88 protein-coding genes, 1 pseudogene and 1 riboswitch (2 of these 90 cut by a window edge) are annotated in these 115,343 nt (G+C 67.5%); of the genes and pseudogenes, 42 read left to right on the top strand and 47 right to left on the bottom strand.

All coding sequences use genetic code 11. The features are described 5' to 3' along the window. Positions 1–731 carry the beginning of a glycoside hydrolase family 3 protein gene (locus tag AC3A4T_RS16760; RefSeq protein WP_487676400.1) on the bottom strand. 1,870 nt of this gene lie to the left of the window's left edge, so only the first 731 of its 2,601 coding nucleotides appear in the window; it begins with the start codon at positions 729–731; its stop codon lies beyond the left edge, outside the window. A 44-nt stretch (positions 732–775) separates the two neighbouring features. Here AC3A4T_RS16760 and AC3A4T_RS16755 point away from each other — a divergent pair, with 44 nt between their 5' ends. After that, positions 776–1,888: a LacI family DNA-binding transcriptional regulator gene (locus AC3A4T_RS16755; RefSeq protein ID WP_487676573.1), complete on the top strand. Its 1,113-nt coding sequence runs from the start codon at positions 776–778 to the stop codon at positions 1,886–1,888. Positions 1,889–1,998: 110 nt separating this feature from the next. On the opposite strand, the gene AC3A4T_RS16750 is transcribed toward AC3A4T_RS16755, so the two are convergent. The 3 genes from AC3A4T_RS16750 to AC3A4T_RS16740 all read right to left on the bottom strand — a co-directional run bounded on the left by AC3A4T_RS16750 (position 1,999) and on the right by AC3A4T_RS16740 (position 8,522). After that, the gene (locus tag AC3A4T_RS16750; RefSeq protein WP_487676399.1) at positions 1,999–3,561 is read right to left on the bottom strand and encodes a sodium/sugar symporter; all 1,563 of its coding nucleotides are present in this window, start codon (positions 3,559–3,561) and stop codon (positions 1,999–2,001) included. A gap of 375 nt (positions 3,562–3,936) precedes the next feature. Then, a complete protein-coding gene (locus tag AC3A4T_RS16745) occupies positions 3,937–6,570 on the bottom strand; it encodes a TonB-dependent receptor (protein ID WP_487676398.1) in 2,634 nt (877 codons plus the stop codon). Between the two features lie 584 nt (positions 6,571–7,154). Next, entirely contained in the window at positions 7,155–8,522 is a 1,368-nt protein-coding gene (locus tag AC3A4T_RS16740) for a S8 family peptidase (RefSeq protein WP_487676397.1), read from the bottom strand. A gap of 652 nt (positions 8,523–9,174) precedes the next feature. Here AC3A4T_RS16740 and AC3A4T_RS16735 point away from each other — a divergent pair. Next, positions 9,175–10,749: a 2OG-Fe(II) oxygenase gene (locus tag AC3A4T_RS16735; protein WP_487676396.1), complete on the top strand. Its 1,575-nt coding sequence runs from the start codon at positions 9,175–9,177 to the stop codon at positions 10,747–10,749. A 204-nt stretch (positions 10,750–10,953) separates the two neighbouring features. Here AC3A4T_RS16735 and AC3A4T_RS16730 read toward each other — a convergent pair whose 3' ends face one another. From AC3A4T_RS16730 to glnA, 4 genes are all read right to left on the bottom strand, one after another. Beyond that, positions 10,954–12,324, bottom strand: coding sequence for an ammonium transporter (locus AC3A4T_RS16730; protein ID WP_304438431.1), 1,371 nt, complete (start codon positions 12,322–12,324; stop codon positions 10,954–10,956). Positions 12,325–12,361: 37 nt separating this feature from the next. After that, on the bottom strand, positions 12,362–12,700 hold the full coding sequence (locus AC3A4T_RS16725; protein ID WP_036113360.1) for a P-II family nitrogen regulator: 339 nt from the start codon (positions 12,698–12,700) through the stop codon (positions 12,362–12,364). Positions 12,701–12,752: 52 nt separating this feature from the next. Further along, positions 12,753–13,607, bottom strand: coding sequence for a TorF family putative porin (locus tag AC3A4T_RS16720; protein ID WP_487676395.1), 855 nt, complete (start codon positions 13,605–13,607; stop codon positions 12,753–12,755). Between the two features lie 558 nt (positions 13,608–14,165). Then, positions 14,166–15,575, bottom strand: a complete 1,410-nt coding sequence (glnA, locus tag AC3A4T_RS16715) for a type I glutamate--ammonia ligase (protein WP_487676394.1) — start codon at positions 15,573–15,575, stop codon at positions 14,166–14,168. Positions 15,576–15,860: 285 nt separating this feature from the next. On the opposite strand from glnA, the gene AC3A4T_RS16710 reads away from it, so the two are divergent. The 3 genes from AC3A4T_RS16710 to AC3A4T_RS16700 all read left to right on the top strand — a co-directional run bounded on the left by AC3A4T_RS16710 (position 15,861) and on the right by AC3A4T_RS16700 (position 18,248). Continuing rightward, on the top strand, positions 15,861–16,667 hold the full coding sequence (locus AC3A4T_RS16710) for an undecaprenyl-diphosphate phosphatase (protein WP_487676393.1): 807 nt from the start codon (positions 15,861–15,863) through the stop codon (positions 16,665–16,667). A 37-nt stretch (positions 16,668–16,704) separates the two neighbouring features. Beyond that, positions 16,705–17,226: a DUF2750 domain-containing protein gene (locus AC3A4T_RS16705; RefSeq protein ID WP_487676392.1), complete on the top strand. Its 522-nt coding sequence runs from the start codon at positions 16,705–16,707 to the stop codon at positions 17,224–17,226. 146 nt (positions 17,227–17,372) lie between these two features. Next, positions 17,373–18,248: a DUF4377 domain-containing protein gene (locus AC3A4T_RS16700; protein WP_487676391.1), complete on the top strand. Its 876-nt coding sequence runs from the start codon at positions 17,373–17,375 to the stop codon at positions 18,246–18,248. Positions 18,249–18,304: 56 nt separating this feature from the next. On the opposite strand, the gene AC3A4T_RS16695 is transcribed toward AC3A4T_RS16700, so the two are convergent. The 10 genes from AC3A4T_RS16695 to AC3A4T_RS16650 form a co-directional block, all read right to left on the bottom strand. Continuing rightward, a complete protein-coding gene (locus tag AC3A4T_RS16695; RefSeq protein ID WP_487676390.1) occupies positions 18,305–18,769 on the bottom strand; it encodes an RDD family protein in 465 nt (154 codons plus the stop codon). Positions 18,770–18,800: 31 nt separating this feature from the next. Further along, positions 18,801–19,268: an RDD family protein gene (locus AC3A4T_RS16690; protein WP_487676389.1), complete on the bottom strand. Its 468-nt coding sequence runs from the start codon at positions 19,266–19,268 to the stop codon at positions 18,801–18,803. 246 nt (positions 19,269–19,514) lie between these two features. Beyond that, complete coding sequence (locus tag AC3A4T_RS16685; RefSeq protein ID WP_487676388.1) at positions 19,515–19,994, bottom strand: RDD family protein; 480 nt, start codon at positions 19,992–19,994, stop codon at positions 19,515–19,517. 88 nt (positions 19,995–20,082) lie between these two features. Next, on the bottom strand, positions 20,083–20,847 hold the full coding sequence (locus AC3A4T_RS16680) for an SDR family oxidoreductase (protein WP_487676387.1): 765 nt from the start codon (positions 20,845–20,847) through the stop codon (positions 20,083–20,085). Between the two features lie 4 nt (positions 20,848–20,851). Beyond that, positions 20,852–21,478 carry a YbhB/YbcL family Raf kinase inhibitor-like protein gene (locus AC3A4T_RS16675; protein ID WP_487676386.1) on the bottom strand — a complete coding sequence of 209 codons (627 nt, stop codon included), beginning with the start codon at positions 21,476–21,478 and terminating at the stop codon, positions 20,852–20,854. Between the two features lie 177 nt (positions 21,479–21,655). Next, the gene (locus tag AC3A4T_RS16670; RefSeq protein WP_487676385.1) at positions 21,656–23,728 is read right to left on the bottom strand and encodes a tetratricopeptide repeat protein; all 2,073 of its coding nucleotides are present in this window, start codon (positions 23,726–23,728) and stop codon (positions 21,656–21,658) included. Between the two features lie 188 nt (positions 23,729–23,916). Continuing rightward, on the bottom strand, positions 23,917–24,540 hold the full coding sequence (locus AC3A4T_RS16665) for a hypothetical protein (protein ID WP_487676384.1): 624 nt from the start codon (positions 24,538–24,540) through the stop codon (positions 23,917–23,919). A gap of 153 nt (positions 24,541–24,693) precedes the next feature. After that, positions 24,694–25,683, bottom strand: a complete 990-nt coding sequence (locus AC3A4T_RS16660) for a YheT family hydrolase (protein ID WP_487676572.1) — start codon at positions 25,681–25,683, stop codon at positions 24,694–24,696. A gap of 7 nt (positions 25,684–25,690) precedes the next feature. Further along, positions 25,691–26,497, bottom strand: a complete 807-nt coding sequence (locus AC3A4T_RS16655; protein WP_082124645.1) for a lysophospholipid acyltransferase family protein — start codon at positions 26,495–26,497, stop codon at positions 25,691–25,693. 322 nt (positions 26,498–26,819) lie between these two features. Next, positions 26,820–28,130 carry a sugar MFS transporter gene (locus tag AC3A4T_RS16650; RefSeq protein ID WP_487676383.1) on the bottom strand — a complete coding sequence of 437 codons (1,311 nt, stop codon included), beginning with the start codon at positions 28,128–28,130 and terminating at the stop codon, positions 26,820–26,822. Between the two features lie 444 nt (positions 28,131–28,574). On the opposite strand from AC3A4T_RS16650, the gene AC3A4T_RS16645 reads away from it, so the two are divergent. The 6 genes from AC3A4T_RS16645 (at position 28,575) to AC3A4T_RS16620 (ending at position 40,557) form a co-directional block, all read left to right on the top strand. Continuing rightward, on the top strand, positions 28,575–29,636 hold the full coding sequence (locus tag AC3A4T_RS16645; protein ID WP_487676382.1) for a glucokinase: 1,062 nt from the start codon (positions 28,575–28,577) through the stop codon (positions 29,634–29,636). Between the two features lie 201 nt (positions 29,637–29,837). Continuing rightward, positions 29,838–32,510 carry a TonB-dependent receptor gene (locus tag AC3A4T_RS16640; RefSeq protein ID WP_487676381.1) on the top strand — a complete coding sequence of 891 codons (2,673 nt, stop codon included), beginning with the start codon at positions 29,838–29,840 and terminating at the stop codon, positions 32,508–32,510. A gap of 278 nt (positions 32,511–32,788) precedes the next feature. After that, positions 32,789–35,203, top strand: coding sequence for a family 20 glycosylhydrolase (locus tag AC3A4T_RS16635; RefSeq protein ID WP_487676380.1), 2,415 nt, complete (start codon positions 32,789–32,791; stop codon positions 35,201–35,203). Between the two features lie 279 nt (positions 35,204–35,482). Further along, entirely contained in the window at positions 35,483–36,121 is a 639-nt protein-coding gene (locus AC3A4T_RS16630) for a tetratricopeptide repeat protein (protein WP_487676379.1), read from the top strand. Positions 36,122–36,387: 266 nt separating this feature from the next. Continuing rightward, positions 36,388–37,584 (top strand): EAL domain-containing response regulator, encoded by a 1,197-nt coding sequence (locus AC3A4T_RS16625; protein ID WP_487676378.1) that lies wholly within the window; start codon positions 36,388–36,390, stop codon positions 37,582–37,584. Positions 37,585–37,590: 6 nt separating this feature from the next. After that, complete coding sequence (locus AC3A4T_RS16620; RefSeq protein WP_487676377.1) at positions 37,591–40,557, top strand: ATP-binding protein; 2,967 nt, start codon at positions 37,591–37,593, stop codon at positions 40,555–40,557. Positions 40,558–40,866: 309 nt separating this feature from the next. Here AC3A4T_RS16620 and AC3A4T_RS16615 read toward each other — a convergent pair whose 3' ends face one another. From AC3A4T_RS16615 to AC3A4T_RS16600, 4 genes are all read right to left on the bottom strand, one after another. Then, positions 40,867–41,529, bottom strand: a complete 663-nt coding sequence (locus AC3A4T_RS16615) for an ankyrin repeat domain-containing protein (protein ID WP_487676376.1) — start codon at positions 41,527–41,529, stop codon at positions 40,867–40,869. Between the two features lie 701 nt (positions 41,530–42,230). Next, complete coding sequence (locus tag AC3A4T_RS16610) at positions 42,231–43,745, bottom strand: Tle-like phospholipase domain-containing protein (protein WP_487676375.1); 1,515 nt, start codon at positions 43,743–43,745, stop codon at positions 42,231–42,233. Between the two features lie 630 nt (positions 43,746–44,375). Then, complete coding sequence (locus AC3A4T_RS16605; RefSeq protein ID WP_487676374.1) at positions 44,376–45,107, bottom strand: ankyrin repeat domain-containing protein; 732 nt, start codon at positions 45,105–45,107, stop codon at positions 44,376–44,378. Between the two features lie 66 nt (positions 45,108–45,173). Then, positions 45,174–46,169 carry a Tle-like phospholipase domain-containing protein gene (locus AC3A4T_RS16600; protein ID WP_487676373.1) on the bottom strand — a complete coding sequence of 332 codons (996 nt, stop codon included), beginning with the start codon at positions 46,167–46,169 and terminating at the stop codon, positions 45,174–45,176. 218 nt (positions 46,170–46,387) lie between these two features. Here AC3A4T_RS16600 and ggt point away from each other — a divergent pair, with 218 nt between their 5' ends. From ggt to AC3A4T_RS16580, 4 genes are all read left to right on the top strand, one after another. Beyond that, positions 46,388–48,136, top strand: coding sequence for a gamma-glutamyltransferase (ggt, locus tag AC3A4T_RS16595; protein ID WP_487676372.1), 1,749 nt, complete (start codon positions 46,388–46,390; stop codon positions 48,134–48,136). Between the two features lie 35 nt (positions 48,137–48,171). Next, positions 48,172–48,426 carry a hypothetical protein gene (locus AC3A4T_RS16590; RefSeq protein WP_487676371.1) on the top strand — a complete coding sequence of 85 codons (255 nt, stop codon included), beginning with the start codon at positions 48,172–48,174 and terminating at the stop codon, positions 48,424–48,426. Between the two features lie 131 nt (positions 48,427–48,557). Then, entirely contained in the window at positions 48,558–48,806 is a 249-nt protein-coding gene (locus AC3A4T_RS16585) for a hypothetical protein (RefSeq protein ID WP_487676370.1), read from the top strand. 64 nt (positions 48,807–48,870) lie between these two features. Then, positions 48,871–48,948: riboswitch (S-adenosyl-L-homocysteine riboswitch) on the top strand. A 12-nt stretch (positions 48,949–48,960) separates the two neighbouring features. Beyond that, a complete protein-coding gene (locus tag AC3A4T_RS16580; RefSeq protein WP_487676369.1) occupies positions 48,961–49,977 on the top strand; it encodes an ATP-grasp domain-containing protein in 1,017 nt (338 codons plus the stop codon). Between the two features lie 111 nt (positions 49,978–50,088). On the opposite strand, the gene AC3A4T_RS16575 is transcribed toward AC3A4T_RS16580, so the two are convergent. Further along, positions 50,089–51,576, bottom strand: a complete 1,488-nt coding sequence (locus tag AC3A4T_RS16575; RefSeq protein WP_487676368.1) for an AAA family ATPase — start codon at positions 51,574–51,576, stop codon at positions 50,089–50,091. A gap of 315 nt (positions 51,577–51,891) precedes the next feature. Between AC3A4T_RS16575 and AC3A4T_RS16570 the strand changes: the two genes are divergently transcribed. The 9 genes from AC3A4T_RS16570 (at position 51,892) to AC3A4T_RS16530 (ending at position 61,209) form a co-directional block, all read left to right on the top strand. Further along, a complete protein-coding gene (locus tag AC3A4T_RS16570; RefSeq protein WP_487676367.1) occupies positions 51,892–52,800 on the top strand; it encodes an AEC family transporter in 909 nt (302 codons plus the stop codon). 195 nt (positions 52,801–52,995) lie between these two features. Next, complete coding sequence (locus AC3A4T_RS16565) at positions 52,996–54,198, top strand: hypothetical protein (RefSeq protein ID WP_487676366.1); 1,203 nt, start codon at positions 52,996–52,998, stop codon at positions 54,196–54,198. Positions 54,199–54,566: 368 nt separating this feature from the next. Next, positions 54,567–55,196, top strand: a complete 630-nt coding sequence (locus AC3A4T_RS16560) for a nucleotide-binding protein (RefSeq protein WP_487676365.1) — start codon at positions 54,567–54,569, stop codon at positions 55,194–55,196. A 114-nt stretch (positions 55,197–55,310) separates the two neighbouring features. After that, complete coding sequence (locus AC3A4T_RS16555) at positions 55,311–55,787, top strand: SixA phosphatase family protein (protein WP_036115859.1); 477 nt, start codon at positions 55,311–55,313, stop codon at positions 55,785–55,787. Continuing rightward, positions 55,784–56,524, top strand: coding sequence for a YceI family protein (locus AC3A4T_RS16550; RefSeq protein WP_487676364.1), 741 nt, complete (start codon positions 55,784–55,786; stop codon positions 56,522–56,524). The genes AC3A4T_RS16555 and AC3A4T_RS16550 overlap by 4 nt, the downstream gene beginning before the upstream one ends. Before the next feature lie 12 nt (positions 56,525–56,536). After that, positions 56,537–58,510, top strand: a complete 1,974-nt coding sequence (locus AC3A4T_RS16545) for a phospholipase D family protein (RefSeq protein WP_487676363.1) — start codon at positions 56,537–56,539, stop codon at positions 58,508–58,510. 695 nt (positions 58,511–59,205) lie between these two features. Beyond that, complete coding sequence (locus tag AC3A4T_RS16540; RefSeq protein ID WP_487676362.1) at positions 59,206–59,400, top strand: hypothetical protein; 195 nt, start codon at positions 59,206–59,208, stop codon at positions 59,398–59,400. A 333-nt stretch (positions 59,401–59,733) separates the two neighbouring features. Continuing rightward, positions 59,734–60,093 carry a hotdog fold thioesterase gene (locus tag AC3A4T_RS16535; protein WP_411921048.1) on the top strand — a complete coding sequence of 120 codons (360 nt, stop codon included), beginning with the start codon at positions 59,734–59,736 and terminating at the stop codon, positions 60,091–60,093. 69 nt (positions 60,094–60,162) lie between these two features. Then, entirely contained in the window at positions 60,163–61,209 is a 1,047-nt protein-coding gene (locus AC3A4T_RS16530; RefSeq protein ID WP_036103539.1) for a LacI family DNA-binding transcriptional regulator, read from the top strand. 402 nt (positions 61,210–61,611) lie between these two features. On the opposite strand, the gene eda is transcribed toward AC3A4T_RS16530, so the two are convergent. The 5 genes from eda to zwf all read right to left on the bottom strand — a co-directional run bounded on the left by eda (position 61,612) and on the right by zwf (position 67,895). Further along, on the bottom strand, positions 61,612–62,250 hold the full coding sequence (gene eda, locus AC3A4T_RS16525; RefSeq protein WP_487676571.1) for a bifunctional 4-hydroxy-2-oxoglutarate aldolase/2-dehydro-3-deoxy-phosphogluconate aldolase: 639 nt from the start codon (positions 62,248–62,250) through the stop codon (positions 61,612–61,614). A 332-nt stretch (positions 62,251–62,582) separates the two neighbouring features. After that, positions 62,583–63,263, bottom strand: a complete 681-nt coding sequence (locus tag AC3A4T_RS16520) for an HAD family hydrolase (RefSeq protein ID WP_057920352.1) — start codon at positions 63,261–63,263, stop codon at positions 62,583–62,585. A 255-nt stretch (positions 63,264–63,518) separates the two neighbouring features. After that, entirely contained in the window at positions 63,519–65,351 is a 1,833-nt protein-coding gene (edd, locus tag AC3A4T_RS16515; protein ID WP_487676361.1) for a phosphogluconate dehydratase, read from the bottom strand. 287 nt (positions 65,352–65,638) lie between these two features. Then, the gene (gene pgl / locus AC3A4T_RS16510) at positions 65,639–66,394 is read right to left on the bottom strand and encodes a 6-phosphogluconolactonase (protein ID WP_487676360.1); all 756 of its coding nucleotides are present in this window, start codon (positions 66,392–66,394) and stop codon (positions 65,639–65,641) included. Then, positions 66,378–67,895, bottom strand: a complete 1,518-nt coding sequence (gene zwf, locus AC3A4T_RS16505; RefSeq protein ID WP_487676359.1) for a glucose-6-phosphate dehydrogenase — start codon at positions 67,893–67,895, stop codon at positions 66,378–66,380. The genes pgl and zwf overlap by 17 nt, the downstream gene beginning before the upstream one ends. A 148-nt stretch (positions 67,896–68,043) precedes the next feature. On the opposite strand from zwf, the gene AC3A4T_RS16500 reads away from it, so the two are divergent. The 3 genes from AC3A4T_RS16500 to nagA are packed head-to-tail and all read left to right on the top strand — an operon-like array spanning position 68,044 to position 71,001. Further along, a complete protein-coding gene (locus AC3A4T_RS16500) occupies positions 68,044–68,796 on the top strand; it encodes a GntR family transcriptional regulator (RefSeq protein WP_036103525.1) in 753 nt (250 codons plus the stop codon). A 35-nt stretch (positions 68,797–68,831) separates the two neighbouring features. Beyond that, a complete protein-coding gene (locus AC3A4T_RS16495) occupies positions 68,832–69,842 on the top strand; it encodes an SIS domain-containing protein (RefSeq protein ID WP_487676570.1) in 1,011 nt (336 codons plus the stop codon). Between the two features lie 13 nt (positions 69,843–69,855). Continuing rightward, positions 69,856–71,001, top strand: coding sequence for an N-acetylglucosamine-6-phosphate deacetylase (nagA, locus tag AC3A4T_RS16490; RefSeq protein WP_487676358.1), 1,146 nt, complete (start codon positions 69,856–69,858; stop codon positions 70,999–71,001). A gap of 355 nt (positions 71,002–71,356) precedes the next feature. Here nagA and AC3A4T_RS16485 read toward each other — a convergent pair whose 3' ends face one another. From AC3A4T_RS16485 to AC3A4T_RS16475, 3 genes are all read right to left on the bottom strand, one after another. Beyond that, positions 71,357–72,817, bottom strand: a complete 1,461-nt coding sequence (locus tag AC3A4T_RS16485; protein ID WP_487676357.1) for an amidohydrolase family protein — start codon at positions 72,815–72,817, stop codon at positions 71,357–71,359. A gap of 150 nt (positions 72,818–72,967) precedes the next feature. After that, positions 72,968–73,513, bottom strand: a complete 546-nt coding sequence (locus tag AC3A4T_RS16480) for a hypothetical protein (protein ID WP_487676356.1) — start codon at positions 73,511–73,513, stop codon at positions 72,968–72,970. A gap of 20 nt (positions 73,514–73,533) precedes the next feature. After that, a complete protein-coding gene (locus AC3A4T_RS16475) occupies positions 73,534–74,232 on the bottom strand; it encodes a hypothetical protein (protein ID WP_487676355.1) in 699 nt (232 codons plus the stop codon). A gap of 239 nt (positions 74,233–74,471) precedes the next feature. On the opposite strand from AC3A4T_RS16475, the gene AC3A4T_RS16470 reads away from it, so the two are divergent. Further along, positions 74,472–75,905: a hypothetical protein gene (locus AC3A4T_RS16470; protein ID WP_487676354.1), complete on the top strand. Its 1,434-nt coding sequence runs from the start codon at positions 74,472–74,474 to the stop codon at positions 75,903–75,905. 532 nt (positions 75,906–76,437) lie between these two features. After that, the gene (locus tag AC3A4T_RS16465; protein ID WP_487676353.1) at positions 76,438–80,127 is read left to right on the top strand and encodes an indolepyruvate ferredoxin oxidoreductase family protein; all 3,690 of its coding nucleotides are present in this window, start codon (positions 76,438–76,440) and stop codon (positions 80,125–80,127) included. A gap of 452 nt (positions 80,128–80,579) precedes the next feature. Here AC3A4T_RS16465 and AC3A4T_RS16460 read toward each other — a convergent pair whose 3' ends face one another. The 3 genes from AC3A4T_RS16460 to AC3A4T_RS16450 form a co-directional block, all read right to left on the bottom strand. After that, positions 80,580–80,828, bottom strand: a complete 249-nt coding sequence (locus AC3A4T_RS16460) for a hypothetical protein (protein WP_487676352.1) — start codon at positions 80,826–80,828, stop codon at positions 80,580–80,582. Positions 80,829–80,860: 32 nt separating this feature from the next. Further along, the gene (locus AC3A4T_RS16455) at positions 80,861–81,628 is read right to left on the bottom strand and encodes an anti-sigma factor family protein (protein ID WP_487676351.1); all 768 of its coding nucleotides are present in this window, start codon (positions 81,626–81,628) and stop codon (positions 80,861–80,863) included. Between the two features lie 70 nt (positions 81,629–81,698). Continuing rightward, positions 81,699–82,214, bottom strand: coding sequence for an RNA polymerase sigma factor (locus AC3A4T_RS16450; RefSeq protein WP_487676350.1), 516 nt, complete (start codon positions 82,212–82,214; stop codon positions 81,699–81,701). A 182-nt stretch (positions 82,215–82,396) separates the two neighbouring features. On the opposite strand from AC3A4T_RS16450, the gene AC3A4T_RS16445 reads away from it, so the two are divergent. Together AC3A4T_RS16445 and AC3A4T_RS16440 are read left to right on the top strand one after the other, a co-directional pair. Next, entirely contained in the window at positions 82,397–83,506 is a 1,110-nt protein-coding gene (locus AC3A4T_RS16445; protein ID WP_487676349.1) for a catalase family peroxidase, read from the top strand. Beyond that, positions 83,503–84,117, top strand: a complete 615-nt coding sequence (locus tag AC3A4T_RS16440) for a cytochrome b (RefSeq protein ID WP_487676348.1) — start codon at positions 83,503–83,505, stop codon at positions 84,115–84,117. The genes AC3A4T_RS16445 and AC3A4T_RS16440 overlap by 4 nt, the downstream gene beginning before the upstream one ends. Positions 84,118–84,300: 183 nt before the next feature. Here AC3A4T_RS16440 and AC3A4T_RS16435 read toward each other — a convergent pair whose 3' ends face one another. The 5 genes from AC3A4T_RS16435 to AC3A4T_RS16415 all read right to left on the bottom strand — a co-directional run bounded on the left by AC3A4T_RS16435 (position 84,301) and on the right by AC3A4T_RS16415 (position 90,830). Beyond that, entirely contained in the window at positions 84,301–84,699 is a 399-nt protein-coding gene (locus AC3A4T_RS16435) for a putative quinol monooxygenase (RefSeq protein ID WP_487676347.1), read from the bottom strand. A 102-nt stretch (positions 84,700–84,801) separates the two neighbouring features. Then, positions 84,802–85,389, bottom strand: coding sequence for a 3'-5' exonuclease (locus AC3A4T_RS16430; RefSeq protein ID WP_487676346.1), 588 nt, complete (start codon positions 85,387–85,389; stop codon positions 84,802–84,804). Between the two features lie 89 nt (positions 85,390–85,478). Then, on the bottom strand, positions 85,479–87,374 hold the full coding sequence (locus tag AC3A4T_RS16425) for a M61 family metallopeptidase (RefSeq protein WP_487676345.1): 1,896 nt from the start codon (positions 87,372–87,374) through the stop codon (positions 85,479–85,481). 206 nt (positions 87,375–87,580) lie between these two features. Continuing rightward, a complete protein-coding gene (locus AC3A4T_RS16420) occupies positions 87,581–89,008 on the bottom strand; it encodes a serine hydrolase domain-containing protein (RefSeq protein ID WP_487676344.1) in 1,428 nt (475 codons plus the stop codon). Positions 89,009–89,150: 142 nt separating this feature from the next. After that, entirely contained in the window at positions 89,151–90,830 is a 1,680-nt protein-coding gene (locus AC3A4T_RS16415; RefSeq protein WP_487676343.1) for an NAD(P)/FAD-dependent oxidoreductase, read from the bottom strand. 292 nt (positions 90,831–91,122) lie between these two features. Here AC3A4T_RS16415 and AC3A4T_RS16410 point away from each other — a divergent pair, with 292 nt between their 5' ends. After that, positions 91,123–92,715 carry an OpgD/OpgG family glucan biosynthesis protein gene (locus AC3A4T_RS16410; protein WP_487676342.1) on the top strand — a complete coding sequence of 531 codons (1,593 nt, stop codon included), beginning with the start codon at positions 91,123–91,125 and terminating at the stop codon, positions 92,713–92,715. Between the two features lie 395 nt (positions 92,716–93,110). On the opposite strand, the gene mnmG is transcribed toward AC3A4T_RS16410, so the two are convergent. The 3 genes from mnmG to AC3A4T_RS16395 all read right to left on the bottom strand — a co-directional run bounded on the left by mnmG (position 93,111) and on the right by AC3A4T_RS16395 (position 96,486). Further along, the gene (gene mnmG, locus AC3A4T_RS16405; protein WP_487676341.1) at positions 93,111–95,000 is read right to left on the bottom strand and encodes a tRNA uridine-5-carboxymethylaminomethyl(34) synthesis enzyme MnmG; all 1,890 of its coding nucleotides are present in this window, start codon (positions 94,998–95,000) and stop codon (positions 93,111–93,113) included. Between the two features lie 740 nt (positions 95,001–95,740). Continuing rightward, on the bottom strand, positions 95,741–96,277 hold the full coding sequence (locus AC3A4T_RS16400; protein ID WP_487676340.1) for a hypothetical protein: 537 nt from the start codon (positions 96,275–96,277) through the stop codon (positions 95,741–95,743). A gap of 83 nt (positions 96,278–96,360) precedes the next feature. After that, on the bottom strand, positions 96,361–96,486 hold the full coding sequence (locus AC3A4T_RS16395; protein WP_487676339.1) for a hypothetical protein: 126 nt from the start codon (positions 96,484–96,486) through the stop codon (positions 96,361–96,363). A 514-nt stretch (positions 96,487–97,000) separates the two neighbouring features. Here AC3A4T_RS16395 and AC3A4T_RS16390 point away from each other — a divergent pair. From AC3A4T_RS16390 to AC3A4T_RS16350, 9 genes are all read left to right on the top strand, one after another. Then, positions 97,001–97,675 carry an ABC transporter ATP-binding protein gene (locus tag AC3A4T_RS16390; protein WP_056109404.1) on the top strand — a complete coding sequence of 225 codons (675 nt, stop codon included), beginning with the start codon at positions 97,001–97,003 and terminating at the stop codon, positions 97,673–97,675. Beyond that, entirely contained in the window at positions 97,659–98,675 is a 1,017-nt protein-coding gene (locus tag AC3A4T_RS16385) for an HlyD family secretion protein (protein ID WP_487676338.1), read from the top strand. Before AC3A4T_RS16390 ends, AC3A4T_RS16385 begins: the two co-directional genes overlap by 17 nt. Next, entirely contained in the window at positions 98,672–99,667 is a 996-nt protein-coding gene (locus tag AC3A4T_RS16380; RefSeq protein ID WP_487676337.1) for an HlyD family secretion protein, read from the top strand. The genes AC3A4T_RS16385 and AC3A4T_RS16380 overlap by 4 nt, the downstream gene beginning before the upstream one ends. Before the next feature lie 17 nt (positions 99,668–99,684). Then, positions 99,685–101,001 (top strand): efflux RND transporter periplasmic adaptor subunit, encoded by a 1,317-nt coding sequence (locus AC3A4T_RS16375; protein WP_487676336.1) that lies wholly within the window; start codon positions 99,685–99,687, stop codon positions 100,999–101,001. Beyond that, the gene (locus tag AC3A4T_RS16370) at positions 100,998–102,248 is read left to right on the top strand and encodes an ABC transporter permease (RefSeq protein ID WP_487676335.1); all 1,251 of its coding nucleotides are present in this window, start codon (positions 100,998–101,000) and stop codon (positions 102,246–102,248) included. The genes AC3A4T_RS16375 and AC3A4T_RS16370 overlap by 4 nt, the downstream gene beginning before the upstream one ends. A 511-nt stretch (positions 102,249–102,759) precedes the next feature. Further along, positions 102,760–103,788 carry a pyridoxal-phosphate dependent enzyme gene (locus tag AC3A4T_RS16365; protein WP_487676334.1) on the top strand — a complete coding sequence of 343 codons (1,029 nt, stop codon included), beginning with the start codon at positions 102,760–102,762 and terminating at the stop codon, positions 103,786–103,788. A 225-nt stretch (positions 103,789–104,013) separates the two neighbouring features. Next, entirely contained in the window at positions 104,014–104,823 is an 810-nt protein-coding gene (locus tag AC3A4T_RS16360; protein ID WP_487676333.1) for a V4R domain-containing protein, read from the top strand. Positions 104,824–104,967: 144 nt separating this feature from the next. Next, entirely contained in the window at positions 104,968–105,720 is a 753-nt protein-coding gene (locus AC3A4T_RS16355; RefSeq protein WP_487676332.1) for an MHYT domain-containing protein, read from the top strand. 395 nt (positions 105,721–106,115) lie between these two features. Beyond that, entirely contained in the window at positions 106,116–106,544 is a 429-nt protein-coding gene (locus tag AC3A4T_RS16350) for a ketosteroid isomerase-related protein (protein ID WP_487676331.1), read from the top strand. Positions 106,545–107,027: 483 nt separating this feature from the next. Here AC3A4T_RS16350 and AC3A4T_RS16345 read toward each other — a convergent pair whose 3' ends face one another. The 5 genes from AC3A4T_RS16345 to AC3A4T_RS16325 form a co-directional block, all read right to left on the bottom strand. Beyond that, positions 107,028–108,479 (bottom strand): efflux transporter outer membrane subunit, encoded by a 1,452-nt coding sequence (locus AC3A4T_RS16345; RefSeq protein ID WP_487676330.1) that lies wholly within the window; start codon positions 108,477–108,479, stop codon positions 107,028–107,030. Then, entirely contained in the window at positions 108,472–111,642 is a 3,171-nt protein-coding gene (locus AC3A4T_RS16340) for an efflux RND transporter permease subunit (RefSeq protein ID WP_487676329.1), read from the bottom strand. Before AC3A4T_RS16340 ends, AC3A4T_RS16345 begins: the two co-directional genes overlap by 8 nt. 232 nt (positions 111,643–111,874) lie before the next feature. Further along, positions 111,875–113,095 (bottom strand): efflux RND transporter periplasmic adaptor subunit, encoded by a 1,221-nt coding sequence (locus tag AC3A4T_RS16335; protein ID WP_487676328.1) that lies wholly within the window; start codon positions 113,093–113,095, stop codon positions 111,875–111,877. After that, positions 113,092–114,066 carry an SDR family NAD(P)-dependent oxidoreductase gene (locus AC3A4T_RS16330; RefSeq protein WP_487676327.1) on the bottom strand — a complete coding sequence of 325 codons (975 nt, stop codon included), beginning with the start codon at positions 114,064–114,066 and terminating at the stop codon, positions 113,092–113,094. The genes AC3A4T_RS16335 and AC3A4T_RS16330 overlap by 4 nt, the downstream gene beginning before the upstream one ends. Next, a complete protein-coding gene (locus AC3A4T_RS16325) occupies positions 114,063–114,344 on the bottom strand; it encodes a DUF2798 domain-containing protein (RefSeq protein ID WP_046658611.1) in 282 nt (93 codons plus the stop codon). The genes AC3A4T_RS16330 and AC3A4T_RS16325 overlap by 4 nt, the downstream gene beginning before the upstream one ends. A 531-nt stretch (positions 114,345–114,875) precedes the next feature. Here AC3A4T_RS16325 and AC3A4T_RS16320 point away from each other — a divergent pair. Then, positions 114,876–115,343 (top strand): annotated as a pseudogene (locus AC3A4T_RS16320) (LysR family transcriptional regulator); its annotated part runs 492 nt beyond the window's last position; the annotation flags it as partial.

Here is a 115,343-nt window from a genome sequence, read left to right as displayed (position 1 = left end):
GCCGCGTAACTGGCGACCACCCGCGCATCTTCCGAATAACCTTCATACGTTCGGCCCCAGCGATCGTCGCGCGGCACGGTCAGGGTCGGCGCGAAGGTCCACTCCATGCCGGTGCTGCGCACTTCGGCCGCGGTCGCCGCGCCGATGCGGCGGATCAGCTCCGGGTTGCGGGTCGCGCCCAAGCCGACGTTGTGCGGAAACAAGGTCGCTCCGATCAGGTTGTTGTGACCATGCACCGCGTCGATGCCGAAGATGATCGGGATCGCGACCTTGCCGTCGCTTGCGTCCATCGACGCGTTGTAGAACTTGTCGGCGATGTCCAACCATTCCCGCGGCGCCGCGGCGTAATTGCCGCCTGGCTCGGAAATGCCGCCGGGTTCGGAATTGCCGCCGGCCAGTACCGAGCCGATGTGGTACTTGCGCACATCCTCGGGCGTGACGCTGTTGATGTCGGCCTGCACGATCTGGCCGACCTTCTCCTCCACGCTCATCTTCGCCAGCAGCGCGGCGATCCGCGCTTCCAGCCTGGCGTCACGCGGGATCGGCGCCTTCAGCGCCGGCCAGTGGGCGGGATCGATCGTCGCCGCGTCCGGCTTGACCCCGTCGGCGGACGCGACAGGCCCGCACAGCAAGGCCAGGGCCAGGCAACCGGACAGCCGCCGGCGCGCCGGCCAGCGGCTTTGGATCGATGGAACGACGGCGGACGCGTGGCCGCGGGTGGATGCCTTCATGCAGTGCTCCTGGTGACCGTAATGACGATATGCGCGCAACGCCGATGCGGCGTTGCGCGATGGATGGCAGTATTGGCCGCACGATCTGGCAAAATACGCAGAACACGCGACAAGGGAAACGACCGGCTATGCGGGTTCGCATCGAAGATGTGGCGGAAGCGGCGGGCGTGTCGATGAAGACCGTCTCGCGCGTGCTCAATCAGGAACCCAACGTCAGCGAGGACACGCGCAAGCGCGTGGAAGCCGCCGCGCGCAAGCTCCAGTACCGGCCCAACCCGTCCGCGCGCAGCCTCGCCGGCCAGCGCTCGTACCTGGTCGCCTTGCTCTACGACAACCCGTCGAGCAACTACCTGATGGAAGTGCAGGCCGGCATGCTCGACGCCTGCATCGCGCATCACTACAACCTGATGCTCGCGCCGGTGACCTACGGCGAGCGCAAGTTCGTGACCCATGTCGACGAGATCATCCAGCACTCGCGCGCCGACGGCCTGGTGCTGACGCCGCCGCTGACCGATCACCCGGGCCTGATGAAGCGACTCGGCCAACTCGGCATTCCCTACGCCAACATCTCGCCCAAGCTGCGCGGCGGCCGCATCGGCGTGGTGCTCGACGAAGAGCGCGCGGTGCGCGAGATGATGGCGCACCTGGTGTCGCTGGGTCATCGCCGCATCGCCCACATCAAGGGCCATCCCGAACACGGCGCCAGCCAGTGGCGCTTGAACGGCTACCGCGACGGACTGGCCGCGGCCGGGATCGAGTACGACCCCAGCCTGGTGATCGAAGGCGACTTCCACTACGACACCGGCGCGATCTGCGCCCAGCGCCTGCTGTTGATGGACAACCCGCCCACCGCGATCTTCGCCGCCAACGACGACATGGCCGCCGGCACGATCCGCACCGCCAGCGAAATGGGCTTGTCGATCCCCGGCGACATATCGGTGTGCGGTTTCGACGACACGCCGATCTCGCGCCAGATCTATCCGCCGCTGACCACGGTGCGCCAGCCGACCCGCGAAATGGGACGCCTGGCCACGCACGAGCTGTTCAAGCGGATCAAGGCGCCCGACGGCGGCCAGATGATCACCGCCGGTTACGAATTGCAGTTGCGCCAATCGACCGGTCCGATCGGCAAGGGCCGCGCGCCACGCCGACGCTGAGGCGTCGCGTCGGCTAAAAACACGAGTGCCGCAATGGCATTGCGCGGCCGCGCCGAGCGCGACGCGCCTGGACGCGCGCGGCCTGGACGCGGATGTGCGCGTCGCCGACGTCACCAGAACAGCGCGTACAGCGCGATCAGGATCGCCAGCACACCGACCGCGGCGACATTGAACGACGGCGACGTCGCGAAGCTCACGCCATCGCCCTGGATGCGATCGCGGCCGGCGCCCGACGGCGTCATCAGCGACACGATCACCGCCAGCGCGGCCGCCAGCAGGAACACCACGCCGACGCGATTGACGAAAGGCAGCTCCGGCCAGGCGAACTTCAACGCCAGCGACAACAGGAACGAACCCAGCGCCGCGGCCAATGCGCCGGCTTCGTTGGCGCGCTTCCAGAACAGGCCGAGCACGAAGATCACCACGATGCCCGGAGTGAAGAAGCCGGTGTATTCCTGGATGTACTGGAAGCCCTGATCGAACCCGCCGATCAAGGGCCGCGCGGTCACGATGGCGATCACGATCGACACTGCCGCGGCGATGCGGCCGACCCGCACCAACTGTTTCTCGCTCGCCTGCGGTTTGTACTTGGCGTAGAAATCCAGGGTGAAGATGGTCGCGACCGAATTGATCTTCGACGCCAGCGAGGCGACGATCGCCGCGACCAGCGCCGCGAACACCAGGCCGAGCACGCCGCTGGGCAGCAGCGACATCATCGCCGGATAGGCATCGTCGGAGCGCTGCAGGCCCGGCGCCAGCATCAGCGCGGCGATGCCCGGCAGCACCACGATGACCGGCAGGATGATCTTGAGCCCGGCCGCGAACACGATGCCCTTTTGCGCCTCGCGCAGGTCCTTGGCCGCGAGCGCGCGCTGGATGATGTACTGGTTGAAGCCCCAGTAGCTCACGTGCATCACCCACAGGCCGCCGAGCAGCACGCCGATGCCGGGCAGGTCCTTGTAGTGCGGATTGTCCGGCGACAGGATCATCTTGAAGTGATCCGGATGGGTGGCCATCAGCTTGTTGAAACCGGCCAGCACGCCGGCCCCGTCGCCGATCTTGCTCAAGGTCAAACCGGCGACCATGAGCCCGCCGAGCACCAGCAGCGCGACCTGCACGATGTCGGTCAACGCCACCGCCTTGAGCCCGCCATACAACTGATAGGCGAGCGCGAACAGACCGAGCAGCGCCAGCGCGAGCATCTGATCCATGCCGGTGACTTGGGCGACCGCGAGCGAACCCAGCCAAACGATCGAAGTCAGGTTCACGAACACGTACAGGCCGAGCCAGAACACCGCCATCAGGGTGCGGATGCGGTTGCCGTAACGTTCCTGCAGGAACTGCGGCATGGTGTAGATGCCGTTGCGCAGGAAGATCGGCAGGAAGAACTTGCCGACGACCAACAGTGTCGCCGCCGCCATCCATTCATAGGACGCGATCGCCAAGCCCAGCGCGTAACCCGAGCCGGACATGCCGATGATCTGTTCGGCCGAGATGTTGGCCGCGATCAACGACGCGCCGATCGCCCACCACGGCAGCGATTTGCTGGCGAGGAAGTAGTCCTTGGCGGTTTTCTCGTGGCCGGCTTTTTCGCGCGAAACCCATTGCGCGAGGGCGAACACGCCGGCGAGGTAGACCAGGACGATGATGGTGTCGAGCAAGGGAAGTTTCATGGAACTCCGCGGAGTGTGGGCGGTGTTGCGGGGTGTTTTGCTGTTTGTGGCGGGGGTCTGTTGCTTTTGGCTTTTGGCTTGTCTTATATGGCCTACCGCTTACCGGCAGTCACTTCGAATCTCTCAAGACCGTCATTCCCGCGGACGCGGGAATGACGACGTGGAAGGAAGCGGGTTTTTCGGCGCACTGTCTGCGGCGTCGTTGCCGTTGTTGTCTTTGCCGTGTCCATACCCATGACACGTCCACGCCATCGACCCGGCGCCTCACAAGACGCGCCACGCAGAACCCCACAACAACCCCCCGCCGCCCCGACCCGCTCACCGTGGGGGCGTGTACGGACCGGAGCGGCGAAGCGGGACGCCTGCGAGTGGCGATCAGAAATTCCAACGGACCCTCATGCCATAACTGCGCGCATCGTTGAGGAAACGCACGTTGACGCCCGAACCGACCAGCGCCTTCTGCGACACGTCCTTGTTGGTCAGGTTGCTGCCCCACACTTCGAAGCGCCAGGCGCCGTCGAGGGTGGTGAAACCGGCGCCCACGTTGATCTGGGTGAAGCCTTTCTGCTCGTCCGGGAAACCGGCGGTGGCCGCGTCCTCGATCCGGTCGACCGTGCCCTGGGTGTCGCGCAGGAAGGTCACGTCGCGATCGTTGTACTGGGTCAGAAAAAACGACGAGCGATGCGCCGCGAGCACCTGCCAATCGAAGGTGCCGCCGCTGAAGTCGATCGCCTGCTGCAGGCGCGCGTTGAAGGTGAGCTTCGACGAAAGCGGCAGCTCGTTGCCGGCCAGGTCGATCTGTGAGGTGATGCCGCCGTTGCCGAAGTCCTGGCTGCGCACGTCGGCGACCACGCCCCGCTTGACCTCGGTGTGCAGATACAAGGCATTGAGATCGAGGGTGAAGCCGCCGCCGAAACGCAGCCGGCTCTCGGCCTCGATGCCGTACAGCTCGGACTTGCCGACGTTGCGATTGACCAGCGCGAACCCGGTGGCTTCGCCGTCGGGATTGAACGCGATCACGCTCAGGTCCTGGAACACCTGATCGGCGTAGTCGTAGTAAAAACCGCTGACGTTGAAGGTCGAGGTGCGGCCGAGGAATTCGAAGCTGTTCTTCGAGCCGATTTCCAGCGCGGTCAGTTTCTCGGGCTTGTACGTCTCCGGGATCGCGTTGACGTCGAAGCTGTCGTTGAAACCACCGGCCTTGTGGCCGGTGGAGACGGTCGCGTACAGCAGGTTGCGATCGCTGAGGTCGTATTCGAAACCCACCCGCCAGTCGAGGAACTCGAACGCGCTGGCGCCGTGCTGTTCCGACGGAATGCCGAGCGCGATGAAGCTGTGCTGGCCATTGGCCGGGCAGTCGACCGTGTTGCCGCCGATATCGGGGCGATCGATGCAGGTGCCGTTCGGGCGGCTGCCGTCGACGATGCCCTGCAACTGTTGCTGCATGGTGTCGCGCGCGCCGGGCTGGACGATGCCCTGCAACAGGAAGCGGGCCATCTCGGCGTTGCTGGTCAGGCCGGTGGTGTTGAAGTTGGGCCGGTCGAGCAGGGTCGGCCTGAAGCCTTCGGTGCCGAGCCGGGTCTGGAACACGCCGCCGTCGCCGCCCAGGCCGATGGTCCAGTTGCCGCCGATGCCATCGCGCGACTTGCTTTCCTCGGTGTAGCGCAGACCGCCCTTGACCCGGAAGCGCTCGTTGACGTCGAAAGTGCCGTCGCCGAACGCCGCCCACGACTTGCCGTCGACGTCGGGCATGGTGAATTCGGTGCCCGAGTAGAACGCGCCCTTGTCGGTCAGCGACATGAAACCGACCTGCTGCTTCTCGTGGAAATAGAAGCCGCCGGTGGTCCAGCGAAAACGCGCGTCGTCGTCGGACGACAACCGCAGCTCGTGGGTCTGCGCCTGCGAACGCGCTTGCAGGTAGTTGGTGTTGAACACGTCGTAGTCGATGCCGCCCGCGCTCGCCGGCGCCCCCGGCGGACGCAGGCTCAGATCGCGGCCCGGCCAGGTGTTGCCGACCGAACCGGAGTTGATCTGGAAATAATCGACGTCGCGATAGCTGCCGTTGTACTCCAGGTTCACCCCGCCGAAGTCGTAGCGCACCGTGCCCTGGAAGCCCCACAGCTTGTTGTCGACCTTGCCCTGCACGCCGCGGTACACCACCGAGCGCATGTCGATGTCGTCGGGCGTGAAGCCCGCTTGCGCGGCTTCGAACACGCCCGCGCCGGGATAGCCGGTACCCAGTTCGCGGCCGACATCGAGCATCGCGAACACCGACAGCTTGTCGTCGGGTTCGTACAGGAACGACAGACGTCCCGCGCTGTCGTCCTGGATGCCCGCGGGCTTGAGATGCCGGTACAGACCGGCGTTCTTGAAACCGGCTTCCTTCTCGATGTGATAACCGGCGAAGCGCAACGCGGCGTACTCGCCGAGCGGGAAATTCAACGCGGTCTCGTAGCCCTTCTGATCGCGGTTGCCGACTTCGCCCTGCACGTAGCCGCTGAAGTCGCCGCCCAGTTCGGGCCGCTTGGTCACGATGTTGAGCGTGCCGGCCAGCGCGTTGCGACCGCGCAGCGTGCCTTGCGGGCCTTTGTTGATCTCGACCCGTTCCAGATCGTAGAACATGCCGCCCAGACCGCGCGGACGCGGGATGTAGGCGCCGTTGACATGCGGCGCCGCGCCCGGATCGCCGAGTTCAGTGTTGTTGGACGAACCCACGCCGCGGATGAAGACTTCGGTCGCGCCTTCCTGATTGGCGATGCTCAAGCCCGGCACGGCCACCTGCAATTGGCGCAATTCGTTGTTGATGCCCAGGCCGCGCAGATCGTCCTGCGACAGCGCCTGCGCGGTGCCGGCGTATTTCTGCAGACTCTGCTCGCGGCGCTCGACGGTGACGATCACCGAATCCAGGTCGGTGGCCTGGTCCGATGCGGGTTTCGCGGCGGCCGGCGCAGCGGTGTCCTGGGCGCAGGCCGCGCCGGCCAGCAGCGCGGCGAAGATCGCGACGCTCAAGCTCGAAGCACGAACACAGGCTGGCTTGGATACCTTCATCGAAACTCCCCCTCCCCGGGGCCGGCCCGCGGACCGATCGTGTTGTCAGGCTGGAAATCCGAACCGAGGCATGCGCAAGCGCAGCCGCCGGGACAGCAGTGCGGGAAGCTTGTAGCCCGCCGATGACAGCGCTGTCAACCGACAGACACCGATGCGGCAATGCAGCATGGCGGTGCGGAACAAACACTTGCATGGCGCGGCAGCGACACGAGTCCTGAAGGAGCGTGATGCCAATCACGCGCGGTGCGCGTTCATGCGCATTCATGCGCGTGCAAAGCGTTCAGGCTCGTGCTGAGCACTGCTGTCTGCGACGAAAGTCGGGCATCGACAGGCGTGACGAGACATCGTCACCGTCTTCGCATCGGATGGATTTTCACGGGAACGATTGCGCAATGCATCAAGGGATTGCGCGAGCATCTGACGGATACGCGGGCGCGATATCGCCGCGCGGCGCATCTCGCGGCAACAGGCGCACTACACGCGACACAAAAGAGAACCCCGGCCGCGGCCGGGGTTCTCCAGTGCGATTGCAACCTCGGACCGACTTACGGCGTGGCGTCGGTCGCCTTGTCCGCGTTCGCGATGCCCGAGCCGATCACCGGGTTCTGCACCGACGGGAACGCGGTCACGTTGGCCGCGGCCTTGATCGTCGCCTCGACCTGCGCCGGGGTCAGATCGACACCGGGCTTGGACTGCATCAGCGCGACGATGCCGGCCACGAACGGCGCCGCCATCGAGGTGCCGCTGTAGTTCGCATAGCTCGGCGACCCGGGCGTGGTGCTGCCGCTGTTGAGCGTCGACAGGATGCTCTGGCCCGGCGCGGCCACGTCCACCGACGCGCCCCAGTTGGAGAAGCTCGCGCGCACGCCGGCCGAGGTGGTGGCGGCGACGTTGATCACGTTGGCGCAGCTGGCCGGCTGGAAGTTGGCCGCATTGGCGTTGCTGTTGCCGGCCGCCACCACCACGGTCACGCCGCGCGACACCGCGCCGTTGATCGCGCTCTGGAAGGTCGAGCTGCACGCGCCGCCGCCGCCCAGGCTCATGTTGATGACGGTGGCCTTGTTCGCGCCGACCGCCGGCACGCCGCTGACCGTGCCGCCCGAGGCCCAGGTGATGCCGTCGGCGATGTCGGCCAGGCTGCCGCCGCACTTGCCGAGCACGCGCACGCTCAGCACCTTGGCCTTGAACGCGGTGCCGGCGACGCCGACCGCGTTGTTGGTCACCGCCGCGGCGATGCCGGTCACGTGGGTGCCGTGCCAGCTCGACGGATTCGGGCTGCAGAAGTCGCCCGGATCGGTCGGGTCGCTGTCGCGGCCGTTGCCGTCGGCGGCGGCGGTGACGTTGCTGATGAAGTCGTAGCCGAGCGGCGAGGTCAGATTGGCCGCGAGATCGGGATGGTTGGTGATGCCGGTGTCGAGCACCCCGATGATCTTGCCCTGGCCCTGATAGGTGTTGTCCCAGGCGGTGTTGGCGCGAATGCCCCAGGTGCCGCCCAGGCCGTACTGCGAGGGATAGCTGGGATCGTTCGGCGTCAACGCGACGGTGAACCACGAATTGGGCTCGATGTATTCCACGTCCGGGTTGGACGCGATCTGTTGCATCAGCGTGGTCGCGGCGACCACGTCGAGCGGGCGATTGACTTCGATCAGTTCGCCGCCGGTCGCGACCTGGCGTACGTGCTTGATGGTCAGGTCCTTATGGCCGAGCGTGCGCACGGCGGTATCGAGCTGACGCTGCAGATCCAGACTCTTGGGCGTGCCCGACTTGTAGGCGACGATGAAACCTGCGACCGGCCGATCCGGATCGAGGCTGGTGAGATTGACGCGGTCGGCGGCGAACGCCGGCGCGGCGGCGAGAACGGCGACAGTGGCGAGCGCGAGCAGGTGCAGGCGAGGCTTGAGTTGCGAAGACATTGCGAAACTCCCGTGAGGTTGCATTGGCCGCGGAATGCGGCGGAACCGTCCTGGTCCCCATCTCGCGATAGAGCTGAATGACTGTCTTGCGCGAGTGCGTCCGGACGTGTCGGCGGACAGCGCTATGTCCGCGTTACGCAGCCTAGACGGGAATATTTATTCGACAACGGATAAACCGTTATTCGTCACAAGCGATTCGTTGATGCGGGTCATGGATTGCACTTCGTTTTAGTAAGTGTGTGCATTGACTCCACCACTTTCGTATGCGCGCACTCGCGGTCTGCATCGCTCGCGGCGCGCATCGGAGTTGTGTCGCCGCAAAAGTAACTGCGACGGTGGATGTGAAACGCGTGGACCGCGATCGCGCTTGCGATGGTCGATGCAACCGATAGTGGCGCGGCAATCGCGCGCGGCGTTCGATCAAGGCATTCGACACCGCGCCGAGCGAAATGCGGTTTGCGATTGCAATTCGTTTTCGCCTGCATCGATGCGCCTGGGTCGCGCCTCACCCTCGACGGCCGCCGCGACCCGGAGTAAGGTCGGCGGCGAGCGCATCGCCGCGGCCGGGCGAACCCGTTGGTTCGCCGCCTTATCGAGTCCAGTCATGAACGCCGCAGTCCTACCGCTCCAGCCCTCGCGGGCGGGCAGGCCTTTGTCTGCCCAAGATAATCAGCGAGACAATCAGCAAGACAATCAGCATGTCGGTGAGGCCGCTACCGCGCCCGCCAGACTACGCACCGAGCATCCGCTGCCCGCGGCCATGGGCCATTGCCTGCTGGTCCACGGCTTTCTCAGGGGCGAGGAATGCGCGGCCCTGATCGACGCCGCCGAGGCGCGCGGCTTCGTCGGCGCCGGCAGCGATTACCCGCCGTCCTACCGCAACAACGATCGCCAGGTGCTCGACGACGACGCGCTCGCGCGACGTCTGTTCGAACGCCTGCGCGATTACGCGCCCGAGCGGCTGGTCGACGCCGACGGCGCGGGCTGGCGTCTGCACGCGCTCAACGAGCGCCTGCGCCTGTGCCGCTATCGGCCGGGCCAGCGCTTCAACATCCATCAGGACGGCGTGCACCATCGCGGCGCCGATGAGCGCACACGTCTGACGTTCATGATTTATCTCACCGATGGCGATGCCTTCGACGGCGGCGACACCGTGTTCCATGCGCAAGGGCCGCAAGGCGGCATCGACGACGCGCCGCCTGTCGTCGCGCGAGTACGCCCGCGCGCCGGCCTGCTGATCGTGTTCGATCACGCGCTGTGGCATGCCGGCGAAGCGGTGACGCGCGGGGTCAAGCACATCCTGCGCAGCGATCTGTTGTACCGGCGCGAGACGCCGGCGCCGGTCGCGACATCGGCCGCATTCGCGCCGGGGCACGACGGTTATGTGTGGAGCCTGGCGCGACTGCATGACGGACGCATCGTCAGCAGCGGGCGCGATGCGGCGATCCGGGTGTGGTCGGCCGAGGGCGCGCTGTTGGCGCGACTGCTGGGTCATCGGCAGTCGGTGCTCGGCGTGTGCGAACTGGATGGCGATCGGTTGGCTTCGGTGTCGCGCGATCGCTGCCTGCGCTGGTGGGATCTGCGCAGCGGCGAGTGCGTTCGCGAAGTCGTCGCGCACGAGGCTGCGGTGTTGTCGCTGCTCAGGCTCGACGACGGGCAGCTCGCCAGCGGCGGCGCCGATGCGCGGATCGTGTTGTGGTCGCGGCATGGCGAATCTTCCGGCGAGTTGCGTGGGCATCGCGGCTGGGTGTGGTCGTTGTGCAAACTCGATGCGCATCGCCTGCTCAGCGCGTCGGAAGATGGCGAGCTGCGGTTGTGGGATGCGCGCTCGCGAAGCTGCCTCGAGGTGTGGGGCGCAACGGCGCCGTTGCGCAGTGTAGATGCACGACTCGGTCCGGCATCGGCCGGCTCGACCGCGTCGCATTGCATCGCTATCGGCGACATTGATGGGCGGGTGCGGTTGTTCGAGCTGCATGGCGATCGCTTCGTCTCGGTCCGCGACTGGCTGGCGCACGACGCGGCGGTGCGCCGGGTCCGCTGGCTGGACGACGGGCGATTGGTCAGCTGCGGTGAGGATGGGCGTGTGCGGGTATGGTCGCTCGAACATGACGGGGCGTTGGCCGAGCGCCGGCATGCGAACTTCGCCACCGATGCAATCGAACTCGCGCACGGGCGGCTGCTCAGTTGCGGTTATGACGGCGAGTTGCGGTTCGATGCGATGGATTGAGCAGCCGCGTCGCTGATATATCGCGGCAGTAGAAGCTCTGTCCTGTTTGCGGTGACCGCAGTGAGCGAAGAATTGAGAGGGTTGGTGAAGGCAGTACGCGATCGCGCTGCGTCGTCATCACGCCGTGTATTCCTTCACCCCAACCCCTCTCCCGCACGCGGGAGAGGGGCTTTGAAGCATCACGGTTGATCGATACCGCTGCGATCAATTTTCGTACGCGGTTTCGCCATGCGTGGTGATGTCCAGACCTTCGCGTTCGGCTTCCTCCGGCACGCGCAGGCCGACCACCAGCTTCACCAGCGCGAACGCGATCACCGAGACCACGCCGGACCAGACCACGGTGATGCCGACGCCGAGCGCCTGCACGCCGAGCTGCGCGGCGATCGTGTCGTTGCCCGCGCCCAGGCCGAAGCCGCCCAGCGACGGCGAACTGAACACACCGGTCAACAGCGCGCCGATGATGCCGCCCAGGCCATGCACGCCGAACACGTCGAGCGCATCGTCCGCGCGCAACAGACGCTTGAGGCCATGCACGCCCCACACGCACACCGCGCCGGCGATCGCGCCGATCGCGATCGCGCCGAACGGACCGACCGTGCCGCAGGCCGGGGTGATCGCGACCAGGCCGGCGACCACGCCCGAGGCGCCGCCGAGCATCGACGGCTTACCCTTGATCACCTTCTCGACCAGGCTCCAGGCCAACGCCGCGGCCGCGGTCGCCAACAAGGTGTTGAGGAAGGCCAAAGCCGCACCCGCGGTCGCTTCCAGGTTGGAGCCGGCGTTGAAGCCGAACCAGCCCACCCACAGCAGCGACGCGCCGATCATGGTGAAGGTGACGTTGTGCGGCTTGATCGCCTCGCGTCCGTAACCCACGCGCTTGCCGACGAAGTACGCGCCGACCAGGCCGGCGACACCGGCATTGATATGCACCACCGTGCCGCCGGCGAAATCGATCGCGCCCTTGGCGAACAGATAGCCGTCCGGCCCGTACCAGACCATGTGCGCGATCGGCAGATAGGCGAAGGTGAACCAGATCGCCGAGAACAGCAGCACCGCCGAGAACTTGATGCGTTCGGCGAAGGCGCCGACGATCAGCGCGCCGGTGATGCCGGCGAAGGTCGACTGGAACGCGATGAACACGTACTCAGGCAGCGACACGCCGGCGGTGAACGTCGCCGCCAGCGATTCCTTGTTCACGCCCTTGAGAAACAGCTTGTCGAGATTGCCGATGAACGCATTGCCGCCATTGAACGCCAGCGAATAACCGTAGGTCACCCACAGCAGCACGATCAGCGAGAACACCGCCAGCACCTGCATCAGCACCGACAGCACGTTCTTGGAGCGCACCAGGCCGCCGTAGAACAAGGCCAGGCCGGGCACCGTCATCAACAGCACCAGCAAGGTCGAGGTCAGCATCCAGGCCACGTCGCCCTTGTCGACGACCGGCTTGGCCGCTTCGGCGGCGGCCGCGGCGTCCTGCGCGTGCGCCGGGCCCAGCGCCAGCAACGCGGCGATCGGTAGCGCGCTCCAGGCCAGGGTTCGCAACGCCCGCTCGCGCGAGCGGGGGTCGAGCATCGTTTCGTATTTCATGTCGTCTCTCGCAGGCGTGGAGTCAAAGGGCGTCGTCGTCGAGTTCGCCGGTGCGGATGCGCACCGTGTTCTCGACCGGCAGGACGATGATCTTTCCGTCGCCGACCTTGCCGGTGCGCGCGGCGTTCTGGATCGCTTCCAGCGCCGCGTCGAGCAGGCTGTCGGGCACGGCGCATTCGATCTTCAGCTTGGGCAGGAAATCGACGACGTATTCGGCGCCGCGGTACAGCTCGGTGTGGCCCTTCTGGCGGCCGAAGCCTTTGACTTCGGTGACGGTGATGCCCGAGACGCCGACTTCGGTCAGCGCCTCGCGCACCTCGTCGAGCTTGAACGGGCGGATGATCGCAATGATCAGTTTCATCTCGCAGCTCCGTGGTTCGTGATGGGTGAATGCGGTCTGGGAGCGGGCGCGGTCAGAACGCTTTGCTCACCGTCAAGGTGAAGGCGTCGTCGGCCAGGAAGTTGTTGTGGGCGTTGGTGTACAGCGCTTCTTCGGCGTCGGTGCTGCTGTAGGCGGCCGCGATCGAGAACCCGCTCTCGAAGGTCTTGGTCACGCCGAGCTTCCAGTCGGTGTATTCGAAATCCTCGTTGTGCTCGATCCACTGCTTGCCGCCGTGCAGGTTGAGCGTCCAGGTCGGCTGGAAGGTCCAGTTGAGGTTGGCGTCGAGGTAGCCGCTGCCGTCGGAGTCGGCGTAACCGAACAAGTCGGTGACCGCGTACGAATACTTCAAGCCGATCGACACCGTGTCACTGGGCGCGAGCGTGCCGCCCAGGTAGATCTCGGTGGTGTTCGGGCTGTTGAAGCCGCCGGGGTAGTCGCCGGGGTAGTAGTAGGTCAGCACGCCGAGGTCGTACGAGAAGATTTCGCCGGCCTTGCCGCGATAGCCCAGATAGGCGTCGAGTTCCAGACTGTTGGAGATGTCGTCGCCGATCACCACCGTGTCCGACAACCAGCTCACGTTGCTGCCCCAGGCGCCGACGTAGAAACCGCTGTCGTGCGCGTATTCGATGCCGCCCTGCAAGGCGGGTTCCTGATTGGTCTGCGAGACCCCGCGGAAGAGGTAGTCCGAAGTCAGGCTGATCGAACCGGTGGTGCCGGCTTGCGCGTTGCCGGCCGCGATCGCGGACAGCGCGAGCGCGGCGACGAGCGCGCCCTTGAGACCGATGACGGTCAGGCCAGCGGAGTTCGCGCCAACGGATTCGGCATTGACGCCCGTGGTCGCCTTGGCGACGGCATAAGCGTATTCAGTCTTGAGATGAGACGACATGACGCAGGCTCCTCATAAGCGGTGGCCCCTCCCCGGTCATTGCTGCGGTGTTGCGCTGCGATTCGTGCGTGGTCCGGAACCGGAGCTGGACGCGCGGTCGGACTCTGCGGTCCGCGCCTGCGTCTTGGGTTTTTCCTCCTGCGTGATCGACGTTGCGGTGTTCGAGCGTGTCGGAACGGCTTGGGCTCTATTTGGCTTGGGTCGCGTTCCTGGTTCGCGCGGTGTGTGGTGCTTGTTTCGACTGTGTTTTGACTTGTTGCCTGCGTCGCTGAAGCGCTTTGCGTTTTGTGTCGTGGGTTTTTCAGGCAAACACGATCCCGCGACGGCGGCCGAAGCGCGTCGTCGTGCGGATGGGCGCGTGGCGTCGCCCGTGGTTGGAGTTTTTCGTCCCTGGAAGCGACACGGCCCGGAGCGTTAGCCCCGGGCCGTGTGCTGTTTCATCGCATGTCGCGCATCGCCGTCTCGCGCCGCCGCGTGATGTCCCGCCGCGCCGCATCGAAGCGGCGCGGGCGATCGGGCATGCGGGCGGGTGGCGGAAAGGCGAAGCGGTTCATGGCGTCAGATCGCGTAGTACAGCTGATATTCGAGCGGATGAGTCGCCGCGCGGAACTTGGTCACCTCCTGCATCTTCAGCGCGATGTAGCCGTCGATGAAGTCGTCGGTGAACACGCCGCCGGCCTTGAGGAACTCGCGGTCCTTGTCGAGCGCTTCCAGCGCCTGGTCGAGCGAATGGCAGACGGTCGGAATGCCCTTCTCTTCTTCCGGCGGCAGGTCGTACAGGTCCTTGTCGCTCGGCGCGCCCGGATCGATCTGGTTCTTGATGCCGTCCAGGCCGGCCATCATCAGCGCGGCGAAGGTCAGGTAACCCGACTGGATCGGATCGGGGAAGCGCATTTCGATGCGGCGCGCCTTCGGGTTGGCCACGTACGGAATGCGGCAGCTCGCCGAACGGTTGCGCGCCGAGTAGGCCAGCATCACCGGCGCTTCGAAGCCCGGGACCAGACGCTTGTAGCTGTTGGTGCCCGCGTTGGTGAACGCGTTGATCGCGCGCGCGTGCTTGAACACGCCGCCGATGTACCACAGCGCCATCTGCGACAGGCCGCCGTAACCGTCGCCGGAGAACAGGTTGACCCCGCCCTTGGCCAGCGACTGGTGCACGTGCATGCCGCTGCCGTTGTCGCCGACGATCGGCTTGGGCATGAAGGTCGCGGTCTTGCCGTTGCGGTGGGCGACGTTCTTGATGATGTACTTCATCGTCAACAGCTCGTCGGCCTTGGCGACCAGCGAGTTGAACTTGGTGCCGATCTCGCACTGGCCGGCGTTGGCGACTTCGTGGTGGTGCACTTCGACTTCGATGCCGACCTGCTCCAGCGTCTTGCACATCTCGGCGCGGATGTCGTGCAGCGAGTCGAGCGGGGCGACCGGGAAATAGCCGCCCTTCACGCCCGGACGGTAGCCGCTGTTGCCGCCTTCGTATTCCTTGCCCGAGTTCCACGCGGCTTCTTCCGAATCGACATGGAAGAAGGTGTGGCCCATGTCATTGGCGTAGCGCACCGAGTCGAAGATGAAGAATTCGGGCTCCGGACCGAAGAAGGCCTGGTCGGCGACACCGCTGGACTTGAGGTAGGCCTCGGCGCGCTTGGCGACGCCGCGCGGATCGCGCGTGTAGGCCTGCATGGTGGCCGGGTCGAGGATGTCGCAGGTCAGCACGATCGTCGGATCGGCGGTGAACGGGTCCAGGTACGCGGTCGACGGGTCGGGCAGCAGGATCATGTCCGACTCGTTGATGCCCTTCCAGCCGCTGATCGAGGAGCCGTCGAACATCTTGCCGTCTTCGAACAGCGCCGGCTCGACGATCGACTTGGGGAAGGTCACGTGGTGCTGGACGCCACGCATGTCGGTGAAACGCAGATCGATGAATTCGACCTTGTGGTCCTTGACGAGCTTTTCGACGTGTTCGAGAGACATGGATGGGATCCGAGATTGGGGATTTGGGATTGGAGATTCGTGCGACGCGAGGGCTTTGAAGCCGCCTGCCGTTACAGGATGCAAACGGCGTGCCAAGTTTCCATATGCTCCAAGCACATGATTTATATAGAACTAAATCTTGACGCGGCGCAGCAATGAGCCAAATTGGTGCGCCATGAACTCGATTAGCACCAATTTGGATCAATGGCGTTTCAGCTATCCTGCCCGCCGACTCGCCCCTCGCATTGGCGAATCCCGACTCCCGAATCTCGAATCCCGGCCCCCATGACCGACCTGCTAGCCGCCCTGCTCCTGGGCATCATCGAAGGCATCACCGAATTCCTGCCGATCTCCAGCACCGGCCACCTGCTGATCGCCCAGCACTGGCTCGGCGCCCGCTCGGACCTGTTCAACATCTCGATCCAGGCCGGCGCGATCCTCGCGGTGGTGGTGATCTACTGGAAGCGCCTGTGGGGGCTGGCGACCGGTTTCACCCAGCGCGACAACCTCGACTACCTGCTCAAGCTCTGCCTGGCCTTCGGCCTCACCGCGGTGCTCGGCATCGCGGTCAAGAAGGCCGGCTTCACCTTGCCCGACCACGTCACCCCGATCGCCTGGGCGCTGGTGCTGGGCGGTGTGTGGATGGTCGCGGCCGAGCATTTCGCCGCCAAGCGCGCCGCCGCGTTGGGCGAGCGCAGCGAGATCACCTGGACCGTGGCGGCGCTGGTCGGCATCGCCCAGGTCGTGGCCGGGGTGTTTCCGGGCACCTCGCGTTCGGCCGCGACGATCTTCATCGCCCTGCTCGCCGGCACCACCAGCCGCGCGGCGGCGACCGAATTCGCGTTCCTGGTCGGCATCCCGACCATGTTCGCGGCCAGCGGCTACGAGCTGATGCACGTGCTCGGCACGCCGGCCGCGGCCAGCGAGGACTGGAGCGCGTTGGCGGTGGCCTTCGTCGCCTCGGCGGTGACCGCCTTCATCGCGGTGAAGTGGCTGTTGCGGTATATCCAGAGCCATCGTTTCACCGCCTTCGCGGTGTACCGCGTCGCGTTCGGCGCGGCGCTGTTGCTGCTGATGCCGTCGGGCAGCTGAGCGCGACGCCTTTCATCTCCGTATCGGAACCGTATCGATGAACGAACAAGACCGTCTCGCCGAACAGCAGTTGCTCGACTACGTGCAGTTGTCCGGCGCCGAGCGCTATGCCGCGTTCCTGGAATCGGTCGCGCGCACCGGCAAGTTCTGGGTCGCGGTGTCGGGCGAGTTCGTGCTGACCTTGTTCGACGAAGACGGCCAGGAATTGTTGCCGACGTGGCCGTCGGCGGCGACCGCGCGCGCCTGCCTGGTGCGCGCGCCGCAGTTGCAGGCCTACGCGCCGGCCGAGCGCGAATTGAGCGCGTGGCGCGATCGCGCCGCCGCGTCGATGAGCGAGGCCGGCGTGGTGGTGGGCGTGTTTCCGAACGAGCGCATGCACAGCGCGGCGGTCGATGTCGCGCAGTTGCTCGCGCATCTGGACGATGTACTCGCCGACGAGGGCGAGTTCGACGGCGAAGACGACGACGCAGCGGCCGAGCCGGGCCCCGATGCGGGCCTGGATCTGGAACGCGCGCAGCGCGAGCTGGCGCAGAAATTCGCCAAACCGCGCGAGCCGTGACCCGCGTCGAGGCAAAGACGCGCGCCGCATCGCAGTTCAATTTCGTGCTGGCTCGCGGCTGAATGCGCCCGACCCATCAATGACCCCATCGCGCGTTCCGGTACGTTGATCCAGTCTTCGCAACGCAGCACGGATCATCCTCGCTCATGACTACTTCGCGCCTTTCCCCTCGTCGTCCGGCCGCCCTGTGGGCCGCCGCCGTTCTCTCGACCGCGCTGCTCGCCGCCTGCGCCGCGCCGTCGCACAACCGCGATGCCAACACCAAGGACAGCGCCATGCCCAGCAATCCGGCCGCGCCCGCCGCCCCCGCTTCCAACGGCTCGATCGACCTGGGCGGCTACCGCTGGACCGTGGAGACCGCGACCGACAAGGCCGGCAAGCCGATCGCCGTGCTGCAGCGCGAAGGCAAGTACGCGCTGACCCTGAGCTTCGTCAAGGATCGCCTGGGCGTGTCGGGCGGCTGCAATCACGTCGGCGCGCAGTACGCGGTCAAGGGCGCGCAGCTGGAGGTGAAAGAATTCCAGACCACGCTGATGGCCTGCCAGGACCCGCGCCTGATGCAGATGGACGCGGCGATCTCGCAACAGCTGCAAGGCCGCAACACGTTCGCGATCGAAGGCGACGCGCCGCGGCCGCGTCTGCGCCTGACCACCGCCTCCGGCGGCACCTTGAACCTCAGCGGCGAAGCGACCGCGGAAACCCGCTACGGCGGCGCCGGCGCGACCGTGTTCCTGGAAGTCGATGCGCAGCGTCGCGCCTGCCCGCATCCGTTGATGCGCGATCACCAATGCCTGTGGGTGCGCGAGCGCAGCTACGACGCCAACGGCGTGGCGCTCAAGCCCAGCGACGAATGGCATTTCCTGTACCAGGACATCGAGGGCTACAAGCACGAGGCCGGCATACGCAACGTCGTGCGGGTGAAGAAGTTCCAGATCAAGAATCCGCCGGCCGACGCGTCGTCGGTGGCGTATGTGCTGGATATGGTGGTCGAGAGCGAGATGGTGCCGCCGCCGAGCCACTGAGCCCGCGCGCGAAGGCGCATCACCGCGCCTTATCGCGCAAGTCGTCGCTCAAGTCCTCAGCGACGACGCACCACGTAGGTATTCGGCCAGGCGTCGTGGAAACCACGGCGCTTGGCGGTCAGCAGCACCGCCAGGGCATCGAACGGAATGAACCGGCCCACGGTGCGCTTGATCGCCTTGCGCCAACCCGGCGGGTTGCCGTGTTCGTCGACCACCTGGGTTCCGGTCAGCACTTTGCCGACGGTCACGCCCCACAGGCCTTCCTGCGGGATGTAGTAGATCGACGCGCTCACGAACAGCATCACCAGCGTGTACGCGGCCGGGCTGTTGACGATCACTTGTCCGGGCGACGGCAGCCACAACCTCAGTGCGTACTCGATCGACGTGATGATCAGGTTGATCAAAAAATAGTCGACCACGAAAGTCAGCAGCCTGCGCCAGCGTTCCGCCGGGACCAGCTCGGTTGGGGCGACGGCATCGACCACCGCCGAGTGCGGCGCGCGATAGGGATTGTCCAGCATGCGGGCTCTCGTGGCGGATCGAACGCAACGATCAGATTTTCTTGACCACCGACGTCCCGGCCAGGCTGTCGTGCCAGCCGGTGCGGCGTTCGCCGGAGAACAGCAGCGAAAACGGTTCGAACGGAATGAAACGGCACAGCGAGCGGATCATGGCCTGGCCCGCGGTGGGCGGATCGCCGTTCTCGTCGACCACGCGGGTGCCGGTGGCGAGCTTGCCCAAGGTGACGCCGAACGCGCCTTCCATGATCGTGTAGTACACCAAGGTCGCGCCCATGTTGAGGAACACAAAGGCGATCGGATCGCGCGGCACCGCGCCGAGCACGCCCAGCACGAGGCCAAAAACGAAACCGAACGCGAGCGAATCGATGAGGTAGTTGAGAAAGCGCAGGCCGCGCCCGGCCGGCTCGAGTTCGACCTCATGGACGAGCGACGAGGCGGGCGCCGCGTACGGATCGACGCTGCGCGGGACCACTTGGTAGGGATTGTGGCTGTCGTTCAAGCGTCGCTCTCCTTGCTGTACGCGGGTCGTTTACGCGTTCGGTTTTCGCGGGTCGGATGGATCGGCCATCGAACCGGCGCTCAGGGGCCGGCCCGACCTGCGGTCCGACGCGAAGCCGCTCGGCGAACAGCCGCGCACCGGTCCATGCAGCCAGCGTTATACCCGCAAAACCGGCGGCGTCGAAGGGGCTTTGGCGGCCATCGGACCGGCTGCATGCCGCCACCGACACGCGGTGGCACACACCGCTCAGCGGCTGCGCACAACCAGGGTCTTGGGCAGGCGATCGTGCCAGCCGGAAACGCGGTCGTCGCGCGAGAACAGCAGCGAGAACGCTTCGAACGGGATCAGCCGGGCGAAGGTGCGGCCGAGCACCTGGCCCCAGCTCGGCGGGCGGCCCTGTTCGTCGACCACGCGGGTGCCGGTGACCAACTTGCCCAGGGTGACTCCGAACATGCCTTCCATCGGCACGTAGTACACCAGGATCATCGTCACGCTGATCAGCACGTTGCGCAGCGGGTTGGGCTCCTGCATCGCGGTCACCACGGCCTCGCCGCCGATGTCGACGTAGACCAGCATCGCCGCGAACATGATCGCGTAGCAGGCCAGGCTGTCGATCAGGTAGTGGACGAAACGCTGACCGCGGCTGGCGGTGACCAACTGGGCGGCGCGATCGGCCCGGCGCACTTGCGCCTGCGGCGCGTGGTAAGGGTTCTGGTTGTCGTCCATTGCGCCGGTTCCTCGTCGATGGCGTCGATTCTAATCCAGCGCCTCATCGGGCCGGCACGCGCGCGCGGGCGGATGGGCGCGGCGGCGTTTACAGGGTGCGGGTCTGGCCGCCGTCGACATCGACGATCGCGCCCTGCATGTAACTGGCCGCGTCGGAGACGAGGAACGCCACCACCCGGGCGATTTCGGCCGGTTCGCCGAAACGCGCCACGCCGAGTTTGCGCGCGAGTTCCCGCGCGGCCTGGGCGGGGTCGAGGTCGCGCTCGCGGGCGATCGCGTCGATCCGCACCTGGGTGCGCTCGGTCGCGATCGAACTGGGATTGACCGCGTTGACCCGCACGCCGTCGGCGACGCCGCGATCGGCCAGCGCCTTGGTCAGATTCAACAGCGCGGCGTTGACCGAACCGCCGATCGCGAACTCGGCGTTGCCGGTGCGTCCGCCGATGCCGGCGATGTTGACGATCGCGCCGCCGCTGGCGACCAATGCCGGCCACGCCGCGCGGCACAGGCGCATCGCGCCGAAGAACTTGAGCGCGAAACCCGCGTCCCAGTCGGCGTCGGAAAAGCCGAGAAAATCGCCGCGCGGGGTCGCGCCGGCATTGTTGACCACGGCATCGAGTCGGCCGTAATGCGCCAGCGTGGCCTCGACGATGCGCGCGGCGGCGGCCGGCTCGGACAGGTCGGCGTCGATCGCCAACGCCGGCCGCGGCAATTGCGCGGCCAGCGTGTCGAGTTCGGCGCGCGAACGCGCGGTCAGCACCAGCGACAAGCCCTGCGCCGACAACTCGCGCGCGATCGCCGCGCCGATGCCGCGGCTGGCGCCGGTGACGATGGCGACGCGGTTCGCGCTCATGCGCTCAGCCCTTGACCGAGGGGTTGAGCGAATAGGTGCCGTAGATCGTCGCCTCGCCGAGCACGTGGCCGTGCATCGCATGCAGCGCGTCGGCGGCGGTGAAGCGCGCGTCCAGCGGCAGGCGCTCGACATCCAGGGCGAAGATGCGGAAGAAATAGCGGTGCAGGCGCAGGTCGTTGGGCGGCGGGAACGGGCCGTCGTAGCCGTACCAGTCGCCGGCCATGTCCGGGTCGCCGGCGAACCAGCCGGTGTAATCGTTGATGCCCTGGCGCGCGCCTTGCGGCCCGGCCGGATCACGCTTGCCGTGCGCGGTGACGCCGTCGCTGCAGCTGCCCGCGGCGATCTCGCGCACGTCGGCGGCGATGTCGGCGACCACCCAGTGGATGAAGTCGGCGCGCACTTGATGTTCGGGAATCTGCACGTCGGCGCGGCCGACCAGTTCGGGCACGGTCGGCACGTCCGGGTCGATGCACAGCAGTACGAACGAACGCGTGCCCTCGGGGACCTCGTCCCAGGCCAGATGCGGATTGCGGTTGGGCGCGAAGCCGAAGCCGTCGGCGGTGGCCTGGCCGGCGGCGAACTCGGCCGGCAGGCGCTGGCGGTGCTGGAAGCTGGTGCTGTGGATGCGCATCGGGAGAGTCCTTCGATGGGTGCGGATCGGGTCCGGTTAGCGGGTCCGGTAACGGGTCCGGTTAAACCAGTCCGGGCGGTTCGCGGATCGGCCCGGGCTGCGAGCATCGCATTCGCGTGTGGCCGCGGATCGCGATGGGCCGCACCGCTGTGTTGCAGCGATGCGGCCGCAACGCGCTCAGCTATGCGGATAGCCGAGGCGACGCGCGACCGGGGCCAGCAGCGCGAACGCCTCGGCCAGCGGCTCGGCGTACTGGCGCCAACGGCCGTCGGGCAGACGCTGCGGCAGGCTCAGGCCGTTGGGCAGCGACACCTGCACGCGCAGCGCGTCGGCCAGAACCTGAGCGATCGCGGTCGGCTCGTCGCCGGTTTCGTCCAGCTTGACCAGCTTGTGCGGGAACAGATCGCCCTCGTGCAGGTCGGCGACCTGCTCCAGGGTCTGCGCCAGCCAGCGCGCGCCCTGTTCGGGCGAGGGCAGCGCGTACGGGGTCGGGCTGCCGTAGGCCAGCCAGTCCAGCAGCATGTCGCGCGGGTCGCGCACCGCGATCAGCAGCAGCGCCTCGGACAAATACGGACGCATCGCGCGCAGCAAGGCGTTGTCCCACCACAGCAGCCAGTCGAACACCGGGCCGTCGCCGACGCCGCGCGCGGGCAGCGCCGCGCGGTACATCTTGACCAGGAACGCCGGGTCCAATGCGCCGCTGAGCAGTTCGTCGACCGAGCCGTAGCGTTGCAGCGGATCGCTCGGCGGCTGTCCGCCGAAGCGGTCGACCAGCAGCGGCGCGCCGACCGCGCCGAGCACTTGGCCGATACGTTCGACCCGCGAACCCGGCGCGCCCCACAGCAGCAGGATGCCGCGGGTGCCGTCGGCGACCGGCGCCAGCGCCGGCCATTCGCCGCCACCGCGCTTGCTGACGGTGTTGAACGGCAGGCGCTGATCGACGACTTCGGCGTGAAGTTCGGCCCAGGTCGCCGCGGCGGCCTCGGGCTGGTCGGCCAAGTCGAGGCTGCGGCCGAGCATCTGCCGCAGTTCGCGCTTGACCTGCGGGTCCACCGCCATGCCGATCAGGCGCTCGATGCGCTCGGCGGCGGCGTCGGGGTCGCGCTCGGCCAGGTCCTGGACGATGCGCATCTCGGCGCGCACGTCGCCCGGGCTGAGTTCGACGATGCGGTGGGCGATGGCGACGGCCTGTTCGTGTTCGCCGCTCTGGTCGTGGACGGCCGCGCGCGCTTCCAGCGCGGCGACATGGCCGGGCATCGCCTGCTGCCAGCGATCGATCACGGCCAGCGCGGCGGCGTCGCCGAACGGCTCCAGCACCAGCCGCGCGCGCCACAGGTCGGCGGCTTGCGGGTGTTGCGCGAGCGCGCCTTCAAGCGCTTCGCGCGCGCCGTCGGCGTCGTCCAGGCCGCGCCAGGCGGCGATGATCGCGTTGAGCGTGCGCGGGTCGTAGGGATGTTGATCGAACGCGGCGCGCAGCAGCGGCAGCGCGCGTTCGGGACGGCCGGCGTCGAGCTCGAGTTCACCTGCCCAACGCTTGACGCCGAAGCCGGCATCGTCGCGCTGGGCCAGATCGGCGATGCGGTCGGCGGCATCGCCGAAGCGCTGCTGCAGGCGCAGCAGGTCGGCGATCAACAACTGCAGGGTCGGTTGTTCGGGATGGCGCTCGGCCAGGGTGGTAAAGGCCTGCTCGGCGAACGCGAGGTGGCCTTTGGCCAGGTAGGCGAAGCCCAGGCCGTGCAGCACCTGCGGGTCGTCCGGGGCCAGGGTCGAGGCATGGCTGAGCACCGCCAGGGCGCGGTCGGCGTCGCCGCGGCGCAGCGCGAGCACGCCTTCGATGGTGCTGACCTGCGGGTGCTCCGGCGCGATCCGCGCGGCGGTGCGGCCCAGGCGCTCGGCCTCGTCCAGATCGCCGCGCACGATCGCGAGCTGGGCTTTCATGATGTAGGCCGGGAACTGGTTCGGATCGAGCCCGATCGCGCGCGCGAGCGAGGCCTGGGCCTCGTCGAGCTGGCGGCCGTCGAGCTGGGCGCCGGCGCGTTCCAGGTACAGCTGGGCGTCTTCCGGGGTGATGCCGATGGCGCGGTCGAGCGCGGCGACGGCGCCGTCGCGATCGCCGCTCAAGCGCAGCGCGGCCGCATGCAGGCGGTGCGCGGTCGCGTCTTGCGGGTCGGCCGCCACCGCCTGTTCGGCGGCGCTCAGCGCCTGAGCCGCCGCGCCGCGGCGCAGGGCATCGAGGATGGATTCGTACATGAGAAGTGCTTCGCGCGGGGATAAGAGGGGCGATTGTAGGCGCGCGCGCGGATTTGCGCCTTTTCCGGCTTCGGCGCCAAGGCGCGCGGCACGGCACTCCTGGCCTGGCGGGACGGTTGTATCGACTCCCCGGACCGGCGCTGAAATGCGCGACCTGCCTCAGCCGATAGCGCCTGGGCGACGGCGCCTCACTTGCCGACTTTTTCGACGCCGCCCTCGTACGGATACCGCACGCCGTCGACCTGGATGCCGTCGCGATGCCGCCCTTGCGAGCCGCTGCCGTCGCCGCTGGCGTACCAGGCGGGGCCTTCGCGGGTGCCGTCGACATAGGTGATGGTCCCGACCGTCTGCCAATCGACGTCGACCACATAGGCCTGGCCGTTCAACTCGTCCTTGGCGTACTCGCCTTTGACCCGATAGCCCGACGCGCTGAGCATCTCGCCGGCGCCGCTGCGTTCGCCCGCCGACATCGCGCCGACATAGCGCCATTTGTGTTTGCCGTCGAAATACACGTCCGCGATGCCGGTGCCTTCCGCCGCGCCGTTCTTGCACGCGCCGCTCCAGCTCCATTGGGTGAGCTCGGACGGCATCGTCGCCGCCAGCAACACGTCGCAGGGCCGCGACTGCGGCTTCAGCAGCGGCTGCGCCCGCACCGACTCGGCGTAGCGCTGCTGCGCCTGCGCCACCGCGTCGGCGTAGAGCTTGGCGCGTTCGGCCGGCGTTTGCGGAAGCTCCGCGGCGGCGACCGCCGCGCTCGCGAGCATCGTCGCCAGACCTGCCGACAGCAGGCACTTCGGAGCATCGATTCGCATATCGGTGTGTTCCCCACGACTGAACGGACCATCGAACCCGTCGCCCTGCCTGTGCATGGCGTGCATGCTTGCGCCTGGGCGCGGGCGGTTGGCGACAAGATACACGCGGCCCTGTCGGCCAGCGCCGGACCGCGCCGAGATCCCGCCGCGGCATCACCCCGACGCCAGCGACTCCATCCGATCCGCGATCCAGCGCTCGGCGAACCCATCCAGATGCGCGTTCTCCAGAAACCCGCAATGCCCGCCCCACGGCGCGACTTCCAGCCGCGAATGCGCCGGCAATTCCAGATCGTTGAAATCCGCCACCGGGATCACCGGGTCGTCGACCGCCATCAGGATGCTCACCGGCACCTCGACCTGCGCCAGGCGCGGGCCGGCGACCGAATAGCCTTCGAAATAGCGCTCCAGGGTGCCGAAGTCGGTATGCCGCTCGACCATCCACTGGGTCAGCGGCCGCATGCTCAGCCCAAGGGTGCGGTCGTCGAAATCGTGCACGCCCGGAAACAACTTACGTTTGCGCGACAGCGATTCGCGCCACTTGCGCTCGAAGTACCACAGGTACAGCGGCAATCCGGACTCCATCGAGGCCATGGTCCGGCCCGGATCGAGCACCGGACACACCGCGGCCACGTGGGTCAGCGGCAGGCCCGCCCGCGGCGCGCGCAGCGCCAGCCGCAGGGCGAAATTGCCGCCGAGCGAATAGCCCGCCACCGACAACGGCCGCAGCGGAAAACGCCGGGCGATCTCGGCGGTGGCCTGCACCACTTCGTCGATGCGGTTGGAGTGGAACAGGCCTTCGTTGAGGTGATGGGTGTCGCCGTGGTCGCGGAAATTCAGCCGGAACACTTCGAACCCGCCCTCGAGCAGGCGCGCCGCGGTCAGCCGCATGTAGTTGGAATCGGCGCTGCCTTCCCAGCCGTGCAGCAGCAGCACCAGGCCGCGCGCCTTCACCCCCGGCATCGCGCTGTGCAGGCCGTGCAGGCGCACGCCGTCGCCGGTTTCGATCAGATGCGGCTGGGTGTGCGCGCCGACCTGGGCCAGCCGCCGTTCCGCATGCCGCCGGCGCAGCGGGCTGGATCCCAGCGCCGACTGCACGTGCGCATTGCGTAACCAGCGCGGTGGCGCGTAGTCGGCGGCGGTCAGCATGGTCTCAGCTCGCCATCGCCTCGACGATGCGCTGCCGCGCCAGTTCGGCGATGCGGCGGCGGCCGTCGGCTTCGCCGGGCGCGATCGGGGTCAGGAAATGCACTTCGGCCAACCGCCCGGGTTCGCCGAGCAGGCGCAGGAAATTGGCGAAGAAGCTTTCCTTGTCCTGGAACGCGACCACCGCCTGGGCGTCGCCGTGCTCGCCGTAACGCAGCGCCACCGGCTGCACCGGCACGCCGGCCTCGACCGCGGCCAGGAAGATGCGCGCGTGGAACGGGCCGATCTCGCCGCCGCCGCGGGTGCCGCCCTCGGGAAACACGCCGACCGAGCGGCCCGCGCGCAGGCGCGCGAGCATTTCGTGCAGCACGCCGCCGAGCGATTCGGTGTTGCCGCGGTGATGAAAGATGGTCTCGCCGCGCGCGGCCAGCCAGCCGACCACCGGCCAGCTGGCGATCTCGCGCTTGGCGACGAAGCCCATCATCCGCTGGCTGTGCAGGATCTCGATGTCGACCCAGCTGACGTGGTTGGCCACGAACAGGGTCGCCCCCGCCAGCGGCGTGCCGACCCGGCGCAGGCGGAAACCGAAGATCCGCATCAACCCGGCCGACCAGGCGCGGATCAAACGGTGTTCCAGGGTTTCGGCGCCGATCGGCAATTGCGCGGTCAGCGGCGAGGTGAGCAGCAGCAACAGCGGCAGGTGGATAAGCACATGCCACAGCAACAGGGGCACACGGACGAGGTAACGCAGCGCGCGCGCGGTCTGCGCACCGGTAGGCGCGACCGCGCCGGCGTGGGGAGGCGGCGCATTCATTACGCCCACGATACCGAAGCGCAGTCGCAGCGACCAGCGGCGATTGCGACCGGGCCGGCGTTTAAAACGATTTGGTCAAAAGTTGACCGCTCGTTCGCGGCTTTGGCTGAACGGGAATCGGGGTTTGAGCGGGGCGGCAAAGAGCAAATCCCCCTGCCGCCCTTTTTTAAAGGGACGGAAGGGGACATGGCAGCGGTGCTCGCGCAGGCCAGGCGAAGCCGTGAACTGGCGCTCAACCGAAAGCCGATCAGCGCCGGCAACACCACGACCCGCCCCTTCAAAATAAGGGGAGGATTTGCTCTTGCTCTCCCCCAACGCAACCTCAATTCGAAGAAGACGCCGCCACCGCGCCCGCCGAAGCCTCTCGGCGATCGCGCAGGCCGACCTTATGCCCGGCCTGGGCGAAGTACAGGATGTACAGGTAGCACGGCACCATCAGCAGCAGGAACACCAGCTGGAAATCCAGGTGCTGCTTGAGCACCGCGTACAGCTGCGGAACCACCGCGCCGCCGGCGATGCCCATGATCATCACCGCCGAACCGACCTCGGTATGCCGGCCCAGCCCGCGGATGCCGAGCGGGAAGATCGCCGGCCACATCATCGCGTTGGCGAAGCCCAGCGCGGCCACGAAACCCACCGACACATAGCCGTGGGTGACGAACGCGCCGATCGTCAACACCACGCCGAGCACCGCCGACAGGCTCAGATAGCGCTCCTGCGAGATGAAGCGCGGAATCACGATCAGGCCGACCACGTAGCCGACCAGCATCCCGCCCAGGGTCAGCGAGGTGAAGAACTTGGTCTTGTCCAGCGGCAATCCGAAGCTGTGGCCGTAGGTGCCGATCGCATCGCCGGCCATCACCTCCACGCCGACGTAGACGAAGATGCACAGCGCGCCGAGCCACAGATGCGGGTAGCGCAGCAGGCTGCCGCCGCCATCGGACGCGGAACGGTTGGCCTCGGCCGCGCGCAACTCGGGCAACGGCGAAAACAGCACGCCGACCGCGAGCAGCGCCAGCAACCCGGCCATCAGCAGATACGGCCCGTGGATGCTGGAAGCGAAGGTATTGAGCAACTGCGCCTTGGTCGCCGGATCGGCCGCCTTGACCTGCTCGGCCAGATCGCCCATGCCGTGCAGCACCATCGTGCCGAGCACGATCGGCGCGAGGATGCCGGCGACCTTGTTGCAGATGCCCATCACCGCGATGCGCTGCGCCGCGCCCTCGATCGGGCCGAGGATGCTGATGTAGGGATTGACCGCGGTCTGCAGCACCGCCAGGCCCGCGCCGATCACGAACAATCCGCCGAGCGCGCCGGGGTACCAGCGCTGGGTGGTGAACTCGCCGAACACAGCCGCGCCGATCGCCATCACCAAAAGGCCCAGCGCCATGCCGCGTTTCATGCCGGTGCGGCGCAGGATCGCCGAGGACGGCACCGCGAGAAAGAAGTACGAAAGATAGAAGGCCATCGGCACCAGGAACGCGCCGACCTCGTCGAGATCGAAGGCGAGCTGGGCGAAGGCGATCAACGGCCCGTTGAGCCAGGTGACGAAACCGAACACGAAGAACAGCGCGCCGATGATCGCGATCGAGCCCAGATACCGCGGCTGAGCGTTGGCGTTGGAAACCGACATGTGACTCCCCTCCCAGAGCAGCGGGGACCGCCCGCCACGTCTCGCAGTCATCCGGCTTGACCGGTACGACAAACGACCGCCCAACGTTGTCACAAGTCCGCGGCCCACGCCAGCGCGGGCGGTAAAAAAGCCCCGAAACCCCCGTCATACCGTGATCGACGACGCGCGGGCGTATGTTGCGGCGCACCACAAAACGGCGTCTTAAATCCACGATTGCGCGACCGGATGGGCGTTTCTGACGAGGCTGTTGACAACGTTGTCAAACCCGGAGCACTCTCGGCGCCGCCAGGGGAAACCGATGGGCAGCCGTGGAGGGCGCATGCAGTGGGACACGCTGTTAGGGGCACGGGTCGCAACGACGGCCGTGCCGCGGGGACGCATCGCGAATGGACCGATCGACGCGCAAGCGTCGCGCGTCGCGCCGCGCCGCTGGAAGGGACACGCATGAGCGCCGCACCCAGACTCACCCCGGCCGTGAACGCGTCCGCGGGCAGCTTCATCGCCGCCGATGTCGGCGGCACCCACACCCGCGTCGGCCTGGTGCGTCCGGGCAGCGGCGGCGATTCGACCGTGGCCGTGCTCGCCCACCGCAAGTACGTGTGCGCCGATTACCCCGGGCTGGCCGCGATCCTGGCCGAGTTCATCGCCGGCAACGGCGTGGGCGTGGACCGGGTGGTGATCGCCACCGCCGGCGTCGTGCTCGACGACGAAGTGGTCAATTCCAATCTTCCCTGGCGCATCTCGCTGTCGCAGCTGCGCAGCGAACTGGGCCTGCACGAAGTGCTGGTCATCAACGATTTCCAGGCCAACGCCAACGCCGCCCAGTGCATGGCGCCGGCCGATTCCACCCTGCTCACGCCGGGTGTCGGCGACTCCGACGCCACCGCCGGCCCGGTGCTGGTGATCGGCCCGGGCACCGGCCTGGGCGCGGCGGTGCGCATTCCGCATGGCAAGAGCACGGTGGTGCTGCCGACCGAAGCCGGCCACACCGCGTTCGCGCCGGGCAACACGCGCGAAGCCGACATGCTGCGTCTGGCCCAGCAACGCGGCCAGACCCACGTACCGACCGAATATTTCGTCTCCGGCCCCGGGCTGGTGAATCTGTACAGCGCGCTGTGCACGCTCAGCGGCGTGGACGCTTCGCTGCGCGCGCCGGCCGCGATCACCGACGCCGCGCGCCGCGGCGAAGCGATCGCGCGCGAAGCGGTGCTGACCTTCTGCGCGCTGCTCGGCAGCGTGATCGGCGATCTGACCGTGATCAGCGGCGCCAAGTCGGTGTTCATCGCCGGCGGCATCCTGCCGCAACTCAAGGACTTCGTGCCCGACAGCCAGTTCCACCCGCGCATGCTCGACAAGGGCGTGATGCGCCCGGTGCTCGAACGCGTGCCGGTGCGGCTGATCGAAAACGAACGGCTCGGCGTGATCGGCGCGGCGAGCTGGTACCTGCAGCACCTGGCGCAGACGGCGGCCGACGCCGAGCCCGCGCCGCGGCACCCCATGCAGTAAATGCGAAACCGCCGCGCGCGCCGATCGCGGCGCGCGCGCCATCGCGGATTCGCATCGAAGGCGGCAGTACCGCAACACCCCGGACACGGCGCTCGCCGCGACCGGATCGCATCACCGCACCCGCAGTCAAAACACCGGACTTGGCGACGAACCGGTTCCCCGGACGATCGCACAGCCATCACCGCCCGAGGGAGGAACAAAATGAAAGTGCGCAAGACCATCTTGTCTGCCAGCATCGTCACGGCCCTGTTGATGGGTCCTGGCCTGGCGTTCGCCCAGGACGCGGCCCCGGCCGCCGCCTCGCAAGCCACCGATCTCGACACCGTCGTGGTCACCGGCATCCGCGCGAGCCTGGAAAAATCGCTCGACACCAAGCGGGCCAACGTGACCGTGTCCGAAGCGATCACCGCCGAGGACATCGGCAAGTTCGCCAGCACCAACGTCGCCGAAGCCATGTCGCAGATTCCGGGCGTGACCCTGGATCGTCGCTTCGGCCAGGGCGAACGCGTCAGCATCGACGGCACCGATCCGAGCCTCAACCTGTCGTTTCTCGACGGCCATCCGGTCGCGCAGGCGATCTGGCTGTACGGCGAACAGCCCAACCGCGGCTTCGACTACACCCTGCTCGCGCCGGAAATTCTCGGCCGACTGGAAATCATCAAGTCGTCGGAAGCGCGCATCACCGAAGGCAGCCTCGGCGGCACGGTGCTGATGCACACGCGCAAGCCGCTCGACCTCGACGCCAACTCGGTCGCGGGTTCGGTCAGCTACAACTACAGCGATCAGGGCAGCAAGGGCCGCCCGAGCGCCTCGGTGCTGTACAGCTGGAAGAACCCGCAGGAAAACTTCGGTATCTCCGTCGCCGCGCAGCATTACGAAGAACAGGTCGACCGTCAGGGCCTGGAGATCTTCGGCTACGCCAAGGCCTCGACCTTCACCAACGCCGCACGCGCCGGGCTCGACCCGAACGCGGAAGTGCCCAACTCGATCAACGCGGCGTGGTTCCAGCAGCACCGCAAGCGCGACAGCGCCGTGGTCAATCTGCAGTTCCAGCCGAACGATCAGTGGAACATCGATCTGCAGGGCCTGTACATCAAGGAAAACTTCGACAACTACAACCAGTCGTTGTACAGCTTCCTGACCTGGAACGACGGCACCGTCGGCGCGGTCAACCAGCTCGGCGACGCCAAGAACGGCGTGGTCACCAGCGGTCATTCCAACGCCAACGCCGATCCGCTCGGCGGCACGGTGATCTACGACAACAACGTGCGCGAGTCGGAAGTGGTCACCAAGGGCATTGACCTTCGCACCTCGTTCAAGGGCGAGGGCTGGGGCTTCAAGGGCCAGATCGGCAGCAGCAAGTCGGAAAACGAAAACCTGGCGCAGTACTTCATCGAGCCGGTCTACAACGGCGGCTTCAGCTGGGACATCAACCGCGGCATCAAGTTCGACAACCCCGACGCGGCCCGCAACCCGGCCAACTGGGGTCCCTCGGGCGGCCTGACCAACGGCTGGATGGGCAACAACGGCGTGTTCTCCACCGAAAGCAAGGACACCTACGGCCAGATCGATTTCAATGTCGAGTTCGACAGCGCGATCAACAACCTGCAGTTCGGCGTGCGCCGCGCCAAGCATGAGGAGTCGTTCGACCTCAACATCTACGGCCCGGTCAACCGCGGCACCCTGGCCGACGTCGGCACCATCGGCCTGACCGACATCCGCGGCTTCACCGGCGATCACGGCCGCCACATCCAGGTCGGTCGCGGCAACGTGCTCGACTGGGTCAAGGGCAGCCCGCTCGACTTCAACAACCCCGACGCAGCCGGCTACCTCAACAACACCTGGGCGCTGGAACAGACCAACACCGCCGCTTACGTGCAGGCCGACTTCTCGGCCGGCGCCTGGCGCGGCAACTTCGGCGTGCGTTACGTCGAGTCCAAGACCGACGCCAGCGGCTTCGTCTACGGCGGCGCGCCAAGCCTGACCGATCTGGCCAGCAAGTGGCAGACCAAGTCGCGCAAGGAGGACTTCTTCCTGCCGTCGTTCAACGTCGTCTACGACACCGGCAACGACGTGCTGCTGCGTTTCGCCGCGGCCAAGGTGATCGCCTGGGCGCCGTACAACCAGATGGTCAACAACACCTTCCTCAACGACACCACCTACAACGGCAGCGGCGGCAACGCCGAGCTGTCGCCGTACGAGTCGACCAACTTCAACCTGTCGGCCGAGTGGTACTTCGCCGAGCAGTCGGTGCTGGCCGCCTCGGTGTTCTACAAGGACATCGACAACTACATCGACAGCGCGGCCCGGATCGAGCGTCAGTACAACTCGATCCGCGACACCAACCGCGTGGTGTTCGACACCACCCTGGTCGGTTTCAACGGCTGCGCCGCCGACGGTTATTGCGATTACGACATCCAGCGTCCGCGCAACGCCGGCAAGGGCAAGGTCAAGGGTTTCAACGTCAGCTACCAGCAGCCGTTCGCCGACACCGGCTTCGGCATGACCGCGAACTACACCTACGCCGACGGCGAGAACAACACCGGCGATCCGCTGCCGTACCAGTCGCGCGACAGCGTCGCGATCAGCCCGTATTACGAGAACGGCCCGCTGAGCGTGCGCCTGTCGTACAACTGGCGCAGCCATTACCTGGCCGGCGGCTATGTGGCCGGCGCGGCACCGGCGAGCGTGGACGACTACTCCGAGCTGGGCGCCAGCGTGGGTTGGAAGTTCAACGACAACATGGGCCTGTCGTTCGACGCGATGAACATCCTCGACGAAGAGTACGTGCAGTACTCGGGCAACAAGGACAAGCCGGTCGGCAAGTACCACAGCGGTCGCCGCTACATGGCCGCGTTCCGGTTCAACTTCTGATCGGCCTGCACGGCGATCGAAGCGGTAAGCGCGCGTCGGCCGCAAGGCCGGCGCGCGGCAACGGCGGGGCGATGGCGCAATCGCCCCGCCGGTGACACCCGAAGCCCGGCACCTGCGTGTCGGGTTTCTTTTGGTTGGGGATTGGGGATTCGGGATTTGGGATTTGGGATTCGGAGTGGGGACGGCGGCATGTGGGCTGACGTTGCCGTTCGCTGACGATCTCGCAAATCCGAATCCCGAATCCCGAATCTCGAATCTCGAATCCGGACCCAAGGCTCATGACGAAGACGCGCACGACCCGCAGCCTGCTCGCCGCCGCCGCTCTGGCCGCCGCGTTGACCGCGTGCCACAGCGCCGCTCCACGTGAGGCCGCTACGGATGGGCAGGCCGCGCACGACAGCGAACCGGCGAGCGCAACGCGCGACACGTTCGCCGCTCATCGCACCGCGATCATCCCGCGTCCGCTCAAGACCCAGGTCCAGCGCGGCCGGTTCGAATTCGATGCGAACACGCCGGTGCAGGTGCATGCCGGCCAGGCCGGCGAACGCCGCGTGGCCGATTACTTCGCCGCCAAGGTGCGCGCATTGCGCGGCTTCGCGCCGGTGGTCTCCGAAACTCAAACCCCATCCACGAACGCGCGCGACGCGATCGCGCTGAGCATCGAACCGGAGCTGGCGATCGGCGACGAAGCCTATGTGCTCGACATCCAGTCCGACGGCGTGCGCATCCGCGCGCGCACCGAGGCCGGCCTGTTCTATGGCGCGATCAGTCTGTGGCAATTGCTCACCGCCGACGGCGACCAGGGCGCGACCCGGATCGCCGCGCAGCGCATCGAAGACGCGCCGGCGTATCCCTGGCGCGGGGTGATGCTGGACGTGGCGCGGCATTTTCGCAGCGTCGACGAGGTCAAGTCGGTCATCGACCAGATGGCGCTGCACAAGCTCAACACCTTCCACTGGCATCTCACCGACGATCAAGGTTGGCGCATCGAGATCAAGCAATACCCGCGCCTGACCCAAGTCGGCGGCTGCCGCATCCTCGCCGGCGCCAACGGCCGCGACGCGCAGGGCAAGCCGCAGCCGTACTGCGGTTACTACACTCAGGACCAGATCCGCGACGTGGTCGCTTATGCCGCCGCGCGCCACATCACCGTGGTGCCGGAGATCGAGATGCCGGGGCATGCGCAGGCGGCGATCGCGTCGTACCCGGAGCTCGGCGTGACCGACGTCGTGCGCAAGCCGCCGCGGGTGTCGCCGGACTGGGGCGTGCACACTTATCTGTTCGGCGTCGACGATTCGACCTTCACCTTCCTGGAAAACGTGCTCGACGAAGTCGCCGGGCTGTTTCCGTCGAAGTACATCCACATCGGCGGCGACGAAGCGGCCAAGGACCAATGGATCGCGTCCAAAAAGGTCCAGGCCAAGATCAAGTCGCTCGGCCTCAAGGACGAGATGGCCTTGCAGAGCTGGTTCGTCGGCCGCATCGGCCAGCACCTGCAGAAGCACGACCGCATCCTGCTGGGCTGGGACGAAATTCTTGAAGGCGGCCGTCTGCCGGCCAACGCGACGGTGATGTCCTGGCGCGGCACCGCCGGCGCGGTCGAGGCCGCGCGCGAAGGCCATGACGTGATCGTCGCGCCCGATCGGCAGTTGTACCTGGACTACGTGCAGAGCGATCGCGACGACGAACCGCCCGGTCGCTTTCCGGCCAGCACCTTGCGCAACTTCTACGATTTCTCGATCGTGCCGGCCGAACTCAGCGCGCAGCAGAGCAAGCACGTGATCGGCGCGCAGGCCAATCTGTGGAGCGAGCACCGGCGCAGTTTCGATCGCATCCAGACCGCGCTGTATCCGCGCCTGGATGCGTTGGCCGAAGTGGTGTGGTCGCCGTCGTCCAGCCGCGACTGGAACGATTTCCAGCAGCGCCTGGCGCCGCAGCTCGCGCGTTACCGCGCCCAGGACGTGCTCGTCAGCGATGTCGCGTATGCGGTGTCGTTCAAGCTCATCGATGGCGCCGATGGACAGCCGCAACTGACGCTGTCGAACCAGGCCGGCTTCGGCGAGATCCGCTACCGCAGCGACGGCGGCGATCCCGATCCGACGTCGCCGCGTTATCGGCAGCCGCTGCCGGCGACACCGCCGCTCGACCTCGTCGCCACCACTTTCTTCGACGGCCGCCCGCTGGCCGCGCCGCGCCGTTTCAGCGCCCGCGACCGGGCCGACCTGAGCCGTCGCACCAGCGCCGGCCTGCGGCCGTGCCGCGAGGGCTACAACCTGCGCCTGGAGGACGACGCCGCGCGCGATGGCGGCCGCGACGGCGAGCGCGCCGCGCTGACCGTGAACCTGATCGATCCGTGCTGGATCTACCCGGCCGCCGCGCTCGACGGCATCGGCGCGATCGAGGTCCAGGTCGGCCAGCTGCCGTACAACTTCCAGCTCTGGCACGACACCGACAAGATCGTGACGCGCAAGGCGGTGCAAGGCGGCGCGCTGGAAGTGCGTCTGGACGATTGCAAGAGCGCGCCGATCGCGCGTCTGCCGCTGGCCGCGGCCAAACGCACCGACGCGATCACCACACTGCGCGCCAAGTTGCCGGCGCACAGCGGTCGCCACGACCTGTGCTTCGTGTTCGCCAGCGGCGCCCACGACCCGCTGTGGGCCTTGGATGCGGTCACCCTGCACCCAGCCGAATAGCGACAACCAAACGCTAGAAGCGGCGTAAGCCGCGACCGCGAGACCACGACTACGACAAACCTTCGCCGCGGTTGCATCGCCACGACCACCACGCGCAAGCGCGGCAAGTCCGATCGATCGCCAGTCCCGCAACAAGCCGCCCGGGCCTCGCGTTTAACATACGCGAGAGCATGCTTTCTACGCGCCGACTATGCGTAATCGGGCGAAGTATGTGCGCCCGTTCATGGAACCGGCGTTCGAACGGTTAGCATATGAGCGCCATAAGGGGGATCCACGTACATGTTCACGCGTAATTTGTTGTTGGCCACGGCACTCGCCGCTGCCTTGTTCTCCGGCGCCGCCGGTGCCCAGACCTTGCCCAAGCCGAACGAGTTCTACTTCGACGCCGATGCGCAGACCACCAAGCCGGTGATCGCGGTGCGCGAAACCGGCGACGCGGCGACCGACCGTCTGGCCAAGATTCTCGAACGCAAGCCGCACGCGCCCAACGAAGCCGCCCAGCTCGCGCATCTGGCGATGCAGGCCGGCCGCAACGACCTGGGCCGTCAGCTGTACGGCCGCGCCTTGCGCGAAGTCGACGGCGGCAGCACGTTCTGGCGCGCGATCAACTGGAACTACGCCTGGGACCAGTTCCGCGCCGGTGCGCCGGAAGACGCGTTCAGGCTGTGGGCCACGGTGCACAACGCGCGCACCGTCAACGCCTCGTGGATGCCGCCGACCTACGCGCTGGTGCTGTGGACGCTGGGTCGCAAGGACGAAGCGGTGCAGTGGTACGCCGCCGCGGTGCGCACCGAGCCCGACCAGTGGCGCACCAGCGCGCGTTACGCCGAGCTGTTGCCCGAATGGCGCGACAGCGAGCGCGCGACCTTGGCCGAAGTGCAGCAGGCCTGGGCCGCGAAGCCGCCCAAGTGGCCGTGAGCGCGAACGGCTGAATCGCGCGGGCGGGCGCGGGTACACGCACGGTGTACCTCGCCGCTGCACCCGCCGACGCGTGGGTGCCGCCACCCAATTCAATAGCGATATCGTGACCGGCGGCCGATGCGGCGCCGGTCACCGGTCACGCCGGCCGCGCCTCGCACCGGCCGTTCGCGCTGCTTGTTCCCGTTGAACTCCCTACACGGCTAAAGTCGCCGTACGCGGCCGACGCTGTCGGCCTGTGGTTGCGTTGCGCGGCCGGGGAACTGATGTCCATATCGGCACTGAGCGTCCTGGTGGTCGAAGACCACGGCTTCCAGCGCCGCATGGCGCTGCGCCTGCTGTCGGAGCTTGGCGTCACCCGCGCCTACGAGGCCGCCGACGGCGCCAGCGCGCTGCGCCTGCTGGAGGCCATGGCGCAGCCGCCCGACGTGGTCATGGTCGACCTGGACATGCCCGGCATGGACGGGATCGAATTCATCGACCACCTCGCCCAGCGCCATCTGGCCCGCGCGGTGCTGGTGGTCAGCGCGCTCGATGCGGCCTTGCTGCACACCGTCCAGACCATGGCCCGCGCTTGCGGCCTGCGCGTGCTCGAGGCGGTGGCCAAGCCGCTGACCAAAGCCAAACTGTCGACGGCCCTGGGCAGCCTGCGCGAAACCACGGCCGACGTGGAGGAAGACTCGCCCGGCGAGATCACCACCGAGGCCGTCCGCGCCGCCCTGGCCAACGGCGACATCGTGCCGTGGTTCCAGCCGCAGGTGGAGCTCAGCAACGGCCGGGTGATCGGGGTGGAAGCGCTGGCGCGCTGGCGCCGCGGCGACGGCCGGGTGATCCTGCCGCAGCATTTCGTGCCGGTGCTCGAACGCGATCACCTGCTCGACGAACTGACCGAACGCATGCTGGCCCAGGCCTGCCGCTGGAAGCGCGACTGGGACCGCGCCGGGCTGCGCCTGAAGCTGTCGGTGAACGTCTCGGCCTCGACCCTGGACGACACCGGCGCCGCCGACCGCTACCAGCGGATCGTGCGCGAGGCCGGGGTCGACCCGGCCGAGATCGTGCTCGAACTCACCGAAAGCTCGCTGATGGCCGACGCCGCGCGCGGCCTGGCGGTGCTGGCGCGGCTGCGGCTGAAGGGCTTTGGCCTGTCGATCGACGATTTCGGCACCGGCTGGTCGTCGCTGTCGCAGCTATCGCAGGTGCCGTTCACCGAATTGAAGATCGACCAGGAATTCGTCGCCGGCGCCAGCCAGCAGCCGCGCAAGCGCGCGGTGGTCGAGGCCAGCCTGGACCTGGCGCGCAAGCTCGGCCTGGACGCGGTCGCCGAGGGCGTGGAAACCATCGAGGACTGGCAGATGCTGGCCGAACTGGGCTGCACCACCGCGCAGGGCCGGCTGATCGGCGACGCCGTGCCCGGCGAGGAGCTGCCGGCCATGCTCAGTCGCTGGCGCCGGCCCGAGCACTGAGCCGCCGTGTTCGCCTGGCTCGACCGCTTCAGCATCCGCCGCCAGCTGTGGGGCCTGTTCGCGTTGTTCCTGCTGGCCGGCGCCAGCGTGCTGGTGATCGACGAAATCGAACAGCAGCGCGCGCGCCGCACCCTGCAGACCCTGCAGGACGACGCCCTGCTCGGCCTGCGCCTGATCAAGACCATTTCCGACGGCTACGGCCTGGACGTGGTCGACACCACCTTCCGCGTGCGCAACGACCTGGTCGGCTGGGACGAAGGCCTGGCCCGGGTCGAGGACGCGCAGCGCCGCATCGACCAAGCCTGGTTGCGGCTGCAGACCCTGCCGCACACCGCGCCGGAAACCGAACAACTGCACGCCGCCGCGCTGGCCCGCCACACCGCCGACGCGGCCGCGGCCGAATTGCGCACGATCCTGCGCCGCCGCGACCTGCCGGCGCTCGGCCGCTTCGCCGACACCCGCCTGTACCCGGCGATCGACCCGCTGACCCAACGCCTGCAGACCCTGTCGGACCTGGAGCTCACCCAGACCGACGCGGTGGTGCGCGCCGATCTGGTGCGCAGCGAACGCGTCAGCCTGCTGCGGATCGTGGTGTCGCTGCTGGCGCTCGGACTGGCCGCGCTGATCGGCCGGCGCGTGCTGCGCAACGCCTCGCGCGGCATCGACCGGCTAACCTGGCTGGCGCGGCGCATGCGCGAACACGACTACACCGCCGAACCCGGCGAACTGCCGTCGGGCGAACTCGGCGCGGTGATGCAGGCCTTCATCGACATGCGCCGCGACGTGCTCGGTTTCGAAACCGAACTGACCGGCCAACTGATCCGCAACGAACGCACCCGCGCCGAACTCGAACGCCGCGAACGCTTCCAGGCCTCGCTGCTGGATTCGGCGCAGACCGCGATCCTGGCGGTCGATGGCGAGGGCCGCTTCACCCTGGTCAATCCGTTCGCCGAACGCCTGCTCGGGGTGCGCGAGGCCGATATGGTCGGACGCGAATCGCTGCAGGCGGTGTTCGAACCACGCGCGCTGCGGACGCTGGCGGCCGAACTGAGCACGCAACTCGAGCAACCGGTGTTGACCGACTGGACCGCATTGCGCGAACTCGCGCGCACCCAGGCCGCGCCGCGCGAAACCCGCCTGCGCCATCGCAACGGCACCTGGGTGCCGGTGCTGCTCGCGGTCTCGGCCACGCGCGAGGGCGAGGACGACGCGCCGGGCCTGCTGGTGGTCGCCGCCGACCTGAGCGCGCTCAAGCGGCTGGAACGCGCGCTGCGCGCCAGCGAAGCGCGCGCGCAGGACGCCAACCGGGCCAAGTCCTCGTTCCTGGCGGCGATGAGCCACGAGATCCGCACGCCGATGATCGGCGTGACCGGGATGATCGAAGTGCTGTCGCATTCGCGGCTGGACGCCGAGCAGCGGCACGCGCTGGAAGTGATCCAGCATTCCTCGCAATCGCTGTTGCAGATCATCGGCGACATCCTGGATTTTTCGAAGATCGAGGCCGGGCGGCTGGAACTGGCGACCGACGCGGTCAGCCTGCCGGCGCTGCTGCGCGCCACCGTCGCCGGTTTTCTCGGCGCGGCCTCCAGCCGCGGCGTGCAACTCAGCTGCCACATCGACCCACGGATCGCGCCCGCGCATCACGCCGATGCGTTGCGGCTGCGCCAGATCGTCGGCAACTTCCTGTCGAACGCGGTCAAGTTCACCGAGCGCGGCACGATTCAGGTCGCGCTGGAGTACGAAGGGCGCGAGGGGTCGAACCCCGTCGCGGGCGGCGTCGATGCGCCAGCCGTGGATTCGACCGATAGGGATGCCAGCGATTCGACCTCCATCGTGCCGGGCAACTCAGTGCCGGACCAGGCCGATCAACCACCCGCGCGCGACCTGCTGTGCCTGCGCGTCACCGACACCGGCATCGGCATCAGCGCCGAGCAGCAGCAGCGACTCTTCGAACCGTTCAATCAGGCCGACGGCGACACCACCCGCCGCTACGGCGGCACCGGCCTGGGCCTGGCGATCTGCAAGCGCCTGGCCGAGTTGATGGGCGGCGAAATCAGCCTGCACAGCGAGCCAGGCATCGGCACCACCCTGCGTCTGCGCGTCGCCCTGGCGCGCGCATCGCAGGCCGAGTTGAACGCCGCGCCGTCGGCATTGCCGGCGAATCTGGCCTTGCTGCCGCGACCGCTGCCCGACCTCGCCACCGCCGAGCGCGAACGCAGCCTGATCCTGCTGATCGACGATCACCCGACCAACCGCCTGGTGATCGCGCGTCAGCTCGCGCTGGCCGGCTACGCCTGCGAAGCCGCCGCCAGCGGCGAAGAAGGCCTGCAACGCTGGCGCAGCGGCCGCTACGCGCTGCTGTTATCGGACGTGCACATGCCCGGGCTCGACGGCTACGGCCTGGCGCGCGCGCTGCGCGAGGAGGAAGCGCGCGCCGGCATCGGCCTGGGCGATCCGCGCCGCACGCCGATCCTGGCGCTGACCGCCTCGGCGTTGAAGGGCGAGGCCGAGGCCTGCCTGGCCGCGGGCATGGACGACTGCCTGATCAAACCGATCGCGGTCGCGCGCCTGGCCGCGAGTCTGCGCCAATGGCTGCCGCATACCGCGCCGAACGAACCGCCGCCGAGCCCGCTCGAAGGCCACGACGGCGCGCGTGTGCTCGATGTCGCGGTGCTTCGGCGCCTGCTCGAGGACAGCGACAGCGAAGCCGGCGAGGTACTCGACGATTTCCTGACCGCGACCGCGCAGGATCTGGCCGACCTGCACCGCGCGCATCGCGACGGCGACCTCAGCGTGCTGCAGCATTCGGCGCATCGCATCCGCGGCGCGGCGCAGTTGATCGGCGCGATCGAATTGAGCGAGGCCGCCGACGCCCTGGAGCAGGCGGCGCGCGCGCAGGACTGGAATCTGGCGTTGCCGTTGCTCAGCGATGTGGAAACGGCGGTGGAACGGTTGCGGCGATTGCCGCGGTAGGGATTCGACGATGCTCGCCGTGGTGGCTGTTTTTTCGCGAGTGCCTTGGGGTTGGCTTGGCGGGCGAAGAGCAAATCTCCCCTAACCCCTCTTTGTCAAAGAGGGGGACCGCGGCGCGGTGGTGGGCTGGGTTCGTCGGATGTCCGGGCGTCTCGAGCGTAACCTCCGCCTCGCACTATCTGCCGCGTCAATTAGCCCACTTTGTAAAAGGGGGCTGGCGCCTGCGCTGCTACAACTCAAGCGATGATCTGGCTGCGCCGGGGGATTCGCTTTTGCTTTTGCTTTTGCTGTTGCGCTATCGCAACCGCCTCACTTGGCCTGCGCATCCTCAATCGGAATCTGATGCTCGCGCAGCCATTCGATCACCGCCTCGCGCTCGCGGCGGGTCTGCGCGTTGAGGATCTTGTCCGGGGTCATGAACATGAAACGCTGAAAACTCGCGCCCTGCACGTTGCGCGTGTTCGGGCTGGCACCGGCCTGCAGCAGTTCCAGCGCATGGCCGAATTCGTTGACCTTGGCCGCCTGGTGCAACGGCGTGTTGCCCATGCGATCGGGCACATCGGGCTTCGCGCCGGCCTTCAGCAAGGCTTCGAAATTGTCCGCGCGTTCGCCCATCAACGCCGCCGCCAGCGGCGTGGCCTGGGTGACCGTGTTCGGCGTGTCCGGGCTGACCCCGTGATCGAGCAGCACGCGCAGGTAGCGCGGGTGGTCGGCCATCGCCGCCAGATGCACGACGGTCATGCCGTCGTCGCTGCCCTGGGCCGGATCGGCGCCCGCGGCGAGCAAGGCCTTCATGCCCTCGGTGCTTTGGTGGTACAGCGCCCACTGCAACGGCGTGACGCCCTTGGCGCCGCGCTCGTTGGGATTGGCGCCGGCTACGGCGAGTTCGCGCACGCGCGCGGCATCGCCATCGGCGGCGGCCTGGGCCAGTTCGGCGGTGCGCACGTCGGTGAAGGCTTCGCTGGCTTGCATCGATCGGTTCCCGGGGCCTGCACACGCCGTGCAGACCGACAGCATAAGCAAGACGGCGGCGGCCATCACGCGCGAAATAGTGCGATGCGGCTGGGCGAGGCTCGGGGGCATGCGGGCGCCTTCGGTGTCAGCGTGGTTCGATCGTAACGCAGCGGTGGGAAAGGGGATGCGAAAGGGTCGCGGCTTTTCGACGGGGGGATTGAATGCGCACGCAGCGGTGGCGGATGCGCGGTTGGATTGGGGATGACGACGCGGCGCGATTTTTCGCGTCAAGGCACTGGATCCCCGCGTTCGCGGGGATGACGGTCGGGAGAGAGGACGGGCAGGCAAAGCGACGTTGTCGCGCGATAGCTACGCGGCGCGAAAGCGGCGCTTGCGGAATGTTTCGTCGCAGTGGAGCCCTGGATCCCCGCCTTCGCGGGGATGACGGCTTGGGGGGCGCGCATGCCTCGCAAGATGCGGTGGTTGCGAATCGCAGCTCCTGCATCCCCACCTTCGCGTGGATGAAGCGACGCTGTTCTATCGCGCTTCCATCGCGTTGCCAACTCGATGCGAAATAGTCTGCGCTCAGTCGACCTGAGCTCACTCGCCAAGCTCGCTCGGCGCAGACGCATCGCTTATCCGGCGCCATGAGCCACGGCGCCGTCATGGCCTGAGCCACGCGCCGAACCCAAGCTCAGCGCCCACTCAATCGAACCGATTCAATCAAACGGATTGAGGAAGCTGCCGACATCCTTGGCCACGTTGACCGCGCCTTCGGTCACGTCGCCGGCGAAGTCCAGGGTGGCTTCGGCGGCGGTGCCCAGGCCGTCGATCGCGGTTTCGGCCAGGTTGCCCAGGTCGTCGGTGCGCGCGCCGAGCCATTCGCCGCTGTTCTCGACCCAGCCGGCTACGGTGTCGCTCGCGCCTTCCAGGCCTACGTATTCGCCGACGTCGCGGATCAGGCCGCCGGTCAGTTCGCCGGCGCCCTGCAAGGTGTCGCCGGCCAGGTTGAACGCGCCGTCGACGACGTCGCCGGTCAGATTGAGCGCGCCTTCGGTGACATCGCCGGCGAGCTTGAAGGTGCCGTCGAGGTAACGGCCGTTGGCGTATTCGTTGTTGACAACGCTGACCAGATCACCGCCGAAGTCGTAGCCGACGTTGAACGCATCGACGCCGAGGTCGACCACTTCCTGCAGACCGTCACCCAACAGATCCATGCCGGTTTCCGACACGGTCTCGGCGGCATTGTCGAGCAGGCCCAGTTCATCGCCTTCGATGCTCGGGGTCGGCGTCGGGGTCTGGGTCTTCATGGCCTCGATCACGGTCCCGGCGCCGTGCGCGGTCGCTGGATTGGCCCAGCCGCCGGGGTGGGCGAGGTTGAGTTCATAGCCGACCGCATCGGGCATGCCGTTGATCAGTTCCACGCCCTGCTGCGCGCCGGTCAGCGGATCGCCGTCGACGTTGTAGCGGCGGATCTGGCCGTCTTCGGCCTGCGAACGCGCTTCGTGCGGGGTGAAGCCCAGGTCGCGCAGAGTGTCGTTGCTCAGGCCGGCGGCGTTGAAGGTCACCGCGGTATTGCCGGTGGCGAGGGCGGCAGTCGAAGCCAGGCCGCCGCCGAGCGAGTGGCCGGTGAACACCACATTGTCGCCGAACGCGGCCTCGGCTTCCTTCGCCAGGGCCACCGCCTGCTTGTACTGGCTGGTGTTGAAGCCCAGGCCCTGGCCGACGTCGTTGGCGATATCGCCGTCGCCGAGCGGATTGAAGCCGTTGGTGCCGGCGAACGCGACCACGTACTGGCCGTCGCCGTTGGTGTAGACCGCGGCGCGGAAGCCGCTGCCGTCGACGTCGAGGCTCGCCGGGTCGATGCCCGCGGGCTTGCCGTCCGGCCCCTTGAGGTTGGTCAGCTGATCGTCGGTGAGCCGGGTCCAGCCGGCCGCGCCGGTGTTGGTGGTTTCGTACACGTCGCTGGACAGCTCGGCCAGCGCGGTGTCGATCTCTTTCTGCGGCTGCTGGCCGGCGAGCTGTTCGCTGAAGGGCTGCTCCGGCTTGACCTGCGCCGGCACCGGCACGTGCGGCGAATACGGCAGTTCGACCGGCGCGGCGAGCGTGACCGGCGGCGCGACCACCTGCGGCGGCGGCACCACCGGCTGGGGCTGTGCATGCAGCAGGTTGTCGATGACGCTGGGCAGCTGCGCGAAACGCAGAACGGGGTTGGTGAAATCGCTCCAGCTCATCGGTGCCGTCTCCTGTGCTTGACGGTAGGGTATGGGTGGCGAATGGCTGGAAACAGCTGGTGGGGGCCCGAGCTAGGGTTTGCCCTAGGGGCGGGGATTGGGGATTCGAGATTGGGGATTCGGACCCGCGCGTGCGCGAGGACTGGGGTGCGGCTGCCGCTACGGGTACGGGTACGGGTACGGGTACGGGTACGAAGGCGAGCGTAAATCATCGCCCACTTTGTAAAAGGGGGCGCGCGCCTTGCGTCGGGACGAGGCCGAGCCAATCCAGCGGCGCGGGGGATTCGCTTTGCCCGCAGCGACCGCAAAGACTCAGCGAGCCCGAAGCCGCGCAGTTCATCCAGCGCTGCGAACTCACCGCCTCGCGTTAGCAAACGCACACCCGAAGGGCGGCGCACATGGATGTGCGCCGCGCGCCACACGGGACATCCATGTCCCGGTGGCGCACGGCGTGCATCCTGCACGCCGCCCTCTGGATGTGCTGTTGCTAACGCGAGCTCCAAGCGTCGCAGCGCTGGATGAACTGCGCGGCTTCAGACTCAAGCCAAAAAACAGGGAAACAACGAGGCAGCGGCAGCGGCAGCGGCAGCGGCAGCGGTTACGAGGATGCGCGTAACGCCGGCAAAGCACTCAACGCGTCGCGTCTTCCACCGCAATGTCATGCGCCTTCAACCAAGCCACCACCGCCTCCCGCTCAGCCCGCGCCTGCGGGTTGAGCTTGTCGTCCGGCAGCTTGAACAGAAAAGTCTGAAAACTCGCCCCGCGCTGATTGCGCGCGTTCGGATTCGCGCCGGCCTTCAACAAAGCCAAGACCTGTCCCGAGGCGTTGAGCTTGGCCGCCTGATGCAAGGGCGTATTGCCCATCCGGTCGGCGCGGTCGGGGTCGGCGCCGGCGCGGAGCAAGGCGTCGAACTGCGCCTGATAGCGCGGCGCGGCGGCTTCCGACAACGGCGTCTCGCCGGTCTCGGCGTGGGCCGCGTTCGGATCGGCGCGATGGGCCAGCAGGAGGTCGAGGTATTGCGGATCGTTGGCGATCGCCGCGCCGTGCACGGCGGTGCTGCCGCCCATACCCGGCCGGGATGGGTCGGCGCCGTTGTCGAGCAATGCCTGCACGCCGCGCGGGCTTTGCGCCAGCATCGCGTACTGCAACTGGGTGAGTTCGCGCGCGCCGCGCGCATTCGGGTCGGCGCCCGCGGCGACCAGCGCGTGCACGCGCGCGACGTCGCCGTCGGCGGCGGCCTGCGCCAGTTCGGCGCTGCGCGGATCGGGAAAGGCCTGCTTGGCGTCCATCGCATCTCCTGAGCACGCCGCGCCGGCCAGGGCCAGACAGATCGTCAACGCGGGAAGCGTGGCGGCGCGCATGCGACGGGTTTTACCACGGTCGCGATGAGGGTTCGGCGCGGACGCTCATCGCATGCGCCGATGCCGTCAGTTCCACGGCTGCTGAGTCTGCATCGCCTCGATCAACGGACCGATCGCATGCAGTTCGCCCGGACGCGTGGCCTTGTCGGCGACGTATTCGGCGGTGCGTTTGGCCATCTCGATCGGGTTCCAGGTGAAGTCCGGGGCCTGCGGCGGATCCGGGTCGTCGAGGGTGATCTCGTGGCCCGGCGCATCCGGGATGCCGTTCAACAGCGGCACGTCTTCCTGCGCGGCGGTGAGGATTTCGCCGCCGACGTTGTAGCGGCGGATCTGGCCGTTCTGCGCATCGTCCTTGACCCTGCCCGGGTCCAGCCCCAACCCGCGCAAGGTGTCGTCGTGCACGCCGGAAGCGTTGAAGGTGACCGCGGCAGTGTCGGTCGCCAGCGCCGCGGTCGCGGCCAGGCCGCCGCCGAGCGAATGGCCGGTGATGACCATGTTCTCGCCGAAGGCTTCCTGCGCGTCGCGCGCGAGTTGCACCGCCTGGTCGTACTGCTTGGAATCCCAACCGATGCCCTGACGCGCGTTGTTGATCCAGTCCTGCACATCGTTCGAACCGGCGTAGGCGACCACGTACTTGCCGTTGCCGTCGGTGTAGATGCCGGCGCGGAAGCCGGTATCGGCATTCTCCAGCGAGGCCGGGTCGATGCCGGCCGCGCTGAGCTGCGCATCGTCGAGGCGGTTCCAGCCGGCGACGCTGGTGGTCGCGGGGTTGTAGACGGCCTCGGCGATCTGCGCCATCTGCAGGTCGATCGGCTGCGAATTCTGGCCGCGCAGTTGCTGATCGAACGAGGTCGGATCGGGCGCGGCGTTGGCCGCCGGGCGCTGCTGCGCGTTCACGCCCAGCAACTGCGGGTGATAGCTCGCTTCCAGCGTGTACGGGCCGGCCTCGGGTTGGGCCAAGGCGACGGGTTGCGCCGCGGGCGGCAACGCCTCGGACGGGTTCTGCCAATTCGGCTGAAGCTGGCTTTGTTGAAGCTGGCTCGGCTGCAGTTGCACGCTCATCTGGCCCTACTCCCGACGTCGATGGGTCGAACCTACGCGGCCGTATGCGCGCGCCACAACTGGGGAGGACCCGAGGCCGGCGCATTCAGTTGCGCGGGGCGCGACCCCGGTCGCGCTGGCGATCGCATCGGCGATGCGAACCGATCGCGCAACCTCCGGCCCGGGCATGACGGGCCGCGGCTGCGTTATCTTCGGCTGTCACTCGGGAGAGAATCGCAATGCCGCCTTCGACCCACGCGCCTCGCCGCGCCCTTCGTCCCTGCCTGCACGCGGTGCTCGCGCTGGCCTGCGCCCTGGCCCTGCCGAGCGCGGCCAACGCGGCCGATCGCATCAGCGGCCAGGCGTTCGCGACCCGCAGCGAGGTGTACGCGCCGCACGCGATCGCCGCGACCTCGCATCCGCTCGCCACCCAGATCGCCCTGGACGTGATGAAGGGCGGCGGCAGCGCGGTCGACGCGGCGATCGCGGCCAACGCCGCGCTCGGCCTGATGGAACCGACCGGCAACGGCGTCGGCGGCGATCTGTTCGCGATCGTGTGGGACCCCAAGACCAAGAAACTCTACGGCTACAACGGCTCGGGCCGTTCGCCCAAATCGCTGACCCTGGCCGAGTTCCAAAAGCGCGGGCTCAAGGAAATTCCGCCGACCGGGCCGTTGCCGGTGACCGTACCCGGCACGGTCGACGGCTGGTTCGCGCTGCACGAACGCTTCGGCCGCAAACCGATCGCCGACGACCTCGCGCCGGCGATCCGCTACGCGCGCGAAGGCCATCCGGTGCACGAGGTGATCGCGTACTACTGGAACGCCTCCGTGCCCAAACTGTCGAAGTGGCCCGGTTTCAAGGAGCAGTTCACCATCGACGGTCGCGCGCCGCGGGTCGGCGAGATGTGGAAGAACCCCAACCTCGCCAACACCCTGGAACAGATCGCCACGGGCGGACGCGATGCGTTCTACAAGGGCGATATCGCCCGCACCATCGACGCCTATTTCAAGGCCAACGGCGGTTACCTGAGCTACGACGATCTGGCCTCGCACCATGGCGAATGGGTCGAACCGGTCAGCAGCAATTACCGCGGCTACGACTTGTGGGAACTGCCGCCGAACGGCCAGGGCATCGCCGCGCTGCAGATCCTCAATATCCTGGAAGCCTACGACATGAAATCGTACGGCTTCGGCAGCGTCGAGCACGTGCATCTGTTCACCGAGGCCAAGAAGCTCGCCTTCGCCGACCGCGCGCGCTGGTACGCCGATCCAGCGTTCGAGAGATCCTCGCCGGTCGCCAAGCTGATCTCCAAGGATTACGCCAAGCAGCGGCGCAAGCTGATCTCGATGGACAAGGCGCTCAAGGAAGTGCAACCGGCCACGCCCGCGCAGCTCGACCAGGGCGACACCATCTACATGACCGTGGCCGATGCCGACGGCATGATGGTCTCGCTGATCCAGTCCAACTACCGCGGCATGGGCAGCGGCATGGCGGCGCCGGGGCTGGGTTTCATTTTCCAGGACCGCGGCGAGCAGTTCGTGCTCAAGGAAGGCCATCCCAACTCGTTCGCGCCGGGCAAGCGGCCGTTCCACACCATCATTCCCGCGTTCGTGACCAAGGCCGGCAAGCCGTGGTTGTCGTTCGGCGTGATGGGCGGCGGCATGCAGCCGCAGGGGCACGCGCAGATCATGATGAACCTGATCGATTTCGGCATGAACCTGCAGGAAGCCGGCGACGCGCCGCGCATCCAGCACGACGGCTCGACCGAACCGGCCGGGCAGGCCGAGGTGATGAGCGACGGCGGCGAACTCGATCTGGAAACCGGGTATCCGTACGAAACGATTCGCGAGCTGATGCGTCGTGGGCATAGCGTGCGGTTCGCGCATGGGCCTTATGGTGGGTATCAGGCGATCATGGTCAATCCGAACGGGGGGTATGTGGGGGCGAGTGAGTCACGTAAGGATGGGCAGGCGGCTGGGTATTGAGGCTGGGATGAGGCTGGGATGAGGTTTGGCGGCGGTTGAGGTTCGTCGTTGTGTTTGCAGAGGTTGTTTTGGTTGCCCTTGCCTTGGTCGTTGCCGTTGCCTTCGCCGCTGCCTTTTCTATTGCTATTGCCTTTTCTATTGCTATTGCCTTTTCTTTCGCTGTTGCCTTTGCTTTCGCGGTTGTTTTTGCTCGTCATTCCCGCGAAGGCGGGAATCCAGTGCCTTTCGTGCGAGAACGCTTGAAGTCACTGGATTCCCGCGTTCGCGGGAATGACGTTCTGGTGAGATGACGCTGACGTCTCTGGATTCCCGCTTTCGCGGGAATGACGGTCTGGTGAGATGACGCTTAAGTCTCTGGATATTCGGCTGCGCCGAAGTAAAGCGGAGCCCGCCTTCGCGGGCATGACGTTCTGGCGGGATCGTGCTGAAGTCTCTAGATAGAGACGGCGTAGAAGCACAGCTGTCACTTCTACGTGGTGACTCCCAATATCCGCGCCACACCGACACCGACACCGACACCGACACCGACACCGACACCGACACCGACACCGACACCGAAAAATTCTTGCACCCACCCAAACCCAAGCGCGAAGCTTTCGCAAATTCGCGCCCAGTCCTCGATTGCCCCGCCAATCGTATTGACAGCCCGCAAGCCTCTGCAGAACACTGACCGCGCATCGCAATGACCGCGATGCATTCCAGTTGCGCAGCCGCCACATCAAGGCCGCGCAGTCCGGGCCGAGGGGTGCTGCGACGGGGCTGAGCTCCGCCACGCTCGATCCGCGATGCCGAAGCAAGGGCGCCCTCCCCATCAAGGAGGCGTCATGCCTGTGTTCCGTTCCGCATCACTCGATTCTCCGACCCATCCGTCGGCTTCCCACCCAACCGCATCCACCGACGCCGCATCGCCCGATGCCGCGCATGCGTCGCCAGTCGCGCGCTTCGATCCGCCGCTGTCGATCGCCCTGGTCACCTCGCAAGTCCATCCCGATATCGACCCCGACGACGAAGGCCTGGTGGCCGCGCTACGCGCGCGCGGCATCGAGCCCACCGCGCGGATGTGGAACGACCCGTCGGTCGACTGGGCCGCGTTCGACGCCCTGCTGGTGCGCAGCACCTGGGATTATTTCCAGCACTACACGCAATTTCTGCGCTGGTACGCGCGCATCGCCGAGCTCGGCGTCGCCATCGTCAATCCGCTGCCGCTGCTGATCTGGAACAGCGACAAGCGCTATCTGCTCGAACTGGCGAAACTCGATGTTCCGATCATCGCCACCACGCATGCGCGCGGCGACCAACTCGAAGCGACGCTGGCGTCGATGAGCGGCGAGGTCGTGGTCAAGCCCAGCGTCAGCGGCGGCGCCTGGCATACGGTGCGCGGACGCATCGGCAGCGACGCATTCGACCAGGCCCTGGCCGCGTTGCCGCGCGAACTCGATTATCTCATCCAGCCGTTCATGTCGCAGATCGTCGAGCAGGGCGAGTGGTCGTTGCTGTTCTTCGGCGGCGTCTACAGCCACGCGGTGCTGAAGAAGCCCGGCGCCGACGACTACCGCGTGCAGACCTATTTCGGCGGCACCGCCGACCTGACCGAACCCGATCCGGCTATCCTCGCCGCCGCGCGGCATGCGCTGCAGGCGGTGACGGCGCTGGGGTATCGCGATCAGGCCTATGTCCGCGTCGATGGCGTGGTCGACGACGGGGTGTTCCGGGTCATGGAACTGGAATTCATCGAGCCGTTCCTGCACTTCGCCGCGCATCCGCCGGCCGCGGATTTGTTCGCCGCGCAGTTGGCGCAACGTTGGCAGGCCCTGCGCGCGCCGGACGCACGGGTCGCCTGATCGCGTGTGCTCGCGCCGCCATCGAATCCGGCGGCGTGCGTGAGTGCAGGTGAAGCGCGCCGCATGGACACGCGGACGCACGGACTGGGCGCATCCGCGCCCGCGATGCGCTCAGTCTGCCGCGACCGTGCGCGTGCGCGCCCATTCGCGCAGCGACTCGACCTGCTCGGCCATCAGCACCGACAGCGGCCGGGTCTGCTTGAGTTCGGCGCGCAACTGGAAATCCGACAGCGGCGTGTTGGCGGCGAGCGCGGCGTACATCGAGGCGACGATGGCCTGCTCGATTTCGGCGCCGGAAAAGCCGTCGCTGGCGCCCGCCAGCGCGTTCAGATCGAAGTGTTCGGGCGCCAGGCCGCGCTTGCGCAGATGGGTCGCGAACAATTCGCCGCGCACCTCGGCCACCGGCAGGTCGACGAAGAAGATCTCGTCGAAGCGGCCCTTGCGCAGCAGTTCCGGCGGCAATGCGTCGATCTGATTCGCGGTCGCGACCAGAAACAAGCGCGACTTGCGTTCGGCCATCCAGGTCAACAAATAACCCAGCACGCGCCGCGACACGCCGCCGTCGGCATCGCTGCCGTCGCCGGCCAGGCCTTTCTCGATTTCGTCGATCCATAGCACCGCCGGCGACAACTGCTCGGCCGACGCCAGCGCCGCGCGCAGGTTCTTCTCGGTTTCGCCGTGGAATTTGTCGTACAGGGTGCCGAAATCCAGGCGCACCAGCGGCACCCCGAACCCGGCCGCGACCGCCTTGGCGATCATCGACTTGCCGCAGCCCTGCACGCCGAGCAGCAGGATGCCCTTGGGCGGATCGAGCCCGGGCGGCGCCTCGCCGCTGACGAACACCGCGCGGCGCTGCTCGACCCAGCGCTTGAGCCGGCGCGCGCCGGCGACCTCGCTCATGCGCGCACTGTCGTATTCGTAATGCAGATGGCCGGAACGGTTGAGCAGTTCGAACTTGAGCTTGGCCAGTTCGGGCAGATCCTCGGCGTTGAGCGCGCCGTCGCGGAAGATCAGATGGCGCGCGATGCGGCGCGCATCGACCGGGTCGATGCCGCGCAGGTTGCGCACGATCTGCTGGACCGCTTCGCCGTCGACCTCGACCCGGCGGCCGCCGTTTTCGCGCGCGTAGTTCTCGGCCTCCTCGCGCACCAGTTTCAGCAGTGCGTTGGCGTCGGGCAGGCGCGGGGTGTAGCGCACCGCCAGCGAATCCAGGTCCGGCGGCAGTTCCAGCTTGTGGCCGATCAACACCAGCACGTGCGGCTCGCAGTCGCGGCGCTGGGCGATCTCGCGCAACTGGCGCTGGGTGCTGGCATAGCTCAGGTACGGATGGGCGTCGAACAGCAGATAGATGCCGCGCTGATCGGCGTCGCGGATCGCCTGCAGCGTGGTGGAAATGCCGGGCGCGACGTCGGTGCCTTCCTCGCGGTCCAGATCGACCCGGCGCAGGCCTTCGGTGATCGACCAGCGGTACAGCGCGCGCCACACGTTCATCAGCGCCTGCCGGAACAGTTCGACCACCCGCGATTCGTCGCGGGTCTCGATCACGATCAGCGGGGTGTTGGAGCGGATCAGCGCGGTCAGGTCTTGCAGGTCGCTCATGGGGGACGGGTCTTCCTTGGTGCTCACATCATAAGAGGAGTGAGTTCGTAGGAGTGAGGAGTGAGAGTGGGGTTGCACCGCTGGCTCGAAGATCGCCTGCACTCGTTTCTGCGTCGCTCGCTGTTAAGGGAAACCCTAACGCCGCGCCTCCAATAAGGATCGCGCCGCTTACCTACCGGGTTCCCCCCTTTGCAAAAGGGGGGCCAGGGGGGATTCGCTTTTGCTTTGTGCTTTCGCCCCTACGCCCAAAGCCGTCTTGAGCCCGCGCCCGCCAACCGCGACCATGCCCCTAATCCCTCAAGCGATCGCGACCCCATGGCCTTCGACGCTTTCGCCCTGGTCCTGGCCATGCTGGTGCTGGGCTACCTGTTCCAACGCCTGCGGGTCCTGCCCGACAACGCCGCGCAGACCCTGAACCTGCTGGTGCTGTACGTCTGCCTGCCGGCGGCGGTCTTGCGTTACGCGCCGCGCCTGCATCTGGAACCGGCGCTGCTCGGCGTGGCCGCGGTGCCGTGGCTGCTGCTGGGCGCGACCGTGCTGGTGGTCGGCGCGCTGTCGCGCTGGTTGAAATTCCGCCGCGACGAACACGCGGTGCTGCTGCTGACCGTCGCCCTGGGCAACACCAGTTTCCTCGGCTATCCGCTGACCCGCGCGCTGATCGGCGAGCATGCCTTGCCGTACGCGGTGGTCTACGACCAGTTCGGCGCGTTCCTGATCCTGTCGACCTTCGGCCTGTGGGTGCTCGCGCGCTACGGCAGCGACACCCGGCCGAGCGCGCGCGACATGCTGCTGCGGATCGTCAAATTCCCGCCGCTGTGGGCGCTGCTGATCGGCTTCAGCGTGATGCCGGCCGAGCCGCCGAGCGCGATCGCCGGCGCACTGCAACGCCTGTCGGACGCGTTGTTGCCGTTGGCGATGCTGACCATCGGCCTGTCGGTGAAACTGGCCCTGCCGCGCGACGAACTCAAACCGCTGGCCTGCGGCCTGGCGCTGAAACTCGCGCTGATGCCGGCGCTGGCCTGGGCGCTGGTGCCGCTGCTGGGCCTGCACGGCGAAATGGCGCGCACCACCGTGCTGGAAGCGGCGATGCCGTCGATGGTCACCGCCGGCGCGCTGGCGATCGCGCATCAACTGGCGCCGCGACTGGCCGCGGCGATGGTGGGGTATGGCTTGTTGCTGTCGTTGTTGACCTTGCCGTTGTGGGCGCGGGTCGCGGTGGGATGAGTCGGTGCGATTGGGTGCATTCGGCGTGGTTGCCGTGATGGCTGCACCGCCTCGTCACCGCCAGGTTGCGCGCGCGTCCGCGCAGCGACTATTGCGCGACTCTCGCGACACGATCAGCATCGCGCCATCGATCGGTTAGTCAGGGACGCGGCGCGGTGCATGGACAGGGACGATAAGGCGACGGGCATGCGATCGATGAGCGAACCAAAGCGCGCCGGTCGCCCGCGCTCGTGGTTGTTGCTGCTGTTGCTCGCGGCGATGTGCGCCTGCGATCGTGCGCCGGGCAAGCCTGCAGCGGACTCCGACGCACCCACTCGCGCAGCGATCGCCGATGCCGGCCCAGTCGCGTCGGCGCCGCTATCGGACGCCGGATCAATCCGCGGCGCGCCGGACGATGAGTCGCGGGCCCGCGCCGCGGCCTCCCTGGAGCAGGCGCAGAGCGATTATCTGTCCGCGTTGCGGATTCACTTGAAGACGCTCGCCGATCGCGGCGATCCGCGCAGCCAATTGCAGTTGGCGTTGTTGCTGCCGCTGAGCCAGCCCGATTCGATCTCCGAACAGTTGCTGGCGGCGCGCCAGCGCGCGTTGGGCAAGGCCGCCGCGGCTCCGGGCCAGGAAGGCCTGGTGGCCTGGCTGCAAGCGATGGATTGTTTCGAACGCGAAGATTGCGATCTGCAGCCGGCCCTGTCGCGCCTGCAGCAGGTCGAGCCCGACAACGCCATGGCCTGGCTGTTGGCTCTGGAAGACGCCGCGCGTTCCGACGCCGACCCCGCGCAGCTCGATCGCTATCTGCGCCTGGCTGCGCAGGCCGATCACTACGACGACCATCTGACCGACAGCAGTCGCGAGACCTTCAAGGCGCTGGAACAGGTGGCGATGCCGCCGATGACTTCGGAGGCCGAAGCCGCCTTGCGCAGGGTCGCCAAGCTGGAAGGCTCGACCCATGAACACGACGGCCACAGCCTGATCGTGGCGGCGCTGGCGACGCCGATGACATTCCCTCCCTTCCGCGCCACGTTCGAGCTGTGCAAACCGCAGACCCTGCGGCCCGAGTCGGCGCGTGCCCGCGACTGCCGCGCGGTGTTGACGCTGATGGCCGACGGCGACAGCTTCCTCGCCCAGGCGATGGGCGTGAGCCGCATGGCCCAGTTCGCCGCCGGCGGCCGCGACGACGCGTATTGGCGCGAACGGTTGCGCGAGTCGCATTGGCTGCGCGAGAACTTCGCGCGATTCGATTCGCCGGAGATGCTGCGCGCGGTGCGCGAGCTCGGCGAAGTACCGGCCGCGCGCGCCGAACTCGAGCGCCTGGGCGAGTCCCGGCCGCCGCCGGGCTGGCTGCCGCAGAGCGTCAACGGCCGCGCCTTGATCTCCACCGGCAGGCTGCCGCCGAAGTCGTGATGTATGCGGGCGGCGGCGATCGCGCGGGTTCCGGCGCGATCGCGATCGGGCATTGCATCTGGCGATGGGCACGGATGCGTGTGCTTGCGCCATGACGACAACATCGCAGCCTGCGTCGTCATCGAATTCCCGCGGTCGCGGCTGGCGCCGCTCCTACAGGGCGTCGACATGACCACGTCGCTCGCGTGGATCGACACCGAATGCGGCGGTGCCCGCCCGCAAGACCGGGCGACCACCGCGACGCGGCGCACGGAACGTCCCCGGCGGCACCCCACCGGTCCGGCCCCCGGGCGCCGCACCCCCCACCCAGTGATGACCCGGTCCACAGCCCCGGTGTACGCTGCGGCTTCCATCCGGAGGGAGCTCGCATGAAGACCGTGCTGGTGGCCAGTTCCAAGGGGGGCGTCGGCAAGACCACGATCGCCACCCACCTCGCCGCGCAGGCGGCTCTGGAGGGCCTGCATACGGCCTTGATCGACGCCGATCCGCAAGGCTCCTCGACTCGCTGGGCGCAGCGCCGCTCGGTGCTCGAAAGCGCGGTCCTGGCGCTCGACGGCACCCGCCGCAAGGCCTGGCGCAAGCAACTGCCCGAGGACACCCAGCGGGTGGTGATCGACGCCCCGGCCGGGGCCATGGCCGACGACCTGGAGAGTTTCCTGGAGTTCGCCGACGCCGTGGTCGTGCCGATCCAGCCCTCGACCCTGGACATCGAGGCCACCGTGCCGTTCCTCGACTCTCTGGCCCAGCACCCGCGGGTCCGCCGCGGCCAGCTGCGGGTCGGCCTGGTCGGCAACAAGCTCAAGCCGTGGACCAACGCCTCGCAGCAGGCGATCGAGCTGCTGCGCGAATGGCCCTACCCGGTGATCGCGCAGATCCGCGACAGTCAGGCCTACGTGGTCATGACCGCGCTGGGCAAGAGCCTGTTCGACTACCACTCCCAGCAGATCCGCGAGCATCAGGCGGACTGGCAGCCGTTGCTGAAGTGGCTGAAGAAGTGAAGCCGGGCGCCGGCCCGCCCTTCATCACACCGCCCCGCTACCCATCCGTCGCCCCGACAGGCATTCTTCGCTGGCGTTCGCGCACTTCCCTTCATCACTCGTAATCGGTCCCCCATGCGCGAATTGATCCTGCTGCGTCACGCCCACGCCGAGCCGGCCGCCAACGGCCAGGCCGATCTCGACCGCCCGCTGTCCGCCGAAGGCCTGGCCGAGGCCGAGGCCGCCGGCCGCTGGCTGGCCGAGAACAAACTGATCCCCGACTGCGTGCTGTGCTCGCCGTCGCGGCGTACCCGCGAAACCCTGGAGGCGGTGCTCGGCGCGATCGGCTATGTCGAACAGCGCATCGAGCCATCGATCTTCGAGGCCACCCCGGGCACCCTGATCGCCCTGGCCGACACTCACCATGAAGCCGAGCGGCTGATGCTGGTCGGGCACAACCCCGGCCTGGAACGCCTGGCCGCACTGCTGCACAGCGGCCAGTCGGGCGACTACCGCGGCATGCCGCCGGGCGGCGTCGCCGTGCTGACGGTGCCCGCCGGAGTCAGCCTGGAGCCGGGTTCGGCCCAGCTCAGCGCTTTTTGGTGGCCGTGAGCCCAGCAGCGACGGCGCGGTCGCCCGGGTGGCGGCTGCGCCATCGGGTCGCGCTCGCCGCGACCCTGGCCTGGACATCGGCCGTTGCAGTCGCCGCGCCGACGGCCGCCGGCCCGCCGCATGCGCTGGAACAGCGCCCGGGCGAGGCCCGCTCGATCGAAACCTTCGACCCCGAGCACACCCGTTTCAGTTTCGAACTGCGCACCCGCTGGGGCCAGAAGGTCGCCGGCCAGTTTCCGCGTTACGACGGCGAACTGACCGTGTTGGCCGACGGCCGTCATCAGGTGCGCATCCGCCTGGCCGCCGGCGCGGTCGTGGTCGGCGATTCCGAGCGCTACACCCGGCTCGCCCGCGGCGATCGCTTCTTCAACGCGCCGCGCTATCCCTACATCGAATTTCTGTCCGAGCCGCATTCGCCCGACCTGGCCCGCACCGGCGGCCCGCTGCGCGGCCGGCTGACCCTGCGCGGGGTGAGCCGCATGGAAACCTTCGTCCTGGCCCCGGCGACCTGCGCCAAACCCGGCGAGGAGTGCGACGGCATCGCCCACGGCAGCGTCAGCCGCGACGACTACGGCCTCGACGGATGGCAACTCGCGCTTGGGGACCGGGTACGCTTCACCATGCAAGTACGCCTGCAATCCACACAAAGTAAGCTCGCGCCGCCAAAATCCGCGGTTCCCAAGCCCGCGCCGTCGAGAACCCCGGACACCGTTCCGGCCAAGCCCGCGGAGCGTTAAGGAGTCACCCCGTTGAACCCCGTGTTGCGCGGCCTCGCGGCCCTGCTCGCCCTGACGTTGTCGGCCTGCGCCTCGCTCAGCCCGGCCCAGCGCGATCGCGCCAGCGCGATCGCCGCGGCGGCGCGTTCGCAGCAGATCGATTGCGCGGCCGCCGACGCCTGCGCCCAGGCCTCGCCGCTGCACGCACTCGGCGGCCAGGCGCTGGCCGCGTCCACGCCCGAGCAGCCGCGCCATTACGCGGTGATCCTCGACCGCGGCCCCGACGCCCTGCTCGCGCGCATCAACCTGATCCGCAGCGCGACCCACCGCCTGGACCTGCAGACCTACATCTTCGACGAGGACGACGCCGGCAAGCTGGTGCTCGACGAACTGCTCGCCGCCGCGCGTCGCGGCGTGCGGGTGCGGCTGCTGCTCGACCAGCTGGCGGCGCTGCGCCACATCGACACCCTGGCGGCTCTGGCGGGCGTGCACGTCAATTTCGAGGTCAAGCTGTACAACCCGGTGCTGCACCGCGCGCGCATCACCTACCCGCGCTACGTGCTGGCCGCGGCCTGCTGCTGGCGCCGGCTCAACCAGCGCATGCACACCAAGCTGCTGCTCGCCGACGGCCAGATCGGCATCTCCGGCGGGCGCAACTACCAGGACGACTATTACGACTGGGACGACGAGTACAACTTCCGCGACCGCGACGTGCTGGTCGCCGGCCCGGTCGCCGATGTCATGGGCACCGACTTCGACGTGTTCTGGAGCGACCGCCGCAGCGTCCCGGTCGAACGCCTGGCCGACGTCGGCCAGCGCATCATCGACGACGGCGTGCCGGTGTTGCCGCCGCTCGAGTTCGAACGCCCGCAACGCGCCCAGGCCATGCGCGACGCCGCCGCCGACAACGCGCAGATCCAACAGCGTCTGGTCGCCAACGCGATCCAGGTCGGCGCGGTGCGCTACATCTCCGACACGCCCGACAAACACCGCGAGAACGCCGAGAACAACGCGCTCGCCTCCGATTCGCTGCGCAACCTGATCACCCATTCGCGCGAAGAGGTGATGCTGCAGACGCCGTACCTGGTGCTGTCGAAATCCGCGCAGAAGTTGTTCCGCGACCTGCACGACCGCCCCGACCCGCCGCGCGTGATCGTCTCGACCAACAGCCTGGCCGCGACCGACGCCTTCATCGCCTACGCGCTGTCGTACAAGTACAAGCGCCGCTACCTGCGCGAATTCGGTTTCAACATCTACGAATACAAACCGTTCCCGGCCGACGCGCCGATCGACATCGCCGCGACCGGCGCGTCCTTGCCCGACCTGGGTCTGGAAGGATTGCCGGAACACGACGACCGCGCCCTGCCGAATTCCGTGCAGGGCGCCGGCATGGCCGAGTCCCGGCGTGGCGAAGGACCCGACCGCAACAGCGTGATCTACCGTCAGCGCTACCGGCAACCGTTGGCGCGCGAGTACGCGGCGATCCGCTACGCGCGCCGGCGCAGCAACGAACCGGTGCCGCTCAAGCGCGCCGGCGTGCGCATCGGCATGCACGCCAAGTCGATGGTGATCGACGAACGCATCGGCGTGATCGGCACCCACAACTTCGACCCGCGCGGCGATCACTACAACACCGAGAGCGCGGTGGTGATCGACGACCCGGTGTTCGCGCGCGCGCTGGCCGACAGCATCCGCCGCGACATCGCGCCGGCCAACTCGTGGGTGATCGCGCGTCGCGACAAGCCGCCGATCTTCTCCGGCCTGGAATACTCGATCGCGAAGATCTCCGAGCACTTGCCGCTGTTCGACCTGTGGCCGGTGCGTTACGCGACCAGTTACGAATTCGTGCCCGGCCCGGACTGCCCGTCGCCGCTGTACCGCACCGACCCGGGTTTTCGCGCCTGCTACAAACCGGTCGGCGATTTTCCCGAGGTCAACCTCGGGGTCAAGAGTCTGACCACGCGGATGTTCACCGCGTTCGGGGCGGGGTTGGCGCCGATTCTTTGAGGCTTGCGCGGCGGGTGGGTTTTCCGCCGCGCCGGATCGCGCGTTCACCGCCGGTTTCGCGTCCTTCGCGCTACCGCGCGCAACCGACACAACTGCATCGCAGCGACTGTAGGAGCGGCGCAAGCCGCGACCGCGAGTTACGGTTACGGCGCAGGTTTCGACGTTGCCGTGGTGCCGCGGTCGCGGCTCGCGCCGCTCCTACAGGCAGGCCACGTAGTTCAGCTTGAGCCTGAAGCCGCGCAGTTCATCCAGCGCTGCCAAGCCGCGGACTCGCGTTAGCAAAGCCAAAGCCACATGGCCTCCCTGTAGGAGCGGCGCAAGCCGCGACCGCGACATCACGACCACGACGCAGGCGACGAGGCCGTCGCGCTGGCGTGGCCGCGGCGATGACGCCTCAAGCAACCGATCAAGCCAAAGGCAAGCGAATTGGCGGCGACCACGACCCTCGGTCACATCCTCTCCCCCAGCTAGGTCTTCAGTCATGGGTGCGCAATTGCAACCCTCGCCGCCCCCGCCACATCTCTATTACCGAACCCGGCAGCCACGCTCCACCCACCCGCGGTACCCCCGGCAACACGCACCAGCGGGGCATGACTAAAGGGGGATATGACTTCCGGCATATAGTTACTTCTACTTAGGTGTTGTAGATTACCAACACACCGAAGCACTACAACCCCACGACACAGGAAACCACCATGAACACCCAGACCGCCAACACCGTCACCACCACCACCGCGACCACCGCCCCGGCCGCCGCCCCGACCGCCCCGGTCGCCCGCCACATGCACCGCCAGCGCGACTTCGGCGTCGGCTACGGCAACAGCAGCGGCTACGCCAGCAACCGCAGCTACGCCAGCAACTGGGCCCAGCCGCGCTTCCGTTTCGCTTGATCGCGGACCGCCCGTCCATGGACCGGCTGATTCCGGCAAGGACCTCCACCCTCTCGTTCTCACCCGGACCGGCGCGCACCCCCGACCTCCCCCGCGCGCCGTTCCGGGTCCATTGAGGCCCGGCCGTCCCCGAATCACCGCTCCAGCAGCACCGGCAACACCCCTCGCAGCACCTCAGGATCACCGACCGACCGGCCACGACTGGCCCGGCCCGGCCATCGCCGCTATCGTGCAGCGATGAACCCATCCGACCCCGCACCCACCGCCGCGCGTCCACTGTTCCGCGGCACGACCACCGTTGACGACCTCAACCGGCTCTCGCGCAACACCGCGATGGAACCGCTCGGCATCGTTTTCACCGAAATCGGCCCGGACTACGTCCGCGGCACCATGCCGGTCGACGCCCGCACCCACCAGCCCTACGGCCTGCTCCACGGCGGCGCCTCGGTCCTGCTCGCCGAAACCCTGGGCAGCAGCGCCGGCAATCTGTGCTGCGCCGAGGGCAAGGTCTGCGTCGGCATCGAGATCAACGCCAACCACCTGCGCGGCGTGCGCAGCGGCACGGTCACCGGCACCGCCCGGCCGATCCATGTCGGCGGCAGCACCCAGGTCTGGGACATCCGCATCGAGGACGAGGCCGGCAAGCTCGCCTGCATCTCGCGCCTGACCCTGGCCGTGGTACCCAAGATCTGAAGCGGCGAGTAGGCTAAGGTCCCGTCCGGCACGCCCCGCGCGCCGGCACCGCGCCCACCGCGAGGCTCCGTGCGCCGACCCACCATTAAAGATGTCGCCGAGCTGGCCCAGGTCTCGCTGAAGACCGTCTCGCGCGTGATCAACGACGAATCCGGCGTCCGCGCCCGCACCCGCGCGCGGGTGCACGAGGCCATCGCCGAACTGGAATACCGCCCCGACCCGTCCGCGCGCAGCCTGCGCAGCGCGCAGCCGTATGCACTGGGCGTGGTCTACGACAACCCGAACCCGTACTACATCATCAGCGTGCAGAACGGTGTGCTCGCCGCCTGCCGCGAGACCGGTTACGGCCTGCAGATCCACCCCTGCGATTCGTCCTCGCCGTTGCTCGCCGCCGACCTGATCGACCTGGTCCAGGGCGCGCGCCTGGCCGGCCTGGTGCTGGCGCCGCCGATGTCCGAGCGCAAGGAACTGGTCGCCGAACTGGTCGCCCACGGCATCCGCCTGGTCCGCATCGTCTCGGCCGCCGAAGACCCGAAGGACGGCTCGCCCTGCGTCTGGGTCGACGACCGCGACGCGGCGTACGACATTACCGAACACCTGATCCAGCTCGGCCACCAGCGCATCGGTTTCCTGTGGGGCGGCAAGTCGCATCTGTCGAGTTGGGAGCGCTACAAGGGCTACGCCCAGGCGCTGGCCGACTACGGCATCGTCGAGGACGAAAACCTCGTGTTGCCCGGCGACTATTCCTTCGACGACGGCTTCCGCGGCGCGCGCCGCTTGTTCGCACTGCCCGACCGGCCGACCGCGATCTTCGGCAGCAACGACGAAATCGCCGCGGGCGTGCTGGCGGCGGCGAAGTCCTCGGGAATGCACGTGCCCTACGACCTGTCGATCGCCGGCTTCGAGGACAGCCCGTTCTCCAAACAGTCCTGGCCGACCTTGACCACCGCGCGCCAGGCGACCGAAGAGATCGCGCGGCATGCGGCGTACCGCCTGATCGCCGAGTTGCGTCGCGACGGCGACCAACAGGCCGAGATGCCGGCGAACGAAGGCTTCAGCCCGATTCTGGTGGTGCGTGGGTCGACCGCGCCGCCGCGGCCGCTTGCGGGGGCTTGATCGGCGCTGATTGCTGGATTGGCTTGAAGGTGGGATTCGTCATCGATTGAACCACCATCGATCGATGCGCATGCGGTTGCTGCCACTGATGCGCACGCGATTGCTTCCACTTACGCCGCGTCGACTCCGTCTGTCATGCCTTTGCTGTTTCCCCGACGTTGCTGTTGCTGTCCCCCCTTTGCAAAAGGGGGGCAGGGGGGATTCGCTTTGGCTTTGGCTTTGGCCCTAGCCGCTTTCGTCCCTCGAACAGATAAAGCGCAGAGCAAAAGCGAATCCCCCCTGCCCCCCTTTTCCAAAGGGGGGAAAAGCAACAGCAGGGGCAACAGCTGGGGCTCTTACGCAGTCACGCAGTCGCTCGTCACGTAGTTGCTCACTCAGTCGCTTACCGAGTCAATCAGTCGCTCACCCGCGCAACATCACCGCCGCGCGCGCCAGCGCCTCGATCTGCGCCCAATCCCCCGCCTTCACCGCCGCCGCGGGCGCCACCCACGAGCCGCCGACACAAGGCACATTCTTCAACGCCAGATACTCATGCGCGTTGTTCGCGCCGATCCCGCCGGTCGCGCAGAAGCGCAGCTCCGGCAACGGGCCGCCCAGCGCCTTGAGCGCGCTCGCGCCGCCGATCGATTCGGCCGGAAAGAATTTCAGCTGGGTGTAGCCGTGCTCGAGCAACGCCATCGCTTCCGATGCGGTCGCCGCGCCCGGCAGCCACGGCAGATCGATCTCGCGCGCCGCGGCGATCAAGCCCGGCGAACTGCCCGGCGAAACCGCGAAGGTCGCGCCGGCCTTCAAGGCATCGACGAAATCCGACGGTCGCCGCACGCTGCCGACCCCGACCGCCGCGCCCTCGACTTCGGCCGCGATCGCGCGCACCGCGTCCAGCGCGACCGGCGTGCGCAAGGTGACTTCGATGGCCGGCAGACCGCCGGCGACCAGCGCGCGCGCCAGCGGCACCGCGTCCTTGAGATCGTCGATCACCAGCACCGGCACCACCGGCGCAAGCGCCAATACCGCGGCGACGCGCGCTTGCAGATCCTGCATCGAACTCATTGCTTGGCTCCGGTTGGGGTTGGGGTTGGGGTTGGGGTTGGGGCGTTTATAGTTGATCGATAGATCACGCATTCAACCGCACATACAACGTGCTTACGATTTTTTCGAATCTTTCAAGCCGTCATTCCCGCGAACGCGGGAATGACATTCTGGAAAGATGAGGTTGAGTCTGTGCACGTTCGGCTAAGTCGAAGTAAGACAGCATCCGCCTTGGCGGGAATAGTGGTCCCGAAGTGCGACGCCGATGTCCCTGCATGCTCGGCTGCGCCGAAATAGGACAAGGTCGCCTTCGCGGGAAAACGAGCAGAACGAGTTCACGCCAATCACGGCCGCGCAGCGACTTCATCAATATGCTTTAGCAAATCCGCCGGATCTTCATACACCCGGAACGCACCCGCACGCTCAAGCTCCTCCTGACCATAACCGCCCGACAACAACCCGACCCCGAGCGCACGCGCGCGACGCGCGGCCAGCAGATCCCAGATGCTGTCGCCGACCACCACCGAATGCTCGATGTCGGCGCCGAGTTTGTCGGCGGCGGCGAGGAACAGATCCGGATCGGGTTTGGCGTACTTGACCATGTCGCGGGTGATCACCACCCGCTGCTCCGGATCGACACCGAGCGCGACCAGGTTGTGACGCGCGGTTTCCATGCGGCCGCTGGTCGCGATCGCCCAGGGAATGTCGTTGGCGGTCAGATACGCGAGCAGTTCGACCGCGCCCGGCAACGGGCGGATCTGGGTCGCCTGACGGCCGTAGGCTTCCGCGTGCAGGCGATGCAGGCGCTCGATCCGCTCCGGGGTGATGTCGATGCCCGTTTCGCGCAGCAGAATGTTGGTGAACAAGCCGCCGCTCATGCCGATCTTGCGGTGGATGCGCCACACCGACAGCGGGATGCCGTCGGCGTCGAGCGCCTGCTTCCAGGCGAGCACGTGCTGATAGACGCTGTCGACCAGGGTGCCGTCGAGGTCGAACAGGAAGGTGGTGCGGGCGGGGGCGGGCATGGGGGCGTCCGGGATTCGGGATTCGGGATTCGGGATTCGGGAAAAGGCTACGGGTTGCGACGACTGCTTGATTCGTCATTCCCGCGAAGGCGGGAATGACGTTCTGGTGAGACGTCGCTGAAGCCTCTGGATATTCGGTTACGCCGATGTAAAGCAGAGCCCGCTTTCGCGGAAATGACGGCCTGAGGAGTTCGCGGGCATACCGAACGGCGACATCAGCCGATACCTCGTTACCAAATCGAAACCCACCACTCATCAAAGCGTCACCGACCCAAACACCCCCGCCCCGCGATCCGCCGGCGCGGCGTAATCGCGGAACGCGGCGAACAATTCGCGGCCCATGCCGACGTGATGCCCGGACAGATCGGCTGTCGCGTTGTCGCGCGCATCCCAATCGGCGGGCTCGATCACGTTCAAGGTCCCTTCGATCGCATCGAGCCGCAGCACGTCGCCGTCGCGCAACTTCGCCAACGGTCCGCCCGCCATCGCCTCGGGGGTGATGTGCATCGCCGCCGGCACCTGTCCGGACGCGCCGGACATGCGGCCGTCGGTCACCAGCGCCACGCGATGGCCGCGCTTCTGCAGCACGGTCAGGGTCGGCGTGAGCTGATGCAGTTCGGGCATGCCGTTCGCGCGCGGGCCCTGGAAACGCACGACCACGATCACGTCGCGATCGAGTTCGCCGCGTTCGAACGCCTGCTTCACCTCCTGCTGTTCGACGAACACCCGGCACGGCGCTTCGATCACCCAACGATCCTCCGGCACCGCCGAGACCTTGATCGCGGCGGTGCCCAGATTGCCGCTAAGCACGCGCAGACCGCCGTCCGCGCGGAACGGTTCGCTGACCGGCCGCAGCACCGCGGTGTCGCAACTGGTCGGCGTGCTCGGCACGTACTCGACCTGACCATCCGCGCCCAGTCGCGCTTCGACCCGATAGCGCGCCAGGCCATGCCCGGCCACGGTCTCGACATCGCCATGCAGCAGGCCGTGATCGAGCAACTCGCCGATCAGATAAGCCAGACCACCGGCGGCGTGGAAATGATTCACGTCGGCGCTGCCGTTCGGATACACCCGCGCCAGCAGCGGAATCGCCGAGGACAACGCGTCGAAATCCTCCAGCCGCAGGTCGATGCCGGCCGCGGCGGCCATCGCGATCAGGTGCAGCAGATGATTGGTCGAACCGCCGGTCGCATGCAGGCCGATCACGCCGTTGACGATCGCCTTTTCGTCGACGATGCGGCCGATCGGCCGGTAGTCGTCGCCGAGCGCGGTGATCTGCGCGGCGCGTTGCGCAGCCAGCGCGGTCAGCGCATCGCGCAGCGGTGTGTTGGGATGGACGAAGCTGGAACCGGGCAGATGCAGGCCCATCAGTTCCATCAACATCTGGTTGGAATTGGCGGTGCCGTAGAAAGTGCAGGTGCCCGGGCCGTGGTAACTGCGCGCCTCGGCTTCGAGCAATTCGTCGCGGGTCGCCTCGCCGGTCGCGTAGCGCTGACGCACCCGCGACTTTTCGTCATTGGGCAGGCCCGAGGTCATCGGCCCGGCCGGCACGAAGATGCCCGGCAGGTGGCCGAAATGCAGCGCGCCGATCAGCAGGCCCGGCACGATCTTGTCGCACACGCCCAGGTACAGGCCGGCGTCGAACATGTCGTGCGACAACGCGATCGCGGTCGACATGGCGATCACGTCGCGCGAAAACAGCGACAACTCCATGCCTTCGCGGCCCTGGGTCACGCCGTCGCACATCGCCGGCACGCCGCCGGCGACCTGCGCGGTCGCGCCGCAATCGCGCGCGGCGGCCTTGAGCAGATCGGGATAGCGCTCCAGCGGCTGATGCGCGGAGAGCATGTCGTTGAACGAGGTGACGATGCCGAGGTTGGGCGCGTAACCGCTGCGCAACGCGGCCTTGTCGCCGGTCGAACAGGCCGCGAAACCGTGGGCGAGATTGCCGCAGGACAGGCGTCGCCGATGCGGGCCGCCGCTACCGGCCGCGTCGATGCGGGCGAGGTAGGCGGTGCGGCGCGCGCGGCTGCGTTCCTGGATGCGGTGCGTGACTTGCGCGACAACGGGGTGCAATGGGGTATTCACGTTTACTCAGTCAGTGCGAGGCCCCTTCCGAAGAGGCCGAACAGTTCCCCCCTTCGAAAAAGGGGGGTTAGGGGGATTTGCTCTTCCTACACCTTCCGCAGAAGCAAAGGCAAAAGCAAATCCCCCCACGCCGCCAGGCGGCGTGGCCCCCTTTTGTTAAAGGGGGCGACAGCAAAGGCCGAAGTGGGAGGGGAGGGAACTCTGGCCTGGCTGTCGAGACACCCAATCAGGTCGCGGGCGTCAAATGAAACGCTTGGAAACTAATGCGGGTCTTCGATTCGAACGGATCAAGGACTCCAATAAAGCGTCGGCGTCACCGGCGCACCGCTCAACACCGAACGGATCGGCAACACGCAGCGCGGATCGCGCTGCGCGGTATCGAGCACCGCGCGCTTCTTGTCGCCTTCGATATGCAGGTACAGCGCCGGCGCGGTGAAGATCGCGCTCAGGGTCAGGGTCATGCGCGGCTCGGGCATCGCCGCGGTGCGCACCGACATCACCGGCGCGCGTCCGCGCGGTTGCAGACCGATCTCGCGCAGCGCCGGATTGTCGTAGCCCAGATCCGGGAACAACGAGGCCACGTGGCCGTCGTCGCCCATGCCGAGCACCGCGACATCCAGCGGCAGACCTTCGTTGGCGATCTTGGTCAGCACCGGCATCAACGCCATTTCCGGGGTCGGCGTCGGCCGATACAGCGGCAACAAACGCGCGACCGCGGCGTTGTGCTGCAGCAGGTTCTCGCGCAGCAGACGTTCGTTGGAACGCGGATGCTCCGGCGGCAACCAACGTTCGTCGATCGGCAGCACGGTCACCCGCGCCCAATCCAGCGTCTGCGTCGACAGCGCCTGAAAGAAACGTTTCGGCGTATTACCGCCCGACAGGGCAATGCAGGCTTCGCCGTGACGGGCGAGCGCGCCGCGCAGGTCGGCGGCGACCTGTTTGGCCAGCGCCTGCGCCAATTGTTCGCCGTCGTCGAACAGGCGCTCGTGCAGCGGCAGCGGCAAGGGTTCGATCACGGTCAGTCGCTCAGCCTGCATCTTCATGCCAGGTTCTCCCGTCGCGTTCAATCAAGGCAACCGCGGCGCTCGGGCCCCAGCTGCCGGCGGTGTAGGGACGCGGCGCGTCGGCGCTCGCGGCCCAGGCGGCGCGGATCGGATCGATCCACTTCCAGGCCGCGTCGACTTCGTCGCGGCGCATGAACAACATCGGATTGCCGCGCACCACGTCCATCAGCAGACGCTCGTAGGCGTCGGCCTGACGGCCGCCGAACGCCGCGGCGAAACTCATGTCCAACGGCACGTGGCGCAGGCGCAGGCCGCCGGGGCCGGGCACCTTGTTCATCAGCCACAGCTTCACGCCTTCGTCGGGCTGCAGGCGCAGCACCAGCTTGTTCGGCGCCAGCCGGCTGGACGGATCTTGTTCGGTCAGTTCTTCGAAAATCGAATGCGGCACCTGGCGGAAGGTCACCACGATCTCCGACACTCGCTCGCCCAGGCGCTTGCCGGTGCGCAGGTAGAACGGCACGCCGGCCCAGCGCCAGTTCTTCACTTCGGCCTTGATCGCGACGAAGGTTTCGGTGAGCGACTGCGCGCCAAGCTCGTGCGCATAGCCCGGCACCGCGGCGCCGTCGACCGCGCCGGCCTTGTACTGGCCACGCACGGTGGACTGGGCGGCGTTGCCGTTGACGATCGGACGCAGCGCGCGCAGCACTTTCAGTTTTTCGTCGCGGATCGCGTCGGCGGCGAGCGAGGACGGCGGTTCCATCGCGACCAGGCACAGCAGCTGCAGCAGGTGGTTCTGGACCATGTCGCGCAGCGCGCCGGACTTGTCGTAGTACGGCGCGCGCGATTCCACGCCCACCGTTTCGGCCACGGTGATCTGCACGTGGTCGATGTGCTCGGCCTTCCACAGCGGCTCGAACAGCGCATTGCCGAAGCGCAGCGCGGTCAGGTTCTGCACCGTTTCCTTGCCGAGGTAATGATCGATGCGGAAGATCTGGGTCTCATTGAACACCCGGCCCAAGGCGTCGTTGATCGCATCGGCGCTGACGCCGTCCTTGCCGAGCGGCTTCTCGACCACCACGCGGGTCTTCGGCCCGACCAGACCGTGCGACTGCAGGCGGTCGCCGACGATGCCGAACAGGTCCGGGCCGACCGCGAGGTAGAACACCCGCACGCGTTCGTCGCCGCTGAATTCGGCCGCGAATTCCGGCCAGCCTCCGTCCGAGCTCAGGTCGAGCCGGCGGTACAGCAGCAGATCGAGGAAGCCGTCGATCGCGGCGGACTCGCGCGCGTCGAGGTTGGCGAACTTGGCCAGCGCCTCGCGCACCCGGCCGCGGTAGTCCGCGTCGCTCTGGGTGTCGCGGGCGATCGCGACGATGCGGGTGCCGGCGACGATCTGGCCGTCGGCATAACGGTGGAACAGCGCCGGCAGCAGCTTGCGCAGGGCCAGGTCGCCGGTGCCGCCGAAGATCACCAAATCAAACGGGGCCAACGGGGCGAGATGCGGCGCTTGGGACGTGGTCGGCACGGTGTAGACGCTCATGGACAGGCTCGGACAGGTCTGGGTTTAACCATACCAGTAAAGATACCAGTAAGATACCACTTCGACAAATAGACAATAAATCAACGATTTATCAAGGTTTAGCACGGCTTTGTTGCCGCCAGTGGTCTACGACTGGTATCTTTTTACCATGCAGTCCTATTTGCAAAGCGAGTTCCGCCGCCAGACCGACGCGCGCCGCGCACCGGCCTATCAACACCTGCGTCGGACCCTGCAGCACGCGATCGACAACGGCGAACTCACCGCCGGCCAGGCCCTGCCCGGCGAACGCGAGCTCGGCAAGCTGCTGGATCTGTCGCGGGTGACCGTGCGCAAGGCCATCGCCGGCCTGGTCGCCGACGGCCTGCTGGTGCAGCGCCAGGGCGCCGGCACCTTCGTCGCCGAGCGCATCGTCAAATCGTTCTCGCGCCTGACCAGCTTCACCGACGACCTGCGCGCGCGCGGGCTCGATCCGCGTTCGACTTTTCTCGAACGCGGTGTCGGCGAGGTCACGCCGGAAGAAGCGATGGCCTTGAACCTGTCGCCGGGCGCGGCGGTGATTCGCTATTACCGATTGCGCACCGCCGACGGCGTGGCGCTCGCGCTGGAACGCACGGTGGTGCCGCTCGCGGTGCTGCCCGATCCGGCGCTGGTCGAAAACTCGCTGTACGAAGCCTTCGCCAAGCTCGACATCCGCCCCGCGCGCGCGCTGCAACGGCTGCGCGCGATCGCCTTCGACGCCGAACAGGCGCGGCTGATGAACCTGCCCGAAGGCGCGCCCGGATTGTTCATCGAACGACGCACCTTCCTCGACGACGGTCGTGTCGTCGAGTTCACCCGATCCTTCTACCGTGGCGACGCTTACGACTTCGTCGCCGAACTGCAGAGCGAACCCACGCCGTGAGCACCCACACCCTGCTGGACCCGACGAGCACGCGCATGTACGCCGAGGCGCACGAAGCCGGCGACGCGGTCGCGCGCCAATTCGCCGCCAACGCCGACAGCGTCGACGAGCTGACGCAACGCCTGCAAAAACAACCGCCGCGCTTCATCGTGACCTGCGCGCGCGGCAGTTCCGATCACGCCGCGACCTACGGCAAATACTTGTTCGAAACGCAGTTGGGTTTGGTCACCGCCTCGGCCTCGCCCTCGGTCGGTTCGGTGTATGCGATCCGGCCCAAGCTGGAAGGCGCGCTGTTCGTGGCGATCTCGCAGTCGGGCAAAAGCCCCGACCTGCTGCGCAATGCCGAGATCGCCAAGGCCGCCGGCGCCTACGTGGTCGCGCTGGTCAACGTAACCGACTCGCCGTTGGCGCAACTGGCCGACACCGTGCTGGGCCTGCACGCCGGCCCGGAAACCAGCGTCGCGGCGACCAAGAGTTATCTGTGTTCGCTGGCCGCGCTGCTGCAACTGACCGCGCGCTGGAGCAACGACGCGGCGCTGTTCAACGCCGTGCATGCCTTGCCTGATGCGCTGCGCGAAGCGGCGAAGCAGGATTGGTCGCCGCTGGTCGAGGGCCTGACAGAAGCGCGCAATCTGTTCGTGATCGGCCGCGGCCTCGGCCTGGGCGCGGCGCAGGAAGCCGCGCTCAAGTTCAAGGAAACCTGCGGCCTGCACGCCGAGGCCTTCAGCAGCGCCGAGGTCAAGCACGGGCCGATGGCGATCGTCGGCCCCGGTTTCCCGGTGCTCGCCTTCGCCCAGGACGACGGCACCGGCGACGGCACGGTCGCGGTCGCGCGCGAGTTCCGCGCGCGCGGGGCGCCGGTGTGGCTGGCCGCGCCGGGCATCCACGGCGGCGACGCCTTGCCGCTCGCGCGCTCCTCGCATCCGGCGATGACCCCGCTGATCACCGTGGCGAGCTTCTACCAGGCGGTCAACGCGCTCGCGGTCGCGCGCGGCTACAACCCCGACCTGCCGCCGCATCTCAACAAAGTCACCGAGACGGTCTGAGGAACGCATCGCCATGTCCGTCACTGCCGGCGCCCTCGCCTTCGTCAACGGCCGCATTCTGAGCGAACGCGGGTTCGAATCGGATCTGAGCGTCATCGTCGAGGACGGGCATATCGTCGCGGTGTTGCCCGGGCCGGCGCCGAAGGGCGTCGAGGTCGTGGATCTGCGCGGCCAGTACCTCGCGCCCGGCTTCATCGACACCCAGGTCAACGGCGGCGGCGATGTGTTGTTCAACGATGCGCCCGATGTCGACGGCCTGCGCCGCATCGCCGCCGCGCATCGCAAGTTCGGCACCACCGGCCTGCTGCCGACCCTGATCAGCGACGACGTGTCGGTGATGCTGCGCGCGATCGACGCGGTGCGCGAGGCGATCGCGCAGGACGTGCCCGGCATTCTCGGCATTCACCTGGAAGGCCCGTACCTGGCCGCCGCGCGCAAGGGCGTGCACAACCCCGACAAGTTCCACACGCCCAGCGAGGCCGAACTCGATCAGATCGCCTCGCTCGAAGTCGGCAAGACCCTGCTGACCCTGGCGCCGGAACGTTTCGACAACGCTACCCTCGAAGCACTGGCCGCGCGCGGCGTGGTGCTCAGCGCCGGCCACACCGCCGCCGATTACGACCGCCTGCGCGACGCGTTCGCCCATGGCGTCAGCGGTGTGACCCACCTGTTCAACGCGATGACTCCGCTCGGCAGTCGCGAACCCGGCGGTGTGGGCGCCTGCATCGAAGATCCGAATGCCTGGTGCGGGGTGATCGTCGACGGCGAACACGTCCACGACGCCTCGTTGCGTATCGCCATCGCGGCCAAGCCACGCGGCAAGATCATCCTGGTCACCGACGCGATGCCGCCGGTCGGCGGCGAGCACGAAGACTTCGTGCTGTACGGCCAGACCATGACCTGCCGCAACGGCAAATGCACCACCGCCGACGGCACCCTCGCCGGCTCCGCGCTCGACATGGCGACCGCGGTGCGCAACACCGTGCAGCGGCTCGGCCTGCCGCTGGACGAAGCCTGCCGCATGGCGTCGACCTACCCGGCCGACTTCATCGGCCTGGGCCATGAACTTGGGCGCATCGCGCCGGGGTATCGCGCCGATCTGGTGGCGCTGGACGATGGGTTGCGGGTGACGGATAGCTGGATCGCTGGCTTGCGTTGAGCGCCACGCAATCGTTCAAATCTTCGCGCTCGTTCAAACCTGCCGCGTTGCAACACCCGCCCGTGCTGTCCCCCCCTTTGCAAAAGGGCGGCAGGGGGGATTTGCTTTTCGCTCAAATCGCAACGCCATCCCAGCAAAAAGCGAATCCCCCGCGCCACAAACGTCATCTCGCTACCCAATAGACGCCGTGCGCTCGCCCCCTTTTCCAAAGGGGGCAAACCAACGCGCTTGTCCGTACGAAATACCGACATCGCGATCGCAAACTGCCGAACCATGAAGCGACCGCTTTTGCTGTTCCTCCCTTTGGAAAAGGGGGCTGTGGGATTCGCTTTTCGCTCAAGTCATCGGCGCAAGCTCAATGCAACCCCACCTTCCCCTTCATCGCCTCGAAGATCGCCTCGGTTTTGTAGCCTTTTCCTTCCTTGAACACCAACGGCATCCGCTCGATCGCGCTCGCATCGCGAGTCGGATCGCCATCGATCATCACAACGTCGGCGCGCTTGCCCACTTCCAGGCTGCCGATGCTCGCATCGCGACCCAGATAGCGCGCGCCGTTCAAGCTGGCCACCCGCACCGCCTGTTCGAACGAAAATCCCGCTTCGACCATCAGCTGGATCTGGCGCTTGCTCGCATAACCCGGAATCACTCCGCCGTAACCGGTCGGATCGGTGCCGGCCAGCAACAGACCACCGGCATCGACGAAGCGCTTCTCCCACTGGCCGAGCTTGGGAAACAACCGCGCCCATTCCCAATCGGCCGGCTTGGCCTGCATCGATGCCCAGCCCGCTTCGTACTGCTCGCGCACTTCCGGCAACAGCAGCGACAGCGCCGCCTCGGGCACCTTGGGCCGCCGCGCCACCAGGGTCTCGAACACCGGCAGAGTCGAGGTGATCGCGACCTTGCGCGCGACCAGCAGATCGATCAACTCGCGCATCCGCGGCGCGTCGACGTCGAGATCGGCGAGCGAGCGGGTGATCGACGCGGGGCAGGTATCGGCCTGTTTGTCGGTCACGAAATCCGACGCAAACGCGAAGCCGTGTTCCAGATTGTCGATGCCCATCGCCGAGGCTTCGGCGAAGGTCACCGAACACAGATGCGCGGTGACCTTGCGCGACCGCCGATGCGCGACTTCGACGATGCGTTGCAACTCATCGCGGCGAATGTGCATGTAGGCCTTGTACGAATCCACGCCCTCGTCGGCCCAGTAACTCACCGCGCGTTCGGCGTCGTCCGCGCCGTTGACGACCTTGACCGCCAGCACCGCCAGCCCGGGGCCGTTGAGCAGCGGCGCGGTCACGTCCATGTCCGGCCCGGCGATCGCGCCGGCCTGAATCTGCGCGCGCATGTTGAGGTCGGCGTACGGCAGCATCGCGCCAGCGGTGCGCAGGGTGGTCACGCCGCCGGCCAGGTACAGCGCCGGAAAGCTATAGACCATCTCCGAATAATTGCCGTGCCCGGTCGGATAGAACATGTGCTCGTGCATCATCACCAGACCCGGCAACAAGGTCTTGCCGCGCGCGTCGATCACGGTTGCGTCTTTCGGGATCGCAACACGTCCGCTCGCGCCCAAGGCGCGGATTTTTCCATCCTCGATCAACAAGGTCTGATCGCGCCGGATCGGCGCGCCGGTGCCGTCGACCACGTCGGCATGGGTGAAGGCCAGCAAGGATTGTTCGTAGGCCAGGAACGACGATTTGTTTGGCGCCTTGGCCGCGGCCGGCACGTCCGTGGATTTGGCTGGCTCGGTCGCTCCGACGGCCACGGACATGCACAACGACAACGCGAATGCGAATGCGATCGAACGACTCAAGTTCATGACGGCTCCCCAGCCTGGCGCGAATGATCCGCAGCGAATGAAACGGCGACGGCTCGCGTAGCGCGTCGGTTCCTCAGTATCGGCGCTTCGCCGCCGCGGCACCTGTCTGTGCTTGGCGGGTGCGAGTGCGGCCCCGCACGCCGATGCGGATCAATCGCTGAGCCAGACCCGCATGAACTTGCGATGCTTGTTGCTCCAGAAAAACAGCGAAGCGGCGCTTTCGGGCCTGAAGTACAGCAAGCTCGCATCGGCCAGTCGCAGCTTCGGACGCTGCGCATCGGCACCGAAGTTGCAATCGGGCGCCGTGTCGAAACAGGCGTAGGCGATCAGTCCCGACTTGACGGTGTCGATGGCCATGATCAGGTTCGACCTGCCGCGTCCCGAAGGCCGGGGGATTTCGTCGAGCTTGATCCAGACCGCGCCTTGCCGCGCTTGCGACAGTCGCACCCACAAGGCTTCGCCGCCGGCACGCGATTTGAGCATCCGGCCGAGATCGTTCACGCCATCGCCGTTGAAGTCGGCGCGGACTTCGGCATGGCGCGAGCGCGAATCGTCGCGCAGCGGATCGCTCAATTCGTCATCGGTGGGCAGGCGCCAACCCGAGGGAAGATCGGCGCCCCGCCCGGATGCCGCGACCGCGCTGATCGTGCACAGGCACAGCAGCATCGCGAGCAAACCGCATCGCGCAGTGCGCATGATCGAAGGCGTCGCCGCGCTCATGCCTGCGAGTCCGAGTCCGCCACCGGCATCACCCAGCGCTCCTGCCCACCTTCGATCTCCAGCAACCTGTACTCGCTACTATCCGCTGGCGTCGCATCACCCACATCGCAATACACCCTGCAAGCCAGCGCTTCGGCCAGAAAACGGCCAAAATCCGCCGACGTGGCCCAATGTTCGGAGCGATACACGCTCACGCCGATCTGCTCGCCGTCCAGCGCGATCAACGACACATGCGCGTCGGCGCAGAGGTAGGTGTGGGGATCGCCCGAGTCGCGCGTCTGCGCGATCAGCGGGCCGAGCGCCTGGCTCAGCACCGCCAGCACCTGGTGCCGGCTTGGGCCGAACACGCGCGCGTCGACGCCGTGTTCGACCGACCACGATGCGCTATCCCCCTCATCCTCGGCCGATGCTGGTTGCACCGGTGTTCCGCAGCCGGCGCAGAAGCTCGCGCGCGGCGTGCGCAGCGGGAATCGGCAGTGTCGGCAGAACGGGCCGCAGTCGACGGCGCGGTGATGCCATATCGCGTTGGGCTGGGTCTCGACGAATCCAGTCAGGCGCGCATACAGACGGCATGCGGAGGTCTGCGGCGGACAATCCGCCAGGCTCGCGCCGGTCTGCCTGCGATAGGCCTGGATGTCCTCGATGGTCTTGGTCAACGCGGGCGACATCAACGCCCATTCGCGCTCGTCGAGCATCGGGATCAAGGTCTTGCATCGCCAGCAGTGCAGATTCTTCGCCACGTGCGCTAGGTCCTTGGGTCGGCTTGCTGCGCGTCGATCGAACCAGACGCCGCGGAAACAGGCGCGGCGGCGTGGCGAACTAGCCGGCCGGGTCGCCTTTCGTCCAGAAAATCCGATCATTTCACGGAACTTTTATACCCGCCGGCGCCACTGGTAGCACAGTACGCAAACGGTCTAGCAAATGGAGATGCACGATGGGTGAGCCCACCGGTCCTGGCAATGGACAGACACCGCCGCAGAGCGGTTCGCCGACCCCGCCGCCGCCGGACGTGCGCCTGCAGCCGTTCGGCATTCCATTACCGCAGCCGCAGTGGCCGGACATGTCCGCGACCGGGCCGTGGCCGCTGCCACCGGGGTCGCCACCGGGCACGGTGCCGGGGTTCCGCATCCCGCCCTCGCAAGACCCGCTGAGCGTGCTCGGCCCGGGCCTGGGAGCGGCCGGATTGACCGCGCCGGTCACCCTGCCCGGGCGGTCGGAAGGATCGGGCATCACCTGGTCGGGCAACACCCCGCTGCTCGGTCACTTTCAGCGGCAGACGATCACCGGCCCGGACGGCAGCGTGACCTCGATCGGCGCCACCCTCACCGATCCGCGCAACGGCGTGGTGTCGGGGTACGCGGGTGCGAGCACCGGCCCTTTCAACCTGGCCATTGGCGGCAACCAGAACGGCTTCGTGGCCGCCGGCAGCCAGACCAACGGCGTCGATACCCTGTCGCTGGGCGTGGCCGGCAACCTGCAGACCCAGACCTATACCGGCTTCGGCAGCCTGCAGCTCGGCGTGAACCAGTGGACCGCGCAGTATTCGCAGTCGCCGGCCGGGGCCAACGCATCGCTGGGCGCCGCGCGCGACCTCGGCGGCGGGACCTCGCTCAGCGCCGGCGTGAACTACAACGGCGCGACCGACACCACCCGCTTCAACGGCGCCTACGCCGGCGGGGCGCACGGCTTCAATCTCAACGGCGCGGTCGTGCTCAGTCCGCAGGGCACGCGGATCGAAGCCGCCGCCAACGCACCGCTGGGCACCAACGACTGGCTGCGCCTGGGCGTGGCCGGCTCGGTCGGGCCGGGCGATGCGCACAGCTACGGCCCCACTGTTTCGGCCACCCTCGCGCCGGGCCTCACCGCGAACGGTCAGGCCCGGTTCGAACGCGATCTGACCGGACGCGATTCGTTCACCGCCGGCGCGGACTTCCGCTATCGGATGCCCGACAGCCCGTTCAGCGTGCGCGCGGGCGGTTCGGTGACCGACGGCCGGCCGCAGGGCTATATCGGCTTCGATCTGACCTTCCCGTTCGGCGGCGGCTCGCGCTCGCCGGCGCCGTCCAGGGATCACTTGCCCGATCGCCGCAGCGCACTGGAACCGCCGGCGCCCGTCGAGGGTCGCGCGCCGACCGGCCCACGCACCGCGTCGGCCGCCGACGACCCGAACGCGCTGATCCATGGATTGATGACCGGCGACCGCGGCGCTCTGGACGCGGCGCGCAACCTGCCCGCGGGTCAGGAGATGCGCCGGCAGGCGGTGGCCGCCGTCGATCGCCAGGAGCAGCAGCAGGTAGCGCAGGCGCCCGACACCCAACAGGCGGTACAAGCGGATGCGCCGTCGCATGGAGCGCGCTCGATCGGTTAGACGGCGGCGGCGGAAGCGCCGGAGCGGTCCATCGAAGCCGGCAGGTCTCGACCCGGATCGGGTGGGACCCTGCCTGCTCGAATCAGGCGACGGCTACGGACGAGGCTCGGCCACGTCGAACCGGCAAAACGCCTGCCTCGCCGCGTCGCGGGCTACCGCTCCGACGACGCGCGATCCCACGCCAACACCGCATTGAAAACCTCGACAACCGTCGCGATCGCCACGCGCCGCCGGCCTTTGCCTAAATGGGGTGGAATGCGCTCGCCGCGCCGCCCTGTTACGACCAAACCGCCGCAGGGTTTCGAACCACGCGCTTTCGGACCACACGGTAGCGCACGTCACTGGCGGCCACAGCCAGAACCCGCCCCCGTCCCGGCACACCCGCTCCGCCTTTCGGCCCCAATCCCCGCGATTGCTATAATTCCGAGTCTTTGCTCGGTCCCCGGCGCGCCACCGCCGGCCCGGCCCGTCGCTGCACCGTCCGCCGAACGCCCCCGCCAGCCAACCCGCGGCACCGCCGCGAGAGCCCGCCATGACCAGCACCGCAGAACTCAGCTCGCCCTCGTCGGCGAATACCGCCCTGACCAACAGTGTCCTCGATCCGGACTACGGCCTCGAGCATAAGTACACCCGTCAGGAGGGCCGCATCTACCTGTCCGGCGTGCAGGCGCTGGTGCGCCTGCCGCTGATGCAGCGCCTGCGCGACCAGGCCGCCGGCCTGAACACGGCCGGCTTCATCTCCGGCTACCGCGGCTCGCCGCTGGGCGGGTTCGACCTGGAGCTGTGGCGCGCGCGCAAGCACCTGGAAGCGGCCGGGGTGAAATTCACCCCCGGCCTCAACGAAGACCTGGGCGCGACCATGGTCTGGGGCACCCAGCAGACCAACCTGTTCCCCGGCGCCAAGGTCGAAGGCGTGTACGGCATGTGGTACGGCAAGGGCCCGGGCGTGGACCGCACCGGCGACGTGCTCAAGCACGCCAACGCCGCCGGCACCAGCAAGTACGGCGGTGTGCTGGCGCTGGCCGCCGACGATCACGCCTGCCGCTCCTCGACCCTGCCGCACGGTTCGGAAGGCGAGTTCACCAGCGCGATGATGCCGATCCTCAATCCGGCCGGCGTGCAGGACATCCTCGACATGGGCCTGATCGGCTGGGCCATGTCGCGTTACACCGGCCGCTGGGTCGGCTTCAAGACCATCGCCGAGACGGTCGAATCGTCCGCGTCCGTGGACGTCAATCCGCTCGCGCTCAACATCATCACCCCGGACGATTTTGTTCTGCCGCCGGGCGGCCTGAGCATCCGTTGGCCCGATCCGCCGATGGACCAGGAAATGCGCCTGCACCAGTACGCGGTCAAGGCCGCGCAGGCGTTCGCGCGGGCCAACAAGATCGACCGCATCGTCATCGATTCGCCGAACGCGCGGCTGGGCATCATCACCACCGGCAAGAGCTACCTCGACGTGCTGCAGGCGCTCGAATACCTCGGCCTGGATCAGCGCGCGTGCTCGGACCTGGGCATCCGCGTGTACAAGGTCGGCATGACCTGGCCGCTGGAACCGGTCGGCCTGCGCGCGTTCGCGCGCGGTCTCGACGACATTCTGGTGGTCGAGGAGAAGCACGCCTTCATCGAAAGCCAGATGAAGGAGTCGATGTACAACTGGGACGGCGAGCGGCGTCCGTCGATCGTCGGCAAGTACGACGAAAGCGGCGAGTGGATTTTGCCGTCGACCGGCGAACTGACCCCGGCGCGCATCGCCGGCGTGATCGCGCGCCGCATCCAGCGCTTCCACGACAGCGAGCACATGCGTGAGGTGCTGCGCTGGATGGAAGAGAAGGAAAGCGAACTCGCCCTGCCGCGCGCCGCGTTCCCGCGCGTGCCGCATTACTGCTCGGGCTGCCCGCACAACACCTCGACCGTGGTGCCGGAAGGCTCGCGCGCGCTCGGCGGCATCGGTTGCCATTACATGGTGACGTGGATGGATCGCGACACCAACACCTTCACCCACATGGGCGGCGAAGGCGTGACCTGGTCGGGGCAGGCGGCATTCACCGAAACCCAGCACGTGTTCCAGAACCTCGGCGACGGTACCTATTTCCACAGCGGTTCGCTGGCGATCCGCCAGTCGGTCGCGACCGGCGTCAACATCACCTACAAGATTCTCTACAACGACGCGGTCGCGATGACCGGCGGTCAGCCGGTCGACGGGACCTTGTCGGTGCCGCAGATCGCGCATCAGGTGCGTTCGGAAGGCGTGCACACGATCGTGTTGCTGTCGGACGACATCGGCAAGTGGCACAAGCGCGAAATCTTCCCGAGCGACATGGAGTTCCACGACCGCTCCGAACTCGACGCGGTGCAAAAGCGCCTGCGCGAAGTGAAGGGCACCAGCGTGCTGATCTTCGATCAGACCTGCGCGACCGAGAAGCGCCGCCGCCGCAAGCGCGGCAAGATGGTCGATCCGCAGAAGCGGGTCATGGTCAACACGCTGGTGTGCGAAGGCTGCGGCGACTGCGGCAAGAAATCGTTCTGCGTGTCGGTGCTGCCGAAGGAAACCGAGTTCGGCCGCAAGCGCGAGATCGATCAGTCCAATTGCAATAAAGACTATTCCTGCGTGAACGGGTTCTGCCCGAGCTTCGTCACCGTCGAAGGCGGCGGCGTGCGCAAGAAGAAGGGTTCGGCCAAGGATCGCCTCGCCGATCTGCCGATGCCGACGCTGCCGTCGCTCGACACGCCGTGGAATATCCTGATCACCGGCGTCGGCGGCACCGGCGTGGTCACCATCGGCGCGCTGCTCGGCATGGCGGGCCACCTGGAAGGCAAGGGCGCGAGCGTGCTCGACCAGACCGGTCTGGCGCAGAAGGGCGGCGCGGTCACCACGCATATCCGCATCGCCAAGACCCCGGCCGACATCCACGCGGTGCGCATCGCCGCGGGCGAAGCCGACCTCGTGCTCGGTTGCGACATGGTCGTGGTCAACGATTACTGGGCGCTGTCGAAGGTGCGCGCCGGCCGCAGCCAGGTCGTGCTCAACAGCTACGAAGCGATGCCGGGCACCTTCACCACCCGTCCGGACATGCAGTTCCCGGCGACCGACATCGTCGCCGCGATCAAGCAGGCGCTCGGCGGACAGGATCCGCTGATCGTCGACGCGACCCAACTCGCCACCGCGCTGCTCGGCGATGCGATCGCGACCAATCTGTTCATCCTGGGCTACGCCTGGCAGCGCGCGCTGGTGCCGATCACCTTCGATGCGCTGATGCGCGCGGTCGAACTCAACGGCGCGGCGATCGAAATGAACAAGACCGCGTTCGCCTGGGGCCGCCTGGCCGCGATCGATCCGCAGTCGGTGGCCGAAGCCGCCGGCGTGACCCGCAAGGTGCCGACCGCGGCCGAAGCCACCCCGCACGCCCTGCCGCATCTGGCGCCGGGCGAGTGGGAAGGCAACGAATGGGGCGCCACCTCGGCGCCGCGCGCGACCCGCAACGAAGACGAACTGCGCCACGTGCCCGCGCAGGCCGACGGCGACAACGTCGCGTTCCTGCCGCTCGACGATCTGCGCCTGTCGCGTTCGCTCGATGAGCTGATCGCGCGCCGCGTCGCCTTCCTGACCGAGTATCAGGACGCCGCCTACGCCAAGCGCTATTCGGACTTCGTCGCCAAGGTGCGCAGCGCCGAACAGGCCAAGGCGCCGGGTTCGACCGATCTGGCCGAAGCGGTCGCGCGTTACTTCTTCAAGCTCATGGCCTACAAGGACGAGTACGAAGTCGCGCGCCTGTACACCAGCGGCGATTTCCAGCGCAAGCTGGAGCAGCAGTTCGAAGGCGACTACAAGCTCAAGTTCCACCTCGCCCCGCCGCTGCTGGCCAAGAAGGACGCGCAGGGTCGCCTGATCAAGCAGGAATTCGGCCCGTGGGTGTTCACCGCGTTCAAGTGGCTGGCGAAACTGCGCAAGCTGCGCGGCGGCACCTTCGACATCTTCGGCTACACCGAAGAACGCAAGATGGAGCGCCAGCTGATCGCCGACTACGAGCAGACCATCAGCGACCTGTTGCCGACCCTGGACGGCGGCAACGTCGACCTGGCCGCCGAGATCGCCGGCATCCCCGAGCACATCCGCGGCTACGGCCACGTCAAGGAAGAGCACCTGCACAAGGCCAAGGCGCGCGAGGCGGAGCTGATCAAGGAATACCGCAATCCGCTGCGGATCGTGCAGGCGGCTTGAGGGTTGGTCGGTTGCAATAAAAAGCCCCGCGAAAGCGGGGTTTTTTATGATCTCAGGGGCAAGGCAAGAGCAAATCCCCCTGCCCCCTCTTTTTCAAAGTTGGGAATCCCCAGCAGGGATGTTTCAGGTCGCGTCGCTTCGGTCGCTTCGCGCCCGACTTCGACTTCGACTTCGACTTCGACAAATCCTGTCGTGCTTTTCCCCCTCTGAAAAAGGGGGCAGGGGGGCGATTTGCTTTTGACGCACGCCTGACGAAATCGCGCTGTCGAGCCACGCGCGTCAAGTCGTGCCGATGAAGCCACCCGAACGCGGAAACCGAGCCGGACCGGGTCAATTGACGCTAACCCGATCGCATGGCATCGCAATACGCTAAGCTGCGAATCAAAAAACCTCGAAAACACCCGTCGGCCCCAACGCCTCGCGCGGAACCGCTACCCGCCTCGACGCTTCGCTCAGATATCCAGCCGCCGAATGATCTCGCTCGCGGCGTCGCGGACCTTCGCCGAATCGGTCGGCATGCGCGAATCGGTCAGCGACACCTTGACCAGTTCCATCCGCGCCGTTTCCAGCGCCGCATCGGCATTGTGCGAGATGGCGTGGCGCCGCCAGTCCTGTTGCGTCGCCGAGCCCTCGGCCAACGAGCGCAGAAAATCGGCGAACCCGTCGTGCGCCTGCTGCGTTTCCTTCGAAACCGCCGTCATGACCGTTTTCCTCGAAATCGAACCGTGCGCGATCAGATCGCGCCTGCCAGCGCACGCCTGACGACGTTCGCCGAATCACCACGGCTCACCATCGCATAGTTGTAGTCGCCGCGCGACCAGTATTGCGCGAACAGATCGCCGTCGCGACGGTCGCCGCGCGGCAGGAGATGGCGGCGCGGCCCGGGCGGCCGGATGTAGAAGCTGATCGCGTTACCGGACGGGTCGGCATACACCACCAGCGCCGCCGCGCCCTGTTCAGTCGACAGCATCCGCACCCCCGACGGACGGAAGCCGGCCGCGCTCAGATCGGGCAGCCGCATGGGCGCGCGGAAATTGGCGTCGAGCCACGTCTGCAGGTCGCCCGTACCGTCCGTGCGATCAAGGCGCAGATCGTGACGCACCGCGAACAAGCGATGGGCGGCGATCGCATCGGCCATCGGCAGCGCTCGCGCCTGCGCCTGCAACGACGACGCGTCGTCCGACTGCGACCACACCCGCGCCTGCCAGCCGCCGAGGCCGCCCACGCCGATGCTCAGCACGATCGCCGCGGCCATCGCGTAACGCGCGTTGCGCTTGCGGGTCAGGCCGCGGCGCACGCGCGCGGGGTCGAGTTCGGGCTGCGCGTGCAAAGCCTCGCCGGCCAGCGCGGCGCGCAGTTGCTGCGCATCGCGCTGCCATGCGCGCAATTCCTCGGCCGATTCGGGATGACGCGCGAGCCAGGCCTCGACTTCGGCGCGGCGCGCGGCGTCGAGGCGTCCGTCGACGTAAGCATGCAGATCGTGTTCGCTGGGAATGTTCATTCGATGGCGCTCGCACGGTGCGATGGGAAACGATGGATCGGGTTCATTCGAACAACTTCACTGCATAACTTCATTTCAACAACCTCAACGCCGGCCCCGGCGTCTCGCCTTCGCTGAGCCGGCGCAGCGCCTGACGCGCGCGCGACAGCCGCGACATCACCGTGCCGATCGGCACCTCGAGAATGTCGGCGACTTCCTGATAGCTCAGCCCTTCCACCGAGACCCACAGCAGCAGGCTGCGCTGCTCGACCGGCAGACGTTGCATCGCCTCCAATGCCGAGCGCGCGACGAACTCGCGTTCGGCCGAGGGCTGATGCTCGTTGCTGGCCAAGCCCAAGCGCGACAACAGACCCGCATAGCGCTGCGAACGCCGCTGCGCATCGAGGAACTGGCGGTAGACGATCGCGAACAGCCACGGCCGCAGCGTCTGATCGTCGTGGCGGCTGTGCCAGCGGGTGATCGCGCGCTCCAGCGCGGCCTGGACCAAGTCGTCGGCCGCGTGCGGGTCGCGCGCGAGCCAACGCGCGAAACGCCGCAACGACGGCAGGTGTTCGCGCAGGGCGGTGTCGAGCTCGTGGGCGGGCATGGGCGGGCGGAGCGGGCGCTCGGAGAGGACGTCATGGGTGGGACGCCGCAGGCGGCAGTTTATTCCGTCGGCCCGCCGATTCCGTTGAGGATGATTGCGTTGAGGTGGTTATTCGGCCGGGTCGGGAATAAACCCCGCGGCCGGGCGTCGTACCGGTATCGCGCCCCCACCGAGACCCCGCCATGTCGCCGTCCGAACCCGACGCAGCCAACGCCTCAAGCACCTCCTCACCCACCCCGTCGCAGCCGCCCGCGCCGCTCGGCCGCTATGCCCTGATCGCGTTCGTGGTCAGCGCCGCGGCCGCCGCGTTCGGCTATGTCGCCGGCCCGCTCGACCCGCAGCGGCTCACGCCCAAGCGCATCGTCGACGATCTGCAGGCCAACGGCGGCCTGCATCCGGGTTATCGCCGCAACCACGCCAAGGGCGTGTGCGTGATCGGCTATTTCGATAGCAGCGGCGCGGCAGCGGCGTATTCGAAGGCCGGCGTGTTCGCGCGCGGACGCACGCCGGTGGTCGGGCGCTTCGCCCTGCCCGGCGGCAATCCCTATGCGCCCGACGGCGGCGTGCCGATCCGCAGCTTCGCCCTGCGCTTCACCCAGGCCGACGGCCAGCAGTGGCGGACCGGCATGAACAACATGCCGGTGTTTCCGGTCGCCACGCCGCAAGCGTTCTTCGAGCAACTGCAGGCCGGCGCGCCCGACCCGGCCACAGGCAAACCCGATCCGGCCAAGCAGAAAGCGTTCTTCGCCGCGCATCCGGAAACCGCGGCGTTCCGCGCCTGGGCGAAAGATCGCAAGCCCTCGGCGAGCTACGCCACCGAACGTTATTACGGCCTCAACGCGTTCTATTTCGTCGACGCCGCCGGCGCGCGCCAGGCGGTGCGCTGGCGCGTTGAACCCGACAACGGCGCGGCGGCGTTACCGCTGACCGCGCAGGATCAGAACGTGCTCGCCGACGAACTGGATCGGCGCCTGGCGCAGGGACCGCTGCAGTGGCGGTTGGTCGTGACGCTGGCCGCGCCGGGCGATCCGACCGCCGACGCCACCCGTGTTTGGCCATCCGACCGGCGTGAAATCGACGCCGGCCGCATCGTGCTCGCCCGCGCGCAAGCGCAGGACGCGGGCGAATGCCGCGACATCAACTACGACCCGCTGATCCTGCCCGACGGCATCGCCGGCTCCGACGACCCACTGCTGGCCGCGCGCTCGTCCGCGTACGCCGAATCCTACCGCCGCCGCACCGCCGAAGAAGCGCGGAACGGCGGCCATCCGCCGAAGGAGCTGCCCCGATGAACCGCAACGAGGAGATGTTCTGGTGGCCGGCGCGGGTGCTGCACTGGTTGATGGCGTTGATGATCGTGAGCATGCTGTTCATCGGCGCCGGCATGGTCGCGACGGTGTCGGATAAGCACACTTGGCTGCTCGCCTTGCACAAGCCGCTGGGGATTTCGATCCTCGTGCTGGCGGTACTGCGTCTTACGCTGCGTCTGCTGCGCAAACCGCCCGCGCTGCCGGCCGATCTGCCGCCGCTGCAACGATTCGCCGCGCGCGCCTCGCATTGGTTGCTGTATGCGCTGATGTTCGCGCTGCCACTGATCGGCTGGGCGATGCTGTCGGCCGGCGGTTATCCGGTCAGCCTCGGCGCCGGCATCGTGCTGCCGCCGATCGCGCCGTTCGACCCGAGCGTGTTCGCCTTGTTGCGCTGGCTGCATCGCACGTTGGCTTACCTGTTGTTCGCGACGGTGCTGCTGCATCTTGCGGCGGCGCTGTATCACGGCCTGATCCGGCGCGATGGGGTGTTGCGCAGCATGCTGTGGCGGGGTGGGATGCGCGATGACGGCGCGTCGTCGCCGCCATCGGGCGATGTGGTTGCATCGTCTGTCGAGGATGCGTCCGTGCGTTGAGATCGCAGCTGCGTTTGGGTTGCGCCGGTTGGCGTGGTCGCGGTCGCGGCTTACGCCGCTCCTACAGTGCGGATCGCAAGCCACGTATCTACCTGTAGGAGCGGCGTGAGCCGCGACCGCGAAACCGCATACACGACGAACGCCACATAAATCGCGGATATGCAAGGCGCAAGACCTATGCCATCAACGCGCCTTCGTCAGTCCGTGCCCACCGATTGGTTCGATCTCATGATGCTCATCGAAACTCGCGATCATCGGCTTGGCCTTGGCGATCGCGGCCTTCACCGACGGCAACGCCAACGAGGCGCGATGGCTGTCCTGACTGTCCCAGACTTCGCTGATCCAGATCGCATCGGCATCCTTGGGATCGCGCGCGACGATGTAACTCAGGCAACCGGGCATCGCATCGATGCCGTCGAGCAGGATCGCGATCAGGGCGTCGCGCTGGCCGACGGTGGCTTTCATCTTGCCGATCAATCCGTACATGGTCCGGGTCTCCGTGGTGGCGGCATGCCCCGGCAACGCCAACGCGAGCGCGGCGGCGCCGGTGAGGACGATGAACTGACGTCGATCGAACGGCATGCGGGTCTGGGGCGGGCGGGTGCGCGCCGACTCTAGCGCCCGATCGCGGACCGCCACAAGGACAGATCGGGGCATGCCGACGAGGGCATGCGTAAGCGCGGATCAGCGCGACGGCAAAGTCGCGCGACCGAGCGCGTACGGCATCAGCCGGGCGATATTGCGCGCATCGTCGATGCCGCGATGGTGGGTGCCGGCAAACGTAAGGCCCGCCATGCGCACCGCGCCGCCGAGCCCGGGTTTCTTGGCCAGCCCCTGCGTCTGCGCGAAGGCTTGCTTGATGTTGCGATGGGCCGCGCCGATAGGATTGGGCAGGCGATGGAAATCGCAGTCCTGCTGCAACTGGTGCAGGTCGTAATCGCCCCACGAACCCCAGACGAAATCGCGATAGCGATAAAGCCAGGGCTTGAAGGCGTCGAGCATCTGCGCGAACGACGGCGCCGCGTCGACATCGGCCTGGCGGATCGAGGTCAACTCGGTGCAAAACCCGGTCAGACGCGGGTGCCGCACGGGACGGACGAAGCTTTGGAATTCGTCGATGACTTTCAGCGTTTCGGTCTCGACCATCACCGCGCCGATCTCGATGATTTCCATCTGCGCGCGCGGGACCGATTGGTCGTCGGCGCAGGTCGCCTCGAAATCGATCAGCAGGTAGTGGGCGGGCTCCGCGCCGGTGGTGCTTCCTGTGTTCATGGGCGAAGTATGCCATGCGGGCTTTTCGGCCGCGTGCCCTCACCCCGGCCCTCTCCCGCGCCGCGGGAGAGGGAGTCGTCGCAGCGCGGTCAGCGTGGCGCGAAGATCTTGCTCAACCGATCCGGCGTGCCGTCGATGCGTTCGAGCTTGGGATAACGCAGGCCGTCGCGGTAATCGATGCGCACGGTCTTGATCACGTCGGCGTTCTTGACGATCAGTTCGATCGGATGCTTTCCGTCCTTGGCCGCGGTGACCGCGTCCTTGAGCCGCTCGCCGCTGGCGGTGTAGCCGTTGACCGCGAGCAGGGTGCTGCCCGGGGCGATGCCGGCGTTGAACGCGGGGCCGTCCCAGCGCACGGTGTTGATGGCGCCGTCGCCGGACAGGTTCAGGCCCAGCGAATAGGTCAGGTCGGTGTACTTGCGATCGGCTTCGGCGAACTTGAGGAAGTCGCTCGGCGTGTCGGTGTAGCTCAGTTTCCAGCCGCTCGCGGCCAGGCCGTCCAGCGGCGGCGCCTTGGCCTCGATGCGTTCGCGCAGGAAGCTCGCCCAGTCGAAGGCGGCGACCTGGTTCAAGGCGGCGACCACGTCTTCGAACTGATAGGGCTTGACCTGGTAATCGCCGTTCTCGCCGCCGAAAAACCCACGCGCGAAATCGTCGAGCGAGCGTTTCTCGCCGCTGAGCGCGCGCAGCTTGGCGTCGACCGCGAGCCACACCAGCTGGCCGCCACTGTAGTAGTCCTCGCTGAGCTGATAGCTGCCGTACGACTTCGGCCGGCGCATCGCGATCACCGGGTCCAGGGTGGTGTCCTGGATCGAACGCCAGCTCATGCCGGGACGGTCGTCGGCATAACGCGCCGCGACCATCGCCAGCGCGTCGCGCGCGAACTCGGGTTTCCACAATCCCGCGCGCGCGGTCAGCACATAGCCCCAGTATTGGGTCTGGCCTTCGTACACCCACAGCAGGCCGTCGCTGAGCGGCTGGTTGAAGTTGCTCGAGGTGATGCCGGCCGGGCGGCGGTACTTGCCGTTCCACGAATGCACGAACTCGTGCGCGAGCAGATCGCGGCCGATGATGCTGCTGCCGTCCCAGCCGGTGAAATAGTCCGGGTCGACGCCGTTTTCGCTGGAGCGATGATGCTCCAGGCCGTTGCCGCTCATCTGGCTCGACAGCGAGAACAGGAAATCGTAGTGGTCGTACTGATGCGAGCCGAACAGCTTGTAGGCCTGTCGGACCAGTTCGCGGTGCAGCTTGATCTGCTCGGGCTTGGCTTCGAGGAACTTGGGCGCGTCGGCGACGATGTTGATCCGCACCGGCACCTTCGCGCCCGGATCGAGATCGATCTGCTTGTAATGGCGGCCGGCGTACACCGGCGAATCAAGCAAGGTATCGAACGGCACGGCGCGATAGCGCAAGGTATCGCCCTGGCGCGAGTCCAGGTCCAGCGCGGTGCCGGCCTGCCAGCCGGGCGGCAGTTTCAGGGTCGGCGCGATCTGGATGCCACGCGCGTAGTAACCGGCCGGGTACAGCGCGACTTGGTTCCACTGCACGTTGAGCATGTCCGGCGTCATCACCACCCGGCCCTGGTTGCCGGCGGTCGGGGTGAGCATGTCGAAGTCGAGTTCGATCTCGCTCACGCCCGCGGGCACGGTGAGCTGGAAGGCGTAGACGTCGAGCGGGTCGCGGGTCCATGCGATCGTCTGGCCGTTGCCGCGGATGCGCAGGCCGGCGAGCTTGTCGATCGGGCCGCTGGGCGAGTGGTTGCCCTGGATCCATTGCGGGAACAGCAGGGTCAGCGGTCCGGCCTGGACCGGGATGCGTTGACGCGCGTGCAGCACTCGGCGGGCGATATCGGTGGCGTCAACCTCCAGCTGCAAGGTGCCCGGATACGGCGTGTCGCGCGGCGCCGCGGTCTGCGCGTGCGCGGCCGACAGGGGCAGCGCCGCGGCGAGCAGCACGGGCAACAGGGCGAGGGTGGGTCGACGCATGATGACTCCGGCGAGGCCTGGGACTGGATTGAGCATCCTAACCATGCCGCCGGGCTTGCCCCCTGCCATTGGGCATAGGCGCTTACCGTCGGTCCGGGGCGATGGATTGAGCAAAGCGGCCGCGCAAGATCGGGACACCCTGCAAGCCGCTTCGGCGCGTTACCACGCGCCCGCCCAATCCCGAATCCCCAATCCCCAATCCCGACTCAAGGCATCGCTTCGCCACTGCGCGCGGTGAACTCACTCTCGCCGCTGCCATCGGGGAAGAACCGCATTCCGGTCACCGCGCCCTTCGCATCGCGCTCCAGGGTCATGCGCGCGATGCGATCGGGATAGACGAAGGTATCGCGCGCCACCGCCGTCAACGCGATCGGCTTGCCGCCGATGCGCTGCACGGTCAGCGCGCCATCGACCGCCCGCAGCACCCAGGCGCGTTGCGGCGACTGCCGGTACACGCCTTCGGCCTGCTGCAGCGAGGACGCGGCGACCGGCACCGCGATGGGAGTGGGATACGCATCGCCCACCGCCACCGCGGCGAGCGTGCGGCTGAGCTTGTCCAGGCCCGGCCGGTCCGGAAGGCCGGTGTCGGTATTGGTCAGCACCGCCACCGTCGTCCTCGACTCGGGCAGGTACAGCAGATACGACGCGAACCCGAAGATCCCGCCGCCATGCGCATACCCGGTGCGTCCGCGCACCGTGACGCGGCTGATGCCGTAGCCGTAATTGCTCTTGACCGCCTTGCCTTCCGGCGAGGTCATCGCGCGGTAGTTCGCCGGCTGCAGCACCTTGCCCTGGTGCAAGGCCAGGTTCCAGCGCAGCAGATCGTCGAGCGTGGACACCAGCGCGCCGGCCGCATGCGGCTGGCTCATGTCCAGATGGCCCATCGGCGCGACCCGATCGTCGATACGGGTGTAGCCGTTGACGTAACCGGGAATCAGCGCATGCACGTCGCCGTAGCGCGTCTGCGCCAGGCCAAGCGGCTTGAACAGAGTTTCATCGAGGTAGGCATGCCAGGGTTTTCCGCTGGCCGCTTCGATCACCGCGCCGACCAGTACGTAGCCCGAATTGTTGTAGACATAGCCCTGGCCCGGCGCGAAATCCACCGGCAGATCCTTGAACACTTCGATCAAGGCCTTCGTGCTGAGGTCGCGCTTGATCGATTCGGCCATGTAGCCGTCGATGCCGGTGTAGCTCTTCACCCCGGAGGTGTGATTGAGCAACTGACGCACGCTGATCGCGCCGCCATTCGGATAATCCTTGAGGTACTTGGACACGGGATCGTCGAGCCCGACCTTGCCGGCCTCGACCAGTTTCAGCACGCCCGCCGCGGCGAACTGCTTGGTCACCGAACCGATGCGGAACACCTGGTCCGCAGTCAGCGGTACGCCGAGTTCGACGTCGGCCAGGCCGCGCGCGCCGCGGAACAGCACCTGATCGCCGCGCGCGACCAGGATCGCGATGCCCGGGCCGTCGGCGGCGGCATTGTCGGCGAGCAGTTGCCGCGCGTAGGCCGCGACCTCGGCCGCGGACGCCGGCTGCACCATCGTGGCGGCGGACGGCTCGGCCGCGGACGCGCACAACGACGGCGCGACACAAAGACCGGCGCTCAGCGCCAGCGACATCCAAACGCGCATGAACCACATCCTGTGCAGGGAAACGACCACGACCTTAGCCAGCCGCGCGCGCCGGCGACATGGCCATAAGTCAGGTCGCCGACTGCATCGTCGCGGCGCGCGCCGATGCCGCGTGCCGCCGAGGATCAGTAAACGCGGAGGCTCAGGCCGCGCGGCCCGCGTCGCCGAGGATGCTCAACGCCACCGCCTCGGCGGTGCGGATCCCGTCCACCGCCGCCGACAGAATGCCGCCGGCGTAACCGGCGCCCTCGCCGGCCGGGAACAGGCCGCGGGTGTTGAGGCTGTGGCCGTCGGCACCGCGGGTGATGCGCACCGGCGAGGACGTGCGCGTCTCCACCCCGGTCAACATCGCGTCGGGCAGGGCGAAGCCCTTGAGCTGTTTGTCGAACGCCGGCAACGCTTCGCGGATCGCGGCGATCGCATAGTCGGGCAGCGACTGACTCAGATCGCTGAGCCGTACACCGGGCGTGTAAGACGGTTGCACCGCGCCGAGCGCGGTCGAAGCGCGGCCGGCGAGGAAATCGCCGACGGTCTGGCCCGGCGCTTCGTATTCGCCGCCGCCGAGCGAGAACGCCTGCGCTTCCCAATGCCGTTGCAGGGCCACGCCGGCCAGCGGCGAACCACTGTCGTCGTAGGCCTTGTAGTCCTCCGGCGTGATCCCGACCACGATCGCCGCGTTGGCGTTGCGTTCGTTGCGCGAGTACTGGCTCATGCCATTGGTGACCACGCGGCCGGGCTCGCTGGCTGCGGCGACCACGGTGCCGCCCGGACACATGCAGAAGCTGTACACCGAACGGCCGTTGCGACAGTGATGCACCAGCTTGTAATCGGCCGCGCCGAGGATCGGATGCCCGGCCTGCGGACCGAAACGCGCCGCGTCGATCAGCGACTGCGGATGTTCGATGCGGAACCCGATCGAGAACGGTTTCGCCTCCATGAACACCCCGCGCTGGTGCAGCATCGCGAAGGTGTCGCGCGCGCTGTGACCGATCGCGAATACGACATGATCGGCGCGCAGTTGCTGGCCGTCGGCCAGACTCACTCCGCGCATCTTGCCGTCTTCGATCAGCACGTCCTCGACCCGCTGCGAGAAGCGAATTTCGCCGCCCAGCGATTCGATCGTCGCGCGCATGTTCTCGACCATCGACACCAGCCGGAACGTACCGATGTGCGGCTTGCTCACATACAGGATTTCCTCCGGAGCGCCGGCCAGCACGAATTCGCTGAGCACCTTGCGTCCGTGGTGCTGCTTGTCGCTGATCTGGCTGTAGAGCTTGCCGTCGGAGAACGTGCCCGCGCCGCCTTCGCCGAACTGCACGTTCGATTCGGGATTGAGCACGCGCTTGCGCCACAGGCCGAAGGTGTCGACGGTGCGTTCGCGCACCGCCTTGCCGCGCTCAAGGATGATCGGGCGAAAGCCCATCTGCGCCAGCACCAGGCCGACGAACAGGCCGCACGGCCCCATCCCGATCACGACTGGCCGCAGCGGCAGCGTGGCCGGCGCGCGGGCGACGAATTTGTACTCGGTGTCGGGCGTCGGCAGCACCTTGCTGGTGTCGGCCGGGCCTTTGTCGCGTTTCTTGGCCGGAGCCGGTTCCACGCCGGCCTGTTCGCGGGCGAGGATCTCGGCCTCGCGCGGGGTGTCCACGTCCAGCGAATAGATCAGCACGATGCCGCCGCGCTTGCGCGCGTCGTAGCTGCGCTTGGCGACGGTGAAACCGCTCAGGTCGGCGGCGTCGATGCGCAGGCGGGCGAGCACGGCGTCGGTGAGTGCGCGCTCGGGATGATCCAGCGGCAGGCGGAGGTCGGTGATTCGAAGCATGGCGATATTCTAAGAGGCTTCGTGGGTGGGTGGTTTTTTGGCGAGCTTCGTCAAACCGCTCCCTGCCTGGCCCCTGCCCGAACGCATGGCGTTTGGGCGTTCGCGAACGTGCGAGCCAGTGGCTCGCAAGCGACGTTCGCTCACCCCGCCTGCGGGGAAGGTGCCCGAAGGGCGGATGAGGGCCACGCGCACGCAACCGCGACCCACGACCCACCTAGACAAACCCCTAACCAACCCCGCGCCGCGATTGGCTAGCATGCTCCACCCCCATCGCCACCCCGTCGCCTGCCCCATGATCCGACGCGAGTTCCTCAAATCCGCGGCCGCCGCCCTGGCCTCGTTCGGCCTGCCCCTGCCCGCGCTGGCCCTGACCGGCCCCGCCGCGACCAAGCTCGGACCGGCCCAACCCTTCGACTTCGCCACGCTCAAGGGCCAGGCCCGCGCGCTCGCCCAGCGCGCCTACGCGCCGCGCAGCACCACCTTGCCGGCGCCGGTCGCGGCGATGGACTGGGACCAATACCAGTCGATCCGCTTCAACCGCGACCACGCCCTGTGGGGCGGTGGCGACGGCAAGTTCCTGGCCCAGTTCTTCCACCTGGGCCTGTTCTTCAAATCGCCGGTGCGCATGTACGAAGTCGACGCCGGCCAGGCGCGCGAAATCGCCTACGACCCGAGCATGTTCGACCGCAAGCGCAGCGGCCTGGACGGCAAGCCGCTGCCGGCCGACCTGGGCTTCGCCGGTTTCCGCCTCAACACCCGCCAGGACCCCGAGCGCGATTTCGCCGCGTTTCTGGGCGCCAGCTATTTCCGCGCGGTCGGGGTCGAGGGCCAGTACGGCCAGTCCGCGCGCGGCCTGGCGATCGACACCGGCAGCGGCCACGCCGAGGAATTCCCGGACTTCGTCGCCTATTGGCTGGAACGCCCGTCGGCGCAATCCAACACCGTGGTCGTGTACGGCCTGCTCGACTCGCCCAGCATCGCCGGCGCCTACCGCTTCGCGATCACCCCGGGCGAAGTGCTGCTGATGGACATCGACTGCGCCTTGTACCCGCGCAAGACCATCGAACGCCTCGGCCTGGGCCCGTGCACCAGCATGTACCAGACCGGCGAGAACGACCGCCGCATGGACTGGGACTGGCGCCCGGAGATCCACGACACCGACGGCCTGGCGATATGGAGCGGCAGCGGCGAATGGATCTGGCGCCCGCTGTGCAATCCCGAGCACCTGCGCTTCAACATGTTCAGCGACGAAAATCCGCGCGGCTTCGGCCTGTTGCAGCGCGACCGCAACTTCGATCATTACCAGGACGACGGCGTGTTCTACGAAAAGCGTCCGTGCCTGTGGGTCGAACCCAAGCAAGGTTGGGGCGCGGGCTCGGTGCAGTTGGTCGAGATTCCGACCCTGGACGAAACCTTCGACAACATCGTCGCGTTCTGGAACCCGCGCGATAAACCGCAGGCCGGGCAGGAACTGCTGTACGGCTATCGCCTGTACTGGGGCGCGCAGCCGCCGGCGGTGCCGAAGCTCGCGCATTGCGTCGCGACGCGTACCGGCCTGGGCGGGCGCATCGGCTTCAAGCGCGAGTATTTCTCCTGGCGCTTCGCGGTGGATTTCGCCGGCGGCCCGCTGGCCGAACTCGCCAAGCGCGACGCCAAAGTCGAACCGGTGCTGCAGATAGGCGGCGGCGCCAAACTGGAAACCGTATCGTGCCGGCCGCTGCACGAGATCGGCGGCTACCGGGTGATGTTCGACGCGGTGCCGCCGGGCGATTCGACCGAACAGATCGATCTGCGGCTGTTCCTCAAGGACGCCAGCGGCGCGCTCAGCGAAACCTGGCTGTACCAGTGGTCGCCGCCGGCGAAGGGCGATCGAAGGGTGTATTGAGTTCCTTAAAGCACAGGCCGGTTTCACGGGCGCCCCCTGTAGGAGCGGCGTGAGCCGCGACCGCGCCATCGCAACTGCGCCGCAAGTTTCGTCGTAACGGTGATGCCGCGGTCGCGGCTCACGCCGCTCCTACAGTCGCAATCGCAACACCGACTCGTCCTTGCGCTCCTCGCTCACGCCATCAACAAATGCTCCGCGCGCAACGCACAAGCAGCAACGAGATCGTCACCGGGGCATTCCCGGACGACCTTAGGCCGCCCCTGTAGGAGCGGCGTGAGCCGCGACCACGCCATCGCAACTGCGCCGCAAGTTTCGTCGTAACGGTGATGCCGCGGTCGCGGCTCACGCCGCTCCTACAGTCGCAATCGCGACAACGACTCGTCTCGCGCGCCCGCTCACGCCACCCGCGAACGCCGCGCCCGCGTGAGGTGCACCAGCAGCAGCGAAATCGCCGCCGGGGTCATGCCCGGAATACGCTGCGCCTGGCCCACGGTCTGCGGGCGCACACGCTCGAGCTTCTGCTGCACTTCCAGCGACAGGCCGCGCACGGCGGCGTAATCGAAATCCTCGGCGATCGCGGTGCTCTCGTTGCGCTGCTGTCGCTCGATCTCTTCGCGTTGGCGGTCGAGATACCCGGCGTACTTGACCCCGATCTCGACCTGCTCAGCCACCTCGGCCGCGTCCACCGCCGGGCCCAGGCTCGGCACCTGCATCAACTTGGCGTAATCCAGTTCGGGGCGCTTGAGCAGATCGCGCGCGCTGCATTCGCGGCTGACCTCGATACCCAGGGTCTGCGCGATCTCGCGGCCCAACGCGTTGTTCGGCGCGGCCCACACGCCGGCCAGGCGCGCGCTTTCGCGCTCGATCGCCTCACGCTTGCGCTCGAACGCCGACCAACGCGCTTCATCGACCAGACCGAGTTCGTGCCCGGTCGGCGTCAGGCGCAGATCGGCGTTGTCTTCGCGCAACTGCAGCCGGTACTCGGCGCGCGAGGTGAACATGCGGTACGGCTCGAGCGTACCGTGGGTGATCAGGTCGTCGACCAACACGCCCAGATAAGCCTCGTCGCGGCGCGGGCTCCAGCCCTCATGGCCGCGCACGAACCGCGCCGCGTTGACGCCGGCCAGCAGACCCTGCGCGGCGGCTTCCTCGTAACCGGTGGTGCCGTTGATCTGGCCGGCGAAGAACAGGCCGGCGACGGCCTTGGTCTCGAGCGTGCTCTTGAGCCCGCGCGGGTCGAAGAAGTCGTACTCGATCGCGTAGCCGGCGCGGGTGATGTGCGCGTTCTCGAAGCCGCGGATACTGCGCACCAGATCGAGCTGCACGTCGAACGGCAGCGAGGTCGAGATCCCGTTCGGGTAGATCTCGGCCACGTCCAGGCCCTCGGGCTCGACGAAGATCTGGTGGCTGGCCTTCTCGGCGAAGCGCACCACCTTGTCCTCGATCGAGGGGCAGTAGCGCGGGCCGATGCCTTCGATCTGGCCGGTGTACAGCGGCGAGCGATCCAGCGCGCCGCGGATGATCTCGTGGGTGCGCTCGGAAGTGTGGGTGATCCAGCACGAGACCTGACGCGGATGGTCGGCCTGGGTGCCCAGGAAGGACATGACCGGACGCGGATCATCGCCGGGCTGCTCCTCCATCACCGAGTAATCCAGGCTGCGCCCGTCGATGCGCGGCGGGGTGCCGGTCTTGAGCCGGTCGACCACGAACGGGCCTTCGCGCAGGCGCGCGGCCAGCGCGGTCGCGGGCGGATCGCCGGCGCGGCCGGCGGCGTAGGTGGTCTGGCCGACGTGGACCTTGCCGGCCAGGAAGGTGCCGGCGGTCAGCACCACGGCCGGCGCGTGGAAACGCAGGCCGGTCTGGGTCAGCACGCCGCCGACCCGGCCGGCGTCGAACACGATGTCGTCGACCGCGGCCTGGAACAGGGTCAGGCCCGGCTGGGCTTCGACCGCGCGGCGGATGAAGCTTCGGTACAAACCACGATCGGCCTGGCAGCGGGTCGCCCGCACCGCCGGGCCCTTGCTGGCGTTGAGCCGGCGCCACTGGATGCCGGCCGCATCGGCCGCGCGCGCCATGATCCCACCGAGCGCGTCGATCTCCTTGACCAGATGACCCTTGCCGATGCCGCCGATGGCCGGGTTGCAGCTCATGGCGCCGACGGTCTCGACCGAATGGGTCAGCAGCAAGGTACGCGCGCCCGCCCGCGCCGACGCCAACGCGGCCTCGGTGCCGGCGTGGCCGCCGCCGATCACGATGACGTCGTAGCGATAGAAGGAGTCGTTCATGAGGCCGGAATTCGGGAGTGGGGATTCGGGATTCGCAAAGGCGAAAGCGGCGCCGAGCCGTTGTTGCCAGGGTGTTGCTGGAGGGCGGATTGTCTCACGCGCTTACCGAATCCCGAATCCCCACTCCCGAATCCCGGCCCTGGTTGGCACGGATCATGCGTAGCTACTCATGCACCTTGCGGGGCAGGCGCTAGACGCCGGCTGGAATTGGAACAGGGGCTGGCCAAGCGCTCGCGGGGGAAGCCGGGGGGCCGAATGTCGGGGGACATTCGGCCCCTTTTTATTGCCTGGCGTTTGCGCGGGCCGTGCGGCCATCAGGCCCTGCACGCCGTGGGCATCCGAGCTGGCGCGGCCGCTCGGGCAAATCACCAAGTCATTGACCAGAAACGAAAAAACGCGCGTCGATGCGCGCGTTTTTTCGCCGTGCCTCGTCGCCGAGGGAATGGGCGCCGACGCCTGACAAGGACGGAACAGGGGGGATCCGTGATTCCTCGCCAGGCGCCGACATAGAAGCCTGTGCTTACCGAAAACGTCCAAATGCGACGCAAGCGGTCAGTAGCGGTAGATTGCTGTCACTTCGGCGTGAACGCAAGTGCGCACCGTTCCACTTTCAGTACAGCTGACGACCGGTCGGATGACCGGCTAGAAACGGTTCAGGCTAGAGCCGGTTCAGGCTAGAACGGGTTCAGGCCGACGCCGCCCGACCGGGAGCGGCGTCCGGCCAAGCGCCCGGCGACGGTTCAGCGCTCGACGTCCTTCCACGCCCGGCCGCCGTCGCGACGGACCGAAGGAGCGGCCGGCATGCGCGGCTGCATCTGCGGCTGCGAGAAGCTGCGCGGCTGCGGCGCCGAGTGGGCACGCGGTTGCTGTTGAACCTGATTGTTCGGCGCCCAGGCGCCGCCGCCGACCGGACGCGTATCGCGCCACGGCACCCCGCCATCCTGACGCGGCGGGTTCGGCGGCCGCGACGGGTTGTGCGGACGGCCCGGGCGGTGCGGGTAATACGGGCGCGGGTAGTAGCCATACGGATAACCGCCGTAATAGCCGCCGCCGTAATAACCCGGATAGCCGTAGCCGCGGTAGCGATAGGCCTCGCCGTACGGATAGCCGTAACCGGGGCCGTAATAGCCGCCGTAACCGCCGTAGTAGTTGTAGTCGACGCTGGGGCGGCCGTAGTAATACGAGCCGCCGCCACCGCCGCCACGCAGCGAATAGTCGGATACGCAACCCGCCAACAGGCTGGCCGCGACCAGTGGAATCATCAATTTGCGGATCATGGGCAGACCCCCCGAGTAGGGATTCAGCTTCTGCCCAATGCGTTGAACTCGGGCTTAACTCAACCGGTCGGAGCCTATACGGTTCAGGACTTGGCGCTGTTCGCCGCCTGCACGTGGGGCGCCTGGCTCAGCTCTTCCGGGGCCAGGCGCGGCGGCAGGCAACCGGTGAGCAGGACGATCAGCAGACATACCGAGAGTTTGCGGAGCATGAAGTGTTCCCCTGTGGTGGCGTCGATACGACCGCGCCTGGTGGTGTGCGGCCGCGAATGCGGCGGCCGCGAGCGTGTCGGGTCCGGCCATCGAGCGACGGTTCGACCGTGGAACATCCTATGCGCGAAACCCGACAGGCAGCCATCCGTATGGCTACATGCACCATAAATAGATATTTGGCGCTGAAATCTTCCATGACCCTGCGCATAAGCTAGCGGTCGCGCAAATCGCAATAGCGGTACGGGCTCACAAAACGCCTTGTGCATGACATCCCTCGCAGGGACGGCGGCGCGCTGGCCGCGCCGGCCGCGGGGTAAGCTAGCCCACGATCGGCGGTACCCGGCCATGGAACGGTCCGCGCTCGGCACGACCCATGCACCGGCTCGCCTCACCGGCCCGCGGCGGGGCCGCGCCGGGAACCTTGGCGTCAGCGCCGGGTCGATTGCATGAGGTACGCAGCGGCCCGCACGCGCCGCTCCGCCGGATATCCCCTATCACCTGTGGCTGTTGTCGATGATCGAACTGGATGCGGTCCATCGTCGCTATGAGATGAATGGACAGGCGGTGAATGCCTTGGCCGGGGTGGACCTGAAGATCGCCAGCGGCGAATTCGTCGCCATCACCGGTGCCTCGGGCTCGGGCAAATCCAGTCTGCTCAACATCCTCGGCTGCCTGGACCGGCCCACCCGCGGGCGTTATCTGATCGAAGGCCGCGACGTCGCGGCGATGGACGACGAGGCCGCCAGCGACATCCGCAACCGCCGCATCGGCTTCGTGTTCCAGAGCTTCCATCTGCTGCCGCGGCTGAGCCTGCTGGAAAACGTGCTGCTGCCGCTGCGCTTCCACCGCGAACCGCCGCCGGGCACCCACGATCGCGCGCTGGCGCTGCTGCAACGGGTCGGCCTGGGCGAACGCAGCAGCCACCGGCCCAGCGAGTTGTCGGGCGGCCAGCAGCAGCGCGCGGCGATCGCGCGCGCCCTGCTGTTGCAGCCGGCGTTGTTGCTGGCCGACGAACCCACCGGCAACCTGGATTCGAAAAGCGCCGGCGACGTGCTCGACCTGATCCAGGAAGTGCATGCCGGCGGCCAGACCGTGGTGCTGGTGACCCACGACCGCGACCTCGCCGCGCGCGCGCCGCGCGAGGTGCGCCTGCACGACGGCAAGGTCGATCATGATTCGGCGGCCTGAGGTGTTCGCGGTGCGGCTCGCGGTATGCATGCTGGCGATGGCGGCGCTGCCGGCCGCGGCCGTGGTGCTGACCGGCGAAGTACGCTCGGTCGGCGGTCAGACCATCTATACGCCGCAGTCCAACAGCGCGCCGGTCGCGATCCGCTATTTCGTGCCCGAAGGCCAGCCGGTGAAGGCTGGCGAGGTGGTGCTGCGGATCGATCCGGGCCAGGCCGGCACCCAGATACCCGACCTCGAAGCCAAGATCGAGCAGGCCCGCGCCAAGGCCGCCAAGGAACTGGCCGAACTGGAGGTCAAGCAGGTCGACGCCGAGGTCGCGCTCGCCGAGGCCGACGCGGCCCTGGCCACGGCCAAGATCGAAGCGACGATTCCGCGCGCGCTGATCTCGGCGCTCGACTACGACCGCCACCAGGGCGAACTCGACAAGACCACTCGCGAAAGCAAGCTCAAGCGCGAACAGCTCGAGGCCGCGCGCGCCGCGGTCGCCCGGCGCAAGCGCGACGGCGAACTGGAAGTCGGCAAGCTGGAAGTGCAACGCGATTACTACCGCGCGCTGCTGCGCCAGTCCGAGGTGCGCGCGCAACAGGACGGCATCGTCGTGCACGGCTTCAACAACAACTGGATCGGCGGCCGCATCGACGAAGGCAGTTCGACCATGCCCGGCAGCCAGGCCGGCGCGGTGGTGGTCGAGGGCGGCCGCATGGAAGTACGCGCCTGGGCGCTGGAACCCGACCGGCGCGGCCTGCGCGTGGGCCAGAACGTGCAACTGAGTTTCGATGCCTTGCCGCAGCAGCGCGTGCAAGGCCGCATCCGCAACATCGCCGGCGCGCCCGACCGCAAATCCGAATGGGGCGAAGGCCGTTACTTCACCGTCGACATCGATCTGCCGGCCGCGCACGGGCTGCGCCTGTTGCCGGGCATGAGCGTGCGGGTAACGGCGGCCACGCCACCCGCGGCGGCCGCGCCGATCGCGCCGGCACGCAACGGAGCGCAGCGATGAGTCGTGCTTATGCAAGCCGCGCGTGGTGGTTACTCGCATTGCTCGCCGCCGCGCCGGCGCTCGCAGCCGCGCCGTTGCGGGTCGACGGCGAGGTGTATGCACGGCGCAGTTCGCCGCTGATGCCCCCGAGCGTCGAGCGCATGTGGCAGTTCAACATCACCGAACTGGCCACCGACGGCACTCCGGTCAAGAAAGGTCAGCCGGTGATCCGCTTCGACAGCAACGACGTGATCAAGCAGCTCACCGAAAAACGCAGCCAGCTCAAGGAAAAACAGAGCGAGCTCGGCAAGCTCGACCTGGAACTGGCCGAGCGCGAACGCAGCGAACGCCTGGCCACCGCCGAGGCCCAGGCCGAGTTGGAAAAAGCCCAGCGCAAGACCCAGCAGCCGGCCGAGCTGATCGCCGGCATCGAGTACCGCAAGCTGCTGGTCAAGCGCACCCAGATGGAACGCAAGATGGTGCTGGCGCGCAAACGCGAAGTGTTGTCGGCCGAGCAGCGGCGGCAGGAACGGCGCCTGCTCAGTTCCGAACTCGGCCAGTTGCAGGCCGATGTGGATCGTCTGCAGCGTTCGCTCGCGGCCTTGAACGTGATCGCGCCGCGCGATGGCCTGATGATGCATCGAAGCAATTTCGAAGGCGAAAAATACGATGTCGGCTCGCAGGTGTGGGTCGGCCAGACGGTCGCCGAGATTCCCGACATGAGCACGCTCGCGGTGCGCGCCGAATTGGCCGAGCGCGATCTGCAGCGGGTCGCGGTCGGGGTGCCGGTGCGGATCGTGGTCGAAGGCGGCGCCGGCAGCGTGCTGAGCGGCAAGATCGCTTCGATCGGCCGCGCGATCCGCAGCAAATCGCAGGTGCAGCCGGTACCGGTGCTGGACCTGGACGTGCAGCTCGACGACCCGCGCGCGCCGCTGCGGCCGGGGCAGGCGGTGCGGGTCGAAATCCAGCCGCCGAGCACGAGCGGCGCGGCCGCACGGAAGGCGACGCGATGAGACCGACGCGGTTCGCAGTGGCTTATCGAAATACTCTGCGTTACGGCGTAGCGCTGTGCCTGCCGGCGATGCTGATCGCCTGCGGCGGTGAAGTCGCGCCGGCGGCGACCGAAACCGTTGCCAGCGCACCGCTGAATCTGAGCGTGCGCGGCGAAGGCGAACTCAAGTCGGCCAAGTCGACCCCGCTCAACGTGCCCGGCCGCAATTGGGCCGCGCGCCAGGTCGAATGGATGCTGCCCGAGGGCAGCGCGGTCAAGAAGGGCGATCTGATCGCGCGCTTCTCGGCCGAACAGGGCAAGCAGGAACTCGCCCAGACCTTGATCGACCTGCAGCGCAACGAGCTGGCGCGCGCGGCCAAACAGGGCGAACTGGAAACCGCGCAGAGCAAGGTAGCGGTCGACTTGGCCCAGGTCGCGGTGCAGTTGGGCATCGCCGAGCGCTACGCCACCGCCGACCTGAGCACGATGGCGCGTAACGAAGTGCTCGACGCGGTCGAGGACAAGCGCTTCCTCAGCGAGAAACGCGACACCCTGCAATGGCAGCGCGGCCAAGCCGGAGTGCGCGGCCAAGCCGAACTCGGCGTGCTCGACGCGCAGCGCGCGACCTTCGACATCGCGGCCAAGGCGCGCCAGTCCGATCTGGACGCGCTGGAACTGCGCGCGCCCAACGACGGCGTGCTGATGCTGTCGAGCAACTGGTCCGGCGACAAACCCAACGTCGGCGCGACCCTGCGCGCCGGCTTCGACTACGGCAGCCTGCCCGACGCGTCGGCGATGGAACTGGAACTGAGCCTGCCGCAGATCGAAGCGCAGGGCATCCAGGTCGGCAACGCGGTGGAAATGTTCCCGGTCGGCCGGCCCGAGCAGAAGATCATCAGCAAGCTGTCGTGGGTGGCCAGCGCGGCCAAGGTGCGCAGCCAGGAAAGCCCGGTGAAGTATCTGACGATGAAGGCGCGCATTCCGGCCGAGGCGATCGCGCGCTACAGGCTGGTGCCGGGCCAGCGCCTGCAGGCGCGGGTGATTCTGTTCGATGCGCCGGCGCTTAGCGTGGCCAACGTGGCGATCGACAGCGACGACGGCAAGGACTACGTGCGGGTGCGCAACGGCGGCGATTTCCTGCGTCGCCCGGTCAAGTTGGGCGTGCGCGGGCCGGCGCGCTCGCAAGTGCTGTCGGGCCTGAGCGCGGGCGATGAAGTGCTGTTGGCCGAGCCCGGCGTGGTCGCCGCGATCACCGCGCCGGACGAACCGGGCGAAGACGCGAGTGTGGGCAAAGCGGCGACGCCCGACGACGCCAAGCCCGCTCCCGCCCAAGCCAGCCCGGCGGTGCGCCGATGAATCGCGCGCTGCACTGGTTGCCGACGATCTGGCGCGAAGCGATCGAGGAATTGTGGCGGCGTCGACTGCGCACCTTGCTGACCTTGCTCGGCCTGATCTTCGGCGTCGGCGCGATCGTCGCGATGCAGGCGGTCGGCGAAGGCAGCCGGCGCGAGGCGTTGCATCTGGTCGAAAGCCTGGGCTTGAACAACCTGATCGCCGAGGCCAAGCCGCAGGACGAAAACACCTTGCGCGAAACCCGCGCGCGCAGCCTCGGCCTGAGTCTGGCCGACGCCGACGCCGCGCTGGCGGTAGTGCCCGGCGCGGAACGCTACGCCGCCGAAAAACCTATCCGCACCCATTCGGTGTTCAGCGACAACGGCCGCAGCGACGCCCAGGCCAGCGGCGTGAGCCCGGACTATTTCGCGCTGTCGTCGCTGCGCATCGCCAAGGGCCGCGGCCTGACCGATGCCGACGATCGCGCTCTGGCCGCGGTCGCGGTGCTCGGGCATCAGGCCGCGGCCGATCTGTTTCCCGGCGTCGATCCGGTCGGCCGCTATCTGAAGGTCAATCACGTGTGGCTGGAGGTGATCGGCGTGCTCGCCGATCGCGACCTGAGCAAGGATCAGTTCGAAGGCGTGCAGCTCGGGCTGGAAAGTAATCGCGTCTATCTGCCACTGGCGAGCGCGCGGGCGCGCTTCAAGTTCCAGCCGCAGGAGGACGAGATCGATCGCTTCCTGCTGCGATTGCGCGACCCCTCGCAACTGGCGACCGGCGCGCGGGTGCTGTCGACCGTGCTCAACCAACGCCATGCGGGCATGGCCGACTTCCGCCTGGTGGTGCCGCAGCAGTTGTTCCAGCAGCACCAGAAGACTCAACGCATCTTCCGCGTGGTGATGGGCGCGATCGCGGGTGTGAGCCTGCTGGTCGGCGGCATCGGCATCATGAACATCATGCTGGCCAACGTGCTCGAACGACGCCGCGAGATCGGCCTGTTGCGCGCGCTCGGCGCACGGCGCCGCGACGTGATCGCGCAGTTCCTGCGCGAGGCGACGGTGATCTGCGTGTCCGGCGCGGCGCTCGGCCTGGTGTTCGGCATCGTGCTGGCTTATCTGATCGCGACCTTCGCCGGCTGGCAGGTCGCCTGGGCGCCGATTCCGGTGTTGTTGTCGGCGCTGTTCTGCGCCGCGGTCGGTTTGGCCTTCGGGGTGTATCCGGCGCGGCAGGCGGCGCGGCTGGATCCGATCGCGGCGTTGCGGCATGACTGAGTTGGTTGCGGCCTGACTGAGTCGATTGCGGCATGACGGGTTTGGTTGCCGCGACTACGTCGATAGCGGCGCGACTGCGTCGATAGCGACACGAACAAGCCCGTTGCGCCGGGACTGAATCGTCCGACCGCACCGAAGCGGCTGCCGCCGCAAACCGTTGCGCTTCTTTCCGGATGGGTTCCCCCTTTGCAAAAGGGGGGCCAGGGGGGATTCGCTTTTGCTCTTGACGCCGAGCGAAAGCAAAAGCGAATCCCCCGCGCTGTAGCTTTTCCCGTCCTGTCGTTACGCCGGGCGCTTGCCCCCTTTTACAAAGTGGGCACCGGTTTGCTCGCTTCGTTTGATGCACTTGGACGTTGACAGTGGACTTCGTTTGCAACGAGTACGGAGAGAAAAAAGAGTATCGAGCAGTGAGAAACGAGTGAGGACCGCCGTTACTCGTTTCTCACTGCTCCGTACTCGTTTCTGGCTCCAAGCCCCGCACCCCCGCCCGCCGCTGCGCTACCCTTGCCCCATGAACAATCTCTCCGCTCCTCAAGGCGTCGAGCCCGCCTCCACCGCCCCGCACACGACCTCGTCCGATCCGGTCGCGCCGAGCTACTCCCACATCCTCGCCGCGGCCGCGCGCATCGCGCCGCTCGCGCATGCCACGCCGGTGCTGCGCTCGCGCGCGATCGACGAACTCGCCGGCTGCGAGCTGCACTTCAAATGCGAGAACCTGCAACGCGGCGGCGCGTTCAAGTTCCGCGGCGCCAGCAACGCGGTGTTCTCGCTCAGCGACGAGGAGGTCGCGCGCGGCATCGTCACCCAAAGCTCGGGCAACCACGGCGGTGCGATCGCGCTGGCCGCGCGCTTGCGTGGCGCCACCGCGACCGTGGTCGCGCCGCACAACACGCCGCAGGTCAAGCTCGCCGCGATCCGCGCCTACGGCGCGCGCATCGTCCCTTGCGAACCCGACCAGGCCTCGCGCGATGCGACCACCGCGCAGGTGCTGGCGCAGACCGGCGGCGTGCTGGTGCATCCGTTCAACGATCCACGCGTGATCGCCGGCCAGGGCACCGCGACCCTGGAACTGCTCGCCAGCGTGCCGAACCTGGACGCGGTGATCGCGCCGGTCAGCGGCGGCGGACTGCTGTCCGGCACGGCGATCGCCGCCCACGGCCACAACCCGGCGATCGAGGTCTACGGCGCCGAACCCGAGGGCGCGCGCGACGCCCACGATTCGCTGCGCGAAGGCCACCGCATCACCGGCCGCAAGCCCGACACCATCTGCGACGGGCTGCGCGCCGAACTGGGCACGCTCACCTTTCCTATCCTTCGCTCACACCTGCGCGACATCCTGTTGGTCGACGATCCGCAGGTGATCGCGGCGATGCGCCTGATCTGGGAGCGCATGAAGCTGGTGGTCGAACCGTCGGGCGCGGTGCCGCTCGCGGTCGTGCTCGCCAATCGCGAACGATTCGCAAACCGACGCGTCGGTCTGATCGTGTCCGGCGGCAACGTCGATCTGGATCTGATCGCGCAATGGTTCGCGCGCGCATGAGGTGACCGGTCGGCGAGCTGCTTTGCGTTTGTTATGCGACTCGTTTTCGAAGCTGCGCTTTTAGTCGCATAAGCCGCGTAAAACCCGGCATTTTCTGTGATCTTCGTTTGTGTTTTTTGTGAACACAGCTGGCACGCTGCGCCATCGCGCGCCAGTCCCTAGCCATGCGCGCGGCTCGTTGTAAGAGTCGGGACCGGACCAGCGCACAGGCCAGGGAGTTGCAACATGGTGGATGTCGAATTTCGCGTGGTGTCCGATCGTCGCGATGGCTTGCTGCTCGCGCTCGGGCAAGTGGTGATCGCCAACGGTTTCACCCTGTTGCGTCAGCGCATGCTCAACAGCGAGGAAGGCGTGGTGCTGGTGATGGTCGTGCGCGGCCCGGCCGAAGCCTTGTTGATGCTCGAAGAGCGTCTGGGCACCCACCATCTGGTGCAGAGTTTCGAGGCCTCGCCGTACGAAGCGGCGCCCGCCGCCGCGCCGACCCCGGCGCCGGCCGCGCGCAACGGCGCATCCACCCATGCGCCGGCCGCGCCGAACACGAGCACCGCGCCACCGGCCTCGTATGCCCCGCCCGCCGCCACCGCCGCGCCGATCGATACCCAGCGGGTGGAAACCCTGCTGCCGCAACTGGCGCGCAACTACCCCAACATCCTGCTGCAGCTGGTCGCGCTGGAGCGCGAGCTGCCGCCGACCCAGCGCGAGGCGACCTTGCGCTACATCGGCCAGCGCGTCGGCGCCTGGGTCTACAAGCGCGACTTCGCTCTGGGCGGACAACTGCCGCTGGCCGACTCGGTGCGCCGAATCGCGCTGCCGGCGATGCGTCAGCTGGTCCAGGCCGAACTGCACGAGGACGTGCTCAAGGTCCGCAACAGCCCCTTTTGCCATCGCGGCGAAACCGGCGAGTGCTGCCACTTCCTGCGCGGCATGCTCGGCGGTCTGCTCGAGGGCCAGCACGGCGCCGACGGCGTGCGCGTGGTCGAAAGCCAGTGCCGCAACACCGGCGCGGAAAGCTGCCGGTTCGAATTCGAAGCCTGACCGGTCCGACCCCGGTCGTCCACGGCAGGGAACGCCGTGGCGCAAGGCACGCCGGGGATGCGCCGACGTGCGATGTCGACGCGGCGCGGGACGACGCCGTTGCGACCCATTGCCACTTCAACCCATCCACCCAGGGGGTTCGCCATGCCGCACGATCCAGCCATTCAATGCATCCATGACCCGTTGCTGGTCATCCTGTCCTACGTCGTCTCGGTGCTGGGCTCGTTCACCGCCCTGCAGCTGGCGATCGCGATTCCGAACGCGACCAGCGCGGCGCAGCGCTGGCGCGCGGTCGCCGCGGCCGGCATCGCGATGGGCGGCGGCGCGATCTGGGCGATGCATTTCATCGCCATGCTCGCCTGCCAGATGAACGTGGAAGTGACCTACGACCTGCCGATCACGCTGGGCTCGGCGGTGGTCGCGGTGGTGTCGTGCATGGCCGGTCTGGCCATCGCCGGCACCGGCTTGTTCAACTGGGGCAAGCTGATCATCGCCGGCGTGCTGATGGGCCTGGGCGTGACCGGCATGCACTACGCCGGCATGGCGGCGATGCTGATGCCGGCCGACACGGTCTACAACAGCACCCTGGTGATGGCCTCGGCCGGGATCGCGATCGTCGCTTCGATCGTGGCGCTGTGGCTGGCGTTCAACCTGCGCGGCTGGGGCCAGATGCTCGGCAGCGCGCTGGTCATGGGCGTGGCGGTGTGCGGCATGCATTACACCGGCATGCTCGCGGCGAGTTTCGTGCCGAACGAAGCGCGCGCCTCGCTGGTCGCCGGCGGCGTCAGCGGCGGTTACCTGGGCGTGGGCATCTTCGTGGTCACCACCGCGCTGCTGGCGGCGGTGCTGACGATCAGCTTGCTGCGCCAGCGGCAGCGGTCGATGGTGCGGATCTGAGACCGCCGCCGGGCGCTTGCCGGTGAGGCGGCGGGCGTGGCGCGATAGGTTTGCCTGATGGGGAAAAGGCCCGCTTGGTGCGGGCCTTTTCTTTGTAGGTCACTTGAGACGCCTCTTCCAGAACGTCATTCCCGCGAAGGCGGGAATCCAGAGACTTCAAACGTTCTCGCACGAAAGGCACTGGATGTTCGGCTTCGCCGAAGTAAAGCGGAGCCCGCCTTCGCGGGAATGACGGTTTGGGGATACGCCGGGAGTGGACGCGCCCGGCTTCGGCCGTATTACGTCACGCGCGCATCAATTCAATCCGACGCAGGCACCGACACCGACGACATTCTCGCCGCCACCCGAATGCGCCATCATGTCCCCGCCCCGCCCCATCCCGCAGGACCCCGCCCATGAAGATCGACGGCACCCGCAGCCATGACCGCGCCACCGAACTGGTGCTGTCCTACTACGCCGCATTCAACCGCGCCGACTGGGCCGGCATGCTCGCCACGCTCGGCCCGCAGGTCGTCCACGATCTCAACCAGGGCGCGCGCGAAACCGGCGTGGAGGCGTTCGCGGCGTTTCTGCAACGCATGGCGCGGCATTACCGCGAACAGCTGCGCGACATCGTGGTGATGGTGTCGCCCGACGGGACGCGCGCGGCGGCGGAGTATGTGGTGCATGGCGAGTACCTGGTCACTGACGCCGGCCTGCCGGAAGCGCGCGGGCAGCGCTATGAATTGCCGGGTGGGGCGTTCTTCGAGATCCGCGACGGCAAGATCCAGCGGGTGAGCAATTACTACAACCTCGAGCATTGGGTGGCTCAGGTCGGCGTTTGAGCGGAAGGCGAGGGAACCAGCGCCAGACGTGGGGATTGGCCGTTCGCCTGTAACAGCGAACAGCGCCCATGCCGCAAGAAAACCGACGGGCCGGCCGTTCCGCCTGCCGCCGGATGCGCGCTACCAGGTCGCGCATCCGACGGTCCGCAGGCAGCGGAACCCAGTACCACGCCGCGATGGCTTCGCGACCGGTCCGTCGGGTGGGTGTGAAGCCGCGGGACAGCGCGGTGCGATGCGGACATCCAAGTCGCCGAGGGCGACCGCGCATCGCCAACCTTCCGCACCGCGTCGCGCACTTCGATTGCAATCAAAAGGACCGACGACGGTCACGGCGAAAGAGAGGGGGAGCGAGCGTCGCCGTGCCCGTGGGTCGTCGGTCAATAAGAGGCCGGGATTCGGGAGTTGGGATTCGGGATTGGTCAGAGCAAAGTGATGCGACGCAATCGCTTTGTCGAATCCCGAATCCCGAATCTCTAATCCCGGCTAGTTGCGCGCCACCCCCTCCCGCACCGGTTCGCGGTCCGGCCAGCCGCCGGCCATCGCCTTGTACAGCGCGATCGCGCCGGTGACGCTGCGGGTGCGGCCGTCGGCGAAGGCGTCCTGCGCCTGCAACTGGGTGCGTTCGGCGTCGAGCACTTCGAACAGGTCGGCGGCGCCGGCCTCGTAGCGCACGCGCGCGAGTTTCGCGGCCTTCAGGCTGTCCTGCGAGGCGCGTTCCAGGTGCTGGTCCTCGACCCGCGCGCGGGCATAGCGCACCAGCGCGTTCTCGGTGTCTTCCAGCGCCAGCAACACGCTTTGCTGATAGCGCGCCAGTTCGCCTTCGGCGCTCGCATCGGCCGCTTTGATGCGCGAACGCACCCGGCCGATGTCGAGGAACGACCAGTCGATGCCGAGCGCGACCAGACGGGTTTCGCTGGCGCGTTCGAACAAGGCGCTGGTGTCGATCGCCTGCGAACCGATCAGGCCGCTCAGGGTGAAGCGCGGGAACAGATCGGCGGTGGCCACGCCGATGCGCGCGGTGGCCGCGTGCAGGCGGTGCTCGGCCGCGGCGACATCGGGACGACGGCGCAGCAGTTCGCCCGGGGTGGCGGCGTCGAGGCGTTGCGGCAGCGACGGCAATGCCACCGCCTGATCGAGTTCGGCGATCAGCGCGTCGGGCGTCTGCCCGGTCAGCACCGCGAGGCGATGCTCGGTGACCGCGACCTGCGCTTCCAGATTCGGTACGCGCGCCAAGGTCGCTTCGAGTTGCGCACGCGCACGCGAAGTGTCGAACTCGGTGCCGCGGCCGGCGTCGAAGCGCGCCTGCACCAGACGCAGGGTCTCGGTCTGGTTCTCGGCGTTCTCGCGCGCGACCCGCAGGCGTTCCTGCAGGCCGCGCAGCTCGACATAGCTGCGCGCCACTTCGCCGACGATCGATACCTGCATCGCCTGCAGGTCGGCCGCGCTGGCCCAGGTTTCGGCGCGCTCGGACTCGACGTTGCGGCGCACGCGGCCGAACAGGTCGAGTTCCCAGCTCACGTTGGCCTGCGCGCTGTAGCTTTCGTTGTCGCGGCCGTTGTTGGACACGCCCGGCATCTGATCGGAGCTCGAACGCGATTCGCTGCCGCTCGCGCTGCCGGTGATGGTCGGGAAACGGTCGAACTTGGCGCCGCGCAACAGCGCATTGGCGCGGTCGTAGTTGGCCAGGGCGATGCGCAGGTCGTGGTTGGCGGTCAGCGATTCCTCGACCAGCCGGGTCAGCAGCGGGTCGTTGAACCCGCGCCAGAACTCGGCGCCGGGTTCGGGCGCCGCGGTGCCGTCGGTGCCGGCCTGCGCGTCGGCGCGGGCGAACGCGTCCGGCGTGGCCAGGGTCGGCCGGACATAGTCCGGACCGACGGCGCAGGCGGCCAGTGCGAGGGTCAGCACGGCGATCGCGGGGAGTTTGAAATTACGCATGGACTTTCTCCGAAGCGTTGTGGTGGTCGCCGTGCGAGACCAGCTTGGTGCCGACCATCTTGCGCAGGGCGACGTAGAACACCGGGGTCAGGAACAGACCGAACAGGGTCACGCCCAACATGCCGGCGAACACGGTGATGCCGGTGACCGAGCGGACTTCCGCGCCGGCGCCGTGCGACAGCACCAGCGGCACGGTGCCCGCGATGAAGGCGATCGAGGTCATCACGATCGGACGCAGACGCAGGCGGCACGACTCCAGCGCGGCTTCGACGATGCCCTTGCCCTGCAGTTCCAGTTCGCGGGCGAACTCGACGATCAGGATGGCGTTCTTACACGCCAGGCCCATCAACACCACCAGGCCGACCTGCACGAACACGTTGTTGTCGCCACCGGTCAGCTTGACGCCGATCAGCGCCGACAGCATGCACATCGGCACGATCAGGATCACCGCCAGCGGCAGGGTCCAGCTTTCGTACAGCGCCGCCAGCACCAGGAACGCGAGCAGGATGGCGAGCGGGAACACGATCAATGCGGCATTGCCCTGGCTGGCCTGCTGATAGCTCAGGTCGGTCCATTCGATTTCCATGCCGTGCGGCAGCACCTTGGCGGCCACCTCCTTCACGACATCCATGGCCTGGGCCGAGGACATCACGCGCGGATCGACGTCGCCGGCGATGTCGGCGGCCGGGTAGCCGTTGTAGCGCAGCACCGGGTCAGGGCCGAAGGTCTGCTTGATGCTGACCATCGAACCGATCGGCACCATCTCGCCGCGGTCGTTGCGGGTACGCAGGTTGGCGATGTCTTCGACGTTGTCGCGGAACGAACCGTCGGCCTGGGCGATCACCTGCCAGGTACGGCCGAACTGGTTGAAGTCGTTGACGTAGGCCGAACCCAGGTAGGTCTGCAGGGTGTCGAACAACTCGGTCAGCGGCACGCCCTGCGCCTTGGCCTTGACCCGGTCGACTTCGGCGTCGAGCTGCGGGACGTTGGCCTGGTAGGTGCTGTTGGCGTAGCCCATGCCCGGGGTCTGCATGATCGTGCCCTGGAACGAGCTGACCGCGGTCTGCAGCGCGCCGTAACCCAGGTTGCTGCGGTCCTCGATGAACATCTGATAGCCCGCGCCGTTGCCCAGGCCGAGGATCGGCGGCGGCATCAGCGCGAAGGTGAAGCCTTCCTGGAAGCCGGCGATCTTCTGGTTGATCTCCGAGGTGATTTCCACCGCGCTTCGGCTGCGCTCGGAGAACGGCTTGAGCGGCAGGAACGCCACGCCGGTGTTGGGCGTGTTGGTGAACTGCACCGCGTTCAAGCCCGGGAAGGCGATCGAGTGCTGCACGCCCTCGGTCTTCATCGCGACGTCGGTGACCTTGCGCAGCAGTTCATCGGTGCGCGAGATCGACGAGCCTTCCGGCAGTTTCACCGCGGCGATCAGGTACAGCTTGTCCTGCAGCGGGATGAAGCCGGCCGGCACGATCTTGAACATGAAGCCGGTGGCGACCAGCAGCACCGCGTACACCACGAACACCGCGCCGCGCTTGCCGAGGATGCCCGAGACCGAGCGCTGGTACTTCTCCGAGCTGGAAGCGAAGAAACGGTTGAACGGACGGAACAGCCAGCCGAACAGACGGTCGATCAGACGCGTCGGCGCATCCTTCGGCGCACCGTGCGGCTTGAGCAGGCGCGCGGCCAGGGCCGGCGACAGAGTCAGCGAGTTGATCGCCGAGATCACCGTGGAGATGGCGATCGTCACCGCGAACTGCTTGTAGAACTGGCCGGTCACGCCCGACAGGAACGCCATCGGCACGAACACTGCGCACAGCACCAGCGCGATCGCGACGATCGGACCGGACACTTCCTTCATCGCCTGGTGCGCCGCTTCCAGCGGGGTCAGGCCTTCCTCGATGTTGCGTTCGACGTTTTCCACCACCACGATCGCGTCGTCGACCACGATGCCGATCGCCAGCACCAGGCCGAACAGGCTCAGGGTGTTGATCGAGAAGCCCAGCAGGTACAACGCGGCGAAGGTACCGACGATCGAGACCGGGACCGCGATCAACGGAATGATCGACGCGCGCCAGGTCTGCAGGAACAAGATCACCACCAGCACCACCAGCAAGATCGCCTCGAGCAGGGTCGAGACCACCGCCTTGATCGAGTCGCGCACGAAGATGGTCGTGTCGTACACCGCTTCGTACTTGATGCCTTCCGGGAAGCTCTTGGCGATGCGATCCATGTTCGCGATCACCTGCTCCTGGATGTCCAGCGCGTTCGCGCCCGGGGCCTGGAAGATACCGATGCCGACCGCGTTCTTGCCGTCGAGCTGCGAACGCAGGCTGTAGTCGCCGGCGCCCAGTTCCAGGCGGGCGACGTCGGACAGGCGCACGATCTCGCCGCCTTCGCCGCTCTTGAGCACGATGTCGCCGAACTCCTTCTCGCTGCGCAGGCGGCCCTGGGCGTTGATCAGGGTCAGGAAGTCGCTCTTTTCGATCGGCTCGGCGCCGAGCTGGCCGGCGGAGACCTGCACGTTCTGCTCGCGCATCGCGCGGACCACGTCGCCGGCGGTCAGGCCGCGCGAGGCGACCTTGTCCGGATCGAGCCAGGCGCGCATCGCGTAGTCGCCGCCGCCGAAGATCTGCGCGTCGCCGACGCCCGACAGGCGCGCCAGCGAATCCTTGACGTGCAGACGGGCGTAGTTGCGCAGATACAGCGTGTCGTACTTGCCGTTGGGCGAGGTCAGATGCACCACCATCAAGAACACGGGCGATTGCTTCTGGGTGGTCACGCCTTGCCGTCGCACGTCCTCGGGCAGTCGCGCCAGCGCCTGGCTGACCCGGTTCTGCACGCGCACGGCGGCATCGTCGGCGTTGGTGCCCGGACGGAAGGTCACGGTGGTGACCAGCACGCCGTCGGAACCGGCGACCGACTTGATGTACATCATGTCTTCGACGCCGTTGATCGCTTCTTCAAGCGGCGTGGCGACGGTCTCGGCGATGACCTTGGGGTTGGCGCCCGGGTACACCGTGCGCACGACCACCGAGGGCGGTACCACTTCGGGATATTCGCTGATCGGCAGGATCGGTATCGCGATCAGGCCGGCGGCGAAGATCACGATCGACAGCACCGCCGCGAAGATCGGTCGATCGATGAAAAATTTGGAAAAGTCCATGACGGATTCCTTGGTGCGGTGTTTGGCCGCATGAGTCCCCGGCCTGCGCCGTGGGGACGCGGGCCTTTGTTTGCGATAACCCGCAGGCGTGTCTGCTTTGGCCCGTCATTCCCGCGAAGGCGGGAATCCAGAGACTTCAAACGTTCTCGCCCGAAGAGCCCTGGATCCCCGCCTTCGCGGGGATGACGACCAGGGCTTTCGAAGGTTCTTTAAAGTGCGTGAGTCGCGGCGATCACAAAGCCCCGGCCGCCGCGCCCGGCGCCGCCGGCACCGGCGCCGCGGCGCCCATGGCGATGGTCTTGGGCGACACCGGCATGCCCGGGAAGAACACCTTCTGCACGCCGTGGACGATGACCTTGTCAGTCGGCGCCAGGCCCGATTCGACCACGCGCAGGCCCTCGATCATGCGGCCGAGCACCACGTCCTTGCGCACCGCTTCGTTCTTCGCGCCGAGCACGTAGACGTACTTGCGGTCCTGGTCGGTCAGCACCGCCTTGTCGTCGACCAGCATGGCCTTGAACTGCGCGCTGCCCTCGAGCTGGACGCGCGCGAACAGGCCCTGGGTGAAGATGCGATCGGTGTTGTCGACCACCGCGCGGGCGCGGATGGTGCCGGTGGTCGGATCGACCTGGTTGTCGGTGAAGTCGACCGTGCCCTCGTGCGGATAACCGGTTTCGCTGGCCAGGCCGATGCGGACCGGGTTCTTGCTGCCCTCGCGCTGGCCCTTGCGCGCCAGTTCGTTGTAGCGCAGGTAGGTCTGTTCGTCGCTTTCGAAGTAGACGTACATCGGGTTCTGCGACACCACCGTGGTCAGCACGGTCTGGTCGGCCGAGGCGAGATTGCCGACGGTGACCATGGCGCGGCCGGCGCGGCCGTCGATCGGCGAACGCACTTCGCTGAAGGTCAGATCCAGCTGCGCCGAGGCCACCGCGGCTTCGGCCGCGCGCACCGCGGCGTCGCCCTGGGTGGTGGCGGCGCGGCGGGTCTCGGCTTCTTCGCGCGAGATCGCCTTGGCCTCGACCAGGGTCTGCGCGCGCTTGTCCTGGGTCTTGGCCAGGCGCGCTTCGGCGCGCGCCTGTTCCAGCTGGGCCTGGGCGCGGTTGAGTTCGGCGCGGTAACGGCGCGGGTCGATCACGAACAGCAGGTCGCCCTTCTTGACCTCCTGGCCTTCCTTGAACGCGACGCGATCGACGTAGCCGCTGACGCGGGCGCGCAATTCGACCGATTCCACCGCGCTGACGCGGCCGGTGAAGTCGTCCCACTGACGCACCTGCTTGCTCAGCACCTGGGCGACGCTGACTTCCGGCGGCGGCGGCGCGCCGCCTTCGGGGGTGGCGGCCTGGCTGCCGCAACCGACGGCGGCCAGGGCGATGACGACGCTCGCGGTCAACGCGAGCAGCGAGAGCCCGAGGCCGGGTCGGCCGGAGCGGGCGGGAGAGTTGCGAGTGCTCATCGGGGGGTGGGTTCCTGTTTGGGATTATTCGAGGTCAACGACTTGAGCAATGCGCGCGCGTCCTGCAGACAGCGTTGCGTTTTTTCGTCGGCGGGGCTGCCCGGATCTTGCGGACACGCATCGCTGGAAGCCGTTGTGGCCGTGATCGTCTTGGGGGTGCTGGCGCGGCTGGTAGTGGTGGAATACGAATCGGTGGCGAGGCGGGGCGGGCTGGCGGTGGCGCTGGCGGGCGAAGGGGGGAGCCGCGCGCTGCTGCGCGGCGGCAGTTGCGGTGGCGGCTGGCGCAGCGCGTACGGCACGATCGCGCGCGGCGGCTCGCCGCTGACTTCGTGATCGATCAGCGCCATCACGCGCTGGCCGACCGACAGCGCGCTGGGCCATTCGGGGCAGGAATGGCGTTGGTTGAACTCGGTGCACACCGGCGAGTCGACCGCGAGCAGCTGCACGCGCACGGCCAGCTGACGCGCTTCGTCGTGCAGCACGCGCGCGAGCATGCGCAACGCGGCCGCGCCGATCGAGCGGTGTCCGTAACCGGCCCACGGGTGCTCGCTGCCGGGTCCGCCGATCAGCACGTAGGTGCCGCCACGGTCGTATTGCGCCAGCAGGGGCAACAGGTGGCGAGCCGCGGCGAGGTGGGGGAGGAGATCCTCGTCGAGCTTGCGGCGCAGGAAGTCGGCCGGGTTGTCGAGCAGGCGACCGCGCTCGGCGCCGCCGCAGACCGCGGCGACCACGCCGGCCAGCGGCCGGTCGAGCTTGCGCAGGGCGCGCGCGAGCTTGGCGCCGGCGGCGTCGCTGCTGACGGAGCCTGCGATCGTGGTCAGGTCGGCGTGGGGGTAGCCGGCCTTGAGCGCCTTGAGTTCGCTGCTCTGACGAGCGACCGCGATGACCGGGCGGCCGCTGTCGATCGCGGCCTGCACGACCCCGCGGCCGACGCCGCCGGTGGCACCGAGTACAACCAGTGGAGCTTTCATTGTCCCGCTCCCGGGACTTTTTCTCCCACTCGCGGGATGATCGCGTGACGCTTGTCATCCCGGGTGTAGTGCGCGAGCACGGCGCTGATCGCCGGCATCAGCAGCATCGCCGCCGGCAGGGCGATGGTGAAGGCCAGCACCCAGGCCAGCATCCAGGCTTCTTCCGGGCCCTGGGAAAGGCCCTGTCGGAAAACGACCACGGCCAGCCCGATCAGGGCGGACATGGCCACCAGCATCAAAGGTAGAAAAGCGAAACGGGCTTGGCGGGGGGTCAACATGGCGGGGGACTCCATCGATCTGCGGCACAGAGTAGAGATGGGAATGGCACTTGATTAGCCATGGATTAAGGGAATAATTGTCCCGGCAACGGTCCAATATCCCGATCGCCCCCTTGAAAGCCCCGGCACGGCCCCCTAGACCACAGGGGTCCGCAAGGAAACCGGGGCGATCAAGAGCCATCGATACCATCGACCGCCTTACTGTCGGCCCGCGCCGGCCGCGGCGGCAGTGGCCGGGATCAGCGGACACCGATGACACGCGTCACCCAACACCCGACCGGTCGGAACCGGCAGGCGCCACGCCACGGACAGCGATTCATCGCCATGCATTGAACCGGCGGCCGCGCCGGCGCGATATCCGGATTCCTCTATCTGTTCCCTTGCTATCGCTTATCGACTCACTGGCTTGCCGCTTCCGCTCCGCCGTCCCCGCACCCGACTCTCACTTTCGTTCCGCCTTCGAAGCGAACCACCGCAGCCGTCCCGACTCGCGCCGCTCCGTTTCGATCTCTACCTAGGAGGCCATTGCCCATGGCTCACGATCTCAACGACACCCTGATCTTCGTGAAGGTGGTCGAAGCCGGCAGCTTCATTTCCGCCGCGCGCGCGCTGCGCCTGCCCAAGACCACGGTCAGCCGCAAGGTGCAGGAACTGGAAACCCGCCTGGGCGCGCAACTGCTGCATCGCACGACCCGCAAGCTCGGCCTGACCGAGGCCGGCAACCTGTATTTCGAACACTGCCAGCGCATCGCCCGCGAACTGGCCGAAGCCGAAAGCGCGGTCGGCCAGTTGCAGGGCGGCCCGCGCGGCTGGCTGCGCATCACCGCGCCGTACTCGGTCGGCATCACCTGGATCGCGCCGCTGCTCGGCGAATTCCACGCGCGCCATCCGGAGGTGCGGGTGGAGATGAACCTGAGCAACGAAACCGTCGACATGATCGACAAGGGCATCGACGTCGCCCTGCGCGTGGGCGACCTGCCCGACTCCAACCTGGTCGCG

It is taken from the genome of Lysobacter sp. Soil_N_51, from assembly GCF_057655755.1.
Note: the sequence above shows the minus strand (reverse complement) of the source record. Positions and strands in the feature narration are given on the sequence as shown.

Bases quoted from the DNA above. Each gene is read 5' to 3' on its own strand.
- AC3A4T_RS16625 (WP_487676378.1), top strand. From the start codon at position 36,388: ATGTCCATATCGGCACTGAGCGTCCTGGTGGTCGAAGACCACGGCTTC.
- AC3A4T_RS16500 (WP_036103525.1), top strand. From the start codon at position 68,044: ATGCAGTCCTATTTGCAAAGCGAGTTCCGCCGCCAGACCGACGCGCGC.
- zwf (WP_487676359.1), bottom strand. From the start codon at position 67,895: ATGAGCGTCTACACCGTGCCGACCACGTCCCAAGCGCCGCATCTCGCC.
- AC3A4T_RS16420 (WP_487676344.1), bottom strand. From the start codon at position 89,008: ATGCGCGTTTGGATGTCGCTGGCGCTGAGCGCCGGTCTTTGTGTCGCG.
- glnA (WP_487676394.1), bottom strand. From the start codon at position 15,575: ATGTCTCTCGAACACGTCGAAAAGCTCGTCAAGGACCACAAGGTCGAA.
- AC3A4T_RS16730 (WP_304438431.1), bottom strand. From the start codon at position 12,324: ATGCTCGACCCCCGCTCGCGCGAGCGGGCGTTGCGAACCCTGGCCTGG.
- AC3A4T_RS16565 (WP_487676366.1), top strand. From the start codon at position 52,996: ATGAGCGAACCAAAGCGCGCCGGTCGCCCGCGCTCGTGGTTGTTGCTG.
- AC3A4T_RS16365 (WP_487676334.1), top strand. From the start codon at position 102,760: ATGAACAATCTCTCCGCTCCTCAAGGCGTCGAGCCCGCCTCCACCGCC.
- AC3A4T_RS16460 (WP_487676352.1), bottom strand. From the start codon at position 80,828: ATGACGGCGGTTTCGAAGGAAACGCAGCAGGCGCACGACGGGTTCGCC.
- AC3A4T_RS16755 (WP_487676573.1), top strand. From the start codon at position 776: ATGCGGCGTTGCGCGATGGATGGCAGTATTGGCCGCACGATCTGGCAA.
- AC3A4T_RS16360 (WP_487676333.1), top strand. From the start codon at position 104,014: ATGGTGGATGTCGAATTTCGCGTGGTGTCCGATCGTCGCGATGGCTTG.
- AC3A4T_RS16340 (WP_487676329.1), bottom strand. From the start codon at position 111,642: ATGGACTTTTCCAAATTTTTCATCGATCGACCGATCTTCGCGGCGGTG.
- AC3A4T_RS16520 (WP_057920352.1), bottom strand. From the start codon at position 63,263: ATGCCCGCCCCCGCCCGCACCACCTTCCTGTTCGACCTCGACGGCACC.
- AC3A4T_RS16695 (WP_487676390.1), bottom strand. From the start codon at position 18,769: ATGCTGGACAATCCCTATCGCGCGCCGCACTCGGCGGTGGTCGATGCC.
- ggt (WP_487676372.1), top strand. From the start codon at position 46,388: ATGCCGCCTTCGACCCACGCGCCTCGCCGCGCCCTTCGTCCCTGCCTG.
- AC3A4T_RS16415 (WP_487676343.1), bottom strand. From the start codon at position 90,830: ATGCTTCGAATCACCGACCTCCGCCTGCCGCTGGATCATCCCGAGCGC.
- AC3A4T_RS16655 (WP_082124645.1), bottom strand. From the start codon at position 26,497: ATGAATGCGCCGCCTCCCCACGCCGGCGCGGTCGCGCCTACCGGTGCG.
- AC3A4T_RS16630 (WP_487676379.1), top strand. From the start codon at position 35,483: ATGTTCACGCGTAATTTGTTGTTGGCCACGGCACTCGCCGCTGCCTTG.
- AC3A4T_RS16535 (WP_411921048.1), top strand. From the start codon at position 59,734: ATGGAACCGCTCGGCATCGTTTTCACCGAAATCGGCCCGGACTACGTC.
- AC3A4T_RS16700 (WP_487676391.1), top strand. From the start codon at position 17,373: ATGACTACTTCGCGCCTTTCCCCTCGTCGTCCGGCCGCCCTGTGGGCC.
- AC3A4T_RS16350 (WP_487676331.1), top strand. From the start codon at position 106,116: ATGAAGATCGACGGCACCCGCAGCCATGACCGCGCCACCGAACTGGTG.
- AC3A4T_RS16495 (WP_487676570.1), top strand. From the start codon at position 68,832: ATGTACGCCGAGGCGCACGAAGCCGGCGACGCGGTCGCGCGCCAATTC.
- mnmG (WP_487676341.1), bottom strand. From the start codon at position 95,000: ATGAACGACTCCTTCTATCGCTACGACGTCATCGTGATCGGCGGCGGC.
- eda (WP_487676571.1), bottom strand. From the start codon at position 62,250: ATGCAGGATCTGCAAGCGCGCGTCGCCGCGGTATTGGCGCTTGCGCCG.
- AC3A4T_RS16705 (WP_487676392.1), top strand. From the start codon at position 16,705: ATGAACGAACAAGACCGTCTCGCCGAACAGCAGTTGCTCGACTACGTG.
- AC3A4T_RS16400 (WP_487676340.1), bottom strand. From the start codon at position 96,277: ATGATCCGCAAATTGATGATTCCACTGGTCGCGGCCAGCCTGTTGGCG.
- AC3A4T_RS16680 (WP_487676387.1), bottom strand. From the start codon at position 20,847: ATGAGCGCGAACCGCGTCGCCATCGTCACCGGCGCCAGCCGCGGCATC.
- AC3A4T_RS16475 (WP_487676355.1), bottom strand. From the start codon at position 74,232: ATGCTCGACGAGCGCGAATGGGCGTTGATGTCGCCCGCGTTGACCAAG.
- AC3A4T_RS16740 (WP_487676397.1), bottom strand. From the start codon at position 8,522: ATGTCTTCGCAACTCAAGCCTCGCCTGCACCTGCTCGCGCTCGCCACT.
- AC3A4T_RS16580 (WP_487676369.1), top strand. From the start codon at position 48,961: ATGCCTGTGTTCCGTTCCGCATCACTCGATTCTCCGACCCATCCGTCG.
- AC3A4T_RS16385 (WP_487676338.1), top strand. From the start codon at position 97,659: ATGATTCGGCGGCCTGAGGTGTTCGCGGTGCGGCTCGCGGTATGCATG.
- AC3A4T_RS16450 (WP_487676350.1), bottom strand. From the start codon at position 82,214: ATGCCCGCCCACGAGCTCGACACCGCCCTGCGCGAACACCTGCCGTCG.
- AC3A4T_RS16455 (WP_487676351.1), bottom strand. From the start codon at position 81,628: ATGAACATTCCCAGCGAACACGATCTGCATGCTTACGTCGACGGACGC.
- AC3A4T_RS16640 (WP_487676381.1), top strand. From the start codon at position 29,838: ATGAAAGTGCGCAAGACCATCTTGTCTGCCAGCATCGTCACGGCCCTG.
- AC3A4T_RS16570 (WP_487676367.1), top strand. From the start codon at position 51,892: ATGGCCTTCGACGCTTTCGCCCTGGTCCTGGCCATGCTGGTGCTGGGC.
- pgl (WP_487676360.1), bottom strand. From the start codon at position 66,394: ATGAAGATGCAGGCTGAGCGACTGACCGTGATCGAACCCTTGCCGCTG.
- AC3A4T_RS16440 (WP_487676348.1), top strand. From the start codon at position 83,503: ATGAACCGCAACGAGGAGATGTTCTGGTGGCCGGCGCGGGTGCTGCAC.
- AC3A4T_RS16710 (WP_487676393.1), top strand. From the start codon at position 15,861: ATGACCGACCTGCTAGCCGCCCTGCTCCTGGGCATCATCGAAGGCATC.
- AC3A4T_RS16610 (WP_487676375.1), bottom strand. From the start codon at position 43,745: ATGAGCTGGAGCGATTTCACCAACCCCGTTCTGCGTTTCGCGCAGCTG.
- AC3A4T_RS16480 (WP_487676356.1), bottom strand. From the start codon at position 73,513: ATGCGCACTGCGCGATGCGGTTTGCTCGCGATGCTGCTGTGCCTGTGC.
- AC3A4T_RS16390 (WP_056109404.1), top strand. From the start codon at position 97,001: ATGATCGAACTGGATGCGGTCCATCGTCGCTATGAGATGAATGGACAG.
- AC3A4T_RS16725 (WP_036113360.1), bottom strand. From the start codon at position 12,700: ATGAAACTGATCATTGCGATCATCCGCCCGTTCAAGCTCGACGAGGTG.
- AC3A4T_RS16665 (WP_487676384.1), bottom strand. From the start codon at position 24,540: ATGCGAATCGATGCTCCGAAGTGCCTGCTGTCGGCAGGTCTGGCGACG.
- AC3A4T_RS16670 (WP_487676385.1), bottom strand. From the start codon at position 23,728: ATGTACGAATCCATCCTCGATGCCCTGCGCCGCGGCGCGGCGGCTCAG.
- AC3A4T_RS16750 (WP_487676399.1), bottom strand. From the start codon at position 3,561: ATGAAACTTCCCTTGCTCGACACCATCATCGTCCTGGTCTACCTCGCC.
- AC3A4T_RS16615 (WP_487676376.1), bottom strand. From the start codon at position 41,529: ATGCAAGCCAGCGAAGCCTTCACCGACGTGCGCACCGCCGAACTGGCC.
- AC3A4T_RS16575 (WP_487676368.1), bottom strand. From the start codon at position 51,576: ATGAGCGACCTGCAAGACCTGACCGCGCTGATCCGCTCCAACACCCCG.
- AC3A4T_RS16435 (WP_487676347.1), bottom strand. From the start codon at position 84,699: ATGCCGTTCGATCGACGTCAGTTCATCGTCCTCACCGGCGCCGCCGCG.
- AC3A4T_RS16645 (WP_487676382.1), top strand. From the start codon at position 28,575: ATGAGCGCCGCACCCAGACTCACCCCGGCCGTGAACGCGTCCGCGGGC.
- AC3A4T_RS16675 (WP_487676386.1), bottom strand. From the start codon at position 21,478: ATGCGCATCCACAGCACCAGCTTCCAGCACCGCCAGCGCCTGCCGGCC.
- AC3A4T_RS16540 (WP_487676362.1), top strand. From the start codon at position 59,206: ATGAACACCCAGACCGCCAACACCGTCACCACCACCACCGCGACCACC.
- AC3A4T_RS16720 (WP_487676395.1), bottom strand. From the start codon at position 13,607: ATGTCGTCTCATCTCAAGACTGAATACGCTTATGCCGTCGCCAAGGCG.
- AC3A4T_RS16465 (WP_487676353.1), top strand. From the start codon at position 76,438: ATGACCAGCACCGCAGAACTCAGCTCGCCCTCGTCGGCGAATACCGCC.
- nagA (WP_487676358.1), top strand. From the start codon at position 69,856: ATGTCCGTCACTGCCGGCGCCCTCGCCTTCGTCAACGGCCGCATTCTG.
- AC3A4T_RS16650 (WP_487676383.1), bottom strand. From the start codon at position 28,130: ATGTCGGTTTCCAACGCCAACGCTCAGCCGCGGTATCTGGGCTCGATC.
- AC3A4T_RS16485 (WP_487676357.1), bottom strand. From the start codon at position 72,817: ATGAACTTGAGTCGTTCGATCGCATTCGCATTCGCGTTGTCGTTGTGC.
- AC3A4T_RS16635 (WP_487676380.1), top strand. From the start codon at position 32,789: ATGACGAAGACGCGCACGACCCGCAGCCTGCTCGCCGCCGCCGCTCTG.
- AC3A4T_RS16395 (WP_487676339.1), bottom strand. From the start codon at position 96,486: ATGCTCCGCAAACTCTCGGTATGTCTGCTGATCGTCCTGCTCACCGGT.
- AC3A4T_RS16345 (WP_487676330.1), bottom strand. From the start codon at position 108,479: ATGCGTAATTTCAAACTCCCCGCGATCGCCGTGCTGACCCTCGCACTG.
- AC3A4T_RS16410 (WP_487676342.1), top strand. From the start codon at position 91,123: ATGATCCGACGCGAGTTCCTCAAATCCGCGGCCGCCGCCCTGGCCTCG.
- AC3A4T_RS16555 (WP_036115859.1), top strand. From the start codon at position 55,311: ATGCGCGAATTGATCCTGCTGCGTCACGCCCACGCCGAGCCGGCCGCC.
- AC3A4T_RS16430 (WP_487676346.1), bottom strand. From the start codon at position 85,389: ATGAACACAGGAAGCACCACCGGCGCGGAGCCCGCCCACTACCTGCTG.
- AC3A4T_RS16685 (WP_487676388.1), bottom strand. From the start codon at position 19,994: ATGGACGACAACCAGAACCCTTACCACGCGCCGCAGGCGCAAGTGCGC.
- AC3A4T_RS16445 (WP_487676349.1), top strand. From the start codon at position 82,397: ATGTCGCCGTCCGAACCCGACGCAGCCAACGCCTCAAGCACCTCCTCA.
- AC3A4T_RS16470 (WP_487676354.1), top strand. From the start codon at position 74,472: ATGGGTGAGCCCACCGGTCCTGGCAATGGACAGACACCGCCGCAGAGC.
- AC3A4T_RS16355 (WP_487676332.1), top strand. From the start codon at position 104,968: ATGCCGCACGATCCAGCCATTCAATGCATCCATGACCCGTTGCTGGTC.
- AC3A4T_RS16335 (WP_487676328.1), bottom strand. From the start codon at position 113,095: ATGAGCACTCGCAACTCTCCCGCCCGCTCCGGCCGACCCGGCCTCGGG.
- AC3A4T_RS16380 (WP_487676337.1), top strand. From the start codon at position 98,672: ATGAGTCGTGCTTATGCAAGCCGCGCGTGGTGGTTACTCGCATTGCTC.
- AC3A4T_RS16425 (WP_487676345.1), bottom strand. From the start codon at position 87,374: ATGCGTCGACCCACCCTCGCCCTGTTGCCCGTGCTGCTCGCCGCGGCG.
- AC3A4T_RS16330 (WP_487676327.1), bottom strand. From the start codon at position 114,066: ATGAAAGCTCCACTGGTTGTACTCGGTGCCACCGGCGGCGTCGGCCGC.
- AC3A4T_RS16600 (WP_487676373.1), bottom strand. From the start codon at position 46,169: ATGAGCGTGCAACTGCAGCCGAGCCAGCTTCAACAAAGCCAGCTTCAG.
- AC3A4T_RS16370 (WP_487676335.1), top strand. From the start codon at position 100,998: ATGAATCGCGCGCTGCACTGGTTGCCGACGATCTGGCGCGAAGCGATC.
- AC3A4T_RS16560 (WP_487676365.1), top strand. From the start codon at position 54,567: ATGAAGACCGTGCTGGTGGCCAGTTCCAAGGGGGGCGTCGGCAAGACC.
- AC3A4T_RS16605 (WP_487676374.1), bottom strand. From the start codon at position 45,107: ATGCGCGCCGCCACGCTTCCCGCGTTGACGATCTGTCTGGCCCTGGCC.
- AC3A4T_RS16325 (WP_046658611.1), bottom strand. From the start codon at position 114,344: ATGTTGACCCCCCGCCAAGCCCGTTTCGCTTTTCTACCTTTGATGCTG.